The sequence below is a fragment of the Leptospira vanthielii serovar Holland str. Waz Holland = ATCC 700522 genome, from assembly GCF_000332455.1.
Taxonomy (GTDB): Bacteria; Spirochaetota; Leptospiria; order Leptospirales; family Leptospiraceae; genus Leptospira_A; species Leptospira_A vanthielii.
This window is the reverse complement of sequence record NZ_AOGY02000056.1, coordinates 1-115,343: the sequence shown is the minus strand read 5'-3', so window position 1 is coordinate 115,343 and position 115,343 is coordinate 1. Positions and strand designations below refer to the sequence as shown.

105 protein-coding genes and 1 pseudogene (1 of these 106 running past the window's edge) are annotated in these 115,343 nt (G+C 39.8%); 38 read left to right on the top strand and 68 right to left on the bottom strand.

The window, feature by feature from the left end; all coding sequences use genetic code 11:
* The 4 genes from LEP1GSC199_RS13350 to LEP1GSC199_RS13335 form a co-directional block, all read right to left on the bottom strand.
* A protein-coding gene (locus LEP1GSC199_RS13350) for a tetratricopeptide repeat protein (RefSeq protein ID WP_039926822.1) crosses the window boundary here: on the bottom strand, nt 1-457 show its 5' end (the start). The gene continues 713 nt to the left of window position 1, outside the view; only the first 457 of its 1,170 coding nucleotides appear in the window; its start codon is at nt 455-457; its stop codon lies beyond the left edge, outside the window.
* An 83-nt stretch (nt 458-540) separates the two neighbouring features.
* Nucleotides 541-3,057, bottom strand: a complete 2,517-nt coding sequence (locus tag LEP1GSC199_RS13345) for a penicillin acylase family protein (RefSeq protein WP_002984336.1) — start codon at nt 3,055-3,057, stop codon at nt 541-543.
* Between the two features lie 3 nt (nt 3,058-3,060).
* Nucleotides 3,061-4,263: a hypothetical protein gene (locus LEP1GSC199_RS13340; RefSeq protein WP_002984247.1), complete on the bottom strand. Its 1,203-nt coding sequence runs from the start codon at nt 4,261-4,263 to the stop codon at nt 3,061-3,063.
* Between the two features lie 70 nt (nt 4,264-4,333).
* Nucleotides 4,334-4,990, bottom strand: coding sequence for a lytic transglycosylase domain-containing protein (locus LEP1GSC199_RS13335; RefSeq protein WP_002984048.1), 657 nt, complete (start codon nt 4,988-4,990; stop codon nt 4,334-4,336).
* Nucleotides 4,991-5,153: 163 nt separating this feature from the next.
* Between LEP1GSC199_RS13335 and LEP1GSC199_RS13330 the strand changes: the two genes are divergently transcribed.
* The 4 genes from LEP1GSC199_RS13330 (at nt 5,154) to LEP1GSC199_RS13315 (ending at nt 10,278) form a co-directional block, all read left to right on the top strand.
* Nucleotides 5,154-7,535, top strand: a complete 2,382-nt coding sequence (locus LEP1GSC199_RS13330) for a HAMP domain-containing sensor histidine kinase (RefSeq protein ID WP_002984299.1) — start codon at nt 5,154-5,156, stop codon at nt 7,533-7,535.
* Between the two features lie 146 nt (nt 7,536-7,681).
* On the top strand, nt 7,682-8,488 hold the full coding sequence (locus tag LEP1GSC199_RS13325; RefSeq protein ID WP_002984263.1) for a hypothetical protein: 807 nt from the start codon (nt 7,682-7,684) through the stop codon (nt 8,486-8,488).
* 40 nt (nt 8,489-8,528) lie between these two features.
* Complete coding sequence (locus LEP1GSC199_RS13320; protein WP_002984147.1) at nt 8,529-9,335, top strand: hypothetical protein; 807 nt, start codon at nt 8,529-8,531, stop codon at nt 9,333-9,335.
* A 157-nt stretch (nt 9,336-9,492) separates the two neighbouring features.
* Complete coding sequence (locus tag LEP1GSC199_RS13315; protein ID WP_002984104.1) at nt 9,493-10,278, top strand: hypothetical protein; 786 nt, start codon at nt 9,493-9,495, stop codon at nt 10,276-10,278.
* Nucleotides 10,279-10,394: 116 nt separating this feature from the next.
* On the opposite strand, the gene LEP1GSC199_RS13310 is transcribed toward LEP1GSC199_RS13315, so the two are convergent.
* The 4 genes from LEP1GSC199_RS13310 to LEP1GSC199_RS13295 all read right to left on the bottom strand — a co-directional run bounded on the left by LEP1GSC199_RS13310 (nt 10,395) and on the right by LEP1GSC199_RS13295 (nt 15,558).
* Entirely contained in the window at nt 10,395-13,574 is a 3,180-nt protein-coding gene (locus tag LEP1GSC199_RS13310; RefSeq protein ID WP_002984211.1) for an efflux RND transporter permease subunit, read from the bottom strand.
* Nucleotides 13,552-14,964, bottom strand: a complete 1,413-nt coding sequence (locus LEP1GSC199_RS13305; protein ID WP_002984193.1) for a TolC family protein — start codon at nt 14,962-14,964, stop codon at nt 13,552-13,554. Before LEP1GSC199_RS13305 ends, LEP1GSC199_RS13310 begins: the two co-directional genes overlap by 23 nt.
* Nucleotides 14,965-14,968: 4 nt before the next feature.
* Complete coding sequence (locus LEP1GSC199_RS13300) at nt 14,969-15,193, bottom strand: YgaP-like transmembrane domain (RefSeq protein WP_002984290.1); 225 nt, start codon at nt 15,191-15,193, stop codon at nt 14,969-14,971.
* Between the two features lie 98 nt (nt 15,194-15,291).
* Nucleotides 15,292-15,558 carry a metal-sensitive transcriptional regulator gene (locus LEP1GSC199_RS13295; protein ID WP_002984317.1) on the bottom strand — a complete coding sequence of 89 codons (267 nt, stop codon included), beginning with the start codon at nt 15,556-15,558 and terminating at the stop codon, nt 15,292-15,294.
* A gap of 42 nt (nt 15,559-15,600) precedes the next feature.
* On the opposite strand from LEP1GSC199_RS13295, the gene LEP1GSC199_RS13290 reads away from it, so the two are divergent.
* Nucleotides 15,601-16,356 (top strand): SAM-dependent methyltransferase, encoded by a 756-nt coding sequence (locus LEP1GSC199_RS13290; protein WP_002984223.1) that lies wholly within the window; start codon nt 15,601-15,603, stop codon nt 16,354-16,356.
* Between the two features lie 13 nt (nt 16,357-16,369).
* Here the strand turns inward: LEP1GSC199_RS13290 and LEP1GSC199_RS13285 are convergent, their stop codons facing one another.
* Together LEP1GSC199_RS13285 and LEP1GSC199_RS13280 are read right to left on the bottom strand one after the other, a co-directional pair.
* Nucleotides 16,370-17,623 (bottom strand): FAD-dependent oxidoreductase, encoded by a 1,254-nt coding sequence (locus LEP1GSC199_RS13285; RefSeq protein ID WP_002984174.1) that lies wholly within the window; start codon nt 17,621-17,623, stop codon nt 16,370-16,372.
* The gene (locus LEP1GSC199_RS13280) at nt 17,620-19,122 is read right to left on the bottom strand and encodes a succinate CoA transferase (protein WP_039926832.1); all 1,503 of its coding nucleotides are present in this window, start codon (nt 19,120-19,122) and stop codon (nt 17,620-17,622) included. Before LEP1GSC199_RS13280 ends, LEP1GSC199_RS13285 begins: the two co-directional genes overlap by 4 nt.
* Before the next feature lie 71 nt (nt 19,123-19,193).
* Between LEP1GSC199_RS13280 and LEP1GSC199_RS13275 the strand changes: the two genes are divergently transcribed.
* On the top strand, nt 19,194-19,604 hold the full coding sequence (locus tag LEP1GSC199_RS13275; RefSeq protein ID WP_002984197.1) for a zinc ribbon domain-containing protein: 411 nt from the start codon (nt 19,194-19,196) through the stop codon (nt 19,602-19,604).
* Between the two features lie 14 nt (nt 19,605-19,618).
* Here LEP1GSC199_RS13275 and LEP1GSC199_RS13270 read toward each other — a convergent pair whose 3' ends face one another.
* On the bottom strand, nt 19,619-21,502 hold the full coding sequence (locus tag LEP1GSC199_RS13270; RefSeq protein WP_039926820.1) for an ABC transporter ATP-binding protein: 1,884 nt from the start codon (nt 21,500-21,502) through the stop codon (nt 19,619-19,621).
* Between the two features lie 2 nt (nt 21,503-21,504).
* Between LEP1GSC199_RS13270 and LEP1GSC199_RS13265 the strand changes: the two genes are divergently transcribed.
* The gene (locus tag LEP1GSC199_RS13265) at nt 21,505-22,929 is read left to right on the top strand and encodes an ABC transporter substrate-binding protein (protein ID WP_002984101.1); all 1,425 of its coding nucleotides are present in this window, start codon (nt 21,505-21,507) and stop codon (nt 22,927-22,929) included.
* Here the strand turns inward: LEP1GSC199_RS13265 and LEP1GSC199_RS13260 are convergent.
* The 7 genes from LEP1GSC199_RS13260 to LEP1GSC199_RS13230 are packed head-to-tail and all read right to left on the bottom strand — an operon-like array spanning nt 22,886 to nt 33,473.
* Nucleotides 22,886-25,366: a transglycosylase domain-containing protein gene (locus tag LEP1GSC199_RS13260; protein ID WP_002984131.1), complete on the bottom strand. Its 2,481-nt coding sequence runs from the start codon at nt 25,364-25,366 to the stop codon at nt 22,886-22,888. The two genes, LEP1GSC199_RS13265 and LEP1GSC199_RS13260, sit on opposite strands and share 44 nt — an antisense overlap.
* Nucleotides 25,363-27,735: an endopeptidase La gene (gene lon, locus LEP1GSC199_RS13255; RefSeq protein WP_002984074.1), complete on the bottom strand. Its 2,373-nt coding sequence runs from the start codon at nt 27,733-27,735 to the stop codon at nt 25,363-25,365. The genes LEP1GSC199_RS13260 and lon overlap by 4 nt, the downstream gene beginning before the upstream one ends.
* A gap of 13 nt (nt 27,736-27,748) precedes the next feature.
* Complete coding sequence (gene uvrB / locus LEP1GSC199_RS13250; RefSeq protein WP_002984331.1) at nt 27,749-29,743, bottom strand: excinuclease ABC subunit UvrB; 1,995 nt, start codon at nt 29,741-29,743, stop codon at nt 27,749-27,751.
* Nucleotides 29,744-29,749: 6 nt separating this feature from the next.
* Nucleotides 29,750-30,418, bottom strand: coding sequence for an ATP-binding protein (locus tag LEP1GSC199_RS13245; RefSeq protein WP_002984339.1), 669 nt, complete (start codon nt 30,416-30,418; stop codon nt 29,750-29,752).
* Nucleotides 30,419-30,466: 48 nt separating this feature from the next.
* Nucleotides 30,467-30,934, bottom strand: coding sequence for a tRNA (cytidine(34)-2'-O)-methyltransferase (locus LEP1GSC199_RS13240; RefSeq protein WP_002984122.1), 468 nt, complete (start codon nt 30,932-30,934; stop codon nt 30,467-30,469).
* A gap of 8 nt (nt 30,935-30,942) precedes the next feature.
* Entirely contained in the window at nt 30,943-32,097 is a 1,155-nt protein-coding gene (locus tag LEP1GSC199_RS13235) for a S1 RNA-binding domain-containing protein (RefSeq protein WP_002984354.1), read from the bottom strand.
* Nucleotides 32,094-33,473, bottom strand: coding sequence for a hypothetical protein (locus LEP1GSC199_RS13230; protein WP_002984266.1), 1,380 nt, complete (start codon nt 33,471-33,473; stop codon nt 32,094-32,096). The genes LEP1GSC199_RS13235 and LEP1GSC199_RS13230 overlap by 4 nt, the downstream gene beginning before the upstream one ends.
* Before the next feature lie 37 nt (nt 33,474-33,510).
* On the opposite strand from LEP1GSC199_RS13230, the gene LEP1GSC199_RS13225 reads away from it, so the two are divergent.
* Together LEP1GSC199_RS13225 and LEP1GSC199_RS13220 are read left to right on the top strand one after the other, a co-directional pair.
* Complete coding sequence (locus LEP1GSC199_RS13225; RefSeq protein WP_002984183.1) at nt 33,511-34,215, top strand: hypothetical protein; 705 nt, start codon at nt 33,511-33,513, stop codon at nt 34,213-34,215.
* A 2-nt stretch (nt 34,216-34,217) separates the two neighbouring features.
* The gene (locus LEP1GSC199_RS13220) at nt 34,218-35,060 is read left to right on the top strand and encodes a glycosyltransferase family 2 protein (RefSeq protein WP_002984099.1); all 843 of its coding nucleotides are present in this window, start codon (nt 34,218-34,220) and stop codon (nt 35,058-35,060) included.
* On the opposite strand, the gene LEP1GSC199_RS20965 is transcribed toward LEP1GSC199_RS13220, so the two are convergent.
* Nucleotides 34,965-35,309, bottom strand: a complete 345-nt coding sequence (locus tag LEP1GSC199_RS20965; protein ID WP_083901954.1) for a hypothetical protein — start codon at nt 35,307-35,309, stop codon at nt 34,965-34,967. The two genes, LEP1GSC199_RS13220 and LEP1GSC199_RS20965, sit on opposite strands and share 96 nt — an antisense overlap.
* A 73-nt stretch (nt 35,310-35,382) precedes the next feature.
* On the opposite strand from LEP1GSC199_RS20965, the gene LEP1GSC199_RS13215 reads away from it, so the two are divergent.
* From LEP1GSC199_RS13215 to mutS, 5 genes and pseudogenes are all read left to right on the top strand, one after another.
* Nucleotides 35,383-36,273, top strand: coding sequence for a shikimate dehydrogenase family protein (locus tag LEP1GSC199_RS13215; protein ID WP_002984161.1), 891 nt, complete (start codon nt 35,383-35,385; stop codon nt 36,271-36,273).
* A gap of 9 nt (nt 36,274-36,282) precedes the next feature.
* Nucleotides 36,283-37,482, top strand: a complete 1,200-nt coding sequence (locus LEP1GSC199_RS13210) for a Mur ligase family protein (protein ID WP_002984293.1) — start codon at nt 36,283-36,285, stop codon at nt 37,480-37,482.
* A gap of 62 nt (nt 37,483-37,544) precedes the next feature.
* A complete protein-coding gene (locus LEP1GSC199_RS13205; RefSeq protein ID WP_002975010.1) occupies nt 37,545-38,165 on the top strand; it encodes a TetR/AcrR family transcriptional regulator in 621 nt (206 codons plus the stop codon).
* A gap of 16 nt (nt 38,166-38,181) precedes the next feature.
* A complete protein-coding gene (locus LEP1GSC199_RS13200) occupies nt 38,182-38,814 on the top strand; it encodes a phosphoribosylanthranilate isomerase (protein ID WP_002984107.1) in 633 nt (210 codons plus the stop codon).
* Nucleotides 38,798-41,310: pseudogene (gene mutS, locus LEP1GSC199_RS13195) on the top strand (DNA mismatch repair protein MutS). Before LEP1GSC199_RS13200 ends, mutS begins: the two are co-directional and overlap by 17 nt.
* Here mutS and serB read toward each other — a convergent pair.
* The 7 genes from serB to bioD all read right to left on the bottom strand — a co-directional run bounded on the left by serB (nt 41,290) and on the right by bioD (nt 47,889).
* Nucleotides 41,290-42,207, bottom strand: coding sequence for a phosphoserine phosphatase SerB (gene serB / locus LEP1GSC199_RS13190; protein WP_039926815.1), 918 nt, complete (start codon nt 42,205-42,207; stop codon nt 41,290-41,292). The pseudogene mutS and the gene serB overlap by 21 nt on opposite strands.
* A gap of 2 nt (nt 42,208-42,209) precedes the next feature.
* Nucleotides 42,210-42,935, bottom strand: a complete 726-nt coding sequence (locus LEP1GSC199_RS13185; RefSeq protein WP_002984137.1) for a GDSL-type esterase/lipase family protein — start codon at nt 42,933-42,935, stop codon at nt 42,210-42,212.
* A 19-nt stretch (nt 42,936-42,954) separates the two neighbouring features.
* Complete coding sequence (locus LEP1GSC199_RS13180) at nt 42,955-43,134, bottom strand: hypothetical protein (protein WP_002984132.1); 180 nt, start codon at nt 43,132-43,134, stop codon at nt 42,955-42,957.
* A 24-nt stretch (nt 43,135-43,158) separates the two neighbouring features.
* The gene (locus LEP1GSC199_RS13175; RefSeq protein ID WP_002984214.1) at nt 43,159-44,673 is read right to left on the bottom strand and encodes an MFS transporter; all 1,515 of its coding nucleotides are present in this window, start codon (nt 44,671-44,673) and stop codon (nt 43,159-43,161) included.
* A gap of 92 nt (nt 44,674-44,765) precedes the next feature.
* A complete protein-coding gene (gene bioB, locus LEP1GSC199_RS13170; protein WP_002984320.1) occupies nt 44,766-45,821 on the bottom strand; it encodes a biotin synthase BioB in 1,056 nt (351 codons plus the stop codon).
* 63 nt (nt 45,822-45,884) lie between these two features.
* A complete protein-coding gene (gene bioA, locus LEP1GSC199_RS13165) occupies nt 45,885-47,207 on the bottom strand; it encodes an adenosylmethionine--8-amino-7-oxononanoate transaminase (RefSeq protein WP_002984125.1) in 1,323 nt (440 codons plus the stop codon).
* Entirely contained in the window at nt 47,197-47,889 is a 693-nt protein-coding gene (bioD, locus tag LEP1GSC199_RS13160; RefSeq protein WP_002984170.1) for a dethiobiotin synthase, read from the bottom strand. The genes bioA and bioD overlap by 11 nt, the downstream gene beginning before the upstream one ends.
* A 59-nt stretch (nt 47,890-47,948) precedes the next feature.
* Between bioD and LEP1GSC199_RS13155 the strand changes: the two genes are divergently transcribed.
* Both LEP1GSC199_RS13155 and LEP1GSC199_RS13150 read left to right on the top strand, forming a co-directional pair.
* The gene (locus tag LEP1GSC199_RS13155; protein ID WP_002984326.1) at nt 47,949-48,470 is read left to right on the top strand and encodes a cyclic nucleotide-binding domain-containing protein; all 522 of its coding nucleotides are present in this window, start codon (nt 47,949-47,951) and stop codon (nt 48,468-48,470) included.
* The gene (locus LEP1GSC199_RS13150) at nt 48,467-49,525 is read left to right on the top strand and encodes an AI-2E family transporter (protein ID WP_002984158.1); all 1,059 of its coding nucleotides are present in this window, start codon (nt 48,467-48,469) and stop codon (nt 49,523-49,525) included. Before LEP1GSC199_RS13155 ends, LEP1GSC199_RS13150 begins: the two co-directional genes overlap by 4 nt.
* A gap of 38 nt (nt 49,526-49,563) precedes the next feature.
* On the opposite strand, the gene LEP1GSC199_RS13145 is transcribed toward LEP1GSC199_RS13150, so the two are convergent.
* Entirely contained in the window at nt 49,564-50,478 is a 915-nt protein-coding gene (locus LEP1GSC199_RS13145) for a DMT family transporter (protein ID WP_039926812.1), read from the bottom strand.
* A 43-nt stretch (nt 50,479-50,521) separates the two neighbouring features.
* Between LEP1GSC199_RS13145 and LEP1GSC199_RS13140 the strand changes: the two genes are divergently transcribed.
* The 4 genes from LEP1GSC199_RS13140 to LEP1GSC199_RS13125 are packed head-to-tail and all read left to right on the top strand — an operon-like array spanning nt 50,522 to nt 53,561.
* Nucleotides 50,522-51,733 carry a hypothetical protein gene (locus LEP1GSC199_RS13140; RefSeq protein WP_002984123.1) on the top strand — a complete coding sequence of 404 codons (1,212 nt, stop codon included), beginning with the start codon at nt 50,522-50,524 and terminating at the stop codon, nt 51,731-51,733.
* Nucleotides 51,714-52,379 carry a uracil-DNA glycosylase gene (ung, locus tag LEP1GSC199_RS13135; RefSeq protein WP_002984067.1) on the top strand — a complete coding sequence of 222 codons (666 nt, stop codon included), beginning with the start codon at nt 51,714-51,716 and terminating at the stop codon, nt 52,377-52,379. The genes LEP1GSC199_RS13140 and ung overlap by 20 nt, the downstream gene beginning before the upstream one ends.
* Nucleotides 52,369-53,256, top strand: coding sequence for a DMT family transporter (locus LEP1GSC199_RS13130; RefSeq protein WP_002984236.1), 888 nt, complete (start codon nt 52,369-52,371; stop codon nt 53,254-53,256). The genes ung and LEP1GSC199_RS13130 overlap by 11 nt, the downstream gene beginning before the upstream one ends.
* Nucleotides 53,253-53,561 (top strand): 4a-hydroxytetrahydrobiopterin dehydratase, encoded by a 309-nt coding sequence (locus tag LEP1GSC199_RS13125; protein ID WP_002984352.1) that lies wholly within the window; start codon nt 53,253-53,255, stop codon nt 53,559-53,561. Before LEP1GSC199_RS13130 ends, LEP1GSC199_RS13125 begins: the two co-directional genes overlap by 4 nt.
* A gap of 74 nt (nt 53,562-53,635) precedes the next feature.
* On the opposite strand, the gene LEP1GSC199_RS13120 is transcribed toward LEP1GSC199_RS13125, so the two are convergent.
* Nucleotides 53,636-54,559 carry a porin OmpL1 gene (locus LEP1GSC199_RS13120; protein ID WP_002984286.1) on the bottom strand — a complete coding sequence of 308 codons (924 nt, stop codon included), beginning with the start codon at nt 54,557-54,559 and terminating at the stop codon, nt 53,636-53,638.
* A 224-nt stretch (nt 54,560-54,783) separates the two neighbouring features.
* On the opposite strand from LEP1GSC199_RS13120, the gene LEP1GSC199_RS13115 reads away from it, so the two are divergent.
* Genes LEP1GSC199_RS13115 through LEP1GSC199_RS13105 form a run of 3 tightly spaced genes read left to right on the top strand, consistent with a single transcriptional unit; the run spans nt 54,784 to nt 56,650 of the window.
* The gene (locus LEP1GSC199_RS13115; RefSeq protein ID WP_039926829.1) at nt 54,784-55,305 is read left to right on the top strand and encodes a hypothetical protein; all 522 of its coding nucleotides are present in this window, start codon (nt 54,784-54,786) and stop codon (nt 55,303-55,305) included.
* 46 nt (nt 55,306-55,351) lie between these two features.
* Complete coding sequence (gene carA, locus LEP1GSC199_RS13110; RefSeq protein ID WP_039926809.1) at nt 55,352-56,437, top strand: glutamine-hydrolyzing carbamoyl-phosphate synthase small subunit; 1,086 nt, start codon at nt 55,352-55,354, stop codon at nt 56,435-56,437.
* A 27-nt stretch (nt 56,438-56,464) separates the two neighbouring features.
* Nucleotides 56,465-56,650 carry a DUF5808 domain-containing protein gene (locus LEP1GSC199_RS13105; protein ID WP_002984314.1) on the top strand — a complete coding sequence of 62 codons (186 nt, stop codon included), beginning with the start codon at nt 56,465-56,467 and terminating at the stop codon, nt 56,648-56,650.
* Here LEP1GSC199_RS13105 and LEP1GSC199_RS13100 read toward each other — a convergent pair.
* The 17 genes from LEP1GSC199_RS13100 to LEP1GSC199_RS13020 all read right to left on the bottom strand — a co-directional run bounded on the left by LEP1GSC199_RS13100 (nt 56,612) and on the right by LEP1GSC199_RS13020 (nt 73,379).
* Nucleotides 56,612-57,655 (bottom strand): hypothetical protein, encoded by a 1,044-nt coding sequence (locus LEP1GSC199_RS13100; protein WP_002984305.1) that lies wholly within the window; start codon nt 57,653-57,655, stop codon nt 56,612-56,614. The genes LEP1GSC199_RS13105 and LEP1GSC199_RS13100 overlap by 39 nt on opposite strands.
* 9 nt (nt 57,656-57,664) lie before the next feature.
* Nucleotides 57,665-59,062 carry an MBOAT family O-acyltransferase gene (locus LEP1GSC199_RS13095; protein WP_002984253.1) on the bottom strand — a complete coding sequence of 466 codons (1,398 nt, stop codon included), beginning with the start codon at nt 59,060-59,062 and terminating at the stop codon, nt 57,665-57,667.
* Between the two features lie 10 nt (nt 59,063-59,072).
* Nucleotides 59,073-61,310 (bottom strand): hypothetical protein, encoded by a 2,238-nt coding sequence (locus LEP1GSC199_RS13090; RefSeq protein ID WP_002984346.1) that lies wholly within the window; start codon nt 61,308-61,310, stop codon nt 59,073-59,075.
* A gap of 1 nt (nt 61,311) precedes the next feature.
* Nucleotides 61,312-63,552, bottom strand: a complete 2,241-nt coding sequence (locus LEP1GSC199_RS13085) for a hypothetical protein (RefSeq protein ID WP_002984177.1) — start codon at nt 63,550-63,552, stop codon at nt 61,312-61,314.
* 9 nt (nt 63,553-63,561) lie between these two features.
* A complete protein-coding gene (locus tag LEP1GSC199_RS13080; protein WP_002984239.1) occupies nt 63,562-63,858 on the bottom strand; it encodes an SLBB domain protein in 297 nt (98 codons plus the stop codon).
* 47 nt (nt 63,859-63,905) lie between these two features.
* A complete protein-coding gene (gene atpC / locus LEP1GSC199_RS13075) occupies nt 63,906-64,286 on the bottom strand; it encodes an ATP synthase F1 subunit epsilon (protein WP_002984269.1) in 381 nt (126 codons plus the stop codon).
* A 5-nt stretch (nt 64,287-64,291) separates the two neighbouring features.
* On the bottom strand, nt 64,292-65,698 hold the full coding sequence (atpD, locus tag LEP1GSC199_RS13070; protein ID WP_002984209.1) for a F0F1 ATP synthase subunit beta: 1,407 nt from the start codon (nt 65,696-65,698) through the stop codon (nt 64,292-64,294).
* 22 nt (nt 65,699-65,720) lie between these two features.
* A complete protein-coding gene (atpG, locus tag LEP1GSC199_RS13065; RefSeq protein WP_002984242.1) occupies nt 65,721-66,590 on the bottom strand; it encodes an ATP synthase F1 subunit gamma in 870 nt (289 codons plus the stop codon).
* Between the two features lie 11 nt (nt 66,591-66,601).
* The gene (gene atpA / locus LEP1GSC199_RS13060; protein WP_002984190.1) at nt 66,602-68,116 is read right to left on the bottom strand and encodes a F0F1 ATP synthase subunit alpha; all 1,515 of its coding nucleotides are present in this window, start codon (nt 68,114-68,116) and stop codon (nt 66,602-66,604) included.
* Nucleotides 68,113-68,676 carry an ATP synthase F1 subunit delta gene (gene atpH / locus LEP1GSC199_RS13055; protein ID WP_002984096.1) on the bottom strand — a complete coding sequence of 188 codons (564 nt, stop codon included), beginning with the start codon at nt 68,674-68,676 and terminating at the stop codon, nt 68,113-68,115. Before atpH ends, atpA begins: the two co-directional genes overlap by 4 nt.
* The gene (locus LEP1GSC199_RS13050; RefSeq protein WP_002984258.1) at nt 68,673-69,197 is read right to left on the bottom strand and encodes a F0F1 ATP synthase subunit B; all 525 of its coding nucleotides are present in this window, start codon (nt 69,195-69,197) and stop codon (nt 68,673-68,675) included. The genes atpH and LEP1GSC199_RS13050 overlap by 4 nt, the downstream gene beginning before the upstream one ends.
* Nucleotides 69,198-69,199: 2 nt before the next feature.
* Nucleotides 69,200-69,484 carry an ATP synthase F0 subunit C gene (gene atpE / locus LEP1GSC199_RS13045; RefSeq protein WP_002975055.1) on the bottom strand — a complete coding sequence of 95 codons (285 nt, stop codon included), beginning with the start codon at nt 69,482-69,484 and terminating at the stop codon, nt 69,200-69,202.
* Nucleotides 69,485-69,532: 48 nt separating this feature from the next.
* Nucleotides 69,533-70,612, bottom strand: coding sequence for a F0F1 ATP synthase subunit A (gene atpB, locus LEP1GSC199_RS13040; protein WP_415857909.1), 1,080 nt, complete (start codon nt 70,610-70,612; stop codon nt 69,533-69,535).
* On the bottom strand, nt 70,581-71,090 hold the full coding sequence (locus LEP1GSC199_RS13035; protein ID WP_002984108.1) for a hypothetical protein: 510 nt from the start codon (nt 71,088-71,090) through the stop codon (nt 70,581-70,583). Before LEP1GSC199_RS13035 ends, atpB begins: the two co-directional genes overlap by 32 nt.
* 188 nt (nt 71,091-71,278) lie before the next feature.
* Nucleotides 71,279-72,214, bottom strand: a complete 936-nt coding sequence (locus LEP1GSC199_RS13030) for a DUF5018 domain-containing protein (RefSeq protein ID WP_002984329.1) — start codon at nt 72,212-72,214, stop codon at nt 71,279-71,281.
* Nucleotides 72,215-72,466: 252 nt separating this feature from the next.
* Nucleotides 72,467-72,907 carry a MarR family winged helix-turn-helix transcriptional regulator gene (locus LEP1GSC199_RS13025; protein ID WP_002984349.1) on the bottom strand — a complete coding sequence of 147 codons (441 nt, stop codon included), beginning with the start codon at nt 72,905-72,907 and terminating at the stop codon, nt 72,467-72,469.
* The gene (locus LEP1GSC199_RS13020; protein ID WP_002984166.1) at nt 72,894-73,379 is read right to left on the bottom strand and encodes a glutathione peroxidase; all 486 of its coding nucleotides are present in this window, start codon (nt 73,377-73,379) and stop codon (nt 72,894-72,896) included. Before LEP1GSC199_RS13020 ends, LEP1GSC199_RS13025 begins: the two co-directional genes overlap by 14 nt.
* Before the next feature lie 325 nt (nt 73,380-73,704).
* Between LEP1GSC199_RS13020 and LEP1GSC199_RS13015 the strand changes: the two genes are divergently transcribed.
* Together LEP1GSC199_RS13015 and LEP1GSC199_RS13010 are read left to right on the top strand one after the other, a co-directional pair.
* A complete protein-coding gene (locus tag LEP1GSC199_RS13015) occupies nt 73,705-74,994 on the top strand; it encodes an ammonium transporter (protein WP_039926804.1) in 1,290 nt (429 codons plus the stop codon).
* A gap of 5 nt (nt 74,995-74,999) precedes the next feature.
* Nucleotides 75,000-75,347 carry a P-II family nitrogen regulator gene (locus tag LEP1GSC199_RS13010; RefSeq protein ID WP_002984273.1) on the top strand — a complete coding sequence of 116 codons (348 nt, stop codon included), beginning with the start codon at nt 75,000-75,002 and terminating at the stop codon, nt 75,345-75,347.
* Between the two features lie 45 nt (nt 75,348-75,392).
* Here LEP1GSC199_RS13010 and ilvB read toward each other — a convergent pair whose 3' ends face one another.
* The 3 genes from ilvB to lepB all read right to left on the bottom strand — a co-directional run bounded on the left by ilvB (nt 75,393) and on the right by lepB (nt 78,683).
* Nucleotides 75,393-77,084, bottom strand: a complete 1,692-nt coding sequence (ilvB, locus tag LEP1GSC199_RS13005; RefSeq protein ID WP_002984367.1) for a biosynthetic-type acetolactate synthase large subunit — start codon at nt 77,082-77,084, stop codon at nt 75,393-75,395.
* Between the two features lie 332 nt (nt 77,085-77,416).
* Nucleotides 77,417-77,665, bottom strand: a complete 249-nt coding sequence (locus tag LEP1GSC199_RS13000) for an AtpZ/AtpI family protein (protein WP_232420776.1) — start codon at nt 77,663-77,665, stop codon at nt 77,417-77,419.
* Complete coding sequence (lepB, locus tag LEP1GSC199_RS12995) at nt 77,646-78,683, bottom strand: signal peptidase I (RefSeq protein ID WP_039926803.1); 1,038 nt, start codon at nt 78,681-78,683, stop codon at nt 77,646-77,648. The genes LEP1GSC199_RS13000 and lepB overlap by 20 nt, the downstream gene beginning before the upstream one ends.
* Nucleotides 78,684-78,795: 112 nt before the next feature.
* On the opposite strand from lepB, the gene LEP1GSC199_RS12990 reads away from it, so the two are divergent.
* Nucleotides 78,796-79,587, top strand: a complete 792-nt coding sequence (locus LEP1GSC199_RS12990) for a hypothetical protein (RefSeq protein ID WP_002984365.1) — start codon at nt 78,796-78,798, stop codon at nt 79,585-79,587.
* Nucleotides 79,588-81,420 (top strand): DUF2079 domain-containing protein, encoded by a 1,833-nt coding sequence (locus LEP1GSC199_RS12985; protein WP_002984255.1) that lies wholly within the window; start codon nt 79,588-79,590, stop codon nt 81,418-81,420.
* 126 nt (nt 81,421-81,546) lie between these two features.
* Here the strand turns inward: LEP1GSC199_RS12985 and LEP1GSC199_RS12980 are convergent, their stop codons facing one another.
* From LEP1GSC199_RS12980 to LEP1GSC199_RS20960, 3 genes are all read right to left on the bottom strand, one after another.
* Complete coding sequence (locus LEP1GSC199_RS12980; protein WP_002984054.1) at nt 81,547-82,569, bottom strand: MBL fold metallo-hydrolase; 1,023 nt, start codon at nt 82,567-82,569, stop codon at nt 81,547-81,549.
* Between the two features lie 9 nt (nt 82,570-82,578).
* Complete coding sequence (locus LEP1GSC199_RS12975) at nt 82,579-83,757, bottom strand: MaoC family dehydratase (RefSeq protein ID WP_002984144.1); 1,179 nt, start codon at nt 83,755-83,757, stop codon at nt 82,579-82,581.
* Between the two features lie 71 nt (nt 83,758-83,828).
* Nucleotides 83,829-84,011 (bottom strand): hypothetical protein, encoded by a 183-nt coding sequence (locus LEP1GSC199_RS20960; RefSeq protein WP_002984288.1) that lies wholly within the window; start codon nt 84,009-84,011, stop codon nt 83,829-83,831.
* 83 nt (nt 84,012-84,094) lie between these two features.
* Here LEP1GSC199_RS20960 and LEP1GSC199_RS12965 point away from each other — a divergent pair, with 83 nt between their 5' ends.
* The 3 genes from LEP1GSC199_RS12965 (at nt 84,095) to LEP1GSC199_RS12955 (ending at nt 88,487) form a co-directional block, all read left to right on the top strand.
* Nucleotides 84,095-85,699, top strand: coding sequence for an NADP-dependent glyceraldehyde-3-phosphate dehydrogenase (locus tag LEP1GSC199_RS12965; protein ID WP_002984202.1), 1,605 nt, complete (start codon nt 84,095-84,097; stop codon nt 85,697-85,699).
* Between the two features lie 71 nt (nt 85,700-85,770).
* Nucleotides 85,771-87,084, top strand: a complete 1,314-nt coding sequence (locus LEP1GSC199_RS12960) for a DUF1554 domain-containing protein (RefSeq protein ID WP_002984129.1) — start codon at nt 85,771-85,773, stop codon at nt 87,082-87,084.
* Nucleotides 87,085-87,209: 125 nt separating this feature from the next.
* On the top strand, nt 87,210-88,487 hold the full coding sequence (locus tag LEP1GSC199_RS12955; protein WP_002984168.1) for an esterase/lipase family protein: 1,278 nt from the start codon (nt 87,210-87,212) through the stop codon (nt 88,485-88,487).
* Between the two features lie 10 nt (nt 88,488-88,497).
* Here LEP1GSC199_RS12955 and LEP1GSC199_RS12950 read toward each other — a convergent pair whose 3' ends face one another.
* Nucleotides 88,498-89,439, bottom strand: coding sequence for a histone deacetylase family protein (locus LEP1GSC199_RS12950; RefSeq protein ID WP_002984044.1), 942 nt, complete (start codon nt 89,437-89,439; stop codon nt 88,498-88,500).
* A 53-nt stretch (nt 89,440-89,492) separates the two neighbouring features.
* Nucleotides 89,493-90,056 carry a hypothetical protein gene (locus LEP1GSC199_RS12945; protein WP_002984220.1) on the bottom strand — a complete coding sequence of 188 codons (564 nt, stop codon included), beginning with the start codon at nt 90,054-90,056 and terminating at the stop codon, nt 89,493-89,495.
* 86 nt (nt 90,057-90,142) lie between these two features.
* Here LEP1GSC199_RS12945 and LEP1GSC199_RS12940 point away from each other — a divergent pair, with 86 nt between their 5' ends.
* Complete coding sequence (locus LEP1GSC199_RS12940; protein ID WP_002984127.1) at nt 90,143-91,105, top strand: putative glycoside hydrolase; 963 nt, start codon at nt 90,143-90,145, stop codon at nt 91,103-91,105.
* A gap of 38 nt (nt 91,106-91,143) precedes the next feature.
* Here LEP1GSC199_RS12940 and LEP1GSC199_RS12935 read toward each other — a convergent pair whose 3' ends face one another.
* From LEP1GSC199_RS12935 to LEP1GSC199_RS12920, 4 genes are all read right to left on the bottom strand, one after another.
* Entirely contained in the window at nt 91,144-92,166 is a 1,023-nt protein-coding gene (locus tag LEP1GSC199_RS12935; protein WP_002984120.1) for a lipase secretion chaperone, read from the bottom strand.
* A 97-nt stretch (nt 92,167-92,263) separates the two neighbouring features.
* Nucleotides 92,264-93,175: a lipase family alpha/beta hydrolase gene (locus LEP1GSC199_RS12930; RefSeq protein WP_002984121.1), complete on the bottom strand. Its 912-nt coding sequence runs from the start codon at nt 93,173-93,175 to the stop codon at nt 92,264-92,266.
* A 220-nt stretch (nt 93,176-93,395) separates the two neighbouring features.
* Nucleotides 93,396-94,763 carry a DNA repair protein RadA gene (gene radA / locus LEP1GSC199_RS12925; protein ID WP_002984051.1) on the bottom strand — a complete coding sequence of 456 codons (1,368 nt, stop codon included), beginning with the start codon at nt 94,761-94,763 and terminating at the stop codon, nt 93,396-93,398.
* The gene (locus LEP1GSC199_RS12920) at nt 94,763-95,401 is read right to left on the bottom strand and encodes a ribonuclease D (protein WP_002984150.1); all 639 of its coding nucleotides are present in this window, start codon (nt 95,399-95,401) and stop codon (nt 94,763-94,765) included. Before LEP1GSC199_RS12920 ends, radA begins: the two co-directional genes overlap by 1 nt.
* Before the next feature lie 54 nt (nt 95,402-95,455).
* Between LEP1GSC199_RS12920 and LEP1GSC199_RS12915 the strand changes: the two genes are divergently transcribed.
* The 4 genes from LEP1GSC199_RS12915 to LEP1GSC199_RS12900 all read left to right on the top strand — a co-directional run bounded on the left by LEP1GSC199_RS12915 (nt 95,456) and on the right by LEP1GSC199_RS12900 (nt 101,336).
* Nucleotides 95,456-97,342, top strand: coding sequence for a glycoside hydrolase family 36 protein (locus LEP1GSC199_RS12915; RefSeq protein ID WP_002984093.1), 1,887 nt, complete (start codon nt 95,456-95,458; stop codon nt 97,340-97,342).
* 69 nt (nt 97,343-97,411) lie between these two features.
* The gene (locus LEP1GSC199_RS12910; RefSeq protein ID WP_232420775.1) at nt 97,412-97,876 is read left to right on the top strand and encodes a putative lipoprotein; all 465 of its coding nucleotides are present in this window, start codon (nt 97,412-97,414) and stop codon (nt 97,874-97,876) included.
* A 506-nt stretch (nt 97,877-98,382) separates the two neighbouring features.
* A complete protein-coding gene (locus LEP1GSC199_RS12905; RefSeq protein WP_002984234.1) occupies nt 98,383-99,717 on the top strand; it encodes a hypothetical protein in 1,335 nt (444 codons plus the stop codon).
* A complete protein-coding gene (locus LEP1GSC199_RS12900; RefSeq protein WP_002984042.1) occupies nt 99,714-101,336 on the top strand; it encodes a hypothetical protein in 1,623 nt (540 codons plus the stop codon). Before LEP1GSC199_RS12905 ends, LEP1GSC199_RS12900 begins: the two co-directional genes overlap by 4 nt.
* Here the strand turns inward: LEP1GSC199_RS12900 and LEP1GSC199_RS12895 are convergent.
* The 3 genes from LEP1GSC199_RS12895 to LEP1GSC199_RS12885 are packed head-to-tail and all read right to left on the bottom strand — an operon-like array spanning nt 101,293 to nt 104,148.
* A complete protein-coding gene (locus LEP1GSC199_RS12895) occupies nt 101,293-102,405 on the bottom strand; it encodes a SpoIIE family protein phosphatase (RefSeq protein ID WP_039926801.1) in 1,113 nt (370 codons plus the stop codon). The genes LEP1GSC199_RS12900 and LEP1GSC199_RS12895 overlap by 44 nt on opposite strands.
* 28 nt (nt 102,406-102,433) lie before the next feature.
* Nucleotides 102,434-103,249, bottom strand: coding sequence for a hypothetical protein (locus tag LEP1GSC199_RS12890; protein ID WP_002984058.1), 816 nt, complete (start codon nt 103,247-103,249; stop codon nt 102,434-102,436).
* The gene (locus LEP1GSC199_RS12885) at nt 103,249-104,148 is read right to left on the bottom strand and encodes a histone deacetylase family protein (RefSeq protein WP_002984302.1); all 900 of its coding nucleotides are present in this window, start codon (nt 104,146-104,148) and stop codon (nt 103,249-103,251) included. Before LEP1GSC199_RS12885 ends, LEP1GSC199_RS12890 begins: the two co-directional genes overlap by 1 nt.
* Nucleotides 104,149-104,239: 91 nt before the next feature.
* Between LEP1GSC199_RS12885 and pyk the strand changes: the two genes are divergently transcribed.
* The gene (gene pyk, locus LEP1GSC199_RS12880) at nt 104,240-105,676 is read left to right on the top strand and encodes a pyruvate kinase (protein WP_002984296.1); all 1,437 of its coding nucleotides are present in this window, start codon (nt 104,240-104,242) and stop codon (nt 105,674-105,676) included.
* Here the strand turns inward: pyk and LEP1GSC199_RS12875 are convergent.
* The 7 genes from LEP1GSC199_RS12875 to LEP1GSC199_RS12845 all read right to left on the bottom strand — a co-directional run bounded on the left by LEP1GSC199_RS12875 (nt 105,669) and on the right by LEP1GSC199_RS12845 (nt 112,127).
* Nucleotides 105,669-106,919: a BaiN/RdsA family NAD(P)/FAD-dependent oxidoreductase gene (locus LEP1GSC199_RS12875; RefSeq protein WP_002984358.1), complete on the bottom strand. Its 1,251-nt coding sequence runs from the start codon at nt 106,917-106,919 to the stop codon at nt 105,669-105,671. The two genes, pyk and LEP1GSC199_RS12875, sit on opposite strands and share 8 nt — an antisense overlap.
* Nucleotides 106,920-106,921: 2 nt before the next feature.
* Nucleotides 106,922-107,344: a VOC family protein gene (locus LEP1GSC199_RS12870; protein ID WP_039926799.1), complete on the bottom strand. Its 423-nt coding sequence runs from the start codon at nt 107,342-107,344 to the stop codon at nt 106,922-106,924.
* Nucleotides 107,345-107,352: 8 nt separating this feature from the next.
* Nucleotides 107,353-108,537 carry a sterol desaturase family protein gene (locus LEP1GSC199_RS12865; RefSeq protein ID WP_002984356.1) on the bottom strand — a complete coding sequence of 395 codons (1,185 nt, stop codon included), beginning with the start codon at nt 108,535-108,537 and terminating at the stop codon, nt 107,353-107,355.
* A 141-nt stretch (nt 108,538-108,678) separates the two neighbouring features.
* Nucleotides 108,679-109,290 (bottom strand): ABC-type transport auxiliary lipoprotein, LBF_0736 family, encoded by a 612-nt coding sequence (locus LEP1GSC199_RS12860; protein WP_002984260.1) that lies wholly within the window; start codon nt 109,288-109,290, stop codon nt 108,679-108,681.
* 4 nt (nt 109,291-109,294) lie between these two features.
* Entirely contained in the window at nt 109,295-110,242 is a 948-nt protein-coding gene (locus tag LEP1GSC199_RS12855; RefSeq protein ID WP_002984250.1) for an MlaD family protein, read from the bottom strand.
* Nucleotides 110,239-111,006 carry an ABC transporter ATP-binding protein gene (locus LEP1GSC199_RS12850; protein ID WP_002984142.1) on the bottom strand — a complete coding sequence of 256 codons (768 nt, stop codon included), beginning with the start codon at nt 111,004-111,006 and terminating at the stop codon, nt 110,239-110,241. The genes LEP1GSC199_RS12855 and LEP1GSC199_RS12850 overlap by 4 nt, the downstream gene beginning before the upstream one ends.
* Nucleotides 111,003-112,127 (bottom strand): MlaE family ABC transporter permease, encoded by a 1,125-nt coding sequence (locus LEP1GSC199_RS12845; protein ID WP_002984278.1) that lies wholly within the window; start codon nt 112,125-112,127, stop codon nt 111,003-111,005. The genes LEP1GSC199_RS12850 and LEP1GSC199_RS12845 overlap by 4 nt, the downstream gene beginning before the upstream one ends.
* Before the next feature lie 87 nt (nt 112,128-112,214).
* On the opposite strand from LEP1GSC199_RS12845, the gene LEP1GSC199_RS12840 reads away from it, so the two are divergent.
* A complete protein-coding gene (locus tag LEP1GSC199_RS12840) occupies nt 112,215-113,303 on the top strand; it encodes a helix-turn-helix domain-containing protein (protein ID WP_002984343.1) in 1,089 nt (362 codons plus the stop codon).
* Between the two features lie 114 nt (nt 113,304-113,417).
* Nucleotides 113,418-114,281, top strand: coding sequence for a sterol desaturase family protein (locus LEP1GSC199_RS12835; protein WP_002984323.1), 864 nt, complete (start codon nt 113,418-113,420; stop codon nt 114,279-114,281).
* Nucleotides 114,282-114,390: 109 nt separating this feature from the next.
* Here LEP1GSC199_RS12835 and LEP1GSC199_RS12830 read toward each other — a convergent pair whose 3' ends face one another.
* Nucleotides 114,391-114,951: a dihydrofolate reductase family protein gene (locus LEP1GSC199_RS12830; protein ID WP_002984056.1), complete on the bottom strand. Its 561-nt coding sequence runs from the start codon at nt 114,949-114,951 to the stop codon at nt 114,391-114,393.
* Between the last annotated feature and the right edge of the window lie 392 nt (nt 114,952-115,343).

Here is a 115,343-nt window from a genome sequence, read left to right as displayed (position 1 = left end):
AAGCTTCATCATATTTGGTTGTATCGAGTAACCTAGCGGCCGTTACTTGACGATCTTCAATCAATCGGAGATAACCTTCCCCACGGACTTGCCAGCCAAAAAAAGTAGTTTGGTAAACAGACTTTACAGTAATCATCCCCACAATGTTTCCATCTCGGAATGTTTTGTGGTCTTGGTTTTTTTCTAGCAGGTATAAAATTTGTCCAACGCGAATTCCCTTAGGATCTGCGACTTTGATTGTGACTGTATCTGGTCTTGTATCCACTTCTAATTCTTGGGAAAGTGTATCCACTTCATAATAACTAGCTTTTTCGATTCCCACAACCTCACCCACAACAATCATACGCAGTGGGTCAAGAGAGGCTTGGCTACGGAAGGCAAAGGCCATGCGATCCGAAGAGGACTGTGCAAAGGTAACCGTCACAAGGAATGTACTGAGTAGAAAGGAACGGAACATCTGGTTTAAGGATCGACCAAAAAAGATTGTCTCGTAGCAGAAAAAAGGAAAATCCCCACCATCTGGTGGGGAAAATTTAAAAATTATCGAGGTCGAAATTCCAATCGAAACCTACCTTCTCCCACTTGTTCTTTTGAATAAAGAATTTTTCTATGGACCCCATTGATATAGTCGTCTACCAAGTTTCCATAAAAGGGACTGGCTAGGTTTCCACTATTTCCAATGGGAAGTTGGGTAACAGACTCTTCAAAACGACCATAATCAATCACACGTCTTTTGGAAGGCCCAGAAAAGGCAGTCCAATCTTCCTTCATGAGTTTGTATTTCAAATTGTTCACAACCTCAGCACCCCCAGAAGAAGGAAGAGGTCCAATATCAAAAATACCACCTATCACTGGCAATACGCCAAGGGGATGAGGGTGTTTGATTTTGTATAAATTTTTCCAGGTCCAAAGACTTGGGGAAGCAGATAGATGTTTTTCCAAATACCTTCCCGTTTCTTCAATCGATCTTTTCAAAATATCCTCTCTTGATTCAGTAACACCTTCGGTTCGTAGGTCATCCCAAAAAGTTGAGTCGGGATTACGGACAAAACGACGGTAAGCATTCCAATATTCAGCAATATCTCCGTATAACTCAAAATTGGCGGGTCCCATTTCGTCGATTAATAACTCACGAAGAGTGATGTAAAAAAATACATCGTAAACAGCGGCACCTTGTGATTCTGGGTAATGTTCAAAGTTCCAAGTTTTTAAGATCCCTAATACCTTTTTCCCATTAGGTGTTTTGGGATCTTTAACAGAGGATAAAATAAGATCCAAATACTCTGGTGCAAAGGAAGATACTGTGTCATTCTGAATGGCAGCAAGTTCTTCCAAACTCCACTTTTCTTTTGTTTCCAAAATCCCAACTAACCTCTGAAAACGATCTGGTGGTTGCCAATTTCCTTCTGGTTTTCCAAGCCCTGGGAGGGAATTACTGGTTACTTGGTTATTGGCAGTGACAATGATTCCATTTTTAGGATTAATGATTTTTGGATTGTTTTTTGCTGGAACATAACCAATCACATCATTTTCCCCAGTGGAACCTTCTAAAATTTTACGTGGGTTTCCAGACTTTAGAATCGGAAACCTTCCTACAGCATAGTAGGCAATGTTTCCATTTTTATCCGCATAACTAAAATTAAGACCAGGAGCACCAATCATGGAAGAAGCGGCATCTAGTTCTGTAAATGATTTTGACTTCCCCATTTGAAAGAGAACATCGAGGAGTGGGTTTTGTAAATGATGGTGGGACCAATACAAACTGACTGGCCGGCTTTTGTAACCTACGATATGTTCTGTGATGAGTGGGCCATGGTTTGTGATTCCTACTTCAAATGGAATTTCTACTCCATCTTTTTTTCGGATGGGATCTCGGTAATAAGTCAGATCCTTCCAACCAGTCCCTGTTTTGAATTTCCCCCCATCAATGGTTTCCAAATACAAATTCACATCATCTTGTTCCAACATCGTAAGTCCCCATGCCTTGTCCCTGTTATGTGCAATGAGAGGGAAAGGAATGATGGATAAAAAGTATCCATAGTTTTCATATCCTGGATATTCAATATAAGCTTCATACCAGGCACCGGGATTGGAAAGGGCAATGTGTGGGTCATTGGCAAGAACGGCCCCACCACTTTCGGATCGACTCGGACCCACAAGCCAAGAATTACTTCCCTCCAAAGGTTCAATCGGCAACTGGAGTTGGTTTACAAAGGATACAAGTTGTTTTAGATTGAGAACATCGGATCCACTGGTTAGGTTCTGTTGATTTGGTTTTAGGAAATGGTTTTGACTTTGGGTATGGATTGGATTTAATTTTTTAAAACCCTGATTTTGTGCCAACTTTTGAACACCAGGTTGTGTTTCCAAAATGGTAGCATTTTTTTCAAAGTCATACCGCGGGAACAGTTCATTTGCAGAACGACCCTTTAACTCCGATTCCATGATGCTGTACAAACTGTCCGATTTAATTCCCTCTGCAAAGGAAAAACCCATATAAAATAGGAAAGAAATGGCATCGACCCGATCAAATGGTTTGGGTTTGATTCCGAGTATCGTGTATTCGATCGGTAGATTGTCTTCGGAGAGAAAATGATTCACACCCTCCAAAAACCAATCCAGTTGGTTCCAGGCTTCAGGATAAATATGTTCCTTTTGGTTGGCATATTCTTCTGCTGTTTTTTTCAAAAGAAGAGATTTTAAAAACTGATCGGTAGGAATCAATTTATCACCAAAAATTTCCGTGAGTTCTCCTTTTCCGATTCTTCTTTGTAATTCCATTTGAAAAATTCGGTCTTGGGCCATGGTATAACCTAATGCGAAGTAGGCGGACCTGGCATCACCAGCCACAATATGAGGAATTCCAGCACCATCCCGGATTACAGTTACTTTGGAGGTAAGTTTGTCTGAAACAATCTCACCTTGGTAGTTCGGAGCTTTTAATGATACGAGTCCCCAAAACAAAAAGTGTAGAGTGACAGGAAGGGTTAGGATAAAAAGCAGAAAGAGACTTAAAATAGGTCTCTTTCTTATAAAGGTTTTGGTTTTTTCTAACATAGTTTATTGCAATGATTTAATTTGACGAATGCGATTTTGTTTGTCGGCTGAATCCCAAGCAGCATTCGAGAAGGATTCCACTTTATAATACTTCGTTTTGTATTCATCCTTATAAGGGATGACAAGTTCACGATCCGGTTCTGTTGTTTTTGCCGCTTGGATTTTACGAAGTCCTTCGGCACCTTGGTTGAACCACTCAGGATCAATTGGTAAATTCACACGGTGGCCACGGAAAGATGTGGCCAAAAAAGGACCATCTAAATCTTTATCGCGAAGGATTTTACCATAAAAAGTAAATTCTACTTCATTGGAACCGGAAACTAAATCACCATCATACACAGCATAGGCGACGTATTCACCGTTCTTTTCGTCCTTTAAATTCGCCTCCAAATGGTATTTCCCTTTTTTATATACATTCACAACTGCTCTCACGATAAGAGATCCATCTTGTAAGGAATCAGAGAACACTCCATTAAATTCAGCAGGGATGGATGGACTGGAAAAAAAACTAGAGGTTAAAGTTGTCTTTAGATTCTCTGGCCCATAAGTAATTTCTGCAACGAGAGACATTTGACCCCAATCTGGTTTTTGTGGTTTCCAAGAAAAAGTAAAAATGTTATCTCCTCTTGTTTGGTCACCATCCGTTCCATTGTCATTCACTGATGCACTGACAACTCCAAACCTTTGGCCTTCCCATTCTTTAAATACTTGGTGAGAATCGATAGATACCTTCACACGGTTTCTAGCTTTGTCGCGACATTCTAAAGTCACATACATCATGTCCTTGTTTCCAATGACTGCCCAAGTTTTTGGTTGGAATAAACATACGTAACCTGTTGGTTCGTTCGTTTTTGGATCTATCGAATAGTCGGGAGAGGTTTCGATGATAAAAGGAAATGCTAAGTCATGATTTAAAATAGACATCGGTCTTGAAAACGGAGGGTATTCCGACCATTCTAAATACTTTTCTAAAATATATTCAGGAGTGGCTCCATCATCGGGAATCCCACTGGATCCATCAGAACCACTTCCAGAACTATCATCACCTTGCGTTGGATCAGAGCTACTTGCCATCCGTTCTTGTCTGGCTTTTTCACTAGCATCTTGATCAGAACCCGCATTATCCTTAAATAAAAAAAAGATAAGGCCAATCACAACCAATATAACAACTGCTAGATACACACCGTATCTACGAATTAAATCCATACGCTCCCATCCTTTTGTTTTGTAAAACGGATAAGAGCCTTGTCGGTTTTGGAACTATGTAAAGTAAAATTTAAATAGAAAGAAGACTGGCAACGGTTTCAGAAATCATACTTTGTGTTGGGACTGGCATCGATTTCCAATCTTCATAGTAACGGTACACTGATCGTGAATACTCTGGAATGCCTCCAAACCGTTTATAACCACCAAGTCCTGCGTTATAAGATAATAGTGCCGCTTCTACTGAATCAGTTCTTTCCAAAAGATAATTCATATACAAAACACCCAGATACAAATTGGTTTCCGGATCATATAAATCTTTTTCTGAAGAAAAGGGGATCCCTTCTTTTTTTGCCAACCATTTTGCAGTCGCTGGCATCACTTGCATAAGACCCAGAGCACCCTTATGAGACTTGGCCCTTTTATGGAATTGGGATTCTGTATGCACAAGGCCCACCAAAAATCCTAATTTGTCATAACGTTCTTGTTTTTTTCCTACAGGAAAGCGCAAGTTCAGAGAAGCTCGTTCCATCGCAGAAACAAGATCCGACCTCTCCTGGGAGGATAAACTGGGGCGGTGTTTGGCTATGTAGGCTTCCAATTTTCTTTTGGAGGATTCGTTTCGAACCGTAAGGCCTGCCGAACTTATCTTTCCGTAAGATTCCGTCAGAAAAACTAAAACCAGAAGGCTGGTTCCTAGGATTTGGATGAGTGGGTTTCTTTTTCGCATTGGGTCCTCTTGTGGGAGACTTCTATTTGTGCATCGCACAATAAGTCCAGAGTTTCCTAGAGGGTCACACGAGCAAGTCAAATTTTGTGCGGCGCACAAACGAAATCCGACAGTCCAAACGAAATGCTTGCCTAAAGTCAAACACCGAGAATATCTGGATTGCTTGGTCCCCTTACTGAATCTATATAGTTTTTTCTATTTTGGGCTCTGTTTGGTGAGTGGGATTGCCTTTGTCTATTTTATGTCCCGCAAAGAGGATCTAACTCCTACCTTTCGTGGCCTACTCATCCCCCTGATCTGTCTTTTTTTCTGGTCTGTGGCCTGGTCGATTTGTAATTCGTTTGTGGCACCCTGGACTGCTTATATTTTTGTTTTTTTGAAAAACCCATTCATTTTGATTTTGGGGGTAGCATCTTCGAACCTTGCCTTTGGATTTCAGGAAAATAGTTTTCCCAGGTGGAAAAAGTGGAGCCTTCGGATCCACATCGCACTGGCAACCGCTGCCATCCTTGCCAATGGGACAGGATTCTTTTACAGGGAGATCCATTTTGATCCTAAAATGGAATTTTACGTTCCCGATCAAAATTCGCCCTCAACGATTGTTCAACTTTCAATACTTTCGATTGCAGGTGTGTTGTGTTTGATTCTTGGGAATACGATCACAGTGCTAACAGCTAAGTTCCTTCGTTTTCACGGATCTCAAAAACGAAATACAGGGGGATTTCTTTTAGCCATATTAGGAATTCTCTCTTTAGCTTTTGCAGATATTTTAGTAGATCTGAACTACTTCAGTAAACCTACCTTTTTATTTTTACTCACTAACCTAACAATTATTATCATGACCATTCTTGTGTTGGTGTCACTCAACCAAGAGACAATCCCTTCCACAGTTGGATTCAAAATCATGACATTCAACTTAACCGTTTTATATTTGATCCTTTCAATTGTTGCAAATTTCCTCTTCAATCGATTCCGAATCGACTTTCAAAATGAGATGAGTCGGGAAAAACATAGTGTCAAAACACAATTGGAGTTAGGAACAACATTCCCTTTTGTATATCTTTCCGATCTTGTCATTGATATGCAGAGCCAATCTTTTCGTATCAACAAAATTAATTTTACAAAGGAAAACATAAACCAAATCCAAAACAGACCAAATTCCTTTGAGTCTTTTACCGTTGAGTCATTTTCTAATGACCCCAAGGGGATTTACTGGATATCTGAATTTTACGCTAAAAACCACCATTTTTTAATCGCAATTCCCTATATCGAATACAGAAACGTAGTGCACCAAACCGTGGTTTGGTTAATTGTAACACTCTTATTTTCCTTATTTACAATCTTTATGTTGTATCCGGTATTACATAAAACAAGTATTGTTTACCCGCTAACAAGACTTCTTGCGGGAATTCGAAAAATGCATTCTGGTGATTTATTTGTTACCGTCAAAGTATCAAGTAGAGACGAAATCGGAGAGTTATCGAATAGTTTCAATGAAATGATATCGATTGTTCGGGATGCAAGACTTCAATTGGAACAAAAAATTGAAGAACGAACGGAATCATTAAACCAAACCATCTTAGAGTTAAGAGAAACCCAAGAACAACTTCTACAAGCAGAAAGGATGTCTACTCTTGGTAAAATTGCGGCAAGTGTTGCCCACGAAATCAACAACCCACTAGCAGCCATTAAAGGGAGTATTCAGTTTATTAAAGATGGACAATCGAACGTTCCAAATCCCGACAAAACAGAAAATTTTCTTTTAGCGGAACGATTTATCGCAGAATTCAAAAATCAAAAACGCTCAGAAGTCACCTCTCGGTTTAAAAGAAAAAAAGAACTCATTGCTTTCTTTAAATCAAAATCCATTCCCGATCCCATTTCCCTGGCAGACACATGTTTTGATTTTAAAATCGAAACAATCCCAGCGGAATACCAAGAACTTTTCGATACAGAAGAAGGAAGAACCATTTTCCAATCGCAGCTGAACGACTTTGTCATTGGGTTTCATTTGGGAATTATTGAAACGGCTGTGGAACGGGCCTCAAAAATTGTCTTCGCACTGAAACACCATTCCTACTCTGGTCCAAGAGAGTCCCAAAAACTCCTCTCGCTCAAAGAAGGAATTGATTCGGTTCTCTCTATGTATTCTACGAGTTGGAAACAAAACATTGAAATCGAATGGAAGGTCAGCGGGGATCCTGTGGTCCTCGGCTATACAGACGAACTCGTCCAAGTATGGACGAACCTCATTTACAATTCCATCCAGGCCTGTCCCAAAGAGGGAGGGAAAATCCGGATTTTTCTCAAAGAGGAACCTACCGAGGCCCTTGTCACCATCGAAGACAATGGAAAAGGGATCCCGGAAGACATCCTGCCCCGTATATTTGAGCCCTTTTTTACCACCAAAGAACTGGGAATGGGAACCGGACTCGGCCTTTCCATAGTTCAAAAGATCATCCAGAACCACAACGGAAGCATCCAAGTCGAAAGCCAGCCAGGGAAAACCCTTTTCTCCATCCACATCCCCCTAGCAAAATCCTAGGATCCTCTCCTAAACATTGTCCGAGAAACTCCGACAATGGCAAAAATATGTTAAAAATTTGTCTAAACCTGGAAAAAAATTTCTTGTCAATCTTTTGCCAAACTTATAAAACAAAGAGAACATACCTTCGGAAACAGGAAAACCAAATGCGAACCATACTAGCCACGATTACAGCCTTTCTCTTAGCGGGATCCCTAAGCGCCCAAACATACACAGTCTTCATTCATGGAAAATCAGACAAAAATCACAACGGTGTCGGCGCTACTGACGTAAACAGCTACTGGGGTTCCTCAGTAAACTCTGTTAGTGGAACAAGAATCTTCATCGGGTACGATGGAACTTCTGACCCTAGAAGTTACGGATCTTCCCGTGCACAAACAAACATAGCCACTGGTCTTACTAATTACTGTAAAGGATCTAACTCTTGTAAAATTGTCTGCCATTCTGCGGGATGTTATGCGATTGAATATTGGTTGTCTAACCTCGGTTCTACTGCTTCCGCAAAAGGTTTTAACCTTACAAAAGTAACAGCCCTTGCTGCGGCTTCTGGTGGATCGGAACTGGCAAATGCTCTCAATGGAATCACTTTTGGTTTCGGTGGGAATGCAATGGACAAATCACTCATCGTAACAACAGCTCGTGGTGCTTTCAATCATAACAATACAGCTGGAGTTGCTGTGAACCATGTGCCTGGTTACAAAGGAATGTTTGGTGCTTCTGTCATTCTTCCTGGAGAAGATGATTACGCTGTTGCTTACCACTCTTCTTGCGGATACAACCGTGCGGGGGGCCTAAATAAATGCCAATCTTCACTCACTCAGTATGAAGGTCTCTGGCCATTTGGATCCAATAAAACATACAACCAATACAGTGGTCACTACCGTGCACCGTCTGTTTCATCTACAGGACTCTATCTAGACCACGGTCAAATCAAAACCGAAGGTTGGAGATAGGTAACCGGAATCATTTAAAGAAAGGAAAAGGAAAAAAGAGATGCGTAGCTCAATCACAACAATACTCGCGATGCTGTTTGCAGGATCGCTCAGTGCCCAAACTTACACTGTGTTCATTCACGGTAAGTCAGACAAAAACCACAACGGTGTGGGAACAACAGACGTAAACGGATACTGGGGATCTTCCACTAGCACCGTTTCTGGATCTAAAATTTTCATCGGTTACGATGGAACTACTGATCCTAGAACTTACGGATCTTCCCGTGCACAAACAAACATTGCCACAGGTCTTACTAACTATTGCAAAGGAACAAACACTTGTAAAGTGGTTTGCCACTCGGCAGGATGTTATGCAATTGAGTATTGGTTGTCTAACCTAGGTTCAACGGCTTCTTCCAAAGGTTTTAATCTAACAAAAGTAACTGCACTTGCTGCAGCTTCTGGTGGATCAGAACTTGCTTCTGCACTCAATGGAATTAGCTTTGGATTTGCTGGAAATGCGATGGACAAATCTCTTATCGTAGGGACTGCTCGTGGTGCCTTCAACCATAACAACACTGCGGGTGTTGCTGTGAACCATGTACCAGGATACAAAGGAATGTTCGGAGCTTCTGCCATCCTTCCTGGAGAAGATGACTATGCAGTAGCATACCATTCTTCTTGCGGTTACAACAAAGCAGGTGGCCTTAACAAATGCCAATCTTCTCTCACTCAAAGTGAAGGAATTTGGCCTTTTAATTCCAATGTAACTTACACACAATACAGCGGACACTACCGTGCTCCTTCCGTGACTTCCACTGGTCTTTACCTAGACCACAGCGAAATCAAAAAAGAAGGATACCGATAGGATTCGGATCATTCCCATTCTTCTTTAAAAGAGGAAAAAGGACAAAGGTCAGCCAACCGGCTGGCCTTTTTTTTGCCTTCATGATATATAATTTGACACATTTGACTTATTTATGTAATTTGTGTCGTAATATAGAAAATCAGGAAAGGGAAAAAAAATGCGAAAGACCATCACCACTACTGTACTAGCGATGTTATTTGCGGGATCGCTCAGTGCACAAACATACACCGTGTTCATTCACGGAAAATCAGACAAAAACCACAACGGTGTGGGAACGACAGACGTAAATTCGTATTGGGGAACCTCTGCGAATACGGTTTCTGGATCTAAAATTTTCATCGGTTACGATGGGAAAACTGACCCTAGAACTTACGGATCGGCTCGTGCACAAACAAACATTGCCACAGGGCTTACAAACTATTGCAAAGGATCCAACTCCTGCAAAGTGGTTTGCCACTCGGCAGGATGTTATGCGATTGAATTCTGGTTGTCAAACCTTGGTTCTACGGCATCAGCAAAAGGTTTTAATCTAACCAAAGTGACAGCTCTTGCTGCAGCTTCTGGTGGATCGGAACTGGCTTCTGCTTTAAACGGTGCAACGTTTGGGTTTGGTGGTAATGCGATGGACAAATCTCTCATCGTATCCACAGCTCGCGGGGCATTCAATCATAACAATACGGGCGGAATTCAGATCCACCATGTACCTGGTTACAAAGGTGCATTTGGAGCTTCTGCAATTCTACCAGGAGAAGATGACTATGCTGTGGCATACCATTCTTCTTGTGGATACAACCGTTCTGGTGGGCTTGACAAATGCCAATCTTCCATCGTGAGTGGTAGCACTACTTATACACAATACACAGGCCATCTGAGAGCACCTTCTCTAACAGCAACTGGATTGTATAAGAATCATAGTGAAATTAAAAACGAGGGAACTCGTTAATTAGACGTTAGATAAAAAATACCCCTTGGTATTTTACACCAAAGGGTATTTACTTTAAGGGCTGAAAACACTTCAGCCTTTTTTATTTTAGAATCCAATCCAAAAATTATATTCTTTTATCCATGTTTGATCACACCCTGTCTTGATTTTCCGATAAACCAGTAATACAAAACGGGAACGGCAAACCGGCTGAGAACAGTTGCTGCAATTTCACCAAACATTAGTGAGATGGCAAGACCCTGAAAAATAGGATCGAATAACATCACAAAGGATCCGACCACAACGGCCGAAGCAGTGAGTAACATGGGTCGAAACCGAACCACTCCCGCATGAACTACCGCCTCTTTAAGAGGGACACCTTTTTTGATTTCACCTTCGATAAAATCAACTAGGATGATTGAATTTCGAACAATGATCCCAGCTCCTGCAATAAACCCAATCATGGATGTGGCGGTAAAGTAAGCACCCATCACAAAGTGACCCGGTAAAATTCCAATAAGGGAAATTGGAATGGGTGCCATGATCACAAGGGGAACTGTATAACTTTTAAACCAACCTAAAACCAAAACATAAATCAGTAAAATCACAACTGCAAAAGCTCCTCCAAGATCACGGAACACTTCATAGGTGATAAACCATTCCCCGTCCCACTTAATCACAGGTTCTCTCGTATTCCAAGGAACATCGGCTGTTTGTGTTTGGTATTTGATTTTTGGTGCGAGTTTGAGCATTCCATAAACGGGAGCTTCTTCGGCCCCGGAAAGTTCACTCATCACATAGTTGACTGGTTTTAGATTTTTACGGAATAAAGCCCGGTCTTCTTCCTTATATGGATTTCCTAAAACCCGTTCTGAAGAAACCACACCTGATTCCATGGACATGATGTTTTGGTTTTGGAAAGGATTTTTGGAACCACGAGCACTCTGGACCATAGAAAGATTGACTGTTACTTCTTCCGGTTCTTCCGCGGTGGCTAAACTGACTAGAGGAGATTCAGAGAAAAGAATCGAACCTGTATAAGCCAAAGCGGAAGTTTTGATACCATAAAGTCCAGATTTTTCGTAATCAATAGGATACACCATCTTCGGGCGGCCGTTTCTGAGTGATGTATCTAAATCCACAACACTTGGCTCTTCCCGAAAAATATTGTAAATTTCCTCTGTTACTCTTTTCCTTTCCAAAGCTGTTGGCCCATACACTTCTGCGACCATCGTTGCCATCACCGGTGGGCCTGGAGGGATTTCCAATACTTTGGTTACAACTTTGTAACGATCACCAAACTTTCGTATGTCGGTTCGCAATGATTCTATAATCTCATGACTCGATTCTTTACGATCGTTTTTGTTCTTTAGAATGACTTGTAAATCATTCATAGAATCTAGATTTCGAAGAAAGGAATGTTTCACCATACCTGAGAAAGAAAACGGAGCCGCTTCCCCAGCGAAAATTTGAATTTTTTCTACATTGGGATTTTTTAGAAGAATTTTTGTCAGTTCTTCGGAACGGACCATACTTTGAGTGAGTGTTGTGTTCGGTTCGTAATCAAGTAAAACCTGAAACTCTTCTTTGTTGTCAAAAGGTAACATCTTTACTTTCACCCACTTGAATCCAACAAATGCCATAGACACTAGCAACAAACCAATGGTAATCGCACCAAACACTGTGGCATTCTTTTTGAATCCGAGTAACCAATTCATAAAACGGATATAAATTTGGTCTAGTTTGGAGATTTTATGATCACCGGTTCCGTTCTCAACATGAGTATGATTCTCTTTCAAAAGTCGAATGGAAGCCCAAGGAGTAATGACAAAAGCAACGATGAGGGAAAGAATCATCGCAAGACTTGCCCCAACGGGAATTGGTTTCATATAAGGACCCATAAGTCCTCGCACAAAAGCCATAGGCAAAATAGCAGCAATCACAGTAAAGGTAGCAAGGATGGTCGGATTTCCTACTTCTGATACAGCGACGAGAGTGGCACGAATGATTCCTAACTTTGGATTTTCTTCCAAATGCCGTTCAATGTTTTCTACAACTACAATTGCATCATCCACTAAAATCCCGATTGAAAAAATCAAAGCAAATAGAGTGACACGGTTCAGTGTATACCCAAGAAAATAGTAGATTGCTAAAGTCAGTGCCAAAGTGACCGGAATGGCAATGGCAACAACAAGTGCTGAACGCCAACCCATCCATAACGCAATAAGAACCGTCACGGAAATAGTCGCAATGAGAAGGTGTTCGATTAATTCATGTGATTTGTCTTCTGCAGTACTTCCATAGTCACGGATCACACTCAAACGAATTTCTTTTGGTAAATCTTTTTGGAATAAATCAGCTCTTTCCAATAGATCCTTAGATAAATTGACAACGTTTGTACCTTTTCGTTTGGCAAATACAATTGTGACCGCATTTCGTTTTGTTTCCCCGAGAGATTTGTCAAATAGTGCAGAAGACCGAGTCCTTTCTTCTGGCCCCTCTTCTACAATTGCTAAATCTTGGATACGAACCACTCGTCCCCCGCGTTGTGCAACAGGAAGGCGTTTGACATCTGATATTTTTTTTAATACACCACCTACTTCGATATCCATCACAGAATCACCGGACCAATTTTTCCCTGCAGGGATGAGTGCATCATTTTGTTTTAAACTCATCGCTACTTCTATAGCTGTAACTCCGTAGCGGCTAAGAAGATTCGGATCTACTTTGACTCGAACCACTTTCTTTAGTCCACCTAACATTTGCACACTGGCTAAGTCAGGAGTGGAGGAAAGTTCACGAGCCAGTGGTGCTACCAGTTGGCGTAATTCATAATCGTTCATCGTTTCTGCACTGAAACTCAAAGCAAGAAAGGGAACGTCATCAATGGAATAAGACTTAACGATTGGACTTAAAGTATTCTGAGGAAGAGAACTCTTAACCTCCAACAGTTTATGATGGATTTTTACGAGTGATGGTTCAATCGGTTCTCCCACTTTGAATCGAACCGTAATATAACTTCCATGCCATTTACTTGTGGAATAAACATATTCGACTCCTTCCAGGCCCCAGACCGCCCGTTCGACAGCTTCTGTTACCTTACGTTCTGTTTCTTCTGGAGAAAATCCAGGTGCAGGAATTTGAATATCAACCATCGGAACAGAGATTTGTGGTTCTTCTTCTTTTGGGGTTAAGTATACGGCAAAGAGTCCGAGCACCAAACTCGCAACGGCGATTACCGGAGTGAGACGAGAATGCAGAAAGGTTTCCGCAAGCCTTCCTGCAAATCCTTTTCTAATTTCTTCCAATGGATTCATTTGATTCTTCCTTATTTGAAAATAATGATGTTTCTGTTCTGACTTGTAAAAGAGCGACTTCCGTTTCCATTAAAACACGAGAGAGTTCTAAAGATTTATTGAGTGTTTCGGCAAACTGGATAGCATTAATCGCACCACTTTGAAACAATCTCTGCATATTCACAATCTGTTCGTCCTGGAATTTTACTGTTTCCTTTACCAATTCAAGACTTTCCTTTAGGGAAATTTCTTTTTGGAAAAGAGATTTTACGTGGGCTTCTTCTTCTTTAGTTTTCTCTTCTATTTTTTTCAAGGCAGCTTCTGCATTGAGTTTGGATTCTTCCACAACTCCCATATCCTTGGGATTATAAAGATTCATTTGTAGATACACACCTGCTTGGTATGCGTTAGCTGTATTACGACTTCCTTGATACCCGTATGCTTCTGAATAAGCACCGACCTTTGGTAAAAACTTAGCCATTTCCATTTCGCTCTTGAGTTTTTCCCCTTCAGCATATTTGATTTGGGCATTCATCTGATTGGACCTTTCGTACCCAATGGGGCGTTTGAAATGAGTATCCAAAAATACATTCAAATCCGATTCGATAATTTCTAAATCAGAGGGAGGGAGGTCTGATAGAACATATAACGTTTCTTTGTAGTCGCTAATTTGCAAATCTGATTGTTTTTCAAGAACTGCAATTTGATTTTTAATGGATTTTAAAGCTAAGTAACCGGCATACCCAACTGGATTTCCTTTATTTCCGAGGGAGTAGTTGGATTGGAATCTAGATTCAATTTTTTTAATTTGTTCCAACCTACGTTTGTATTCATTTAACGTTTGTATGGCCCTGTAATAGAATCCTGCTTGAGCAAATTCTCTGTCTCGAACCGCAAGCCATTCAAATTTAAGACCTACAGATCTTTTTTCATTCATTGCAGCAAGTGTTTTTCCGGAGCCACCTTCATAAAGTGGTAAATCCATACCGAGTGTTCCACGGGAATAAGTATGACTTCCTGGATAGTTGAGTGTATCTTTGGCAAGTAGATTCATTGTATCCGAGTTCAACGTGGAATAAGGTTGGTTATTCGAATCTAAAAAGTTTCCTGGCCGATATCTTGTAGATGCTGTGGAAAAATCGGAGTCGGTAGCACTCCTTTGGCTTAGTTTTCCCATAAAGTTGAGAGTGGGATCATTCGTTTGAAAGGTACGTAAGTCTGTGTAAACCCTAGGTAACCAGTGTTTGTCGGACCTGTCTTTTGCAATTTCGCCAGCTTTCCATTCTAAATATTTGGATTTTCTTGCTGAGGAATTTTCTTCGATTCGTTTCCACAAGTTTTCAAATCCGACGCCCTCCGCAAAGAGAGCCATCGGACCGACCAAAAGCAGAATGCTAATGATAAATTTCATATTCTTAATCCTTAACCTTAGGTTCAAAACCAAGTTTCTTCAGAAGAATTGCCATCGGACAAAAACCAATGGTTGAAAAAACAACCAAGTTCACACCCACAAGCAGATTCAAAAGATATCCCCAAGGTGAAACAAAGAATCCGAGCGAAACTCCCACCAAACTAAATAGTCCAGCGATGAAATAAACCACTCGTTCCAAATACCAAGTTTTTGTTGAAGCTAGAAACATTACCATACCCCCTATAGTATATAGACTCTAAACCCATATATACCCCATGGGGTATATATGGCAAGTGATTTATTGATTTTTTTTAGAGGAAGGTGGGATTAGAGAGAGAATGCGGCAGTAATGGCTTTTTTTACGTCGGTTTCGATACTTTGGTTGGACTTTTTTTCTTTAAAACAGGTATCCATATATTCGTGGATGTATGCCTCTCCAAATTTTTTCATGGCTTGGTGTGCTGCTTTTAAGAGTAGGATTGCTTTTTCGCAGTCTTTTTCTTCGGTTGTGATCGTATTCTTGATTGCTTCCAGCTGTCCCTGGATTCGATTGATACGGTGGATCAGTTTAGTTTGGTTTTCCGAAAGGCTCATACTACATACCCGGCAGGGTATAGAGAATCCATCAAGTAAAAAATGACCCCCTTCCCCTTTTCTAAATCTCCCGCATCCATCCTTCCCCAATCACCACCCTACTACGTTTCCAATTTTGGATATTGGGATGGGGAATCCTCCTATCAAACGGCTGGTCTTAGGTTTGTCTCTGAATTTGCCAAAGGTTGCCAACTGGCGCCTCAGACAAAAATTTTAGAGGTAGGGTCAGGGCTCGGAGGTAGTTTGGTGTATTGGAAAAAGAAGTTTCATCCAAAACTTCTTTCGGCAATCAATCTTCCTGGCGAACAGTCGGATTTCGCACAACAGTTGTTTGCTTCTAATCATGTAGTAGTCGAACCATTTCTCAAAGGGAGTTGGGAAGTAATGGAATCGTTACCAAATGTAAGTTATGACTATGTATTTTCTTTAGATGCCTCTTATCACTTTCAAAACCTTCCTGCATTTTATAAAGAAAGTTACCGAGTTTTGAAACCCGGAGGAAGGATAGTATTTACTCATTTCCAAGTTAAGGAAAACAAATTCAAAAACTATTGGTGGCTTTATCTTCCCTTTCTCATCCCAAAGGGGAATCTAAAACAAACCGAAGAAACTGTTTTCGATTTAGAAGGTGTTGGATTCAAAAAAATTCAAACACTAGATTGGACCAAACCTGTCTTGCAAGGTTTTACCAACGAATCCAAAAACTTACCATCTTCCTTAAAAACATTCGCGAAAATTTTGGATTTGTTTGTGAATCATTTGGGGCTAACCTACCACTATTATGTTTTTGAAAAATAAAACTATTATTTGATTAACGTTGAATTAAATCATCAATGTTCTGATTGGTTAACTTGGAGGCAACAAGTAGTCCAGACTTTGCACCCGCTTCCAAAAGTGGAATTCCATAGAGAGAGTACGGGCCACATAACCAAAGGTTACATTTTGGGTTAGAATGTAATGTTGCGATTCTCCCAATGGCCTTAGCCGTCCTTTCATCCATCACTGGCCTTTCAAACTTTGCCAATTTTAAGGTATCACTTTCCTTAGGAAGTTTGTGAGGATTCCATGTTTGAAAGATTTTTTTACCCTTCAGTTCTGGAATGATCCTACCCAAGTCCAATGTCACCTCTGGTTTGTCATAAGTATTTCTGATTTTAAAAACTAAAGAAACCGATGGATTATAAAAATAAGACTCATCAGTATGTAATACCACGTCACTGGATTCATAACGAAACTCATTTAGAATTTCTTTTTCTAAATCGAACCCTTCACCTAGCAGATCTTTTGCTTGGTTTGCCTGTGTCGAAAGGATCACATGTTCAAACTCTTTTTCTTCGTTTGCAAATTGGATGATGGTTTTATCCGCTTTTTTATAGATCTTCTGGATCACAGCATTCAATTGTAAGTTGTTGAGACCATTCGTGAGACGATTGACGATATCCCTTGTTCCAAAACTTGCTGTTTCTTGAGGTGTATAAGAATAACCTCTGGAATGATAACCGATAATGGTTTCTGCAGGATATGCTCCTACAGTCTCCGTCTTACAAGTGTTTACGAGTGCAAAGGTTGGAAGCAAAAATTCATAAATAAATTCACGGGAGTATCCATACTTTATAAGAAAATCCAAAATAGAAATGGATGGGTTCTCCCTTTTCCAATCTTCTTTTGCATTGGTGTAAAACTTTAATAAATCGGAAAAAATTCTACGTCCTTTGGACGAGACAAAAGAATCCATTGTGGGGACACCAAAAGGAATTCCAAACAATTGGTGGGAACGAAATCCAAAAATTGCCTCTTCATTTGACTCCACTCGAAAAGAATAATCAACGGCCCTTGTTTGAACACCGGCTTTATCATAGATCTGGAAAAGTGTAGGATAGTAGTCACGTTTGATCGTTCTAAATGGGATATCAAATTCCACCTCTCTACCATCTACAGTTTGTTTGGCGCCGAATGCAGCCATCCCTATCTCTGGATGTTTCTCAAATAAAGTTACATCTTTAAATTTTTTTAAAGCCCAAGCGGCAGTAAGACCCGTAATTCCAGAACCGACAATTGCGATCACTTCATACTTCCGGTTTTTAAAAACTGAACATGCCAAGAAAGTGCTTTTTCTAAGTCATGAGGAGTATGTTTCCCTTTGGAAACACGAAGAGCATTTTCATAGTACTCTCGGAGTTTGTCTCTATAAATCGGATGAGCGCAGTTGTTAATGATGAGTTCGGCCCGTTTTTTTGGTGGACATCCCCGAAGGTCAGCTAACCCTTGTTCCGTAACAAAAATCATCGTTGAATGTTCATTATGATCTGTATGGGACACCATTGGAACCACTGCAGAAATATTTCCTTCTTTTGCAAGAGATGGTGTCATAAAAATACACAAATGAGAGTTTCTTGTGAAATCACCTGAACCGCCAATCCCATTCATCATCGACGTTCCCATCACATGAGTTGAGTTTACGTTTCCATAAATATCTACTTCAATAGCAGTGTTCATGGCAATAAGGCCCATACGTCTAATGACTTCTGGATGGTTTGAAATCTCTTGTGGTCGAATGACAAACTTTGATTTCCATTCGTTAATGTTTTCATGAAAACGTTTCAGTCCCTTTTCGGAAAAAGTTAAAGCGGATGTGGATGCAATCTCCAATTTTCCAGCATCAATCAAATCAAATACAGAATCTTGGACCACTTCGGTATACATTTGGATGGAATGAAAGTTGGGATCTTTTGCCATGCTCGCAAGCACCGCATTGGCAATATTCCCAACTCCATTTTGAAATGGGAGGTATTCTTTGGGAATTCTTCCCATTTTAATTTCATGTTGAATAAAAGATAAAACATGGGCTGCGATGTTTTGGCAATCTTCATCAGGTGTTTTGAAAACTGTAGCCGCATCTGGTTTGTTTGAACGTACAATCCCTTTGATTTTGTCAGGAGAAACTTGAATATATGGAAGGCCGATTCTGTCTCCTGGTTTGAGAATATTGATGGGAAGTCCCTTTTCGTGGTGATTGGGAAGATAAATATCATGATATCCTTTTAATTCTAAAGGATGGGTATCGGTTAACTCAATATAGACGGATTCCGCATTTTGAATGTAAGTAGCACTCATTCCAGAAGATGTGGATAGATAAATCTTACCATCAGTTGTAACATCAATGGCTTCCACAATGGCAGCATCAATTTTTGGTAATATACCGTGTTCGATGTATTTTACAACATGTGATAAATGCATATCAATGAAATCGGTTTCGCCTTGGTTGATAAGGTTCCGAAGATGGGAGTTCGATTGGTAAGGAATTCTTAATTTAAGAGCGCCCGTTTTTGCCAAAGCACCATCTAATTCTTCGCCTGTCGAGGCACCTGCATACAGATTGATTGAGAATTCTTTTCCCAACTTTTTTTCATCTTCGATTCGTTTGGCAAATGCGACAGGAATGAGTTTTGGGTAGCCAGCCGGGGTAAATCCGGAACATCCTAGTGTCACATGTCTAGGCAATAATGCTGCCACTTCTTCTGCTGTTTTGAGTTTTTCTTCAATTAATGAGTTAGTAACGGCCATAAGTGTAAATTCTCTTCTTTGACCAAAGATAAAGAGATTGCCTAAAAATAAAAAGTCCAAATTCTGAACGTATGGATTTTCTCTTATATCTATATTGTCTGCTCTTTGGAATCATTCTGATCGCTCCTTTCCTATTATTCTATTATAGGTTCCGAATCGACGAATCACCGTTTGGGAAAGAAGAAGGAGCTTATCTCAGACCCATTAAAGAAAAGAAGAGTAACCTCCTCGATTCTCTCAAAGACATCCGATCTGATTTTGATTCTGGAAAATTAACAGAAGAAGAATTTCAAACCCAGTCTCTTCCTTATATTGAAGCTTTAGATTCCGTAGAAGCAGAACTAAAAGAAAAAAAGGCAAATGTTGCCATCCTTCCTTCTCCAAAAATTAACGAAAATTGGACCTGCGCCAACTGTGGTTCGTTTGTTGCTGTTCCTAATGCAAAGTTCTGTCCGAATTGTGGAACAGGACGTCTAGCTTAAACTTTAGTTTTTGTTTAAGTAGAACTCGAAAACTGCATATCATACAAACGTTTGTATTTAGAGTTTTGATTTTTTAATAAATCTGTGTGGCTTCCGCTTTCTACAATTTCGCCATTTTCTAAATAATAAATTGTATCTGCAATTTTTACCGTAGATAAACGGTGAGCAATGATGATTACAGTTTTGTTTTCATACAGCCGAACAAACGCTTGTTGGATGAGCCGTTCCGACTCTGTATCCAGAGCAGATGTGGCCTCATCCAAAATCAACACTTCTGGATTGGCAAGCAGAGTCCGAGCAATGGAGATTCTTTGCCTTTGGCCACCGGACAACATCACACCTCGTTCACCAACAATTGTATCATATCCCTCCTCAAAAGCTTCAATGAACTCAGAGGCAAAAGCATCTTCGGCTGCACGGCGAATTTCCTCTTCGGATGCATCGGGTTTTCCAAAGGCAATGTTTTCACGAACAGAACCATTAAATAAAAAAATGTTTTGAGAAACGACTCCGATTCGTTTTCGTAAGTTATCCAAACTTAAATCTTTTGCATTCACATCATCCCAAAAAATCCCACCTTCGCTGGGGTCAATGAGTCTTGGCAAAAGGTCAACTAACGTAGATTTACCGGCGCCGGAGGATCCAACGATGGCAATGGTCCCACCAAGAGGTAATGTCAGATTAACATTTTTCAGTGCATAAATATCTGTATTGGGATAAACATAGGATACATTTTTGTATTCAATGGATCTGGAAAGTTGGCCTAGTGGATTTGGAATTTTTGGTTCCTTAATATCTACATCTCTACCTAAAATTTCGAATACACGATCGCTCGCAATCACAGAGGCTTGGATTAAGTTCACCAAAATACTCATCTGTTTTAAGGGGCGCATAAGAAAAATCAAGGTAAGAAAAAAAGCAATGAACATCCCTTTGGAAAAACTGGCATCTTCTAACAAATAAGCGCCTATCCCTAAAAAGACCATGGTCACAACCGAACCGGATAACTCAGTTAAGGCGGGGCCTATTTGATGATAAAAATGTGTTTTGAAAGTTTTATCGGAAAGGTTTTGGTTCACTTTAAAAAAACGATCGGCTTCTTTGTCTTCCATCGAAAAAGCTCGTATGACCCGAATTCCAGAAATGACTTCCTGAAGATCCCCATTCAATTCAGACAACTGTTCTTGTTGATTTTTGGTGGTTCGCCGAATACGATCGGCAAATGTACTTACAGGTCCCACAATCAAAGGAATGACAATGAATAATAAAAAGAATAACTTCCAACTTAACACGAGTAAGATGATCAAATGTGTAACGATATAAAAAAAATCGTTAATTGCATCTTTTAGATCATTCGAAACTACTTTTCCCACAATATCGACATCGTTGATCACCCGACTCATAAGAACCCCCGTCTTCTCACGATAAAACTCGTTTAGAGGTAATACTTGGAGTTTTTTGTAGAGGGCTTGCCTAAGATCACTGACGGCAAGAAGGCCAGCCGAATTGACAAAGTAGACAGTACCGGCCAGGCAAATGAGTTTTAAAAAGTAGATAGGAAGGATGATAAGACAAAACAAATATACCAAGTCGTCTGGCTTTTTATCTGCAAGTTCCTCGTTTGTATTTTGTTTGAGGTTGGCAAATTGCCATTCCCAATAAGTCAGTCCTTCTAGATGGTCAGGTTTTTTGTGTTCTGACAGAAGAGTTTGGTCTTTTTTTGTTAGAGCAATTTGGAACTTGTAATTTTCACCAGTCCCCAAAGAATCAAAGATAGGAATGAGAGACGTGAGGGATGCCCCATTAAAAATGGAAACAAATATAGACAAGAAAACACCGAGGCTAAGTCTGTATTTGTATTTTGCCAAATATGGCCAAAGTTTTCGGTAAATCTTCACGTATGAGAACCTTATCCCTTGTTTTCTTTCTCTTGTCCCTCACTTTTTGCCGGAAGGAAACTCCCGATTTCGACTTAAAAATGGCCCTTCCCTCGGATCCTTCCCATTTAGATCCCCTTCACATTACCGATTTGTCCGGTCAAAAATTGGCAAAATTTCTCCACCAAGGTCTCTTTGTCCAAGATTCGCAAGGGATCCATTCCCCTTGGCTTCTCTCTTACAAAAAAATCCCCCATCCAAAAAAGGAACTTTGGTTATTCCAACTGAATGCCTCGGCTCCTTCGGTTCAAGATATAGAATACAGTTTATCTCGTTTGGCCTTCGAAACTTATCCCAGAAAGGGAGACTATCAGTTTTTACTTGGGGTTCGTTCTTTATCCAAAACTCAATTAGAGTTAGAATTTAGAGAAGATACGAGGGATACGGAATGGAAAGAAAAACTCAGTTTACCTTTTGCCTCCATCATTGGAAAAGAAGAATGGAAACAGAATCTCTTAAAAACTTATGGGAAATACAGTCTAGTCTCTTGGAAAAAAAATGAATACATAGACTTAAACTTCCAAGGAGAAGTGGATCCGAACTTTCCTAAAAAAATCCGTTTTCTCATTTTACCGCAATCTTCGACTTCTCTATTTTTGTATCGCAAACACCAGTTAGATGCATTCAAACTCACGGACTTTCTTCTTTCTTTGCCAGAAGCAAATTCAGAACTTACCCTCACAAAAAAAGGAAGGTCGGTTCAATATGTGGCAATCAACCAAAACAATCCTTGTTTCGACAAACACTTTCGAAGAGCACTCAATCTTTCCATCCCGCGTAATTTGATCATTCAAAAATTATTAGAAAACCATGCAGACCTCACCTACGGGCCCATTCCTTTAAATTATATCGAAAAAATGTCCAATGGGAAAAATAGAAATGGGGAAGTATACAACAAACCATTGGCAATTGATGAGTTGAAACAATCTACTTGTTACCCAAAAATCTTAACCACTAGTTTGGAATTTCGGATGCGAGGTGATGATGAAAACCAAGCCAAAGGCCGGGCCATTAAACAAGCATTAGAAGATATTGGGCTTACTGTTAAACTTAGGCCAATGGAAAAAGCACCTTTATATAAAGAGAATGGAGAAGGAAAAGGAGATTTTACACTTCTCACTTGGTATTCTGATTTTGATTCTGTTTGGAATTTTTTAGACCCACTCTTCCATCCAGATAAAGTAGGTAATGGAGGGAATCGTTCTTTTTATAGAAATATTGAGGTAGGCAAACTTTTAAACAAACCTTTTAAAACCGAAAAAGATGCCCTACAAATCATTGAAAAAATCAGAGAGGACAAACCCTGGATTTTTCTTTGGTCCATCCAGGAGAACTATTTGGTTTCTAAGGAGTTTCTTCGTTATAACGCGCTCGCCGATTTTCTATAAGGGGTGGTTCCAATTCCACAGAGTCTACTGCTGTTGGTTGGATCCGACTACCTTGTGCATCATAAGTTGAAATTTCGGAATCATCGATGAGTTCTGGTCTTGGCATTGTATTTTGGATGGCGGGTTCTTGTTTTACAAAACCTGCACGTTTGGGTGGTAAGTCACCAATATAATAATACTGAGCGTAAAGTGGCACCTTACAGAAATAATCTGGTGTAGTTTCAATAATGGTTCCATCATCAGCGCAAACATCCACCTTTACAAAATCTCCCACAAAATTAGAAATCAACTGATTCCCCATCCCTAGTTTTGATTTTACATTTTGTGTGTATCTGTACCAAATCCCACCAGATACGCCAGATCCCGAACCAGGGAAAGGTGCTCCCTCGTCATGCCCCACCCAAACAACCGTTACGTTTCTTGGCGTGAGTCCCGCAAACCAAACGTCACGAACACCTTTAAGACCTTTCCACTTTGAAGATTTTAGTTTAGGAGATTGTACGGTTCCTGTTTTTCCAGCATACAAAAATGGTTCCCCTTCCTTCTTCTTTAGAGTCATGGTTCCTTCTTCGGTAAGAACAGACTGTAAGGTATTGATGGCCATAGCACAGGCAACGGGATCTAATATTTGTTCGGCGGCCTCATTGGCGACTGTGTTATAAAATTCATTCCCATCCAAATCAGTAATTTTTATAATCTTTCTTGGTGTCACTCGCCTTCCCCCATTCATAAGGGTGGCATAAATGACAGAAAGTTCCATCGGGCTTAATTCTCCTGACCCAAGTGCTAAAGATAAATTTCTTTGGAACCGAATCTCTGCTTCTTCTTCGGGAATGGAAAGGATGGCACTTAATTTTTGGATAAAGTAGGAAATTCCAATTTCATGTAATAACTTTACAGAGACAGTATTCACTGACTGGGCAAGACCTTGCCGAACTGTGATGTCACCCTTATAACCCTTATACCAGTTTTTGGGTGAATAACCAGAGATGTCTAATTTTTCGTCTTTGATTTTGGATGATGGGTTTACGATCCGCTTTTCAAATGCAAGAGCATAAACAAGAGCTTTGATCGTCGATCCTGGTTGGCGCCTGGCATCCTCTGCACGATTGAACCGAAATACATTGGATATTTTGTATCCACCCACCATAGCTTCGATATCCCCCGTTTCGGGATCTAAAGAAATCATAGAACCACTAAGCTGTGGCAAAATAGCCCGAGTAACTTCTGCCAAATCCGCCTTACCTTTGTTTTGGTATTCAGCTTCTTGTTTTGTTAGATCGGCTCGAACAGAATCCACACCAACACGTAACGCCTCTTCGGCGAGTCTTTGTTTTTCCAAATCCAAAGTAGTGTAAACGAGTAAACCCCTTTCTTCTAAATCTTCATTAGAAAATCGTTCCAAAATGAATCTTCGAATTTCCGAATTAAAATCAGGAGCTAAATTGACTCGGAAATCCTTATCTGCCCCATATTTTCCAATTTCGCTAGAGTATTTTGGGTTTCCTTCTTCATCTTTTGTTTCTTTTATCTTATAAATAGTTCGGAATTTTTTTAAGTTCAGTTCGATCGAATCTGAAAACTTATGCGGAATTTCTTTCTTTGAAGGATGCAGTTCCGGGTTTCTTGCCATATCATATAACACGCGTTTTTGCCTAGAAAGAGAAATTCCTAAATTGCGAACTGGATTATATACACTGGGTGCCGGAATGATTCCTACAAGAAGGGCTGCCTCCTCTGGACTAAGCTCTGATGCGGGTTTACGAAAATAATATCTTGCGGCCTCTTCTACACCCGTATTCCCTTCACCGAGAAAAATTTGGTTTAGATACATAGCCAAAATTTCTTCTTTCGAGTATTGGCTTTCTATATAAAAAGTACAATAGAGTTCCGTTAGTTTATTGAATAAATTACGTTTTCCTAAGTTTAAAGTGAGTTTCGCTAACTGCTGTGAGATGGTAGACCCACCTTGAGACAAACGAAATTGTATTAAATTTGTTACTACTGCTCGACCAATGGCAGTGTAATTCAATCCGGAATGGGAAAAAAATTCTCTATCTTCGGAAGATAACACCGCCCAAACGATGACATTGTGTTTTGCCAAATTATCTGTACGGATGGGCCGAAAGTTTCTGCGATAGAACTCACCCATCACTTTTCCACTGCGATCTAAAATTTTTACTGACTTTGGTTGAAAACTGTCATAAAAATTTGAGACTTCTGATCGGTATTTTTCTAGTGATTTATGGACACGAGCTTCTTCACCCGACCAAACCACATATGCTCCACCCAAAAAGAAAAAAGACAAAAAGATTCCAAGGATAGAACCCAGTGTGAAAAGTTGAACACGCCGAATCCAGAAAAAACGAAGAAGATCCGTTAGGTGGCCATACAACACTTCTAAGATGAGGAAAAAGGAATTGGTTTGCTGATTCATTTCTTTTTACCTTTGGATTTAGGGAAAACGAGTTTTTCCACTTCTTCAAAACGAGTGACTGGATAAAAAGTGACACCACGTTTTACGTAGTCGGGGATTTCTTGGAATGCCTTTTCATTGTCTTTAGGGAAAATGATTTTTTTCACTCCTACTCGTTTTGCGGCTACGATTTTTTCCCTGAGTCCCCCAATGGCAAGGACTTCACCAGTTAACGTAAGTTCACCGGTCATACCAAACCCTGGAGCTATCACTTGATTGGTTACAAGAGACAAAATAGCTGTAGCCATTGTAATTCCCGCACTTGGACCATCCTTGGGAGTGGCACCATCGGGAACATGTAAGTGGATGGCTTTTTTTTCAAACAAAACATCGTTGTTAATATAGTTTTTAACAAAAGAGAGGGCAATGTTTGCGGACTCTTCCATCATTTTTCCCATTTGTCCCGTAAGAGTGAGCCCACCTTTTCCTGGAATGAGGACTGCTTCGATAAGAAGGGTAGATCCTCCTGCATTGGTCCAAGCAAGGCCAAGTGCAGTTCCTGGAACTTTAGGAATAGTCATTCGATCATCGACAAACGGAGGAGAACCTAAGTATTCCACCAAATCCTTTTCTCGGATTTCTTTAGAATACTTTTCCTTTAACACTTGTTTTAAGGCAATTTTTCGGACTAATTTATCGAATGTTTTTTCAAGGCCGCGTAAGCCCGACTCTCTTGAATATGAATTGATGAGAATTGTTACCGTTTCTTTTTTCATAGAAAAGGAATCCGGATTTAATCCATTTTTTTCAAAAATCTTTTTCCAAAGGTACTTTTGGAAGATCTGCACTTTTTCTTCTGTGATGTATCCAGAAAGTTGGATCACTTCCATACGATCGAGTAAAACTCGAGGGATTGGTTCAAAAGTGTTAGCAGTAGCAATAAACAAAACATCAGACAAATCAAAAGGTAAGTCTAAATAGTGATCTCTAAAATTTGAATTCTGTTCTGGATCTAGAACTTCGAGGAGTGCCGCTTGCGGGTCACCTTGGTAACCTTGGGACATCTTATCTATTTCATCTAAAAGAATTACTGTGTCCCGTTCTTTAGTGATCTTCAAAGCACTGATGAGTTTTCCAGGCATGGCTCCAATATACGTTCTTCTATGGCCTTTGATTTCTGCTTCATCCCTCACCCCACCCACAGAGAACCTGTAGAACTTTCGACCCAGCGCTTCTGCCACAGACTTGGCGATGGATGTTTTACCCACACCCGGTGGGCCCACCAAACAAAGGATAGACCCTTTACTTTTCGGATTCAATTTATGAACAGCTAAAAACTCTAAAATTCGTTCCTTCACATCTTCTAGTTTATGATGGTCGCGATTCAGAATTTTTTTGGCATGAATTAAATTCACATCTTTTTCTGCCGGTTTCTCCCAGGGCAGGGCATCGACCAAATCTAAATAATTTCTGATGACATTATAATCGCTAGAAATTGGATCTGAGTTTTTGAATTTATCAATTTCCCTTTCTACTTCCGCAATAATTTCATCACTAACAGGAACTGCTTTCAATCGTTCCAAAAGTTTTTCGTATTTGAGTTCTGTTTTGTCTTCACCAGCACCTAACTCTTGCTGGATGGCCTTCAATTGTTCACGAAGGAAAAACTGACGTTGTTGGTTATCTATTTTATCATTAATTTGTTCTTGGATCTTTTTTTGAAGAACCACTAACTCGATTTCTTTTTTAAGAAACAATAATACCTTTTCTAAGCGGTCATTGATTTGTACGGCTTCAATGACAGATTGGTATTCCTCTTTTTCAAGGTTCAGAATGGAACAAACAAAATCGGCCATTTTTGCTGGTTCGTTTACATTCATCATCGTAAGTTTCATATCTTCTGTGAACAGAGGATTGTTTTGTGCCAGTTCCTTAGTTAAAATAAGTAAGGTTCTCATAAGAGCCTTAATATTATTTTTACTTGTACCTAGTTCTTCTTCTGGGTATCTTACATTAGCAACAAGAACTGGCTCTTTTGTGTGAATGGAATGAATTTTGAATCTTTGGATGGTGTTTACTAAAATATTCATCCCACCATCGGGTAAATTGATTCTTTTTAAGATACGAGCCACCACTCCGATCTGAAATATATTGTCTTCAGAAGGAAGGTCTGACTCATCTTCTTTTAAAAGAATCAGACCCAAAAACCCCGCACCTTTTGAGGACTCTTCAATCGATTGGATGAAACGACCCGGGGGTACGATTAAGGGAGTGATGATCCCTGGGAATACCGGCCTTACCTTAATCGGGAGAAGGAAAATTTGTTTCGGGAGAGAATCTTCCAATCTCGCCAATTTTGTTGGGTTTTCCCAAAATTCATTTGTTTCCAATCCGTATCCTACCTTATGATTCTATTTTATCGGGTCCGAGTGCTAACATTTTATCACGAAACATGGCAGCTTTTTCAAAATCCAAGTCGGACGCGAAACGTAACATTTCTCGTTTTAATGCATCACGTAACTTGTCTTTGGTTTTGTATTTCTTCAAGGTAAATTCTTTTTCCATTTCCCTGAGAGCTTCTTCCTTACTATCTTCTTCCGCCATCTCTCGCGGTAAAATATCATGAATTTCCTTGATGATACTTTGGGGAGTGATTCCCATCTTTGTGTTGTGGGCTTCTTGGATTAGACGGCGGCGTTCGGTTTCGCTGATTGCTTTTTTAATCGAATCAGTCATTCTGTCTGCATAAAGAATGGCCTTGCCATTTACATTCCTTGCCGCACGACCAATGGTTTGGACGAGAGATTTATAATTGCGAAGAAAACCCTCTTTATCCGCATCTAAAATGGCAACAAGAGAAACCTCTGGAATATCAAGTCCTTCTCTGAGCAAATTGATCCCTACAATACAATCATAAACTCCCTTTCGTAAGTCTCTGATGATTTCTGTTCTTTCAATGGTATCAATTTCGGAATGCAGGTAAGCTATTTTCAAACCTAATTCTTTATAATAGTCAGTTAAATCTTCTGACATCTTTTTTGTCAGAGTGGTGATGAGAATTCGTTCTTTTTGTTCTATGCGCAGCCGGATTTCGTTTAACAAATCTTCGATTTGGCTTGTGGTAGGACGAACTTCGACCACTGGATCAAGTAGTCCCGTAGGACGAATGATTTGTTCGATCACCGCCTCACTTTTGTTAATTTCATTTTGGTCAGGTGTTGCCGAAACATACAAAGTCATCGGAGTTAAAGTTTCAAATTCCTGAAAATTCAATGGCCTGTTATCAAGAGCACTCGGAAGTCTAAACCCAAAATCAACTAACGTAAGTTTTCTGGATCTATCCCCTGCATACATCCCACCGATTTGTGGAAGGGTGACATGGGATTCGTCAATGATTAGTAAAAAATCCATGTTTGGAAAATAGTCGAGTAAACAAGCAGGCCTTTCACCCTCAGATCTTCCTGTTAGGTGGCGAGAATAGTTTTCGATCCCACTACAATACCCAAGTTCCGTTAGCATTTCCATATCATAATTGGTTCTGGATTCAATTCGTTCTGCTTCTAAATGTTTCCCTTGTTTTAGGAATTTTTCCTTTTGTTCGGCCATCTCACTCTTAATTTTTTCGATGGCATCTTTGATTTTAGGTCCTGAGGTGATGAAGTGTTTTGCAGGATACACAACCACTCGATCTAACTTTGTTTTTACTTTTCCTGTGAGTGGATCAATTTTAGAGAGTCCATCGATCTCATCTCCAAAAAGTTCGATCCGAATTCCTTCCTCTTGGTAAGAAGGCATAATCTCGATCGTATCCCCACGAACACGAAAATTTCCCCGGCTAAAATCAATGTCATTACGAGCGTATTGGATATGGAGAAACTTTCGGATGATTTGGTCCCGGTCGATTTTGTCCCCGACATGTAACATCACAACCGAATTCATATAATCTTCGGGAGAACCCAAACCATAAATACAGGAAACAGAACTTACGATAATCACATCATCCCGTTCGAGCAAACTAGATGTGGCACGTAATCTAAGTTTATCGATCTCCTCATTCATTGACATATCCTTTTCAATGAACGTATCGGAAGAAGGTACATAAGCTTCTGGTTGGTAGTAGTCGTAATACGAAACAAAATATTCTACGGCATTTTCCGGGAAAAAATCTTTAAACTCCCGAAAGAGCTGTGCTGCGAGTGTTTTATTATGTGATAAAATGAGCGTTGGTTTTTTGACACGTTTAATGACCTCGGCCATGGTAAAGGTTTTTCCTGAACCCGTCACACCAACTAATGTAATTTTATTTTTACCCTCGCCGAAGGACTTTGCAATTTTTTCAATTGCTTCGACCTGGTCTCCGGCAGCCTTAAAAGGAGAAACCATTTTGAAATTTGCCATAGGAACCTATGTTAGTTTACGAGTTGCTTTCAGTATAGCTTGTTTTCGGTTGTCGCTGATCTCTAAATCTACCGAATCGAAAAGTTTTTGCATGACCATCATACCACGCATGAGTGTTGCAGTGGAAGAAAACTTACCTCTCTGAATATCATCTTCCAGATTAAAGTCTTTTACTGTATTGATCATTTCTATGCTAAAGGTTTTGTGTTTGTCGATTTGGAAAATGACTTCCACACCGCCACCGTCACCATACTTGGCTGCATTCTCCACTGCTTCTACCGTGGCAATACAAAGGTCCATTCGCAACTCTTCTTGAATCCCATTTCGTTTCAGAAAATAATCAAGCCTGGCCCTAACATACTGCATGGGGTTGTAGGGAAGAGCTCCAAGAATTACAAATTGTTCAGTTGTCCCCATCTTACGAATGATAGGAGAAGTATCGGGAAGTAAGTATTCTCTCGGATCCAGAGGGTTTGTAGTGATGATTTCGTCTTTGATTAAGTCTTCAAGGAGAGAGGTGATTGTTTCCAAAGTGGTATTGGGATTGTCCTTGAATTTTCGTTGGGTTTCCATAAACACCCAAGAGTAAAAATCGTTCACATTCCCCGAGAGGCCATTGGAGAACAAAGTTTTCACTTCTTTCTCTAACTCAGTTCTGGAGAGAGGGAACGGCATATATTCCCATTTCAAGGGGAACGGAAGAGTTGTAAATTGTTTTATCCTTTAGGGATTAGTCCGTGTTTTCTCTTGGCGCAGTGCTTCATAAAGCACAATGGCAACAGCATTGGAAAGATTGATGGAACGACTCACCGCTGCCATAGGTAAGGAAATAATATGCTCTGGAGGGCAGGACTTGTGGATTTCTTCTGGAAGCCCTGAGGTTTCCCGCCCAAAAAGAAAGACATCATTCTTTTCAAAGTCCACATCCCAGTACACTCTGGTCCCAAACTTGGACACAAGGAAAATCCGACTCCCTTCTTCCTCTTTTTTTGACCGAAATTCTTCATAATCGGCAAACCTCCGGAGATCCAAATCCTTCCAATAATCCAGGCCGGCCCGCCGGACTGCCTTTTCGGACAGGTCAAAGGACGGCTCCCCCACGATGGAAAGGGGAACTCCGACATTTACACAAAGCCTTGCAATATTTCCCGTGTTAGGTGGGATTTCTGGTCTGAAAAGTGCAATCTCCAAAAGACAAATTACTTCTTTTTCTTTTTTTCCAAAGATTTTTGAAGGGCCAACCCAAAACTAGATACCGTTCCAGAAGTTTCTTCCTTAGACATATACTCTTGGTATTCCATTCGATCCTTCGCCTCGTTTGCTTTGGAAATCGATACAGCAATTTGTCTTTTCTCTGGATTGATCTCCATGATAAAAACTTCCAACTTCTGACCGGGATTGAATACAGTATTTAATGGAGTCCGTGATGGAACTCCTGTTTCTTTATTCGGGACAAGACCAGAGAAATCATCGCCTAACCGAACAAAGAGGCCAAATGGTTTGATCGACTCTAAAGTTCCCGTGACAATATCGGATTCTTTAAAAGGAAGTTTTCCTGACCATGGGTCGGACAAAAAGTCTTTTACACTGAGAGATATTTTGTTTGTAGACCAATCCAGAGTGAGGATTTTAGCACGAAGGGTTTCTCCCACTCGAAATTCTGTTGTGAGGTCGGCATTTTTTTTGTAAGTAGCTTCCGACTGCGGAACCAAAGCATCAAATCCATCCATGTCCACAATGAGACCAAATTTATGAATGCTTTTGACCGTGCAGGAAACAAAAATTCCGGCTTTCAGTTCTTCACGTAACAGTTGTTTTTTGGTTTCTCTTTCTTTATCCGCAATTTTTTTCTGAGATAAAACAATTTTGTTTTGTTTTTTGCCAATCTCCGAGATCACAAATTTAATTCGTTTCCCAGCGATGTTTGTTCCTTTTAAGGAACCATCCAATTGACTAAAGGGAACAAAAGCTGCATAACTGCCAAGTTTAACATCCCAACCACCACTCGCTTCCACGAGCATCTGGCCAAGCACTGGGATTTCATACTGTGCCGCCATCTCCATATGTTCTTCTGTTAGGTTGTCTCCAGAAAGACAGGTGGTAAAATAAAAATCTCCCGAGTTTTCCTTTAAAAAATAAACAACAAGAGTATCACCAACCTTAGGCATTACCTCTTCTCTCCATTCTTCAATAGAGATGTTTCCTGTGATTTTATTTTCTACAGTGCGAATGAATACATAATCATTCTTAACAGCTGATACTTTGGCTTCATGACGTGAGCCGGGTTCGATGGATTGTCTTTTTTTAAAACTTTCTTCTAATAAACGTTCAAATTCTGAGGATGGGCCTTTCATTTTGCGGTTCCTTCCTTGGTGGGTTTTGGGGTATAAACCAATTTTCCTCCTAATACCATGGATTCAATTGGAAATATTCCGGAAGCACGTTTCAAAGGATTTTCGTCATGTACGGAAAAATGGGCGGGGCCACCGATTCGGATCTTTCCTTCATGGTCGGCACCAATAAAGGAACAAGTCCTTTGGGTCAAAGTTTGGATAATATCTCGGCGGATTTGGGGTAAGGTGTCTGGGTCTGCATTTGTGGAAAGCAGCTCTGGGGAAAAGGAGCCAAAAAGCGAGGCCCAAAATCCCGTTCTGCCAGAAGGAGAGTCGGCCTTCCTTGCCCTTGGTTTTGCCAAAAGAGCCTCCCAAAGTCGCACTTCGACTATAGCTGCCTGCCCGGGAAAAAGTCCCCAATGTCCTGCCCCACTGGCAAAAAGAAGGTTTTTTCTAGCCTCGGCTTCCGATTGGAAGGTGGACTTGTACTGCGAAAAAGAGCCTCCGGAAAGACTCCCATCCTCTTCTCCTTCCGATTCCACAGAAAGTGAATCCTTCCAACGAGAGCCAAAGACGAAATGGAGCCGGGACCAGATTTGGATTTCTTCTTTCCAGAGTTCTGGGTTCCTCTTTAGGTCCTGCAGATACAAAATAGATAACATAGGAGCCCAGCGAAAGTCGCTTTTTTGGGCTCGGTAGAGATTGGTTCCTTCGGGCATAGGATGGAAAATCACAGGAAAACCCGTGTCCAAAGCATCTTCCCAACTGGTTTTGTCGGCAAAGGTATAGGCCACAGGAAGATATCCTTTCTCCTCTCCTTCTCTGCGTTTGGCAAAAAGTTCTGTTTGAGAAAATCCCCGGTTTTCCACTTCTTTTAAGAAAATCGGAAGGTGGCGGTTTCGTTTGGAGTCAGGAGCGAGGCTAAGTCCCGAGGCATAAAGTGCCTCTTTGCCCGAAGCCAGTTCCGCATACAAAGCGGGTTTTTGGGATTGGGTGAGGATGGGGGACAACCATTTCGATTTGATGATTTCATTTTGTAAGTTCGCAAGATTCGGATCCCCCACAGACTCAATATGGCTAAATCCGGCCGCTAAATACCCTGAAAGATAAGTGGGGATTTCCTCACGACTTGTCTTACCCCCGCGCGCATTGGATCCCAAAGTGACGGAAGCATCACAAAATCCAGGCAATAAGTACTTTGGATGTACAATCGGTGTTCCTTCTTTTAAGGAAATGATTTTGCCTTGCACCACTTCTAAATCGACAAATCCGCCAAAATTGGATTTTTCGCTCTCCCAGATCCGAACCGATTTCATTTTCAAATTTTGAGACAAAAGGTTGGAGGGGGCAAAAGCCGATAAAAATAAGGAGAGGAATAGAAGCCTGCGGTTTTTCATACTAGCGGTCTTAGTTACCTTGACAGTAAGGACTAGAATGGAAAAGATTTCGGGTATGGGAAAGGAAACAAGCGAGATTTCTGATCACATCAAATTACACATCGAAAATGGGAAAATTCTCTCGCTAAAGACTCACCGGGTTTCCAAATCCGTTGAGGAACACATCAAGGAGGCCGTAGGCCTTATCCTAGATCGCCTCACCTATCCCACTCTCGTCCCAACTCTCTACACCATCATCAAAGAACTAGCCATCAATGCCTGCAAAGCTAATCAAAAACGTGTCTTTTTTGAAGAACGCGGATACAGTATGTTAAACCCTTCCGAATATGCGAAGGGAGTCAGAGAGTATCGTGAAATTTTTTCAGAAGAGATGTCCAACGAATTTGGAATCAAAGCCAAAAAGAAAGGATACTATTGTTTAATTAACTTCAAATTCAATGACGATGGAATCATTATCGAAGTCATCAACAACACACCCATTGCCAAAGAAGAAGAAAAAGCAATCAGAGAACGATTGGAGAAAGGAATGGTGTATGATGACATCGCTCAGTTCTACATGGACAATGCCGACACCACAGAAGGTGCCGGTCTTGGCCTTGCCCTCATTCTGATTATGCTCAAAGGGGAAGGTATTGATCCCAATTTCTTTCGTATCATTATTGGAGAAGATTCTACCATCGCAAGATTGGAAATTCCTCTCTCCGATAAGTTTATCTCCGTCCGCGATCCAAACCAAATTTAATTATGCCCCTTCCTTTATCCTGTGCCATCATTACCCTCAACGAAGAGGATAATATTTCTCGCACACTCGAAGCCCTTTCCTTTATTGAAGACATTGTGGTGATCGATTCTGGTTCCACAGACAAAACAGTATCGATTGCGAAGTCATTCGGTGCCCGTGTTTTCTATCGTAAGTTCGTGAACTATGCGGATCAAAAAAACTATGCCATCGAACAAACAAAGTTTGATTGGGTTTTGGCCATTGACGCAGACGAAGTGGTATCCAGTGGTTTACAAACAGAAATTTCTGATTTATTTACCAATCACAAACAACAATCTGTAGGTTATCTTGTTCCACGTTTGACTTATTATTTAGGAAAGTGGATTCGTTTTGGTGGATACTATCCTAACTACCAAATCCGATTGTTCAAAAAAACTGCAGGGGAGTTTAGCGGTGGTTTGGTGCACGAAAGAGTCAAACTTATCGGAAAACCAATCAAACTAAAAAATCCACTCTACCACTATTCTTATAAAAATATATCAGACCATTTACAATTTATTGATCGTTATTCTAGTTTGTTTGCAGAGGAAGAATTCAGAAAAGGTAAAACCAGTTCTGTGTTTTGGGCTTTTTTAAAAGCATGTTTTAAGGGATTTTATATGTATTGGATTCGGTTGGGAATCCTAGACGGGAAACAGGGATTTGTTTTAGCCCTTCTAGGGTTTTATTATAACTTTCTTAAGTATTTAAAGTTGTATGAAAAATCAAATTCAATCTCTTCTTTCTTTGTTATGGTTGATTCGGTTCATAATGTAAAGAGCAATAAACCCACCAAGAAAGATGGCAAGCAAGTTCACGTTGGATAGTTGAGTCGATCCAATTTTTGGGGACATGAGCCACATAATGATATCGCGAATGTAAGTTTGGAATGTCGCAAAAACGATGAGGGCGCCAATTCCAGCAACAAAAGTGGAACCCCAAAATTTCCCTAATAAGTCTTTACGTTTATAATAATAAAAATAATAGGCACAGGCTGCGGATGCGAGAAAAAAGAATAAAATATCTACTAGAATTGTCCATGGTTCCGATGGTGCGGCAAGCGGTAATGAAATCATTGTTCTTGTACCTGTCTATTACCTATTTTCGGTAAGCCATTGTTTAGTCCATAAGATAAAAAAGAGGTTTTCCTTGTATTCAAAACACACCGAGATATTTGGGATCTTGGGATATCCCTTAGGCCATACCCTATCCCCTTGGATTCATAATACACTATTCCAACTCTCCGGATATGATGGAGTTTATTTGGTCTTTGAAAACGAAAAGTGGAAAGAGATCGGTCTAAGCCCTCTCCTTGATTTAGGTGTAAAGGGTGTATCTGTAACCATCCCCTTTAAAGAATGGGCCTATTCACAGGCGGATACGGTTTGTAATGCATCCAAGACTATGGGCTCTTCCAATACCCTACTCTTTCGTGACGGAATCCAAGCAGTCAATACGGATGGAACTGGGGCTGTCCTTGCGATCACCAAATCCAATCCCGATCTTTTAGATCCTATGTTTGAAAAACAAATTTTAATCCTCGGGAGTGGAGGCAGTGCCAAAGGAATCGTTTTTTCATTGGCGGAGACTCTTAAAAATAACGCTGGTGATAAAAAAATCCAAAGAAAGATCAAACTTCTCGCAAGGAATCAAACCACATCGAAGGAAATCCAAACAGCCTTAGGAAATCCTGAGTGGCTTTCGATCACTTCGAAAGAAGAATGCCTAAAGGAAGTAGATCAATATGATTTGATTGTCCACACAACTCCCGTGGGTATGAAAGGATATGGTGGGGAACCGTTACTTGATTCAAAATTTTTTACCAAAAAACACACGTTATTCGATATAGTTTATAATCCTTTGGAAACTGATTTAGTAAAACAGGCAAAGAAAAAAAAAGCAGAAATCATTCCTGGATATTATATGTTACTCTATCAAGGAATCAGACAATTTGAACTATTTACAAATTCAAAAGTAAAACCTAAGTGGATCGAAAAAGTGGAATCTATACTTCTAAAACAACTGAAAAGTAGATCCTAAAAATAAACAATGCAGTTTCTAGATTTTTTATATAGCCTACAAAATATTGAAAAAACAAGAAACTTCAATGTTTTCAAAGAATATACATTAGATGAGTTATCTGAACTTTTCCAATATGTAATCTCCAAACACAATGTCCACAAACCCATACGGATTGGTGTTGTAGGAACCAATGCCAAAGGTTCTACTGCGCATTACCTAGCCGCTCTCCTATCTCTTTTAGGATACAAAACCGGACTTTATACTTCGCCCCACCTCCTCTCACCCTTGGAACGATTCCAAGTTTTTGAAAAAGGCAAAGTCCATCTTCCCAAAGAAGAGGAAGTCGAAGATTTTTTTAAGAAAACCATCCTTCCCGATCTCTATAGATTTTCCTCCCTCTCCTATTTTGAATTTTTAACGGTTTTTTCGTATCTCTTCTTTTCTTTCCAAAAGACAGAATTTGAAATTTGGGAAGCAGGACTGGGAGGAAAACTCGACGCCACAAAACTTGTACAAGCCGACTATGTTGTATTAACAAAAATAGGAATAGACCATTCGGAAATTCTCGGAGATACGAAAGAAAAAATCTGCAGAGAAAAACTTGGAATCCTAACTGATGTTTGCCGAAAACTTGTGGCGATGGACCCAGAGGACCCCTCCCTACAGGCCATCATCCAAAATTCCCCGAAAAATCAAACCCAAGTTCAGATCCTTAATCTAGAATCAAAACCAAGTTATTTAGAAACTAACTTTCTTTTTGCAAAGGCTACACTCGCAGAGTTTCTTCCCGAAAAAAAAGGCCAGATCGAATTGATTTCTTGGGAAACAACCGAAAGACCGCGGGGAAGAATGGAAGTCCTAAAATCCTCTCCCGAAATTGTCTTTGATCCTGCCCACAATCCAGAAGCGATCGCCACCACTACACTTGAATTTGGAAGGTCCCATACTTCCTTTTCTCTGGTTTTGGGGAGTCTCCCCGACAAAGACCGCGAGGGGATCCTAAAAGAACTGGTTGGTCTACCACTTCTCTCCCTTTACCTTTGGGAAGGAGTGGGATTTGGAACCTACCTTGAGCTTCCAGAAACATTAAAGCCCATCACCCGAAGAGTGCAAGACGAAGAAGACCTCCTCCCCTTATTTCAAGGCAGATTTCCGGTATTGGTGTTAGGAAGTTTTCGCCTCTATGGAATTGTGGCAAAATTAATACAAAATACAACAAACATGTAAAATTGGACTTTACAAATGAATCCTGAACGACATTGTTCTTTTAGGAAACATCGTTCAGGACCATGCAAACTCCCAAAGAACATACACGAAAAGAAATCTTACAAGCGGCTCGAGAGGAATTCATCCAACTCGGTTTTGAAAAGGCTAGTATGCGAACCATTGCTAAAAAAGCAAAGGTATCCACGAGTAATATCTACAATTACTTTGAAAACAAAGAACACCTTCTCACAGAAATCCTACAGCCAGTTCTTTCTGGAATGGAGAAAGCCTTCGCTTACGTTTCACATCCCGATTATTTTGAAAAAAGATTTAACGACAGTTATGAGGCATGGCAGGAACGATTTAACATTGCTCTTGACTATGTTGATTCTAATCGTGATGACTTTATCCTTTTGCTTACTAAGTCACAAGGTTCTCATCTAGAAGAATTCCCTGATACAGTTCTCACTCGCCTTACCAAAATCAACTTCGACCAATACAGCGCTTTCAAAGAAAAAACACCTAGTTACAAAGGCGAAGTGAGTGAATTTGTGGTGCGAAACATCCTTTCTTTCTTTCTCAACATCTTCGTCCAGATGGTAAGGCAAGGAATTTCCAAACAAGATATGTTGGTATATCAGGATAGTTTCCTTAAATTTTTACACTTCGGATACAAAGGATCGATTGCCTCTGATCTGAGTTGAATCAATCTGGTTCTCGATGGGAACCGGATACAAAATTAAAATCTGCGGAATCAAAGACCTGGCTACATTAGAACTCTGTGTAGATCTCCAGGTCGATTTTGTCGGCCTCAACTTCTCTCCCCGTTCCCCACGTTGTATCACGCAAGAAACCGCTGAAACCTTACTCCCATTAAGGAAGAAAACCGGATTTCCCAAACTTGTATTCTTATTCTTTGAAAACTCTGTTTCCGAAATCCAAACCTTAAGCACACGTTTCCAACCAGACCTGGTGCAACTGATTCGTGGCGACAAATTTCTCACAAAAGAACTATGGGACAACTTAACAGAAAAAAAATCACTCCTTCCTGCCATTCGGATCCAAGAGAAGGTAATGTCTGACGAGGACTTAGAACCAAAATCGGATTTAGTGATTTTAGATAGTTATCATAAAGATTTGGGTGGTGGATCTGGGCATAGTTTTCCTTGGGAGTATGTAACATCTGTAAAGCGACCATTTTTACTCGCTGGCGGAATCACTCCTGAAAATGTAAAAACTGCAATAGAGACAGTTCATCCCTATGGAATCGATGTAGCAAGTGGAGTGGAAACCAATGGGAAAAAAGATCCAAATAAGATAAAAACACTGGTACAAAATGTCCGAACACTATGAAGCATTAAATACTCCCGTGATGCGACAGTACATGGAAGTGAAAGAACAACATCCTGATGGAATTGTATTTTTTCGTATGGGTGACTTTTACGAAATGTTTTTGGACGATGCAAAAATTGCGGCGCAAATTTTGGACATTACTCTCACCAAACGCCAAAACCAAATTCCTATGGCGGGGATTCCTTATCATGCCACAGAAAGTTATATCTCAAGGCTCATTGCTGCCGGCAAAAAAGTTGTGGTCTGTGAACAAACAAAACCCGACGATCCCAAAGCGAAAATCATGTCAAGGGAAGTGGTGCGAATCATCACTCCAGGCACTGTGGTTGAAGACAATTTACTCGGCGGATACCAAAACAATTATTTATCTTTGTATTATAAAGAAAAAACTTCCGTATATCTAGCGTTTGCTGATGTTTCTACTTCAGAACTTCTATATTTCTTTTTTTCCGAAAACGAAACAGAACGGATCAACGATACCATAAAACGATTTTCACCAAAAGAAATCATTTTTACCGATGAAATTCCCCCTATAGCCAAAGAATCCAAAATCATTCTATCAAAAATACCACAGGACTATCTGCCTAAAAAGAGGGGCGCAGGAATTGATACAGTGGTTCATGTGTTAGATGCTTACCTCCAATACAACTACCGCAAGCAGAACTTTGTGTTTCAATCTCCCAGACGAATTGATGAAAGCGAATATTTAGTGTTAGATGAACAAACGGTTTCTCATTTGGAACTTGTGGACAATCCAAACGACAAAAACCACACCCTCTTTGCTGTACTCAACCGTTGTATCACTGCCACCGGCAAACGGTATCTGAAACAAAGGATTCTTTTCCCGACTCGCGATGAAAATAAAATCAAAGCCCACTGGGATAAAATTGAAATTCTCTCCGCCAATAAAAAGAAAGATTCCAAATCAAAGAACTATTAGGTGACCTCATCGATTTAGAACGAGTCCTCACTCGGTTTCGTGTGGGGAAAGCTCTTCCCCGAGACTTTCGTGGGATCGATAAAAGTTTGGAATCCACATCGAATGTAAAAACCATTTTAGATGGGATTGGTTATGATTTTTCAAAACTACCCAAAGAACTAACCAACCTTTCCCAATTATTTTTTGATACTCTCTACGAAGGGGAACTTCCTGTTTTTCTGGGGAATTCACCCTTTCTAAAGGCGAGATTCAATAAAGAATACGATGATGCCATCCTTGCTCGCGAAAAGGGAAAAGATTGGATTCTGGAATTGGAAGAGAAAGAAAAAAAAACATCCGGAATTTCTTCACTCAAAATTCGTTATAATAAAATCCTGGGATACTTTATTGAGATCTCCAAAGCCCAAGCCAAAGAAGTGCCGGCACATTTTCTAAAAAAACAAACTTTAGTGACAGGGGAAAGATTCACATCCCTTCAGTTAGAAGAATTAGAAAGAGCCATCTTACAAGCCGATGAAATCATCGAAAGAATTGAAAAAGAAAAATTTGAAGAGTTAGTAGCTCATTGTATTTCTCTCTATGAAGAATTCCTCACTCTATCCAATGAGGTTGCTTCTTTAGATTACCACCTTTCCCTTACGGAAATCAAAGAAGAATACCAATGGGCAAGGCCAGAAATTCGTAGTGACGGAATTCTAGAATTTTCAGAATCTCGCCATCCTGTGGTGGAAACTTTTTTACCTATTGGCGAACGTTTTGTACCCAATAGTCTGGAACTAAACCCCAAAGACAACGCCATAGCGGTGTTAACTGGTCCCAATATGGCCGGAAAATCCACCTTTATGCGCCAAATTGCCATTAACCAAATACTTTTCCAAATGGGTTCTTATGTTCCGGCAAAAAAAGCATCTCTTTCTGTTGTGGATCGAATTTTTACTCGGATTGGTTCTGGAGATAACTTAACCAAAGGGGAATCTACTTTTTTTGTAGAGATGAGAGAAACTGCCACCATCCTCAATCAATTTTCAGAGAACAGTCTCATTCTCTTTGATGAAGTAGGTAGAGGAACATCCACCTATGATGGGTTATCCATTGCTTGGGCCATTTTAGAATTTCTAACAGTCAAATTTCCTAAACCAAAAACCATTTTCGCCACCCACTATCACGAGTTAACCGAACTTGAGAAAGGAAATGGAATTTTTAATTTGTATTTGGATACTTTTGAAAAGGAAGGAGAAATTCTGTTCCTTAAGAAAGTCAAACGAGGGAAATCCAAACAATCCTTTGGAATCTATGTAGCAAAACTAGCCGGGATTCCCGAAACCGTTTCAGACCGTGCCAAAGAAATTCTTGTTGGTTTGGAATCCAAAAAAAGAGAAATTAAAATCAAAAACGAAGAACCAAGTTTGTTTGCAGGTCTTATGGATAATCATACATCCAATCTATCACCAAACGAAGAAAAGGTTTTAAAAAGACTCAGACAAATCGACCCAAACCAGATCCCACCGCTCGAGGCCTTATCAATTTTAGATGAATTAAAACGTATCCTCAAATAGAAAGACGAGAGCCGATAGGTCTGTAAAATCAATCCAATTAGTGATTTGATCTTTTAATCCAGTTTTTGCGTGAATTCCAATTCCGATTCCTGCGGCAGAAAGCATGAAAGCATCGTTTGCCCCATCCCCCACTGCAACCACTTGTTCAAGGGGAATTGAAAAATCCTTTGCATATTGTTTCAAATAAAATTCTTTTTTTTCTCTATTGATGATCTCACCCAAAATAGAACCAGTGAAGAATCCACTCACTTCTTCCAATCCATTGGCCTTGTAAAAATTCACGGGATACTTCTCAGAAAATAATTGCAAAACAGGAGTAAACCCACCACTGAGGATTCCCAACTTACATCCATTTGCCGGAACAAACTGAAATACCTTTTCCATTCCCTCATTTAATGTTAATAGATCATACACTTCTTTGAAACTCTCTTTAGAAAGACCGCTCAAGTGTTTCACTCGCAAACGAAGGGCTTCATCAAACCCCATGCCACCTTCCATCGCTTGTTTGGTCACAGTGGCTACTGCTTCATACACTCCATGTTTTCTTGCCAACTCATCAATGACTTCTTCTTTGATGACAGTGGAATCCATATCAAATACAAAAAGAGATTCTTTTTTTTTAGGTAACAAAGAACCGAATGATAAAAAATCAATTTGGTTTTCTGCCAACTGATTACGAATTGCTACAACTTGGTCTCTCGTTAATGATTCCTCTTGAACGATCCGAACACAGTATAACCCAAACCTTTCTGCACGAATGATTTGGGAATGGGAATCTTTGAGTTCAAAAGTTTTGTCGGTCGATGAATTTGTAATATCCGACCTTAGATTTGGAAAGGTTTTAGAAAGAAGAGTATTGGAAATAGGAGAGCGAGAAATTAAAAGCAGTGAATTCATTTTTACTTTTGCAAATAGGGTCTTAGTTTTTTGCCCCAAATCTCATATCCTTTTTCATTAAAATGTAGGCTGTCTCCATTGGGACGAATGAATTCTTCACGAAGAGTGGGCGAATCGATTTTTCTCATACTATCCCAAACTTCAATGTATTCCACATTGGTTGTAGTCCTTGCCACTTGGTTTAAAAATAAATTGAATACAGGTACTATTTGGTTCAGTTCTTTTACTCTTGTGGGAGGAACCGCAAGAAAAAAAATCTTCGTATTTCTATTTTTGGAATGGATTTTTTGAATGATGGAAAGTAGGTTATTTTGAACCAAACTCAAACACTTACCTTGGATAAAATCATTTCCACCAATTTCGATCACGACCTTTTCTGGATGTAACACAAGAATATCTTCATCCATTCGAGAGAGGAGGGTTTCTGTCATATCCCCACCAATCCCACGATTGGTGACCGATTGACCGGGAAATTCTTTGGCCATAAGGTCTGGTAAAAACAAATGTACCAAACTATCACCTGCAAAAACTACATTAGATCTTTTGATTTTCAAATTGTCTTCTGCGTATAACAGCCGTGTGGGGAGCCAAGCTTTCTCTATATACTTTTTAAAGTTAGAGTCATCTCGCCATCCCGGCTCTGCAAAACATTGGAAACTGGTATCGAAATAGTCACGTTTCGAGGAGGACTTACAATCGGAAACACTCAAAACCAGGGCAAAAACCATGCCCCATCGGAGGAGGAATTTATTCCTGTTCTTGCGGTTCATTCATTCGGAAGCGCTTTTGCCAATCTTTGATTTGGGCCTGCGCATATTCTTCCGTGTCACAAATCCGAAACTCGATCGGGTTATTTGTGGTTGTCTCGATGAGTTTGGCTTCGATATACCCGTTCTTTAACTTGGTTGTCTCAATGCGATATCTCATCTGAATAGCTCCAAAAACCAGGATTTAATTACCACGTATCTTTGCAATCTCTTCTAAAGTTTCATCTTCTTTGTATTTTCCAAAGAGAAAGATGGCTAGTAGACAGAATGCTGAGGCAAGAGGACCAGTCAGGCGAACAACCAGCTCCCCTCCCGCTTCTACTTCTTCGACTTTACAAATGGTAGATTCCATACTTATTTTTGTCTCTCCCTTTAGATTTTTTTCTGATTCAGACTTCGGTTCGGACACAGAAGGAGGAAGGATTCCTGTAACTGTGGGCGATACGTTTTTCTTTGTTTCACGATCAAACCCCAAAAGAATCACCGTACTAAAGACAAGAACTGCCAGTGTTTGCCCCAACTTTTGCATAAAAGTTCTACCGGCATAAAACAATCCTTCCCTTTTAGAACCTGTTTTTAACGAATCAAGTTCAGCAATATCCGCCAAGATAGCATTTGGCAAAATACCAAGAATGGCAATCGGAATGGCTGCCACTGCAACGATCAAATAACCTTGGATATACGGTGGCAATGGTAATTCATCTTTTCCGATAAAATAGATAGAAAGGAACAAAACAAGAAAAACATAAAATCCAAATAAAACTGTTTTTTTCTTACCAATCTTTTTTGCGACCCAATTGACAACGGGATAAAAGGCAAAAGAAACAAGTAACATTACAGTAAGCAGTTGTGTTACAAACTCTCGTTCCAATTCCAAAAGGACTGTCACATAGTAAGAGATCCCTGTTGTCAATATGGTGAGGGCAAGGAAATAACAAAGGTCGGATAAAGCAAAGTATAGAAAATTCTTATTTTTGAATGTAAGAAAGATAGCTTCTCTAAAGGGAACACTCGATGCTTCCGCTTCACAATAGGTTTTTTCATGAATCGAAAAAACAGGGAAATACATACAAATAGTCGCAAACACACAGAGAATTCCTAAAGCATATTGGCGAGAAACTAAAGTCTGAACGGAAATGTCTGTATCAAAAACAAAGTTAGATTTGAATACATTAGCAATCATCGGTTCCGTGGATGCAACAATGATACCCAAAGCATAGGTAACAGAGATATAAGTAGAAAGATTCAGGCGTTCTTCGGGAGTATGTCCCAGTTCCGGAATGAGAGCAAAGAAGGGAGTGACATACACTGTTAAAAATAGATAAAATAACAACATACAACCTGTCATCCAAACAAGGTTTGTCGAGGAGATATAGTTGTGAGGAGGAACAAAAATTAACCAACAAAAAACTGCGGAAGGAACACCACCAAGAAAAAGAAAGGGAATGCGTCGACCGAACCGAGAAGAAAACCGGTCAGAGGAATTGGCAATGATAGGATCCGTAAATGCATCCCACAAACGACCGACCGCAGCCACGACTCCAATCGTAGAAAGACCCCAAAAGGCCATTTTTTCAATGAGATCAGGAAAACAATCCTGACCCGGTTTTGGTGCAGGAGGAAGATAAAAATAAACTTGATGAAGACCAATGATATTGATGAGAGTGGACCAACCTAATTGGCCGATCGCATAACTCATCTGCTTTCGAAATGGTAAAGATGGTTTTCGCATATTTTTCACTAGAGGCAGTAAAGTAGGAGCATAATACTGCCAAAAGTAAAAAAGGCAAACTACTTTTTATGTTTGTAGAGTTCTGGAAAATTTTTCTCGTCGTAAAGGGATTGTGATTCATACTCATCCCATCCTTCTGGTACACCTTCTGTAAATTCAGGGACCATAGAACAATCGCGAATCAAGTTCATTGTTTGAACCATTTCACTTCCTTTTACGTTTAAGTATCCTTCAGCAAACAATGAATTGGCTACAAATAAAGCCATGGATTGTAAAGAACCTAAGTGCCCTTCTCTTCCTGCACCAATCCGAATTTCTGAATCTGGATTGACCAAACGAAATACCGACAACACTCGAATACAAAATTCAGGAGTGAGCGATGACTTCTGAATGGCATGTCCTTTGATTGGAATAAAAAAGTTAACAGGAATAGAAATCACACCAAGTCGTTTGAGTTCAAATGCGACTTGCACGAGATCTTTTAGTTCTTCACCCATTCCAACAATGATACCAGAACAAAGTCCGATATCAGCTTCTTTTGCCGCCTCTAGCGTTGTTAGTCGATCTTTAAAAGTATGTGTAGAACAAATTTCATTGTATTTGGATTCAGATGTATTGAGGTTATGATTGTATCTGTCAAGACCTGCATCTTTCAGAACTCTTGCTTTTTTTGCGTCCAAAATTCCTGCGGACAAACAGACCTTCATCCCTAACTCTCCATTGATTTTGGAGATGGTCTCTGCAAGTTTATCTACAGCGTTGTCAGTAGGACCTCGACCTGATGTCACCATACAAAACCGGTAAGCACCATTGTCCTTTGCACGTTTCGCATCTTCCCAAATCTCTTCTGGAGACTTTAAAGAATACTCTTGGATTCCTGAATCTCCTCCCTTTCTTTGGGCACAGTAGCCACAATCTTCGGGGCAATAACCATTTTTGATATTATCTAATATATGAATGCGAACACGATTGGTATAATAACGATTTCGTTCTTCCGATGCCCGAGCGACAACCGACAGCAAGTGAGTTTTTCCTTCGAGGATTTCCAGGGCTTCCGCTTCCGTAATTAAGGATGGAGCTGAAGATATTGTTTTTTCTTGGACTTCTGCAATCATGAGAACAGGTTTTGGGCTGCGGGAACTTGTGTAAACGAAGAAAATCTCTTCGTATATTTAGTCTCAATCTGATTCAGGAAAACTAAGGAGAGTTTGTTCCAATGCCAAAAAAATTTGATCAAGGGACTTTTCTGAAATGTTATAAGGAGGAGTGATATAGATGGTGCGACCGAGAGGTCGTAACAGGACACGAAATTCTTTCATTTTTTCACGAATTTGTTTTCCGATCGGGTTCAAATATTCATCTTCGGCAATGGTTTCCTTATATTCGAAAGCAAAGATTCCTCCCATGACTCGCACATTTTCAATTCGTTTCCCCAAAGTTTTTTGGAATGGTTCTACTCGTTTTTGTAAACCTTCTTCCAGTTTTTTGACTTGGTCAAGTCCCGTCTCTTGCAGTAGTTTCACTGACGCATAACCGACGCTACATGCTAGTGGATTTCCCGTCATAGTATGTGCATGAAAAAAAGCACGGTACGGATCTTTGGATAAAAATTGTTTGTAAATGAATTCGGAGACCAGAGTGGCCCCAAGCGGTAACATTCCCCCGGTAAGGCCTTTTGCCATCACGAGTAGATCCGGTTTTGTTTCCGCCTTTTGGTAAGCAAACACCTCACCAAGCCTTCCCATTCCTGTAAAAACTTCATCAAAAATAAGAAGGGTATGAGTTTTTGTGGCCAACTCTCTTAGTTTAACGAGAACCTTTTTATCATAAAATAACATTCCATTGGCACCAAAGACTAATGGTTCAATCACAATTCCCACATAGTCCTTTTGTTTGATTTCAGATTCTAAGTCATCCAAACATTCCGTAGAACAACTGTTTGCTACCTTTCCCCAAGGACAATTCATACAATTAGGAGCTGGAAATTCTTTGGTTGGGAATCTGAGATCAGAAAAGATTCGATTGAAGTAATTTTTTCCAGAAACATTCATAGCACCAATGCTATCCCCATGATAGGAATTGGAAAAAACAAGAAATTCTGACCTAGGTATTAGGTCTGGATGGTTTTGGTAGTATTGGATGGCAAGTTTCAATGCAATTTCAACCGCATTCGATCCGTTATCCGAATAAAACACTTTATGAAAGTCAAAGTTTGTTAGTTCTAATAAAGATTTAGATAAAGATTCTGCTGCTGGATGGATATGGCCCGCAAGCATGATATGATCCAGTTCCTCGATTTGTGTTTTGAGGGCAGCAACTAACGCAGGATGGCGATGACCAAAAATCATTGTCCACCAACTAGCGATTGCATCAATCCAAGTGTTTCCTTCGGAGTCGGTAACAAATTCTCCTTCCGCTTTGACAATATGTATGAGGTTTTCCCCCTCTTCTTGGATGGTCAAAGGAACCCATGTATATGTTTGGATTGGATTATATTTCATCTTCGGGAATGAGTAAAGTATCGATTACATTTCGATCTGTATCAAAATGTTCGTTAGCAAAAGAAATAAATTCACTCGGTAATAATTTCTGTTCCGGAAAATTGGTGACTCCCAAACAGGGCGCGCCACCTAACCTTTGGATGATGTCTGCATTATCAGATTGTAATGGGTTTTTGGGTCCCACCAAATAAAAGCCGATTACAGGAATAAAACGTGCGGTCAGTACATCCAATGTGAGGAGTGTATGATTGATGGTTCCAAGTTCAGTCGATCCAATCACAACCACAGGTAGATTACTTTCTTGAATTCCTTTGATGGCCAGGTAATCCTCTGTCCAAGGGACAAAAACCCCACCGGCCCCTTCGATCAGTGTATTGGTTTTTCTTTCTTTGGCAATGACGCCGAGAAGGGATTTGGGATCCAAAGTTTTTCCTTCCTGTTTGGAGGCATAATGCGGACTTGTAGGAGTTAAAAATTCGTAAACAGGTTTTAGAAAGAATGAATCAGATAAATTCGTTGTTTTCTGGACAAACTCGGTATCACTCGCGCTAGAAAGCCCTGTTTGGATGGGTTTCCAATACCGGAACCCATAACTCTCCGCATATTTAGCCATAAATAGACAGGAAAAAAAAGTTTTCCCGATGTCTGTTCCGGTTCCCGCTACATAAAAAGCTTGGCCCATACGGATCAAGTTTTATCAATTCTTGTCCCCGTCTATCCGATTTATATAGGAGAGGCTCTATGCAACTTCCCCTTTGGAAATCCATTCTCAAACGTGACGAAAACCCGATAACGGAGATTTCACATTTTTTACGCGAAACCGCTATTTTCCAAGGTATGTCTCGTAGGACCTTACGTGAAGTCGCAAGACTGATTCACAAACGTAAGTATTACGCTGGAGAAACCATCTTCTATCAAGGCCAAGCAGGAACCGGTGTGTATTTGATCTTACAAGGTAAGGTGGAAATTTTTTCAGAAAGAGAAGGAGTTACTTTAAAACTCGCCGAACTAGAGAAAGGTGCCTTTTTCGGTGAATTGGCCCTCTTCCAAGATTTCCCAAGATCTGCCACTGCGGTTGCCCTTGTGGATTCCATTTTGCTTGGATTTTTCCAACCAGAATTAAAAACTCTATTAGAAACTAAACCAAGAGTGGGAAATGATCTACTACTTAGTTTTGCCTCCATCATTGCCGATAGACTTCGCAAAACAAATGATACATTAGAATCGGCTTACTTCAAAAGTAAAAAAAATAAAACCAAATGAATTTAAAAGAATTCAATATATCCTCGCTTATTTTACGAAGTGCATTTTTTGGCCTCATTGCGCTTACCATCTTGATTGGGATAGTAGGAGTTAAATTTTTAGCCATTCCTCTACTCATTTCAGGAATCCATTTTTATATCTTTCATGGTATTGTGGATTATTTTGAATCAAGGGGTGTTCATAGGGCAATTACAACTATTATCATCTTCTCTGTTTTGATTGCCGTGGCTTATTGGTTTTTGGCTTTTTACCTTCCAAATCTTTTCGAAAAGGTGCAACCTATAGTTTCCGAGTGGTCAACCAAGATGGATGATCCCAACTTTCAGTTACTAGATTTTAACAAACTTCCTGTTGTTTCCCAAAACCCGGAGTTGTGGAAAAAAATCATTAACCCAGAAGAAGTTGCAAAAATGGCAACGACCAATTTGGAAGAATTTTTACGAGGCCTTGTTGTAATGATTCCAACCTTTATCAGTTGGATGATCATCATTCCAATCATTAGTTTCTTTTTGTTATTGGATGCACACTTGATTTACAAAACTGTAATCAGTTTTATCCCCAATCGTTTTTTTGAAATGTTTTTAATGGTATTTTATCGAATGAACCAACAGATCACTAGTTACTTAAAAAGTTTGGTGATCCAATGCGGAATCATGGCAATCGTTGCGTCCATTGGTTTTTATATTGTAGGAGTTAAGTTTTTTATCCTCTTCGGAGTGTTTTTGGGAATCGCCAATTCAATTCCTTACCTTGGGCCACTCATTGGTGCCATCCCACCCATTTTATTTTCTATCCTCTTCCCGGAAATGTCGCCTGCCATCGGTTCCATTGCTTCCGTAGTAGTTGTGGCTCAATTAGTGGATAATGCCATTGTCCAACCCGTTGTGATTGCCAATGCTGTTTCTCTCCATCCACTGGCGATCATGATTGGAATTGCTGTAGGAGGCAATTTTTTTGGGATTTTTGGAATGTTACTCGCCATTCCTATATTATCCATTCTGAAAGTAACGATCGGGATTTTATACCACGCACTAAAAGAACATCAAATCATTTAAACGGATTCTAACTTAAAAGTAAGGGAATATTTAAAAGGTCATTCTTCTCTTTTGTTCCACTTACCCATTTCGGAAAATACAATACCGAATAGGGTAAGGCCGGAGCCAATCATTCCCACCGTTTCCAATCTTTCGCCTAACACTAAATATGCCAGAAAAAAAGAAAATACTGGCTCCATACTGTAAAGTAGTCCGGCTCTTGCGGGAGGAACTGCTTTCTGGTATCTGGTTTGGATCTGCGTAGTGAATATCGTTGCAAAGATTGAAGTATAAATGATCCCAATCCAAAATTTCAAATCAAATTGAATAGAGATAGATTGGTTTAAAAATATGGATTCAACCGGAAACAAAGTGGTAGAAACAATCGCAATGAGAAGGATCTCAAAAGAAACAAGTATTTGTGCCGGAATTTTTTTACTAAAAATATCGATGAGTATAATATAGATGGCAAAGAAAAAAGCACCAATTAGGGTAAGCCCGTCACCTAATCCAAAACCAGTGGATTCGCGGATCTCTTCGTAAGTTTTTCCGTTTTGTGAAATCAAAAATAATCCCACAACCACAATCAAAACAGCAATCCAAGTGCGAATTGACGGTAACTTTCGTTCGATTAAGATTTGTAACAAAGGAACAAAAACAACATAAGCACCAGTCATAAATCCAGATTGTGTAGCAGTCGTATAAACAAGACCAATGGTTTGGAAGGCATAACCTAAAAGGGCGGAACAAGCCACCAAAAATGCTGGGAAGATATAGTCCCATCTGCGGTTTGCTTTTGAAAACAAAGTCTTTCGGTAGAGGAGTAAGGTAACAATACCTGCGAGCCAAAATCGAACTGCTAAAAATAGAAAAGGGGGCACCGAATCCAGTGCAAGTTTGATGACCACAAAGGTTCCACCCCAAAGAATGGCCGCAATCACCAAAAAGAGTTCCGGAGTGAAGAACCTGGACATATAAGTCAATCTCAAAGATAGAAAGGTCCAGAGCAAGGAAAAGATGAATTGGAAATTTAGAATCCGAAAACCGCAAACCGGAACCACTCTCAGTTGGGAAATTTATTTTCCACCGGGTACAGCCACACAAGTGGGGGAAAAAATCAAAGAAATTTTGAGTTCAGTACCATTACCAAACCAACCAGAACCGAATGTTCGTGTTTTTTCAGAAAAGATCAAATTAGAAAATACCAATTCACATCAAATCACCTATCTTTTGTTTCATGGGCTTTGCTTTCGAGACATCAGGCTTGTGATTGCACGGACAACAGATTGGGACAGTTCTGCTGAAGTCAGAGAAGAAGAATGGGATCGGATACTTACAGAAGCAGTTGGAATCGCAAAACCATTGTTTACTGATACGAATATAAAATTTTACGAAATTAAAGAGAATTTACATATCAGTTATTTTGAAGATGAAATTACTGTTTCTCTCTCGATCCTTGGAGAACCTGGATACAAACGAGGCATCAAAGCTACTTTCCCCACTAGTGCCCCTGTTCCCGAAGACTTGAGCCAAATTTTAATCCAACAGTGTTTTGATATCTTTTTAGTTCCTAAGGAGAAGGTCGCAGCGTTGTACATTCCATTTGCAGGTACATTGACTTTTGCCACCGAATGGGCATTACAATCCGAAAAAATCCCTCTGTTATCTTTGCCGAGAGAGTTTTTATTCAAACGAATGGTTTTGTTTCCAGATAAATCTTTGGATCATTATAAGAAAAAACTTAAAGAAAGTTTAGCCTCCACGTCTTACTCCACACCCATCGTCATCCAAGACACAGACCCTGCTTTAGAAAGTTATTGGTTAGAAGAGTTCAATCGATGGAGACAATTCATACAAGTGAAGAATTGGGATCATAGCATCTCAGATTTTTTTAGAACCTTCCCTGTGTTGCCGGAAGCAGAATCAGAAACTTCTCATTACTTTTTACCGCTAAATCCTCCTTATGGACTTCGAAAAAATGAAAGAACGGAATCCGAGGAAAAACTCTATCAAAAAATTGGGAAACGATTAGAAGAACTTTTAAAACTCACTAAAAATCGCCCGAAACTCATTGGATTTATACTTTGCCCTACGGAAGAAAAATGGAGCGATTGTATGCGAGAACTAAGAAGTTTTTCTAAAAAAACAATCCATGTCACCCATGGAGGAATCGACTTACGAGTATTATACTTTTATTCGGAGGGTAGAGTTGAAAGACGTACAAATTGAACCTGGGTGGAAGGAAGTCCTACAATCAGAGTTTGAGAAACCGTATTTTTCTAAATTACGAGAGTGGATACGAGATGAATATAAATCTAAGGCCATATACCCTCCTGCAAAATTAATCTTCAATGCCTTTGACTCTTGCCCCTTTGAGAAAGTAAAAGTAGTGATCCTCGGCCAAGATCCTTACCACGGTCCAGGACAGGCCCATGGTCTTTGTTTTTCGGTGAATGATGGTATTCCCTTCCCTCCTTCCTTACAAAATATCTTCAAAGAAATTGCAGACGACGTACAAAAACCCATCCCTAAAACCGGGGACTTAACTCGTTTAGCAAACCAAGGTGTTCTTCTTCTTAATGCCACACTCACTGTCCAAAAAGACAGAGCAGGATCTCACCAAAACAAAGGTTGGGAAGAATTTACCGATGCTGCGATAAAGATTCTGGCAGAAAAAAAATCTAATATTGTTTTTTTGTTATGGGGAGCTTTTGCTGGGAAAAAAGAAATCTTAATTCCACAAAACAAACATTTGGTTTTAAAATCGGCACATCCTTCTCCTCTCTCTGCCTACCGAGGATTTTTAGGAAACAAACATTTTTCCAAAACCAATGAATACTTGATTTCACAAGGGAAAGAACCCATTGACTGGTAACGAAAAAAAAGGATATTTTTTTGTTTTTTTGACAGGAGTGTTTTTTGCATTCGAGGTCATTGGATTTAAAGAAATCTTTCGAATATTCAATACAGAGCCAGAAATTGCAGCACTCTTTGGAGTGGGTTTTGCTTTTTTAGTCGTCACCCCCTATTTTCTCTTCTCAAAAAAACGAAGGATCAAAGTAAAAACAACCATTAGGCGAGATGGGATCATCCTTATCTTGGGGACAATTTCCAATGCCATTGGTATTGTTTTATATTACTATGCACTCAAACAAACAGATTTAGGTCCGGCAGCAATTCTTATCAAAACAACCGTATTGTATAATGTTTTACTAGGAGTTTTTTTTCTGGGAGAACGATTAAAGAGGATGGAAGTTTTTGGAATTGCGATTGCAATTTTGGGAATCTATATGATTTCCACTTTGGAAGGACAGATTAAGATTGTATCTGCCTTTTGTATTCTGCTCAGCGCCTTTCTTTTTGCGATCCAAAGTTATATGATTAAAAAATATGTGCCTGAAATATTAGGTCTTGAATATGCTTATTTACGACTTTTTCTTTTGAGCATATTTTTCTTTCTCTACTCGGTGTATATTGGAAGTTTTCATATTCCAAACCTTTCTATCATCTTTGTTCTTGGACTGTTCTCACTTCTTGGGTATTTTTTAGGAAGGGCATTTTATTTCGAAGCACACAACTATTTACCTATCAGCAAACTGAATGCAACACTTCTCATCGAACCCATTTTTTTAATGTTCGTGGGGATTTTGTTTATGAACGAACCCATCGATGTTCAAAAACTTGTTGGTGCTGGACTCATTCTAGCAGGATTGTATCTGATTGTATTTCATAAACAAAAGGTAAAACCATGAGAGAAAATCCGAAAGACCTCACCGAAGTTGAAATTCAAAATATCCTTCACACCTACGAGGACTGGAAATTTGAAACTAAGGATGGTATTTCTTTTTTTACTTTTAGCAGGGAATTTAAAGATTTTAAAGAGGCCTTTGGTTTTATCACCAAATTAGCATTAGTATCTGAGTCGCTCGACCACCATGCAGAAATTTGGAATGTATACAACAAGGTGCAACTAAAACTGTTCACTCATGAATCCAATTCACTGACTACAAGAGATAGGGATTTCATCACAACGCTGATGGATACCCAAAGTATCTAATCGATCTGTGAATATATAAAAAAAGCCGGGGTTGGAAACCAACTCCGGCTTTTGATTTTTCAGTAAAGAACTGATTAAATCTCGATTTTGTAACCTACGCGGTAAGTTTGTCCACCCACTACTACTGGGTAAGCTGCCCAAGGAGCAAGTGCACTAGCACCACCAACAGATGTAACACCAGCAACACCCATTCCTGCAGAAAGGATAGTTTCCAATTCGAAGAAAAGGTGACCTTTATCAGTTACTTTTGTTTGAGCTCCCACGATCCAGTTGAATCCGAATCCGCTAGCACCAAATTTTGCGTTTTCTTTCGCAACACCTGGACTTGGAACATCACCCAAAAGAGCACCGCCACGACCAAGTAGTGGAGATCCGTTGGAACCAAGTCCAGCAGTCATTAACTCTAAACCAGGAGCGTTGATAGTTCCTGATACGTTCCACATACCTTTAAAGTAGTTCACACCACCACCGATGTAAACAGCTGTGTCGTTAGCTGCATTGTACAATTTAACCCCAATGTAAGTGGGAACAGTTACAGCAGTATAATTCCACTCTTGGTCTAACCATTTGTAACCCATGATAGTGGAAGTAGTATCACCACCAGCAATTTTAGTTGTATAGTTAGCATTGATTCGGAAGAAAAGATTATTGAGCCCGAAGATTCCTTCTTTTTCGTAACCGATGTTGATGTTACCACCAGTCATTGCTCCACTGTTTTTTCCACCAACCACTCCACCAGTAGATCTTTTTAAGCTGAGTAATGTGTTTTCAGCATAAATAGCTTTTTGTTGGCCACCAGTCAAAGCACCAGAACTGTTAGTAACAGGAAGGCGAGAATCGAGACCATCTTTTGTGATGGTTCCACCGAGTTGAGCTAGGTCGAATTGCATACCTAGACCGATCATAAAATACGAACGAGGACCGGTTTGTGCGCTTAAGCTACCTGCTAAGCACAAAAGTAAGAACCCCATCATTCCAAAGCGAAGAGATTTAAGCATGTGATGATTACTCCTTAGTGAGTGTTTCCTGAATTTTTTTTCGTACCTGTGGACAAACGAATGCAAGTGAGCAGCCGTTCATACCGACAATTGCAATGAAACTAGTCGTTGTTCTAGGATTTGTCAAATAAAATTGTTAAATCTAAATGAAAATTGTGTTAAATGTGGTATTTCGAATGAGTCTAATGCCGTCTAAACAACTTTTCCTTATTTGCAGATTGTTCTTGCTTTTTGTTCTGTTTTCAAGCGATCGCTTTGCAATAGAACGCAAAGTCATTCGTTTTTCAGGCGAATTGGTGCATTGGGATGCAAAAGGGCCAGAACCACAGTTTCGTTACCTCGATCCTACCAATCTTCGGGAAAAAACCATCTATTGCGACGCCGAGACTATGAGGTTGGTCCTCGGAAACCAATCCTACGAAAAACACCATATCGAAGGAAAAGCCACACAACTGAATCCCAGTTCCGATATTTGGCTTTGTGTAGGAAGGCCTCATATCTTTCAAAAATTCCAGGTTTCTGTAAGTTCTGCGGCTCCTCAGTCCAAAAGAATCCAAGGACAGGTGGTAGAAGCCAACGGGGAAACAGGGCAAATTGTCTACTTAGTCCGAGGAAAACGTTCGTATCTAACCATCGAACCTGCTCTCGCTAAGGATATGGAGGAATCCCTCTCCAAAATGCAAACCGTGGAAATCAACGGGGATTACCGTTATGATAGGATAAAACGCTATTACATAAAAGATTGATGAATTTTTGTTCGTCATTAGGGCCAGGTTCTTTGGAATGGATTTGATGCAGGCTTTTTTGGTTTTAGCAAACGGAACGGTCATGAAGGGCCGATCCTTCGGTGCAAATAAGAATTCGATTGGTGAGGTAGTCTTTAACACCTCTATGGCAGGCTATCAGGAAATTATCACTGACCCCTCCTACAAAGGCCAACTCGTGACCCTCACTTATCCCATGATTGGGAACTATGGAATCAATCCAGACGATATGGAATCCGACCGGATCCAAGCCTCGGGACTGATTGTCAAAGAATACGTAAAACGACCTTCCAACTTTCAATCCAAGGAAACTCTGAGTGAGTTTCTAATTCGTTTCGGAGTACCCGCGATTGAAGGAATCGACACACGCAAACTAACACGAATGATTCGCAATTCAGGTGCTATGTCCTGTGGGATTTTTATCAGTGAAACTTACGAAGATTCCTTCTTAGAGGCAGTCAAAAATGCCCCTTCCATGGAAGGCCAAGACCTGGCTCAAGTGGTCACTTGTGAAAAACCCTACGTGTTTGGAGCCCACTCTCCAAGTAAGTTCAAACTGGCTGTTTACGACTTTGGAATCAAACGCAATATACTCAAACTCCTAGATGCTGCCGGGTTCAATGTCCATGTTTTTCCTGCAAAAACAAAGGCAGAAGACTTAATGAAAGATGGATTTGATGCTTACTTCCTTTCTAATGGCCCTGGGGATCCAGCTCCATTAGATTATGCGATTGCTTCGGCAAAAACCATTATGGATGCAAAAAAACCCCTCTTTGGGATTTGTTTAGGCCATCAAATCATAGGCCTTGCCCTCGGGAAAAAGACGGCCAAACTCAAGTTTGGTCACCGTGGTGGGAACCATCCCGTTCGAAACGAAGAAACTGGTAAAATCGAAATTACATCGCAAAACCATGGTTTCCATGTTCTTGGTGATTCAACCAGTGAGATGCCGGTTACAAGAATCAATCTGTTTGATCATACGGTTGCTGGACTTAAAGTCGCAGGGCTTCCTGTGATGGCAGTCCAATACCACCCAGAAGCATGTCCTGGTCCCCATGACTCGGCCTATCATTTCCAAGAATTTTATACTATGGTAGAATCCTCTAAATCGTAAGATTTGGTAAATTACGGAGGTTATTTCATGCCATACAATGAAGATAAAAATTTCTGGGGAATTCCATACGGAACCGAAATCACAGCAGAAGCATTTGTAAAAGATATTTGGGATCCCAGTACTGAGGAAATCCTCACACCAAAACAATTTTTTGGTCTTGGTTGGGGAATCAACCTACATGCCCTCGGACGACGAGTGGGTGTGATCAAATAATTTCTTTTTCAAAATCTTTGAAAACGCATCTCTTCCTTTTTGGTTGAGGTGTGTCAAATCTCCAAAATACTGATACTCACTCAAAAACACCGATTTAAAATCAAATATTGCCACCTTCTTCTGGTTTGCATCGGATGTGATCCTTTTGAAAAACTCATCTGCCACTAAGTTCGCCTTAGTTTTCAAAATATCTTTTTCCATCTTAGGGGAAAAAGGTACCCGAAGAAAAATTACTTCTACATTTTGCTGATTCCACAGTTGTAGAAAATCTAACCATATAAGAATCGAAAGATCTCTTTTCCCGGCAAGGATTTGCGAACTATGATTTGGAAATTCTTCCAACTCATTTAAAGTGGGATCATCACCTATCGATTTCCAAATCCAAGACCCTTGACTCATTTCCATACTTTCACTTATATATTGAAACTCTTGTTTTCTTCGAGGGATATCCATCTGTGCGATGGGGTCATAAACTAAACGATTTAAATTGGAACTAAGTCCAAAATAAGGGAATAATTCAATGATCCACTTCCAACTTAAATCCGTTAGGTTAGGAAAGTATGCCTTACGTAATAGTGGATGAGCGATTGTGTTTAATGAAAAGTTTCCAAACGAAAAGAACAATTGCCGGTTAGCATCAGTTACCGAATTTTTACTCGTATTCAAAGGAGATAGGTTTACATATACTCTTTTCAGTTTTGGAAACTTCTGGATCACTTCTAATGAATCTGCCAAAATTCCCTCTGGTTGTTGACTGGGCTTCGGAAGATACAAAACCTCATCCACTGTTACACCTTCTATTTCCGCAACTAAGTTGGGAGTAACTCCACTAACAATTTGACTATCACCTAACACCAACACTTTTGCATTAGAGGAAATTTTTCGTTTGTTCGCAAGATACCAATAAGAAGAAGTAGTTTCACAAAATGGAACGATCCACTCCACTGTAAGGTGCATAAAAAGGGAAAGGAATAAAAATGTAGATAAAAGGTATCGTATTTTCATAAGTTAAACTTAAAACTGAAAATAAAAAAAGTCCTGTTTTCCAAAGGGAGAAAATAACGAAAACCAAAGAAACAAAAAGAAAAACATAATGAGAAAGGAAAAAGGTTTAGTAGATATAAAAAAGTTAGGGCGATCTGTATCTTTCCATTCCTGCCACAAATCAAATACCAATAACGGTAAGGTGGTGATAAGGATCATCAACGGGATAGCATAGAGGCCTGGCAAATGAGATAAATTCTCTAAAATCAAATTTGTTTCAGAAGGAGACTTGATACGAAATAAAAGGAGACCCAAAGAAAAACTATAAAAGGTTAAAAAAGTTCCGAGTATCGACTGGAAACGACTCTCATCTTTCACCAAATTATAATGTTTCAAACATCGATATAATACCAAACAAAGTCCTAAATATACCCCCCAAATCACAAATCCGTAACCTGCACCATGCCAAATCCCTGCAAGAAACCAAACAACCATTAAGTTTGCATTCTCACGGAAGAAACCATGGCGATTACCACCTAACTTAATATAAACATAATCTCGTAACCAAGTAGAAAGGGAAATATGCCATTTCGACCAAAACTCCGATGGATTGGAAGCAAAGAAAGGCCGTTTAAAATTATTCATTAATCGAAATCCCATCATTTCAGCAAGTCCCATAGCACAGAGAGAATAACCAAAAAAGTCCGCATAAACTTGAAAAGCAATCACTGGTGCAACGATCCACAAAATTCCAGGTTCTAAAGTTTCAAAGGAGTGGGCATGGATTTCTACATACCGAGAGAAGGGATCGGCAATAGTAGATTTAATAAAAACGCCCCAGATAAAAAGGGAAATTCCATTCCAAATATTTTCTTTCGTTATTATCTGTTCGGATTCGATTTGTGGAATGAGGTTTCCGGGTCTTTCTATCGGGCCGAGTAATAATAAAGGAAAAAACAAATCATAGATGGCAAAAGTAAAAAAGTTTTTACAAGGACGGATCCTTTCATCATATACTTCGATCAAATAACTGATGTTATGGAATGTATAAAATGAAATCCCAATGGGCAATAGAATTTCCGGTTTCCAAACTAACTCGGAAAATCCGAAACCAATCTTAATATCGGACAACAGCTCCCAAACAAAGACAAAATATTTAAACACTCCAAGATAGAGTATATTGGAAGTGATTCCGAAGATAAAGAGGCCTTTTTTTTTATTCCCAGAAAGGTGCGAAAAACACCTCGCCAAACTATAATTAAATATGACAGAAAAGATTAATAAAATTGTGGCGTTGAAATTCCATTGGGAATAAAAATAAATACCGAACGATAAAAGCAGATACTTCCGAATGCGGTCCGATACATGGTAATAAACTAAATAGAAAAACAGGAAATGAGAAAGAAAGGAAATAGAGTTAAATAACACCAGTCGTTACTTAGGCTTCTTCAACCATTTCCAAAAATTGGTTTTTGTCCTTGGTATCATGAGGATAAGATAAATTTAGAACTCTATAGGTTGCTCGAAAAGATCCAATGATGGCATCTTCTTTTTTCGCAAATGATGATTTGATTTTCTTAATCACAACATCAGTTTCTTCTTTATCCTTTCCATGAAGGACCATAACAAACTTTCCTTGTCCAACTCTTGTAAAAAAATCCAATTCTCCAATATGATCCATCATAGTTTTACGAAGAGCGTCCGCATAACGAGCGAAGGTTCCAGCTCCGACCAAATGCACCATTCGGGAAACATTTTGAATTTTGAACAAAGAAACTGTGAAGTTAGTGTTCATCTGAGATGCTTTTTCAATTTCTGTTAAGATTCTAGTTTCTAATGGATTGAATGGATTTCTGAATAATGCTTCTTTCTCTTGCAAAATAAGAAGATTGGCAAATACAGGTGCCGAGGTTTCAAGAAGAGTTACAGCCACATCACGAGTAGTATCCGTCCATGCAGAACCGGTGGAATGGACAATTACCATACCCACAAGCCAATTCAAATTGATGATCGGTAGAATTGTAAACTCACTCATAATTCCCAATTCATCATTCGTAAAAATAGATTTTAGCTCTGCATCCTCTCTGAAGTTTTCTAACTTATAAACTCCAGCTACGTTAGAAACCATCCCAACAATGTCAGAATCTTTACTGAGCCTAAAGTCTTTGGCCCGTTCTGGTAATATAAAATTAGAACCAAACACAATGTAATCAGATCGAGTTTCTGAATCTAACACTAAAAAGGAAAATTGTTTCACACCTAGTTTACTTTTAATGTTATCTATCAAAAGATCGTATGCTTCATCCATTTTGCGAACACGAGCAAATTCACGAGCAAATCGCAAAACAGATTCATTGATTTCTATAACATCTTTTGCCTGGAGCAAGTTGTCATTCATCAATTCGAATTCAGATACTCTCTCAAAAACAGAACCAGCAATATCACCAACTATTTTTGCAAATTCCAAATCATCGGTGATGTATTCTTCCCCATTAATTAGTTTTCCAAGGGACAAGACCCCAAAACATTTTTCGCCGTGGCGAATGGGAACAAGAATTTCGGAACCCATTTCATTTAATAATCTGAGTTCTCGATCAGGTAATCGCGAGGACTTAAACTCGCCGGCATAAATGACCGTTTCTGAATCAGAAATGCGGGAATAAATTTCATCACTCGGAGAAAGATACCAGGAATCTTTGGATTGAATTCCTTGTGCCGCCACTGCTTCCCATTTTGGATTCTTTGGATTAGTAGAAGTAAGGACCACTACAGAGTGACATCCCACTTGTCCAATTAAACTATAAACTAAGTTATCGAAATAATCTGAAAATTCTTTGGAAGAAGCGATTTCTTTTGTAATCTCAAAAATGGCTTGGTAGTTCTCAATTCGTTTTTTAGAAGCCAGATGGTAGGACATGGGAGCTGTGCCAAAATCCGATTCATCATCAAAGAGTACATCTTCACCTATAGGTGCGGGATCCTCTTTTGTAGGTCTAAGTGGTTGTTTTGCCGCTTCTTTTTTAGCATCATTCTCCCACTCGTCAAATATATTGACTTCAGGTAAAGGGGCGTCGGGTTCCGATGTATCCTCATGATAATCACGATCTATTAGATCATCACCAAAGTCTGGTTCGCTGGTAGGAGCAGGTTTAGATTCAGCAACTGGTTCTGGATTAGATTCTTGTGGTTTTGTCTCTTCTCCAATTAAATCGGAAGATGGCTCTTCATCAAAAGAGGGCAAATCAAAATCCAAATCGGGTTCTGGCAGAGGTTCTGGTTCCGAATTTTCATCCGAGATGGGCTGATAGTCACTCGGGCCATCATCCAAATCATTCTCTAATTGTGGAAGTGGATCTTCATCCCAGGTTTCATCAGCTAATGCGCCAAAGTCGGCGTCTGTAAGTTCAGGTATATCACTTAAATCAAACTCTTCTTCCCCGTCGGGACTTGGGAGATCTCCAATTTCTGTGGCAAGGGTATCAGAAAAACTATCGTCTAACCATTCCGAGTCGGAGTCGGCTATAGGCACAGAGTCTTTTTTTACAGGTTCATTCCCTTCACGAAACAACTCTGCCTTTTTTAATAAAGACGGTTTTTCCTGAATATTTGAAGAAGATTTTGAAGTTGGGGAACCCGAAGTTTTTTTAATCTCTTCGGCTCTATCGAGGAGTCCCACTTTATAACTCCAATTCTTTCATCATTTTTTTGTATAATTCGAAATATTGAGATTTTGAAAACTCCTGAATCACATCATCAGGAAGGTTTCCGAGGAGGTTATCTAAATAACCCAAAACTTTTTTGCGTTCGCCGACTGATAGATTTTCTTCACCAACATCCGCAGACACTTCGGTTGACGATTGTTTTGAATCTGGAGCAGATATATCTGATTTACGAAGTTCTTCCAATGGAGAGAGTTTTCCTTCCATTGCGTATTCATCCAAATCGACTTCAAATTCTTCTGAGTCATCAGATGCTAAGGTCGGGACTCTTGTATCTTTAGGTTCATTTACTGTTAAATCAAAACTATCATCAACTGTGGAGTCGGAAGTCAAATCTCCGAAATCCATCTCATCTTCATGTTCTACTAAGTTTTGTTCATCGATAGAATTTAAATCAAAATCGGATGGTTCTTCATCACCGATTTGTTCCGATAAAGAAAACTCTTCTTCAATAGGAAGATCAGCAATATCTTCTAAACCTTCACCCGGAAGTTCCTCACCTAAAATTTCATCAAGGCTTTCAGGAGAAAGAGTAACATCTTCTTGTTCCATCTCCTCTTCTTCAGAAGCAGTGATGTTTTCTAGCTCTTCCATTGACAAGGCAATGGATTCACCTTCTTCCTCTTCCGCTAGTACGTCCGATTTAGGAGTCAGTTCCTCTTCGTAAGGGAGTGGAGCACGATCAAAACTATCCACCAATTCTTCTTCGGAGCTTTCTTCCGCATCTGAGGCTATGGATTCTAATTCTTCCATGGAAAGGGCAATAGGACCTTCGTCTTCTTCTTCCGAAGATTCAAAGCCTTCCAATTGACCTTCGAGGCCTTCTTCAGAACTTTCCGATTCTTCCAAATCCGATTCAGGTTCCCCCAAATCAAAACCAAAGTCATCACCGAGATCTGTTTCTAGTTCGTGAGTTTCTTCCATATCGGAATCGTCAGATTCTTCAATTGGATCGCCTGCAATGATATTACCAAGTTCGTCAGGGCTTAAGGTAATGGATTCGTCTTCCAATTCCTCATTTAAGATATCAGCAGTTGGTTCTTCAAAGTCTTCTTCGATTGCTCCACCAGAGATATTTTCCAATTCTTCTAAAGATAGAGTGAGAGGACCTTCATCCTCTTCTTCATTCGAAGGTTCTTCTTCTGGCAGCTCTAGATCACCACCTAACAAATCAAAAGAACTATCTTCATCATCAGAAAAATTAGGAAGGTCAGATTCATCATCAGAAGTTAAAAATTCTTCTTCAGAACCAAGTGTTTCTTCTAAACTGGCTTCGCCACCAGCACCGAGAATACTCCCAAGTTCTTCATCAGAAAGTGTTAGGTTTTCGTCTTCTTTGGTTTTGCCAAAAAGTTCTTCTTCTTCAGGATCCACTAGAGGTTTAAAACTAGTGTCTTCTTCCGCTGTCCCAGGTCCTAAATCATCTTTAGGTATAAAAGAATCTTCTGCATCATGATCTGTTAAATCAAATTGAGGTTTTCCTTCTTCATCGAAGGAAAGGTTTGTATCAATTTCGGAATCATCCAAATCTAAATCAAGATCGGAATCCTCATCGATAAGAGCATGTTCCTCTTCGTCAAAGTGAGAACGTTCTGATTCTCCTGAATGGTCTTCTTCTTCTAAATCACCCGTTATGTTTTCGAGTTCTTCCAAAGAAAGAGAGATAGGACCTTCCTCTTCTTCTTCCGAATCTTGTTTTGATTTTTTAGAAGTTAAGATTCCATCTTCACCGTTGAGTATCGATTCGATTTCTTTATCAAGATCTATCAAATCATCATCGAATTCGAGTTCAAGATCATCTTCATCAGTATCGTTAGCGTTGTTATAAGATTGTTTGGTTTTCTTAGGAGTTTTGTTTTGTTCTTTTTCTGATTCTTCTTCGTAATCAGAAAAATCTGCATGAATGTCTTCATCATGTAAAATGGGGTCTTCTTCCCCAAGTAAGTTAAGGTCAGAATCTAAATCTATATCTAATAAATCATCATAGGTATCGGAGGAGGCAACCATATCCGAAATGGAATCATCTTCATCATCAAAAGCAGAGATATCTTCTAGGTTTGGGGCTTCAATCCCTGGCGATACATCCATATCATCATCGCCCATATCAAAATCATCCAAATCCAGGGAAAACGAGTCTTCATCGAGTACAGGTTCGATGTTTTCTAGATCTTCGTTTTTATTCTTTTCTTGATCCGCCATTCGCCTCGATTACCGTTTTCCCAAATTTAGTACCTGGCCATCCTCTAACGGCTGTTCCAAGATACTGTCCTCCGTTTTGATTTGCGCTCCAGGTAAATATCCACCCGCCATTTCAATCAAATCTTTTCCATTTGAACCCGCATCCAATGAATAAAATCCGGGATTCAATACTGGCCCCTCAATTTTAACACGAATCGGTTCTTCAGAATAGATTCTTTTTCGCAAATCAGGGTTTTCCTTTAAGTAATAGAATCCGGCAAATAGTATCGATACCAATACAAAACGTCGAATCCAATTTACAGCCAAAGGAAATCCCCCTCTGGTATATTTTCGGCAAGAAGGGGGGAAAAAAATTAACGTTCGTGCAGTAAAATGCGAACTTTTGCTTTCTTTAGGAGAATTTCTTTGTCTTTGGAGACCGGAAGCGCTTCTGCTTCCTCAAGGAGTTCCACTGCGTGGTCATGAGACAAATCATCCTCAGAATCCCCACCTTCGGTAAGGACGCGGATTTGGTCATTTCTCACTTCGCAGAATCCCCCATCGATCGCAATTCGGAACTCTTTTCCAGAAGTATGCAATTTGATGAGCCCAAAGTCCAACTGGGACACAAGCGTGGCGTGTCCCGGTAAAATTCCAAAATAACCCACAGAACCAGGCAGAATCACAGACTCTGCCTTACCTTGGTAAAGGATTTTGTCAGGAGAGATGACTGTTAAAGTCAGTTCTTTACTCATCCTGATTAACCTTTGAGTTGTTTTGCCGCTTCGATTACTTCGTCAATCGATCCGACCATGTAGAACGCTTGCTCAGGAAGTGTGTCATATTTTCCTTCAATGATTCCTTTGAAGGAACGGATGGTGTCTTCCAATTTCACATACTTCCCAGGTCGACCAGTAAACTGCTCTGCTACGTGGAACGGTTGAGAGAGGAACTTCTCTAAACGACGAGCACGAGACACAAGGATTTTGTCGTCTTCAGAAAGTTCGTCCATACCAAGAATCGCAATGATATCTTGAAGGTCTTTGTATCTTTGAAGGATTCTTTGTACTTCACGCGCAGTGTTGTAATGTTCGTCTCCCACGATTTGTGGGTTCATGATGCGTGATGTAGAATCTAGTGGGTCTACCGCAGGATAAATTCCTTTTTCTGAGATCGCACGAGATAGAGTTGTTGTTGCATCTAAGTGAGCAAACGCAGTCGCCGGTGCCGGGTCAGTTAAGTCATCGGCAGGAACGTAGATCGCTTGCACCGAAGTGATGGATCCGCGAACGGTTGACGTAATCCTTTCTTGTAATCCACCCATTTCTGTTGATAGAGTTGGTTGGTAACCCACCGCAGAAGGCATACGACCGAGAAGGGCCGATACTTCAGATCCCGCTTGTGAAAAACGGAAGATGTTATCTACGAAAAGTAAGATATCAGAACCAGACTCATCACGGAAGTTTTCTGCCATAGTGAGTGCTGAAAGTGCAATACGAAGACGAGCACCAGGAGGTTCGTTCATCTGGCCAAAACAAAGAACTGTTTTGTCGATAACTCCCGATTCCTTCATTTCATTCCAAAGGTCATTTCCTTCACGAGTTCTTTCACCTACACCTGCGAACACAGAGTAACCACCATGTTGTTTTGCGATGTTGTTGATAAGCTCTTGGATAAGAACGGTTTTCCCTACTCCGGCACCACCGAAGAGACCTGTTTTTCCCCCTTTGATATAAGGAGCGAGTAAGTCGATGACCTTGATCCCTGTTTCAAAGATCTCAGTTTTAGGTTTAATTTCATCATAAGAAGGTGCGTTTCTATGGATTGGCATTCTTTTTACGTCTTTTGGTAGATCACCTAACTCATCGATCACTTCACCGAGCACATTAAAAATACGTCCAAGGGTTTTAATTCCTACTGGAACAGAGATTGGTATTCCTGTATCAATTACTTCGAGTCCTCTTTTTAATCCGTCTGTGGATTGAAGGGAGATGGCACGAACTGTGTTGTCTCCGATGTGCTGTTGCACTTCGGCAGTAATCGTAACATCTTTGCCGTTTACTTTAGATTGAATCTCTACGGCATTGTAGATTTCAGGCATATTCCCGGAATCAAAACTGATGTCCAATACCGAACCGATGATTTGTTTAATTTTACCTTTATTCATATATACTCCGAAAGACCTTTTGTTAGGAGATGGCTTCCGCTCCCCCTACGATTTCTGAAATTTCCTGCGTAATTTTTGCCTGACGAACTCGGTTGTAACCGCGAGTAAGAAGTTTGATCATCTCACCGGCTGCATCTGTTGCCGCCTTCATAGCCACTCTACGTGCAATGTGTTCGGATGCTACCGACTCCAAAATGATCTTAACAAAAGTAGTTTTGATCACCATAGGAAGAAGGTTTTCCAAAATTGTTTTTGGATCTGGCTCATACAATACTTCTGGCCCCGTAGAACCTTTTGATCCCGTTTCTTCCATTTTTAGAGGAAGAACAGTGGTAATCTCAGGTTTTTGATTGGCGGCAGAATAATAGTGAGTGGAGATAATTTCGACAGAATCCACTGACTCATTTGCAAAACGTTCCATAAAATAAGAAGCAAGTTCATTCGCTTCTTTACTTCCCGCTTTATCATCGATATTGGTATGTGTTGTTACCAATTCGATCTTCGCAAATTTGAAGAAGGCAATAGCTTTTTTTCCAGCAGCATGAACTTCTACTTCCACACCTTTGGACTTCAACTCTTCGATGCGGTTTTTCACCATACGAAGAAGATTGGAGTTAAAACCACCACATAACCCACGGTTAGCGGCAATTGCAAGGATAGCAACTTTTCGGATTTTGTCCGGCTTCCTTAAGTAAGGGCTGTGGATGATAGAAGCCAGGCTAGACAAAGAAGAAACCAACTGGCGAGTTAAGTCGGCGTATGGTTTCGCCGCATTGACTTTGTTAGTCGCTTTTTTTGCCTTTGCCGTGGAGACCATCTCCATGGTTCGAGTGATTTTTCTCGTGTTTTTAACCGAGGTAATCCTCTTTTTTATCTCACGCGGTGTCGCCAAGATCTTTCCCCTTAATTATTCTTTGTCAGAAAATGTTCAACAATCGATTTGATTGTTTTTTGCAGAGCTGCTTCTTGTTTTACTTCTTTCGCAGTTCTGATTTCTTCTAAAATTTCTGGGTGTTGTTCTCTCATTGTTCTTAAGAGAAAAGTTTCGAATTCACGAACCTTTGCCGTAGGAATCGTATCCATAAAACCTTTGGAAACCGCAAAAATAGAGATTACTTGTTCTTCTACTGGAGTTGGCGAGTTATTCGGTTGTTTTAGAATTTCAAGAACTCGGTAACCACGATCCAACTGCGCTTGTGTTACTGGATCAAGTTCTGTTCCTAACTGTGCAAACGCTTCCAAATCGCGAAACTGTGCCAAATCAGACTTGAGAGTTCCTGCAACTTTTTTCATTGCTTTGATTTGCGCTGCCGATCCTACCCGAGATACAGAAATTCCCACGTCCACCGCTGGGCGAAGGCCGGATGCAAAAAGGTTGGACTGAAGGTAAATCTGTCCATCTGTGATGGAGATTACGTTAGTAGGAATGTATGCAGATACTTCCCCCTCTTGTGTTTCGATGATGGGAAGTGCTGTCATTGACCCACCACCAAATTTATCATCGAGTTTCGCTGCTCTTTCGAGAAGGCGAGAGTGAAGGTAAAATACATCCCCAGGATATGCTTCACGACCTGGTGGGCGGCGAAGTAAAAGGCACATTTGGCGGTATGCGACTGCTTGTTTCGAAAGGTCATCATACACAACGAGTGTTGCTTTTCCTTCTTCATACATAAAGTATTCAGCCATAGTGGCACCAGAGTATGGTGCAATGAATAACATGGGAGCAGGTTCAGATGCGTTTGCTGATACAATGATGGTATACTCAAGAGCACCTTTTTCACGTAACATTTCGATGGTGGAAGCAACAGTAGATGCTTTTTGTCCAATCGCTACATAAACGCAGATCACACCTTTCCCTTTTTGATTGATAATGGTATCGATCGCGATGGAAGTTTTTCCTGTTCCGCGGTCTCCAATGATAAGTTCTCTTTGACCACGACCAATTGGGATCATTGCATCGATTGCTTTGATACCTGTTTGCATTGGTTCATGAACGGACTTTCTCATCGCAATTCCTGGAGCTGGTGACTCAACAGGTCTTGTTTTTTTTGCGTTTAAGGGGCCTTTTCCGTCGATCACTTCCCCAAGAGGGTTTAGCACTCGACCAAGGAGCTCCGGTCCTACCGGAACTTCGAAGATTCTTCCCACACGTTTAACGGAAAAACCTTCTTCAATTTTAATATAATCACCGAAGATGACTACCCCTACGGAGTTTTCTTCTAAGTTGAAGGCTTGTCCTCGAACTCCGTTTTGGAATTCAACAAGCTCTCCTGACATTACGTTAGTGAGTCCGTAAACTCTCGCAATCCCGTCCCCTACTTCGAGAACTGTTCCGACTTCTTCAACTTGAAGGTCTTTTTTGAAGTTTTTAATTTCTTGTTTTAGTACCGACGTTACTTCGTCTGTTTTAATTTTCATTCAAATGCTCCGACTGGGATTTTCTTTTGGAGGAGAGCCTCGCGGGTTCCTGCAAGTTTTGCACGGATCGAGGCGTCGATTAAAAAGTCGTCTATATAGATTTTGAATCCACCGATAAGGTTAAGATCCGTATGTTCTGTGACACGAACTTCGCGTCCGAACTTGGAAGAGACAGACTTGGTGATTCGATCTACAGCTTCTTTGCTAAGAGTATCTTTGGAAATAATGCGAAGAGAACTGCGATTTTTAAGTCGGTCCACCCCTGTTCTATAATCTTCCAAAATATCCTTGAGGTATAGAAATCGATTCTTACGAACCACAAGTGTAATGAAGTTGGCAACGATTTCCGATGCCTTCCCTTGAACTGACTTTTCAGCAGTTCGTACTTTCTCGGAAGGATCAACTAACGGAGAAAGGAAATAATGGCGGATTGATTCATCGGAAAAGAAAATATCAACAAGCGTTGAAAGTTCCTCTTCCGTTGACTCAAGTGAGTTAGTTTCTTGAGCTAACTCCAAAAGTGCCGTTGCGTAAACCTTTGAAATTTGGTTCAGACTCATTTGATTTTAAGTTTATCGAGTTTTGCGATCTCTTTTTCGACAAAGGAAGCATAGTCTTCCTTCTTTAATTGTTTCTCCAAGATCTCACTCGCGATGAGAACGGACATTTCCACAATTTGGTTTTGCATTTCAGATAAGGCTCTGCCTTTCGCTAGTTCGATTTCTCGAATTGCGCTGTCTTTAATGCCTTTTACTTCGTTGTGTGCTTCATCCGTCAACTTTGTGCGGAGAGCAACTGCATCCTTTTTAGCTTCATCTACAATTTTATGCGCTTCTTCCGTTGCTTTGAAGAGTTGGTCTTTGTATTCTTTTAAAGACTTTTCTGCTTCTACACGAAGGGTTTCTGCTTTGTTGATATCGCCTTGGATGCCGGAAGCACGTTCTTCGAGAGCATGAAGGATCTTGTCCCATGCAAATTTTTTAAGAACGAAGACAACAACTGAGAAAGTGACCAGGGTCCAGATGACCAGACCCGGATTGACTTTCAGCAAATTGAAGCCGGAAGCCGCGAGGAGTACCAAGACTATTGTCCTTGTTCTACTTTAGTGGCACCAGCACCAATTGTTTTATCAATTGAGCCATTGAGTTTGAGCGCGATAAGAAGAGCGATTACCACTGCGAAAAGTGCTGCCCCTTCAATCATACCTGCTGCTACGTAAAGAACGAGTTGGATCTTTCCCGCTGCTTCTGGTTGGCGGCTAATGCTTTCTGCCACTGATCCACCAATTCTACCAATACCGATTCCTGCACCAAGTAATGCAAGTCCTGCTGCGAGTCCTACTGCGATGTATCCTAAACCGAATTCCATTGTTTTCGTTTCACTCCTGTGTGTTTTATAATATAAATAAAACCAATGTTAATGTCTATGCATCACAGTTCCGATGAACACGGACGTGAGCAGTGAGAAAATGAACGCTTGTAAAAAGGCTACAAGTAGTTCTAAAAAGTAAATTAGCACCGAACTGAGTACAGACACTGGTGCAATAAACCAACTTTCGCTCATAAATATAAAACCAAGTAACGCAAGGATCATAACGTGTCCCGCAGTCATGTTGGCAAGTAACCTCATGGTTAACGCAAAAGAACGCGCAACATGAGTGACTACAAACTCGAGTACCCACATGAGTGGCCAGAGTGGAAGTGGAACTCCCTTAGGAACTGCATGTGCCACGAAGGAAATACCTTGGTAAGAAAATGCTGTTCCATAAATAGTAAGTAATGTAATGGATGCGAGTGAAAGAGTGACACTGATGTCCCCTGTTGGTGTGATCCCTGACCAAATTTCTCCAAAGGTATGAAGTGAGTGAGGAGTGTGTTCATACAAACCAACAGCAACAAGTGCATCGGATGCAGCAACCGAGAGTTCCCCCACTGATGGGATGAGACCAAAAAGGTTACAGAAAAGAATAAAGAAAAACAAAGAGAAGATGTAGTGATAATAAGAATGTCCGTGATGATCAAGAGATGCATCCACAACATTTTCTTTTAGATAAGAAATGAAGGCCTCTACACCAGAAGTGAATTTGTTATGAACTTTCTTTGGATTCCGAGAAATCAAATTGGCTGCAGGGATAAAGATGATGAACATAAAGAAACAAGCAATCCACATCATGGTCACTCGTTTGGTAATGTGGAGGTCAAGTCCACCTACGTAGTGATACTTCACTCCGTCATGGTTTACGAAAACATCGTGGTTTTCTGCGTCGAATCCAGGTTGCCCTTCTGTCACGATGGTGCCACCAAAGTTCAGTGGGAAAATGGGAGCATCACCTAAGTCGTGCGCCATGACTTCACTGAAATCGAAGCCCTCTTCAGAGCCGTGCCCTTCCGAATCGTTCGCAAAAACATTCGTAAAACTAAGGGAAAAAACTAATAAAAATGATAAAAAAAACCGATATTTAGACTTATTTTCCACTGAAATAGCTCGCAAATACAAGGAAAAGAAGGTGGACGAAATAGGCAATTAAAAATCCAGAAGTTGCCTCAAAAGGGTACTCTAGGACCTGCAAAGCAGTCAAAATGCCAAGATTTAGAAAAAAGGAGAGGAATACTGTGAAAAAGGGGAAGCCAGACTCTGACAAAGCAGGGATTTTTCTCGGAAGGAAGCGTAGTTGTAAGATCGCCATTTGGATGGCAAAGGACATAGCTCCACCGATATAGAAGATCACACGATATCCATCTTCCACCAAACCGGCAGTTAGTGGAAGACTTAGAATGAATATAACGGTTAAATATGTAAAGTAATGCAAATGGAATCGTTTTAGATTGATGGTATTTAGATCCATTGGTTGCAGTTTACTGGAAGGGGAAATGCGGGCAAGTAGGATTGCGTTGCGGAGAGGGATAGGATGGTATAGTTCCCCGCCCTTATCGAACTGGGTGGGGTAATCCACCCGCCACCCAATGGCTTCCATATATCACACGTTTGCTGGTATGTGAAGACGAATTTGTGATGCGCAAATTTTTTATCTTAGAAAGTTCATTTTTTTGCTAGAAGTCGGACGAGAAGGATTATGCTCTCACTTTCTAAATAGGCGAAAGCGCATACTTCGTGTTGAGATAAAAATATAATTTCTGAACATCCGCTTCAGAAAGGTCCGTATTAAAATACAAAACCTCGGCTAAATCTGCGCCTAAATTTCCATTCCCTAAATAAAGAGAATTGGGTATTGAGCCCACCCGAATAATCGTACGATACGGGAACTTGACCTTTCAAACTACCATTCCAATACTCTCGAGCCGTTGTCATTAAGACTTGGACTGAGCCCACAGCAAGAAATTCTGCTTTGGAGATAGGTAAAGCTGATATAATGGCACAGCTTGCGCCATTTCTACATACAAGGTATTGCGAAATAGGATGATTGATGGAAATCTCTCTTCCTTGACCACCATGTAAGTTTAATAAAGTGATTCCACCGGTAATCGTATCAATTAATCTCATCACAAAAAAAACACTTCCACTATTTGTTAAATACAACCCAACCGCCCCAGATGATAAATCCATACGCGATGTTATTGAACTTCGGAATTCGGCTGCTGGATAGCCATTGACTTGATTCATTAGAAACACTGGCCTTTGGATCGCATTTGCTTGAGAAATATGATTCCCATAACCACTAACATCCGACCAAGTCGCAATTCCATCCCCATTATTGAGTGTTAGTTGGTCTGCTTTAAACCAAAGGCGAAGAGAACCTGCTCCCAAAACCCTTGGTGCAACCATTTGTACGATATATTCATTGGTACTACCATCAACACCTGTTACAATGTATTTTAAAGGAGCTGCATAAGAATTTGAAGTTACGCCGCTGATTTGTTCTGTCCCATCGACCGTTACCGAACTTCCATTTGTCTTAAAGTTAGCAACATAGGAAGCAATTGAAGTGATGGTTTCCGAAGTGATCACAATTTGGTTACCACGAATCATTCCTGTTACGCCAAGACTGGGAATGGAGTATTCTAAAATCTCTTTCGGTATTGAAGGTAAATAGACCTTACCACAAGTCTGACTATAGTCGGATGTGACCAACTTTGCCAATAAGGTGTTTCGGAAGCTGGATTCGTTAGGATCACATGGATTATCGGAGAGCGGGTTTTTTACAGGAGGTAATAAAGAAGATTATACAAAAACAAAATGGCAAGGAAGATTTAAATATGCACATAAACTACGCCACTCCTCTAAAGACCAAGGGACAAACTAACATTAAATAATGTTAAATGATTCTAATATCGAAGTTTTACTGTCAAGAATAAAGGGCATTAACTAAACGTCTGAAATAAAATTTACTGTTTAGGTGGACGCGAAATGATCCAAGATTTCTTTTAATTGAATCGCTTGTTTTTCCTCAATTCCCGACAAACAAAAAATTTGTTCCGGTATAGATTTTGCTTTTTCACGCAACTGCTTTCCATTTTTTGTGAGTGACACAATCACAACACGTTCATCGTCGGGGTTTCTTTTTCGTTGGATAAGCCCACCTTGTTCCAACCGTTTGAGTAATGGCGTCAACGTACCAGAATCCAACTGCAATCGGTCCCCAAGCCCACTGACTGTGCTTTCCTCCTCTTCCCAAAGAACCAACATAACAATGTATTGTGGGTAGGTAAGGCCGACCGCCGCAAGCAGCGGACGGTAGATTTTCATCAATCGGTGCATCGAAGAATACAAAGAAAAACAAATTTGGTTCTTCAAAAGAAGAACCTCATCTGTTGGATTCTTAACCTTTGACAAGTTTTTCGATATCCTTTTCAATATCTTCTGGTTTTGTGATGGGAGCGTATCGTTTAACAACGTTTCCATTTTTATCAATTAAGAATTTTGTAAAATTCCATTTGATATCCAAAGAACCAAAAATTCCTGGTGCTTGTTTTTTTAAATGCAAGTAGAGTGGATCTGTGTTTGGCCCATTCACTTCTAGTTTAGAAAAGATTGGAAAAGTTGTAGAAAATGTTCTCTCACAAAACAATTTGATTTCTGCATCCGTTCCTGGTTCTTGTTGTCCGAACTGATTACACGGAAATGCCAGTACTTCTAAACCTTTTCCTTTCCAACGATCATAAGTCTCTTGAAGGCCTTTGTATTGAGGAGTGAAGCCGCACTCACTAGCCGTATTCACAATCAAAAGCACTTTATCTTTAAACTGCTCCAAGGGAACTTCCTCGGAACCTCGTTTTACCTTGATATTATAAAATTCATCTGACATGTTTGATCTCCCTAACTATCCATTAGATTGTGCACAATTTAATTTTGTTCAATTTTTTTATTGAAATTTTGAGAATTCTTGGGTTTTGTCTCGGGCGGGATGTGAATCTATATATCCCCGCCCTGATTTGGGTGGGGAACTGAACCCGCCTCCCAATACCTTCGCCTTACCACACCAAGCAAAACTGACTACAACCTTCCCAACTCCCCCAGTTTTTTTACAAAAAAGTTCATAGTTTTGAAGAATTTACTCGCTTTCGGAGGAAAACCGTTCGTAATGATACGAATTTTATTTCTCATTTCAAAAACGATATTTGGAGCAAACAATGAAAATACAATTGCTCTTACGACCTTTGTTGGTATGTCTACTCTTCCTTTTACCGGGATTCCTAGCCGCAGAAGGGGAAATTCCATCCCCCCCAACCATCGATAAATCAGACACGGCATGGATGTTGGTTTCGTCTGCATTTGTGTTTTTTATGATCCCAGGACTTGCCTTGTTCTACGGAGGTATTGTCCGATCCAAAAATGTCCTTTCGACTATGATGCATAGTTTTGTTGCCATCATCGTAATGACATTGCAGTGGACGATCTTCGGATATAGTTTTGCTTTTTCTGGAGATAACCCATATATCGGAAATTTTGATTTAGCATTTCTCAATGGGATTGATATCGATTCTGTAAAGGGTTCTATCCCAACTTACGTACACTTTCTATTTCAAGGTATGTTTGCCATCATCACACCGGCCCTCATCTCGGGTGCAATTGCAGAAAGAATTAAACTTTCCGCCTATGTAGTTTTCATTCTCGTCTGGTCAACGTTAGTTTATGATCCAGTGGCACATTGGGTATGGGCTGATTCCGGTTGGTTGTTAAAAATGAATGCTCTTGATTTTGCAGGGGGAACTGTTGTTCATTTGATCTCAGGGATTGCTGGCCTTGCCGCAGCAATTGTCATCGGGAAACGAAAAGGTGATGTTGGGTTATTGACTCATCCAAATAACATGACTTATACGTTACTTGGATCGGGGTTATTGTGGTTTGGTTGGTTTGGTTTCAACGCAGGGTCAGGACTTGCTGTCAATGGACTTGCGGCTAGAGCATTTTTGGTAACACTGATTGCCCCTGCAGCTGCAGGAGCCAGTTGGTTACTCATTGAATGGTTACATACAAAAAAAGCAACGGCACTCGGTGCTGCTTCTGGGATTGTAGCAGGACTTGTAGTCATTACACCTGCTTCCGGTTATGTGGGTGTCCAAGGTGCGATGATCATGGGAGTTTTGGTATCTCCCATTTGTTATATGGCCATTTTACTCAAAGGCAAAATCCAATATGATGATACACTGGATGCTTTCGGTATCCATGGTGTTGGTGGAGCATTCGGAGCCATTCTCACTGGACTCTTTGCTTTAGAGTTAGCAGAAGGAATGACATTAGGAAACCAAATGACTGCGCAAGTCATAAGTGTTGCAGCAACAGGATTTTATTCTTTTGTAGTTTCTTACATACTGGCACTTGTGATCGAAAAAACAATTGGTTTTAGAATTGAAGAAGATAAAGAAATCACCGGACTCGACCAAGAAATCCATGGTGAAAAAGGATATGACATTAGGTAATCAATATGAAATTAGTCATCGCAATCATCCAACCACACAAACTGGAAGAAGTTAAAAACGAACTTACCAAAAACGAAATCTATCGTTTGACCGTAAGTGATGTTCAAGGTTATGGACAACAAAAAGGAAAAACAGAAGTTTTCCGAGGTCATGAATACCAAGTGAATCTCTTACGAAAGGTACGTTTAGAAATCGCAGTAAACGATGAGTTTGTCAAACCCACCGTGGATGCAATTTTGAAAGCAGCAAAAACGGGACCTGAAGGTAAAATCGGAGATGGAAAGATCTTTGTTATGCCACTCGAGGAAGTGATCCGCATTCGTAGTGGGGAACGCGGCAGCAAAGCCGTTTAATCATAGTTTGGTGTCCGAGGGAATTAAATCCCTCGGAAGGACTCTTTACATTGTAACCTTGTCTAGGACATATTCCTGATTCGACTTTCCTCCTGGAACAAAGGGATATACTCCCCAACTGGCAGGGATTCTCACTTCAATCATAGCCGGCCCCTTTTTTTCCAAAACCCTTTGTAGCTCATCTGTACCCAAACTCCAATCCCATTCCGAATATCCTATTCCAAACGATTGGCATAACAACGAAAAGTCGGGATGAAAATGAAATTTGGAACCAGAATGTTTGCTTCCGTAAAACAAATCTTGTTGTTGTTTCACAAGGCCCAAATGTTCATTGTTGATCAGGATCACCTTTACATTGAGATTCTGTTCCTTTAAAGTAGATAACTCTTGTAAGTTCATCATAATGGAACCATCACCTGAAAAACAAAACACATGAGCCTCTCTCTGACTTAAGGCTACACCGATGGCCGTAGGAAGTCCAAAACCCATAGTCCCCTGTCCCCCAGAAGTGATCCAAGATTTAGGATTTGCAAAGGGAAAATACTGTGCCACCCACATCTGGTGTTGGCCTACATCCGTAAGAATATAGTGATCCCCTTCGGGCAGGACAGAAGCAAAATCCAAAAGTATATTTTTCATCGGATGTTGTTCTGGAATCTGTCTCCATACGTCAATTTGTTCCCATGCTTTTGTATTTTGAATACAAAAGTCTTCTTCAATCAGAAAGGGAAGAACTTCAGAAATGTCTTTCTGCAAACTCAAATGGACTGATTTGTTTTTACCAATTTCACGTGCATCAATATCAATATGAACGACTTTCGCTTGGTTACAAAACTTCTGAATGGCACCCGTGGCCCGATCATCAAAACGAACACCTATCGCAATGAGAAGGTCACAAACACCTAAAGCTTCATTAGCAACGACTGTTCCGTGCATACCCATCATCCCTAAATTCATTGGATCATTTTTTTCAAAAATACCTAAACCCATAAGGGTAGTAACTGCCGGAATTTGGAACCTAGAAACAAAATCTCGCAAACGCAAATATTCTTTTTTGGCACCACCACCTATGTAAAGTAAGGGGAAGTCAGAAGCTTCCAAAAGTGATTTAATTTCTTGTAAAAACAAATTCAAACTTTCATCAGCTGGTTCTTCTTCGTTTCTTTTGGTCGTGAAGAGTTCTTCCTTCTTTAGCGAATCTAAATTAAAATTTCCATCTGGTATCTCAATCCCTTGGGTTTGGATGTTTTTTGGTAAGTCAATCCATACTGGGCCCATTTTTCCAGAACCAGATAAATGATAAGCTTCATCCAAGATTTCTATGATTTGGTTTGGTTCTTCTATCTTATAAACTTTCTTAACAAGAGGAGAGACAATACTTGCTGTGGGTAATTCCTGAAAGGCATCGGTTCCAATTAAGGCCAAGGGAACTTGTCCAGAAAAAACCAATAAGGGAATCGAATCTCTTTGGGCATCAGCAACCGCAGTGATGAGATTGGCAACACCTGGACCTGAGGAAACAAATACAGCACTTACTTCACCTGTAGTTCTTGCTCTACCTTGCGCAATGAATCCGGCACCTTGTTCATGACGAGCTAACACATGCTCAATTCTCGATTCGGCCAAACTTTCGTACAATGGCAATATGGTTCCACCAGGAACCCCAGGTATCCACTGAATCCCTTTAGATTCTAAAAAACGTATGATATATTGACTTACGGTGATTTGTTCCCGCATAAAGATCCTCCCGATTTGGTTTCCCCGTCGACTTCAGCTTTCTGTCGACCGAGGAAACGAAGGGAGATTATGACAGAAAGCTACGTATGTATGAGGAGACTACGACGACGATTAGGACGAGAGTGGAGAGGACATAGCTAGACAATCCAAGAACGGGCATGGAATCCATGATCTCGTATTGATTGGTTGTCTCGAAAGCCATTACATCCGAGAATTTTTGTATTTACTGGTGTCGTCAAGAATTTATTAGGATGAGGATGGAAAACATTTTCCTGAATCAGATCTTCTTGTTAGTGGTGAACTAACAAAGGGAAAAAAAGAAAACGAGTTGCCTATTCGTTTTCTTTGGCCCGTTTGATCAGCGAATAAAAAGCTAAAAAAAATCCAAAGAAAAAACCAACGAGAAGCCAGAGAGGTTCTGTTTTTAAATATTCGTCTAGGTAGTATCCTCCCATCACAAAAAGTGCGATGGAAGATACAAATTCAAATCCGGCACCAGCCATCGCCATGGATGACTTCTCTGGTTTTTTATCCGATGGTTTTTCAGGTTCTCCAGTCATCTTATTGGAGGATGCGACCAATCCGGTCCCAACGGACACCAAGTCTCCACAAACGATACCTTAAGGTTCTTTCAATCCATCCAAACCGAGACTCGTCATCTCTATATCGAGTGTTATGTGAAGAAAAGATTTCAGAATAGTGACAACGCCTATCTAACGCGTCGCCTTCATATCGTTCTGCGATTTCTGGTCCTTTTTCCGCAAGCTCCTGCCCATCCTTGTATTCACAAGTGGAGTCTTTCCAATCAATAGAAAAATAAATGATCAGTGCCTTCCCCAAAATATCTTCTCGTTTTACAAAACCCCAGGCACGTGAATCATGCGAGTCATCTCTATTATCACCCATCACCATATATTGGCCTTCCGGGATCACACATCCATGTAAAAAATCACAATACTCAAAGATATGAGCTCTGCGATCATCTTCAAAACCTTCGAGGATAAAATGTTCAAATCCAGGTTTTACTTCTTTAAATAGTGCCCTTTGTGTTGCTTCCAGATTGTCCAAGTCAGAAAGTTCTTTTCCAATGGGAACTTCCTTTGGTGCATAGGATTGGAAATCAGCTTCTCCTACTTCTTTATACTCAATGAGTGCAAAGTGTACTCTTCCTCTATCTTTTGTATCAATGTACTTTCTTGTGATACGGATGGTATCTCCAGGAAGTCCAACGACCCGTTTTACAAATCGTTTGGCAAAAATTCCGGTTCTCGATTCTTCTTGGGCAAGGGCTGTTGCTGGTGGAATAAAAGTTACGATATCACCACGTTTCGGATCATCAATTCGGAAGAGTTCCTTCTCTGTAAAGGGCATCCGGAAAGAATAACGCATTTTATTCACAAATAAAAAGTCCCCGATTTTAAGTGTGGGGATCATAGAACCTGAAGGAATATTATTAGCATCTAATATAGATGATTTGAAGGCAAAAACAAGAACCACAATGATCCCAAAAGAAATTCCGGAAGCAGCAGCTCCCTCTTTTGCGGGTTCCTTAGATTCTTGTTTTGGTTTGGATTGGAAGATGGAGGAGAATAATCCCATAGGTTCGAAGCTAGGGAATTGGAATTTTCTGTCAAGAAAGGGGGAAAAAAAGCGCAAAAGACTTGTACTATTTTCGGGAATCGACGATACCATACATGGAGATCTTCTGCTTATGGAAACATCAATCCACGTTTTACGAAAAACCTTACTGGAGATGAAAGAAAGTTACTCTTTTGTCTGCATTAAAACAGGAACGGAAACTGAGGATATGGGTGAGGAAGAAATCTCCCTATTAAAAACGATCACGGCCGGCATTTTGCCAATCTATGTCAAAATCGGTGGCCCGGAAGCCAGAAACGATATTCGGATCTGCCAAAGGATTGGAGTTTCAGGGATTTCTGCTCCCATGGTGGAGTCAGAGTATGCACTGAAAAACTTCATCCAAACCATGAAAAACCTCCTCACACCATCCGAATACGAATCTTATAATAAATCGATCAATATGGAAACCATCACAGGATACAGAAACTTGATGGATATTTTTGATTCTGCTTCTTTCCAAGCTTTAGAGCAAGTAACCGCTGCTAGATCTGACTTAAGTGCTTCCATGGACAAAAAACCAGATGACAAAGAAGTCACAAGGGTAGCCAAAAAAATCATTTCCGAGGCAAAAAGCAGAGGGAAAAAAACGTCTGTTGGCGGAACGATCACCAAAACAAATTTCGACCTTATTGCAAACGAAATCGAACCGGATTTTATTAACTCTCGTCATGTTATGGTAGATACTAAAAAAGCAATGTCTATTGGTGCTATGGACGTTGCCGAATGTATGTTGTTATTCGAAATGGATTTATTTGAATTTTTCTCTAAAACATTTCCAGAGAAAGGTTACTACTACAGAAACCGAGTAGAAATCAATCGGGAACGGATCGGTGAGAGGAAGGTTTTGTATTTCATTCGTTAAGTGGTATATTTATTTTTTTTATTCAGCTTAGTTTCTCCTTTTCTCTTTATTTCTCCTAAACACTTTCATGCCCCCTTTCAAAAGGGGGTATTTCTTTTTTTATTTGTCCTAACAATCACTCACTATTGGAAGGAAAAAAAATCCAAAGAAGAATCATTAATTTTTGGAGTAATATCAGAAAAACAAATCACTATCCTTCCCTACTTACTTTGTCTCAGTTGTATTGTTTTTTTATTGAGTAGCACTTACCATGCATTTCACCTAACAAAAGCATTTGCCGATGCCTTTTTATTCCAAGATGCAGATTATATTGGTATCTCAGATATTCTCTTATCCATTGCGAAGGGAGATGGTTTTAGTAGCGCCTACTATTCGGAATCGGGACAAGGAAGTTATCTCCCACACCACTTTGCTCCCGGAATGTTTATTCTATCTCCCTTTGTCAGTTTCATTCCGAACCGATGGGGACTCGCCGTTGGAGTTTTTTTTCTGTACCAACTAGGAACCATCCTTTGGTTGTTGTGGGCTTATCGAATTACCAAGAAAAACCCAAAGGAATTGGGAATCAAATTTATAGTCTTTTGGGTTCTTCTTACCAACCAACTATATCTTTATCGACTAGGATCCAGTTTTCATTTTGAGGTGCTTGTTCTTCTTTTTGGGTTTTTCTTTTTTTATACTTGGGAACTGAGAACAAAGTCAGAGAACTCCCCTTCTCATATTCGTTGGATTCATTATGGTATTTTAGCCTTATCACTCGTTTTATATTTGATTCAAAAAGAAGATATTGGGATCTACCTTCTTCTTTTTTTCTTACCTGTCCTTATCAGATTTTTATACCAGAATAGAATATTAAAGAAACAAATTCATAAATCGCAAAAAGACAACCAAATTTACCAGGATCAAAAATTCCCTCCTTATACTTTAGTCTTCATAGTCACAATTTTATGGCTAAGTTTTGTATTTTTCGTTTATCCAATGTTTAATGGTTCATCCACATCCATTTCCTGGACAAAAGTTTTAAGACAGGAATACCATGTTGCATTCAAACAAGTAACAGGCTTTCAAAAATCATTCCAAATTTTCATGGAGCTAATGGTAAGTGGAGGGCTTGGGATTTTCCAAATGATACCGGAAGTTTTAGGTATCGGACTGATATACGCTACACATCTATTTTCCACAAGACCCTGGCATCATGAGGTTTATACGTATTACAGTTATTCGCTGATTCCTTTTGTCCTCTACACGGGAATTTTATGGATCCAATCAGAGAAAAAGATTTCAACTTCATTTGCTTTATTGATACTTACTTGGCTATTTTGGAAAAACTCACTCGATCACAATTTTCCGTTAGATACTAAAATCGAAAGCCCTTATGCAAACTCTGAGATCCGAGAAGAAATCCAATCGGACTTAAAAGAAACCAATGCCCTTCTTCTCGGAGAAGACAAGGAACCTGAAAAATTTCTGCAGAAAATCCAAACAGCAGGTTCTGTTGGGCAAATACAATACCAAACAAAAAACTCTCCGCAAACAACGAATCCGCATCCAACTTTGAATACCATCGAAAACAATAAGAAGATTTTTGTATTTGCACAATACAACCTATCTTTCTTTGTCACAGACAAAATAAAAACCTATCCGATAGAACAGATTAAGAACGCAACGTCGATTTGTAAGATGGCAAATCTTTGTTATGTGGTATTAGCACCAGAGTTTACAGATGAGGTCTTATGGCCTAAATCTAGAGTTTTGGTATATAGGAAACAATTAGAAGACCAAAATGGGAACTTTGTTTGGAAAGGAAAACAAATCGAAGTTTGGAAACTATAGACAATCAATTTTAGTTTAGAATTTCAATTCACGTTCGAAGTTCCACTCGAAGATGGTTTCCAAATTCCAAGTCCAACCAAAACAGTCTCTTTTTCAAAACCGAAAAATAATTAGCGTATGAGTAGGTTAAGTGACGATATGAAAGACCTCGTATCCATTCTCGCGTTTTTCAATACGAATCTGTCCTTCTAAGACTAATTTTTGTATGATGCTATACACAAGCCCAAGAGCTGTCGGTAGGTGGCCGCCATTATGGACTTTTTTCCCAATAGCCGCTTCCATAAGAACCTTCAGATCGGACTCCCCTTCCCTGAGACGACGAAGAACCCCTTTCTCGAGTATACTCAATGTTTTTTTCACAAGAGTGATGGTCTTTTTTGGATCTTCAATTTCGCTCCCATGTGCGGGTAACATACGTTTGATGGGTTCTTCCAACAGTTTAGATAAAGTGAAATAATAATCCCCCAAACTTCCATCCATTTCCGAATAAATGGCAGTCAGGTTCGCAATGATGAGATCTCCTGAAAAATAAACCCCCGTAGAGGGATCTACAGGTGTGATATGATACAAATTATGGCCGGGAGTGTGTAAAAACCGAAAGAGTCTGCCACCTAACTCCAAACTGTCGTTGTGGTCGATGGCAACATCAATCCGTAAAACAGGATCCCCTTTTTTGGTTTCTCTAAATTTACTAAAAAACTGTCGCCAACCTTTGCGTGATTCTTCTAAAATCCGATTGAGTTCTTCTTTATCACCAAATGCTTTATGAAATAGGTCTTCTGTTGCCTCTTCAAAAAGCATCATCGATTCCAAATAATTCCCGACTCCATCCGCCATCGAACGATATCCGTAGTAGGTTACATTTTTTGCATAGGACTTTAGAACCAAAGAAGAAGAGATATGATCTAGATGATTATGCGTATAAATGATATGGCGAATGTCTTTAAAAGAAAATCCCTTTGTTTTTAGGGATGCTTGCAACAGGGGAATGGATTCAATATAACCCGAATCAATGAGGGTAAGCCCATCGTTTCCAGGATACAGGTAAATGTTGTTAGGTGCGTAGAATGGTTGGGGGAGAATAATTTTGAAGACACCGTCCCCGATGTCTTCCATGTCCGGAATTCTTTTGGGGACGGTAACTTTCATTTTTTCACCTTATGGTTGTTTTTTGATGATCAATCTTCTTTCAATTTCGAAGATTTTCTCTGGGATTTTTTCTTTTCCCAATTTCTTTTTATCATTTTCTTTGAGGAAAAGATCAGCACCGAATTTATCCAATGCATCGTTGGCTTTGATATTTTTTAAACCAATGAACTGGATTTGTACTTCACCCGCAGGGATTCCGTATTCTGTTCCTTTGTCTTCTGTAGTTAGGATGCGAGAAATACAAGTTACGGTATCACCAGAAAAAGCAGGTTGTGTATGGTATCCTTCTGTGAATCCAAGTTCCCAAATGGCATTTTCTGAAATATCACGTGAAGCCATACCAGCTAACCAACCAAATACGAGGCCACCGTAAACGACAGGTTCTCCACCCATTGGGCCGGAAATTCCAGCAGAATATAATTTGTCGTAATGAAGAGGATGAGTGTTTCCTACACGGAAAGTCCACTGAACGTGTTCATCCGTAATGGTTCTTCCATTTTGGTGTACATAAATTTGACCTGGTTTAAAATTCTCAAAATAAGTATGTCCCCAGGTGACATCCTTCATCTCTGTAGGAAATTTTAAATTAGGAAGTTTGAGAGCAGGTGTTTTTGATTCTGGGAAATAAGCAGATGAATCACCCGGTTTTGGATTTCCTTTTGGTTTTCCGTTCGATTGGTAGATCATGATTTTACGTTCGTATTGCAAAACCACTTCGTTTTTTTGATTGAGGCAAAGGGTTCTGACATGAACAATTCCCGGTTTCTCTGGGCCTTTGTCATCGACTGCTAAAATTTTAGTGCGAGAAGAAAGAGTGTCTCCTGGATATACTGGCATCAAAAACTGTGCGTTATAATAACCGAGGTTGGCAAGCGCCTTCTCACTGTTATTTTGAACACCAATCGAAAGTGCCAAATTAAAAACCATGAGTGGGTGAACGAGTAGGTCTGCAAATCCATGTGCTTTGGCATACTCTGCAGAAAGATAAAGTGGGTTTGCATCCATAAACACTGTGGCAAATTCTTGAGCAAAACTTCTGTCTACTGTGAACTGGCGGGGATGGACATAAATATCACCTACATTAAATTCTTCTAGGTATCGTCCGTAAATGTTCTTTTTGATATCAGATAGAGAGGCTGGTGTGCTTGGAGCTAACTCACCAAAGGGGGACATAGGTTTTTCGGCCATGGGAATTCCTTTTTCGAATGGGATAGGACTAATTTTCCAAGAGAGGCCCTAGCGAAAACGATTTTTCAGGTTCAGCCGGTCGCTCGTTTGGCGTATTCCTCCTTCCAGACACTATGCCAATGGTACCATTCTTCACGGACGGCACGGTATCGAACGAGATCACTGCGCACTTCCGACATCAATGATTCCAATTCTTCCACACGGCGGAAAAGTCGTAAGGTCAATGCCTCCCACTCTTCTTTGTTTTGGTCCATCCATGGTTCCATAAATTTTATATCGGCCGATCTTTTCCGTAAAATGTTGCTTTTTTAGCGAAGTCGCCATTCGATTCTGGATCATGAGCTTTGTTTTTCCTACAGAAGATTCCATTCCAGAAAAGTACCGCACAAAACCCATCCACCAAAAAGAATACCTACTTGGTGGAGAAATTCGAATTTGGGAAGGAGAATCGCAAATCGTAAAATCTCCCATCTTTACCAATAAAAATGGAAAATTGGAACAGGTAGTTTTAGGTTCCTATCCTAACTTTGATGAAAAACAAAGCCTAATGGCACTTGATGCCGCAGTTAAGGCATACAACCACGGAACAGGCGTTTGGCCCATTGCCACGCCTAAAGAACGAATTGATGCGGTTCGAAAATTTATTGAACTCATGAAGGGCAAAAGAGACCAAATCATTTTACTTCTTATGTGGGAAATTGGGAAAACAGAAAAGGATGCCACAAAAGAATTTGATCGAACCATCGAATACTTAGTTGATACCATTGACTCTTTACAAGAATTAGAAACAAGTTCCGCCAATTACATCAAAGAAGGTGGCCTTATTGCTCAAATCAAACGTTCCCCTTACGGTGTAGTTCTTTGTATGGGTCCCTTTAACTATCCGTTAAACGAAACATTTTGTACGCTTATCCCTGCCATTCTTATGGGAAATACCGTTGTTTTTAAACCGGCCAAATATGGTGTTCTACTTCTCCAACCTTTACTCGAATGTTTTCAAAAAGCATTCCCACCAGGTGTGATCAACACGGTCTATGGTGATGGATCCAAAGTGATTTCTCCCATTATGGAATCGGGAAAAATTGATGTCTTTGCTTTTATTGGATCTAGTTCCACGGCCAATCTCATCACGAAAAAACATCCGAAACTCAACCGCCTAAGGTCTGTTCTTGGACTCAATGCAAAAAATCCTGCCATCATTTTACCTGATACTGACTTAAAAACTATGGTTCCTGAAATTCTTTCTGGATCTCTAGCTTATAATGGCCAAAGGTGTACGGCATTAAAAATTCTTTTTGTTCACAAAGATATAGTCGATGAGTTTACAAAACTCTATTTAGAAGAATTTTCCAAATGGAAAGCGGGGATGCCTTGGGATAAGGATGTGAATTTTACACCACTCCCTGAGGAGGGAAAAACAAAGTGGTTAAAAGAACTTTTGGATGATGCCACTGCCCACGGAGCAAAAATTCTAAATCCTGGTGGAGGTGAGGTAACAGAATCCTTTATGTTTCCTGCTATCCTTTCCCCCATATCACCAAACGCACGTTTGTATCATGAAGAACAATTTGGTCCCCTCGTCCCGCTTGTTCCTTTTTCTTCCATTGATGAGCCGTTAGACTATATCTTCCAATCCAATATGGGCCAACAAGCAAGTATCTTTGGAAAAGATCCCAAAACCGTTGGCAAACTCATCGACATTCTTGTGAACCAAGTCGCTCGTGTGAATTGGAATGCTCAGTGCCAACGTGGCCCTGATACTTTTCCTTTCTCTGGACGCAAAGACTCAGCCGATGGAACCCTTTCTGTTTCCGATGCCCTTCGTGTTTTTTCCATTCGCACCGTTGTGAGTTTTAAGGACAATGAAATGGGACGTAATCTTCTCGGAGAAGTACTGAAAGAACGATCATCAAACTACTTAAGCCAAGAATTTCACTTGTAACCGCCTTTCTTTCTCCGATACTTGAAAAAGGTAAGTTACTTACTTGTTTTATCATTATAGGGGGTGGAAACATGCGCTTCAGTTTATTTGTTTCCTTCCTTTGTTTGGGTTGGTTTCTTTCTTGTAACCAAGTGAGTCCGCGTGATGAACTTTTATTCACTCTCGTAAATGGACTGAACCCCATTAACATAACTACCTCTTCAGTTTCTGTAGGTTCCTCGGCAAAGATCAATGTTTCTAGCACTAACATCCTATTGAAATATGGAACACCACAAAACTTTGGAATTTCACTGGTGAAAGAGCCAACCGCTAATGTGGATATCACTTTCACCTTTACCAATACGAAATTGACTATCAATGGTTCTGGGACTTCTCCAACTCCTACACCACTTACCTTTACTTCGGGAAACTACAACGTAGTACAAACCGTAAGTTTAGATTCAACGATTCAAACTTTAGATTCTTCCACGCTTACAATTACAGCAACAAGTGCTGATCCGTTTTACAATACCAGTGGCACCGTCTCCATCAGCCATCAACGTATCTATCTGGAATATACAGGAAATGCATTTATCTTTCAACAAGGAGTATCTATTCCATCACTCACTCCTTCGATTACCTTTGTTATCACCAATTGTTCAGTGACTCCAGCTCTTCCTGCAGGCCTAAGTTTGAATGCAAGTAACTGTGTGATTTCAGGAACACCGACTGGAGGCACACAACCGGCAACTACTTACGCAGTGACTGCGACAAATGGAACCGACTCAGATACTCATAACATTACCATCCAAATAGAACCAACAGTTTATAAAGTTTTTGTTACGGCAGCTACATTCGATGGAGACTTACGAGGAGCCGCTGCGGATGGTCCAGCCGGAGCTGATCTAAAATGTGGTGCGGATGCAAACAAACCGTCGACTGGATCTTATAAAGCAATGCTTACGACTGATGGTGGAACGAGAGTTGCTTGCACCACAACTAATTGCACAGCTCAATCAGAGAATACTTATTGGGTCTTTGTGGAAAATAGATACTATGTCCGTGCCAATGACTCAGCATCTTTATTCACTCCTAATTCGGCAGGAATTTTACCAGCATCTTCGAGTATTTTTTCAACAGCACCCTACACGATGAGCGAGTTTTTTGATTCCGGGGCACTCAAAACCTTTTGGACAGGCTTTGCTGCGCCTAATAATTATTGGCAAGTTGCATCCTTACAAGTTACGAATACTTGTTCTAATTGGACGAGTGGATCGGTGACTCCAACAGCAAGTGAAGGTGGCAGAGTAGGAAACTCAAATGCAAACGATTACACTGCTTTCAGAAATGGTCCGAATGGTGTATCTTGCTCTAGTCTCAACCACTTGGTCTGTGTAGAGCAATAACTCACCTTTTCTCTTGTTTCGATCGATTCTTTTTCTAATTTGTTCATTTCACCTCTTCAACCAAAAAGAACGTATCTTACTTTTTTCACTCGCTTTCCAAAGAAATTCGGTTACAATCTTTCCCCGTGATCCAAATCCTAATCAATTCCCTTGCGGGAAAAACAGTTTCTCTCACACAAAAAACGACAGACTCCCTACTCAAAGGCATTCAATTTTTAGTGAAAGGCAGCCTAACGAGCACAGGTGGAGGACTAGATCTACTTTCCAATGCTTTTTTTTACAAACCGGAATGGAGAGAGGCCTTACAAAAGGCGGGAGTCCAAGTTAAGGAAACCGGCCACAAATCCAATGAAAGTTTACAAAAAACTATAGAACAAACAAACCAGGCCTTTGACAAAGCACTCTTCAAAGTGGAACTTACGGCCCAGAAAAGTGATGATATGGTTTTTGATAACCGCATGGTATCGAGTATTCTTGGAAGTTCACACAATCAAAAATTCAAACTCACAAAAATTGATATGAGTTTTCGCACCATTGGCAAAGACATTACTGCAAAGGAAACCGTCACAGAATTTAAAAATTCTAAAAAAACAAAATCCGTTCTTTTCCTTCCAGGTTTATTTACTGATGAAACCGTTTGGTTGGAACAAACAGTAGAATACAAAGATAGAAAAATTACTTCTCCTGGACTTGCCACAGATTTACAAGAAGCGGGCTACTATCCATTTTATTTGAGATACAACCATGGTCTTCCCATCCATGAAAATGGAAAAAAACTGATGCATCTATTGGATGTCTTCTTTAATGAAGATCCAAATGCCAAACCAGATATTGTTTGTTATAGTTTGGGGTGTCTTATCTTTCGGTCTTGCCTCTACCATGCCAAATTAGAAAACAAAGAATGGATCCATAAGTTTGGAAAAATTGTATTGATTGCTGCACCAAACAAAGGTTCGTATTTGGAAAAAATTGGATTTTGGCTCGGATTTTTATTTGAAAAAAGTCCCAATGTGGCCCTTAAAATCATTGGGATGATTGGAAACCTTCGTAGTGATGCGATCAAAGACTTATCCTTCGGACTGATTCGCAAAGAAGAAAAAGGTTGGATGGAGACCATCTCTGGTTACTTTGGAGAAACCTATTTTGGTGAATTGGAAGATATGGATGTTTACCAAGCTTATGCTCTGATGGAAGGAGCAGAAAATCCCTTACAAAATTTCCTTGGGGATGGGATCGTTGAGAAAAAAAGTCTCACCTACTTAACTGATAAGGTTTTTAACAAAAAAACAAACCCCGCCTTACGAACATTAGAACTTAATAAACAAAATCATTTTTCTATCATTAGCGCAAGACCTCTCATCCATTGGGTAAAGGTAGTCTTTGGTGTGGCATCTGCCGATTGAACTTTAAGTTTTAAGTTGCCAAGGTTTCCAAGTGTAACTTTACCGATTCTGCCAATGCCTGGAAATCATACCCTCCTTCCAAAAAGGAGATGAGTTTACCGTTTGCATATGTATCTGCTATTTTCTTCACTTCCTTAGTAAAAATTTCATAAGAGGAAGTAGGAAGTTTCATACCACCGAGTGGATCGTCTCTGTGGGCATCAAACCCAGCGGAAACCAAAACAAACTCTGGTTGGAATTTTTCCATTTCCCGGTGGATGGATGAGAAAGTGGGTAGGTATTCAAATTCCCCTGCACCCCGTGCTAAAGGAATATTTAAAGTAGTTCCGAGTCCCCTTCCTCTACCTCGCTCGGACAGGGCACCTGTTCCTGGATAAAACGGATACTGGTGAAGAGAAACAAAGTATACTGAATCATCTTCATAAAACTGGTGTTGTGTGCCATTCCCGTGATGGACATCCCAATCTAAAATTAAAATGCGTTTGATCCCTTTCGATTGTAAATACTTGGCAGTAACAGCGATGTTATTAAAAATACAAAAACCCATAGCATGGTCCGACTCTGCATGATGCCCTGGAGGACGAACGAGTGCCATTCCATTTTTTAAGTTCCCTAAAAGAACTTCATCCGCTAAGTAGAGACCTGCACCCACAGCGAGACTTGCTGCCGAAAAAGAACGAGAAGAAAAAACCGTATCTCCATCCAAATACCCAGACCCTTTTTCTTCACAATTGCGTCCCACCAAACGAATGTAATTTGGATCATGAATAGAGGAGATGATCGAGAGTGGGGCTTCTTTAAAATCTTTTTTCCAAAGAAAATTCAGGGAAGGTAAATCACTCAAATGATCCAAAATGGATTCCAAACGGACGTGTGTTTCTGGATGGCCTGGACCTGTGTTGTGTTTTAAAAATTCTTCATGGAAAGTAATTCCTGTTTTTAAAGACTCCATTGATCCATCCTATTTTTCGCAATTCCTAATTGGCGGGTCATCCATATTTATGTTTATTGAAACAACATAAATCTTTCGATATACACAATCATTTCCACAATCTCAGCAATGATGCGGTCAATTTGTTTTGTGATTTGTACTTTTTCTTCCGGAGTGATGACTTTGTCCATCCCTGCACTTCCATAAACCGCATAGAATGTTTTGATCTCCGTGGAAAAGGTTGTATTGAACCATTCTTTAAACAACCTTTGTTTCATTTTGTACTCAGGTTTGATGGAACCTGTGAGTTCCCATACAGATCCTTCGGTAAAGCGTAAACGAAGTTCAAAGAGCCCCCTATCCTTTCGAATGTAGGTTTCTTCATCGACGACTGAAAAATCAAGCTTTCGAAGCATCACAAAAACAAGTAAAATACTCTCCAAAAACTCGATGAGATTCTTTTTCTCAGATCCACTAATTTTGGAATCATCGCCTAAATGTTGTAAATAGGATTCTCCCATTCCTTGGAAAAGGCGGGAAACTTCCACCATACGGTCTTTAAAATTTATTGGATCCGATAGTTCCTCTGGAAACCGACCGTAAGATTTCAAGTTGAAGTCATTGGAAATTTCTAACATGCCCAAATTTTCTTGGGGTTGGTTATTTTCGTCAATCGATTCGATTTGAATTTTCCGAACCAAATCAAAATCTTGTCATTACCACCATGAAACAACTCACTCTTTTGGTTCTCCTTCTATTCTTCGTATCTTGTCAATCGACATCTAAGATTGAAAAGAGACAAAATTCGGATTCCTCTGGAATCACTCCCGATTTTATCGAAGGACTGTATATCAATACCAAAACTATACGTGATAAAAAACGTTGGAGTTTGTTATTCCAAGTGATGAAGGATGCTGGTATGAATGCCGCAGTAGTGGATATGCAACCCTACCCACCAACACCAGAGCAGGTAGCAGAAGCGAAGGCTCTTGGTTTCTATATGGTAGCAAGAGTAGTCAATTTTGAAGGTGGACTCGTCGAAAAAACACCTAACACAAACTTAATGGCCACCATTCAAAAATCGATAAGAAAGGCTTGTGAACTAGGTTTCCCAGAAATCCAGTTAGATTACATTCGATTTGCTGATGGTGGAACCAACTTCAGTTTGAGTTACGAAAAACGTTACGAATCCATTCTCGGAATCATCAAAGATCATAAAGAAAAAACCAAAGACAGTTGTTCGAAAGACACTCGTTGGACTGCTGATGTATTTGGAAGAGTGCCCTTCATTGAAAATGATGTGATTGGTCAAAAAGTAGAACCTTTTAGTGAAGAGCTTCATGGACTTTATCCAATGTTGTACCCGTCTCATTTTTACGGACTTACTAAACGAGTGGCTGACCCGTATGGGACGATCAAAGACGGACTCGACTTAACAGTCAAACGTGCCAAACAAGGAACAAAAGCCATCGCTTGGGTTCAGGGATTCAATATGATGGTGGCCCCGAGTAAACTCAGTTATACGGACTATATCAAAGTGCAAATGCAAGGGGCAAAAGATTCTTTAGGACATGGGTTTATTGTTTGGAATGCGGGAAATGAATACATCGATACAATGAATGCATACGAAAAATACAAATCAGAACGCACTCCAAACAACCAAAAGGTGAGCAAAAACGAAGAATAGTTTTTTTTACAAAACGATTCCAACGATTAAGCGGGAATTTATTTTCCCGCTTCTTCTATGTTTTTACGCCTAATATATGCATCTGCTTCTTCTTCAGAACCCAAAAACTGAATTCGTAATTCTTTCAGTTTCTTTTCCTTTTCAGCAGCTGAAAGATTGGCATTTTCTCGTAAAAAATCTTTTTCTTTCAATTCATACTTGGAAATAGATTCTTTGAATTTAGATTCCTTGGATCTTTCTTCTGCCAAACTCCCAGCTCTTTCCTTTCCAAAGTATTTGATTTCAATACGATTTAAATATTTTTCTTTTTCTTTGGGATCGGTGATGGCATTGAACTCTTTATCACGAAGGCTCATTTCCACTTGGTAGTGGTCAAACTTGTCCTCTCTTGATACTAAAGAATCGTAATAGGTTCCGTACGTTTTTTTCTTCAAGTCTTCAAATTGTTTCACACGTTGTTCGGCAGGTAGGTTTGCCGATTGTTTAATGAAGTTTTGTGTCCCTTCTAAAAATGAAACTTGGGATTCTTCCATTCCAAAAATCAAATCCGCCTTATCGTTTAAGACATCCCTTCGTTTGGCTTTAATTTTTTCATACAATTCAACAAAGGATAAATCAGTTGGTTGTTCCCATTTTCTATATTCTTCTTCATACCGAAAGTATGAGATAAAAAGATCTTTTACTTTTTCTTTATCAGGAGATTCGTATTCTGCATCAATGTAAGCAAGAATCGTTGCATTACACTGGTCGGGTGTGTATTCGGCTTTACACTTACGGCGTAATGCCCAGACTTCCCAAACAAAGTTGATCTTACCCGTTTTTAAATCATCTAATAACTCTAAGTAGGGTTTGGTTTTGTCTTCTCGAAAAGGAGAAATTGCCTCATCCCAAAAACCTTCACCCGTTCCGAGAGGTGAGATTCTCTCCATAGTCATTTGTTCTTCGGGGCTGAGTGATTGTTTTGATTGGTTCGCGGTGGAGTCTTGTTTTAAGAAGTATAATAAACCCAAAAAGAAGATAAGGAATATAACAACGATGATAATAATTTTTTTGAAATCCATTCTGACTGTATTGAAACCTAATGAGGAATTTAGATGAAAAGTTCTTTAGAAATAAAAAAGCCGGACTGGTGATCCGGCTTTTTTGGAAAGAGGGTTTTTATAAACCAGCTTTTGCGTTTTTTGCAATGTTCAAGTAATAACCTTGTACATCAAAGTAGTTTTGTCCACTCCAAGCCAAGTTGGTTGCTTGTAAATGGTCAATTCCAGTTGCGAACCAATAAGAAGAAGGTGTTCCTTTCCAAGCTCCCCATTTTTGAGAGTTAAGTGGTACTACTCCATCATTGGCTCCACCAAGTCCGTAAAAAAGTCCGCCGGCCCAAGTGATTGGATGAGTTAAAGCCATGATTGGGTGTTGGATGAGGTCAGCCCAAGCCATTTGACTTCCATAAGAGTAGTATTTAATTCCAGATTTGTTAGGTGAATTCGTGTTGAAAGTCTTCACGTAACTTACAGTCAGCGATTTTCCCATTGCAATGACATCTTGAGGACGTCCATCCCGGTATACTAATTTTGCGAGCAAACTAAGTGCAGAATTTGCGAATGGTTGCATCCAACTTGGAATCGCTGCAAGGACGATATCCGCCATTGGAGCTCCTTGGTGAAGGGAATTAATTGTTGTTACAGTTTGTGTTTTTCCAGAAAATCCTAAATTGGAAACCATATAACGAATGACAAGTCCACCTTGGCTATGACCCATCAAGTGCACCTTAGAACAACCGTTTGCTGTCATCCAAGAAGAAACAGAGGATTGGATTTGGCTTGCGCGAGTAGGAATGGAATTTGTGGCAGAACTTCCAGGAGTGGTGACTTTAGCACCTTGGCTACGAAGATAACCATCAAGGCCTCCCCAATACTTTACGAGTCCACCAGCTAGTCCTTGAGTGTCATCAAAACCAAGGATTCCATGAACGAGTGCGATGCACTGACCATCAAGAGGACCGGCAAACAGACCGGAGGTGGGAACGGAGAGGAGGGTCGCTAAAACCCCAATCAAAATTTTCTTTTTCATATAACACCTGAACTTTCTATGTTTTAACAATATAAGTTCACGAGAATGACATGAGTCAATTACTTATGGCAACTTTAAGTCAAATGTTTCAGAACGATGTTCTTAGCTAACGCTGTTTATTCTCACGGGAGCATCGACATAACTTCTAAAGAGTCGTCAGTTGTCGACTAGCATAAACCTTCAGGTGTTTGAGTTTCTTTTACAGAGTCAGAGTTATTGATTAAAAACCTAACTCTTGTAAGTGTTTAACAGGTGTGAGCTCTAAAGAAGTAAATACTCCTTCCACTTCTTTGAAGTTTCCTTGGGGAATATAAACTTTGGAAATTCCAATGCCCGCCAGTTCCTTCAGGCGCAAACTGATTTGGCCCACACTTCTCACTTCTCCAGAAAGTCCCACCTCTCCGAGAAACCCAATCTCCCGAGAGACCGGTTTGTCCTTAAAAGAAGAGGCAATGGATGCCGCAATGGCTAAGTCAAGACTTGGTTCGTCAATGCTTAAGCCCCCCGCTAAATTACTAAAGATATCCGACTCGGACAAGGGAAAGCCTAAATACTTTTCGAGAACTGCGGAGAGTAAAATCACACGGCGGTTGTCTAGTCCCTCTGCCATACGGCGAGCTTGTCCATAAGAAGATTTTGTAACTAACGCCTGTACTTCGACACTAATAGCACGAGATCCTTCCATAACGGACGATAACACACTTCCAGAGCGCTCTTCTGACTCAGGCGAAATAAACAAACGATGACGATCTAATACTTGTTTGAGTCCACCAAATACCATTTCAAAGATCGCCGTGTCTCCCACAGCCCCGAACCTGTTTTTCACAGCTCGCAAAATTCGATAATAATTAAACCGGTCCCCTTCAAAATACAAAACTGTATCCACCAAATGTTCTAAAACTTTGGGGCCAGCAATTTGTCCATCTTTGGTGATGTGGCCGATGAGAAAAATGGGCACTGAGGTGCGTTTGGCGGTTTCTAAAAAGATTTGCGAGGACTCACGAAGTTGGGTGATAGTTCCTGCTTGGTTGACTAAACTTTCCTTTAAGATAGTTTGGATGGAATCAATAAAAACCACTCTTGGTTTTAAGTCAGAAATCATTTGTGAGATATTTTCTGCATACACCTCAGATGAGAGTAAAATGTTTTCGGAAGTGACACCCATTCGTTTGGCACGAAGTCCAATTTGAGACGCCGACTCTTCCCCTGAGATGTACAAAACCCTTCCCTCACTGGCAATGTTTTTGGCAATTTCAAGAACAAGAGTAGACTTTCCCACTCCTGGTTCCCCACCAACTAACACCAAACTGCCGGGAACAATTCCACCACCAAGAACCAAATCCAATTCGCTAAATCCCGTGGTTGTTCGAATGTGAGCATCACTCACAACCGAACCAATGGATTTGGGATCGGTATACCTTCTGTCTTTTGGTTTTTCAAAAACAGGGGAATCAAACCTACCCGTAGAGGCCATCCCTACTTCATCAATTTGATTCCATTCCCCGCAAGAAGGACATTTTCCTGCCCAACGACTGAAGGTATCCCCGCAGGATTTACATTGGTATTGGGGGAGTTGTTTTTTTGCCATCAGTGTTCGAAAAGATTAGGTACTTCCAAAAGATCCAGTTCCACTTGTGTTTCCAAAAAAGCAAAACAACGTTCGGCAATAGCAAATCTGTTTTCTCGGATCATCATCTCTGTAAGTATCGACTCGAGAGAAATTAAAAACCGAACATCTGTGGAGGCATAGTCCACTTGGTCTTTGGTAAGGATCTTTTTACCCCAGTCGGAGCTCTGATTTTTTTTATCGATATTTTCTTCAAAAAATTCACGGATCAACTCTTTTAACCCGTGTTTGTCGGTATAAGTTCTTGCGAGTTTACTTCCAATCTTTGTACAAAATACATTTTGTACTTTGATCCCAAGCCTTGCCCGAAGGAAGGTCATGTCCATTCTTGCAAAATGAAAGATTTTTGTGATGTCTTTGGATTCAAATAATTTTTGGATATGAGGAGCTTCTGTTTGTCCAGGGAGAATTTGAACGAGTGCGACTTTATTTTTGGAATCGGAAATTTGTACGACACAGAGTCTGTCCCTTCTGGGATTGAGCCCCATCATTTCACAATCCACGGCCAACCGGTCATCCTTTTTGAAGGCTTCAAAGAAATCTTCGTTCAGATCTCCTTGGAGGACGACTGGTTTTATAGTTGAACGTTTTTGGGTCATAATGGCTTACTATGGAAACCACCCTATCAAAATCATCAAATAGATTTTTCCAAGATGAAAATTCAATACAGAGTTCATAATTCCGTCACCATTTCGAACTTCCTTCCTATTAAGGCAGGGGTTTACCAATCCGAATGTAAAAAATTCGAGCTTTTACTTACGTCCGCAACGGAAGCCAAAACGGGCACTGTCCTTAGTCCCAAACTCATTTGGCGAGAATCCACAAGGCCCGAAGTGGGATTTTCCGTAGACCATTTGGAATTGGAGTTGTCCCTTCTACCGGAAGGCGGTGGGTATTCCCTTTTCCAACATGGATACCAGTCTTGGTCCATCTCACGGAAGGTAGAAAGTACGGCCGTAGACAAACCACCGTTTTTATCTTTTTTACATTACTCTCAGGAAAATATATATTCCAAACACGAATCTAAAGTGGGGAAGTTTATCTCCGAATACCTAACCCTTGTTTTTAACAAAGATACGGGAAATGGGATTCTATATGCTCCCATCGAACAGGGAGAATTTGGAACTAAATTTGAAGTGGTTTTTGGGGAATCAGGAAATGTAACTTCCGTTAAAGCAATATATGATGTACATTGTTTGCCAGACCTTCGCCCCAATGCAAAACTAAGCATTGCCAAAATCAAAGTCCAAACATTCAAAGGAAACCCGGAAGGAATACTTGCCAAATACTTTGAGGAGCTCGGAAATAAAGAAGGCCCAGGAAATTTACCAAAAAAAGTTCCCACGGGTTGGTGCTCTTGGTATTATTATTATACTAAAATTGACCAAAAAACCATTTTAGACAACCTAGCAAAAGTTAGAGAACTGAATTTACCTTTTGAATTTTTCCAAATTGATGATGGATACCAAAAGGAGATTGGAGACTGGCTTGTACCAAACGATAAATTTCCAGGAGGGATGCGAATCCTTGCTGATGAAATCAAACGAGTGGGTCTAAAACCAGGGATCTGGCTTGCCCCCTTTCTTGTTCGAAAAAAATCAGAGTTCTTTCGTAAATATCCAGAAGCCATTCTCAAAGACCAAAATGGGAAACCAGTTCCTGCCATTTACCAACCACTTTGGGGAAGAGGGTATACCTATGCTCTCGACATCACCCACCCCACGGCTCTCGCTTATATAGAAAAGGTTTTTTCTACTCTTGTTAAAGAATGGGGATACCCTTATTTAAAATTGGACTTTCTCTATGCGGGTCTATTGCCAGGTGATGTGTATAACAAAAGTTTGTCGCCACAAGCCCGTTATAGAAATGCGTTAGAACTCATTCGAAAAGTAGTCGGTAAAAATACCTTTTTACTCGGGTGCGGGGCTCCTATGTTGCCATCGGTTGGGATCTTTGATGGGATGCGAATTTCATGCGATGTGGCACCGTTTTGGTATCCTGAAAAACTCCGTGTTTTCTTAAAAGATAGAGACGCACTTTGCACAAGAACGGCTCTCATCAACGACATCACTCGTTCCTCCATGCATAGACATCTTTGGCTGAATGATCCAGATTGTTTGCTTGTTCGTAAAAAAAGGAACAAAATGAACGAGGCCCAAACCAAACTGATGGCTTCCGTCATGGCAGTGTCAGGTGGGATGTTGCTTGTTTCTGATGATTTGACGAAACTAGAAACCGATCGTTTGGATCTTTTAAAAAAGGCCTTCCAATTGAACAGAGAATGCCAGGCTTATACCCCAGTTCCCATTGGTATCTTTCAAAACGAATTTCCACCAGCTATGTACAATCCTGCCGGATATCTTGGAATTTGGAATCCAACAGAAGAAGAACAAACGATTCGTTTTGCCATCCCACAAGGCCTAAAAACAAAAGCACCGTTTTTAGATTTTTGGACAGGAACGATGGTAGACCTTTGCGTTGTGGATGGTCATTTTGAAACCACTTTACCGGCTTTTGGTTCAGTTGTTGTATCCGTTTGATTGAGAAAATTAATTGACGATTTTTAAAAAAGACTTAGAATCTTTGCAATTCGTCGTAAGAGGTTTTTTATGCGTATGATCAAACATTTGAGTATAGTTTCCGTTATTGCGGTACTAATCTCACTTAACAATTGTTCTTTCTTGGATTCTGCTTCCGGTAGCGTTAGCCGTTTAGGTGTCTCTGTATCTGATTCGGCATCTGCCCTTGTCAAATCAGTATCTAACAGTATCTCTTCTATTTCCGATGAAGGAAAAGAACAAGCAATGAACCAATATAAAGAAGATGTAATTGCAAGTGTTGCTTTACAAATTCGTTACGAAAACCAAAAACAAGAATTGGAAAACCAACTTTCTTTAATCGCAAAATCGCATGGTGTTGTGGCATGGAGATCCAATCGTGCTACTTACATTGCCATTGGCCAAGGTTTAAAACAAGCAAATCTTTCTCCTTCGGAAATGAAAGCAGTAACAATGGACGTAGCAAAACAAAATGCAGTTGTCGCAAAACTGATCTTAAACGGGTACAATCTATAATCCAGATCGTCTTTGGGCGGAATCACGCCGCCCATTTATTCTTTTTTTTACTTACCTATCTTTTTTTACTTTTTCCTCTACATTCGCAGTCGAACTCAAATCCTTACGGTTTTTTATACATAGATTCGAATTCGGGTCAGTCTAGTGGCGGACACTCTGCACTGCGGTTTGGCGACCGGGTTTACCATCTGCAATACTCCTTCGAAGACAAAATATTTCATATTGTCCGGGAACCATGGGTAGACTTTCGGTTCCAATACGGGGTAGTTCAAAATCGTAATATCGAATTTTACGAGTGGGAAATTTCTGAGAACGCAAAACATACGTTACGCCAAAAGTGGAATGAACTTTACTTAGTTCAGGAAACCCATATCCAAAACCAAAAAAAATTAGAACAGGAATGGGAGGTCTCAGAACTCAACTCCGATGGAAATAAGTTTTTTTTACCCATCTCTGGATTTGGATATTTTACAAATATTCCTGATCCCCATTCTTCAATTCCAAAATTGTTTTCCTTTTCCAAAAAGGAAAAAGAAATTCTAAAAAGGTCTAGTATAAACTGGGCGGAGGCAACCAAGAAAATTCAATCAACAAAAACAAATATCTCCTTACCGAATACGGACTCTCCTTACCGCCTCATCCATTCCATCCAAACCAAAAGAGATCTGCTCACAAATGCAGAGAAAAAAAGTTTTATTCGTCACTATCTTTTAGATCCGGTCCTGCTTTATGAACCCGCTTTTTTACAACTGAATGGATCGGAATTCCACTTAAGTGAAACAGAGATAAAGGTATGGAAAAGTTATCTGAATGGATTGGTGCATGACTTACGTTTCTGTATATTCGAATCCGAATGTAATGATTGGGAAGAGATGACATTATTATTACGAATTGTCTATATACAAAAATCGATTGTTTTAGAGACAATTGTTTTTCCTAAAAAAAACTTGGATGGTTTCCAATACCTTCCCGTCATCCAGTTACCTGAGTCTGTCAAGACCACGAAACAAAAAGAGTACGATCAGCTATTTACTTCTCAAAAAAAAATCTTCGCTTCGGGATATGACCCCATCCAGTTTTTTAATTGGGAATCTTTCTTAGTTCGTTACCAAAGTTTTTTGGAACAAGGAGTGGCGCCAGAGGGGATTGAATTCAATTGGGTGGGTTATAATCCATATAAAGAAAATTCCCAAAACTTGGCAATTTCAGACGAAACAGAAAACCAAACCAAACAAAGAAACTATGAATCCTATACAAAAGGAATCCAAAACCTCTATTCATACCACCTAACACATAAAAATTGCACAACAGAACTTTTTCGTTATATGAATGAAATGTTTCCAGAAGGTCGGATTGGAAACGAAACTTTTTGGGATCCTCTGTCAAACACTGTGATTAGTCTCAATTTTATACCTTCAGTAGCAGCATTAAAACTGGAATCCAATTCTGGCACCATACAAAAAAAACTTTATCCATCTTACCGAAATCTAAAGAGAAAAAAAATAACGAACTTTACGGAAAAACATTTTAAAGAAAGTTTTGTGCCCACTTCGAAAATTTATAAACCCAACCCAATTGATCATCCCTTTTTGTTTTTTACCGAAGAAACAGTTTGGAACCGTCCCATTTTGGGTCTAGCTAATACAATCTATGGTATAGGGTATACGGGAATGGGAATTCTTAGTGCTCCCTTTGACAAAGGAAGCCGATTTTCCAAAGGAACGGAATCTCTATTTTATAGCCTTCCAGAACTTGTGTTTTTTAATATCCGTAAAGGGCATTTTCCTTTTATCGCTGCAAAAGAAATCCCAAAAGAGTATTATCTAAAAGAATCCTTATGAAAACAGCCTTTTTATATCTACCTTACCTCCTCCTTTTGAGTTTCCAATTTTTTTCCACAAAACCTTGGTTCCTTCCTGGAGAAAAAAATGTTTATATATCTATTTCTATCTTTTTTATCCTACTCCAATCCGTAGTTCTTTACGGGAAAAAAGTTAACAACCGCTTAGTGGTGAAATGGGGAACCTACGTTCCACCTAATTGGATACTAGCCTCTCTTTTTTTTGTAGGTTTGGTATCATTACCCATCCGGAATATAGACTGGGGAGATGGCCTCCTCCTTTTGGAAACCAATCTTTTAGAAACAAAACTTTTTGGTTTCCAATTTACTTTGGATGAAATTTTGGAAACGCTCCTTCATAGCCAGGTTTCCAACTTACTCTCTGGGTTTGGTTTTCCGGATGACCCAAGAATTTCTTATTCTTTTTTATCCCAACTGGCAGGAATAGGGATGTTATTTGGATTTCTGTGGACTGCGGGAAAAAATCGCAAATCGAACACAGCCTCTATTCTCATCTTACTTTCGTCAGGTGGAATTTTACTTACCTTTGGTTATGCCGAAAATTATACACTCGTCACTGTATCCCACCTTCTTTTGTATATTTTCGTATCTAAATTTGTGCAAAACCCAAAGGACAATGATCTATTGTTATATGGAGCGACTGCCCTTGTAGCAATCTCTATGTTATTCCATTTGGTTTCCGGATACTTAGTCATTCTATTGGGTTATTTATGGTATATTCATTCGCCAAAAGAAAAAAAACTCAAACATCTGATCGTTTCTGCACTTATAGGTTTTGGCATTCTTATCCCTTGGTTTCTTTATTTCTTATTCTATCATGACCCGACGATTGATAGAAATAGCACCCACTTAATCCACCCGCCCTTTTATCCCAAAAACCGATTGGTCTCACTCAATCATATAAAGGAAATCCTCGCAGTTTTGTATTGGAATGCAGCAATTGCCACTTTGTTTTTATTCTATCAATTTTTCTTTTTCAAAAAAGAATGGAAGGCTTTTGCCATAAGACCAGAAACAAAAACAATTTTTGTAGCTGGTTTTGCTTTTTGTCTTCATGGATTCTTTCATAATCCCCAGTTAGGTTTCCCTGCAGACTGGGACCTCATGGGATTCTATTGGTTACCCATCACATTTTTGGCCCACCAATTCTGGATCCAGTCCCGAGAGACTTCTCTCGAATGGATTCCACCCTTTTTATTTGGAACAGTCATTGTGATTTTTTCAGCGATCACTTTAAACAAAGTAAATCCCGACAAAGAAATTCTTTGGGAAGTTACAAAATCAACAATTCAAAGTTATGTTATAGAAAACAAACCACACATCGATAGTTTATCTAAAGAAGATAAAAAATTCTTCGCTAAAGGGGATTTTCTATTTTATAAAGGAGAAATGATCACAAACAGGCTTTGTGATTTTCCTACAAAAAAAGAAATCATTCGAAAAATGAACTTACATCGAAGGGAATGGAAACAGGGGTTTGAAACCGGAAATTTTAGATCCAAAGAAGTGCTCGGTCAATTTTTGACCGAGGCTACAAAAACCAACGTGGAATACATTAAATCTCTAGAAGCAAATAAGATATGTCATCCGAAGCTTTAGAGGATGTTTCTAAATATTGGATATAGTTTGTTATCTCTGTTTTCATACCTTCTACTCGACTGCCCCCACCAGGAAGTTGGATTAAAGTTTGGACCAAGGGATGTGTGCTAGAGGCAAGTAATCCATCCGAATACAAAAAGAGAATGTCTCCTTCTTCTACCTGGATTTCATTTTCTGCAAATTCCATATCTTTAAGAATCCCTAAAATTTGACCCGATTGGTCATGTAAAATCAAAGGAGCACGAGACTCTTTTTGAAATACAATGGGAAACGGATGACCACCCCTTGCGTAAGTAATTTTTTTCTTAGCATGGTCAATAACGATACTAATGGCTGTCATACTATGAGTTCCAATTTCGTTACAAAGTTCTCGGTTCAAACGAGAAAGTAAATTGGAAGGTGCTATCGTTGTTGTCCGCACTAATTCCCTATGAATCGTAGTCATAAGAATTGCGATCAATCCCGATGTAACTCCGTGACCTTCAATATCACCCATCAAAATCAAAGTCCTATCTTCATCCAAAGGTAATACTTGGAAAAAATCACCTGATACAAAACTCACTGGTTTGATATCAGCATATATCTTGTGAGTAAGCTGAGGCAGATTCATTGTTTTCGTTTGAATCTTGGCGGCTAACCTGAGGTCACGTTTGATCGACTCATCCATTGACTCTTTATCTTTTAAAAAATTATAATATTCAAATGCGCGTGAAATAGCGGCTTCAATGGATTTTGTATGAAAGGGTTTTAAAATAAAGTCAGAGGCCCGATGGTAAAGTGAGGAGACAACAGTCTGAATATCATGTTCCCCCGTCATCATTAAAACTTGGGTTTTGGAATCGTATGCTTTGATCTTCTGCAACAGATCCAGACCCGAAGTTTGTGGCATATTGACATCCAAAAAAACGATCGGATTACGTTCCCCTTCGAAGTATTCCAAACCTTGCAATGGGTTAGTAAAATACCTTACAAAATAACCTAATCCATTAATAATAAGTTCTAAGGTTTCACAGATTTCTGTATCATCGTCTATGATTAGAATCTCGGGTTTAAAAGAATATTCGGACATCTACTATAGTTATCGGCTTCGAAAGGCCTTACTTTGAGACCAATGTGAATTTTAGTTTTCCTTTCACTTCCTCTACTTTCTTAAAGTAAGCCTCATGAAATACTTTTTTCTCCAAATAGATATCCGTGCAGGAAATCATCTCTCCATACTTCCACTCATAAGGTTCCCCGTTCTCGTAACGAACTCGGTTCTGATGGATCTGAGAGGACAAATTCCGAAGATTGGTCCCACGGAAATTTTTCACAAGGGCGCGAAAGGTTCCCTCTTTTTCAGGATCTATGAAACGAAATTTACGAGAAAATAAAACTGCGTCATGAAAGTATTCGGGAACATTAAAAGCGCCAGAGGTGCCAAGTTTTTTGGAAAGATCACGTATAAAATCGGTGAATTCATTCAGAACATTTAACCCCGGATATTCTTGTCCAAAGTACAATTCCTTTTTGATATCCCCAGGTTCAAAATTAATATTCTGAGTGAGAAGCCAATCGATATAAATCATAGGAAACTGTTCATCATCACCCTTCAACTGAAATTGAGATACTTTAAGACGAGTATGAACTAGGATTTTTTTATTTTCTGACTTTATGTAAATGCGATTGTCATAATCATTAAGAATTTCTAACTCAATGATCGAGTTATGAAACCCACGTTTTTCAACTGCTTTGATAAGACCAGCGCTAACTAACATCTGTTCTACTTCATAATGAGTGAACCGGTTGAATAACTTCGGTTCCATATTTAATGAAGTATTTAGTTCTTTAGATACATCTACTAAAGACAAATCATCCAAATCCAACCAATCGGACTGGTTTTTCTTTTTGTCTGTAGAGGAAAAAACTCCCATTACTTTTCACCAAATGCAGTAATTGTATTAAAATGAATTTCTACTGTGTCGCGAAAGTCGCGTGCATAACCGCCAGCAAGAGTCACAACACAAGGGACGTTGAGCGACTCAGCAAACTTACGAACCATCGAATCACGTTCTTTCAGACCTTTCATGGAAATTTTTAATTCTCCAAGAGAATCATCTTCATAAGGGTCAGCTCCTGCAACATAATAAATTATATTGGAGTCAAAATCTTTCCGAATTTGATTCAGTGAAGTTTCTAATGTAGTTAGATACTCATCATCTTTTGTATTAGGTTCCAAATTCACATCTAAGTTAGATACTTCTTTCTTTGGATAAAGATTTCCTTGGTGCATCGAAAATGTGAAAACTTTGTCATCATATTGGAAAACATACGAATTTCCATTACCTTGATGCAAATCCAAGTCAATGATAAGTGCATTTATATTGGGGTTATCCTCTTTCTGTTTCCGTATAGCGATTGCTACATCATTTAAATAACAAAAACCTTCTGCTTTATCTGGGAAACTATGGTGGTATCCACCGCCCATATTAAAGGCAAATTGAAACTTTTTAGAAAGTTCTGCTGCCATAATAGTACCACCAACTCCATACATAAAACTTTCCACAATACTTCGATTAAGTGGAAGTTCAGAATACATGGTTCGCGACGTATGTTCATAACTAAACAAATCGTCTAAGTATTCTTTTGTGTGAACGAGTTCTAAGTCTGCTTCTTCTGCTTTTTTAGGTAGTAAAATGTCCCAGGATGCATACACAGGATCTCTTTTGACACGATTGTAAAGGTGAGAATACTTATGAGCTGGGAATACATGTCCCGGTAATTCGAGATTGTAGGAAGAATGGTAGATGAGAGCGAGTGCATTAGATGCCATTAAAATGATATTTTTGTGAAAAATGACACAAGTCAATTCAAACCGTACAATTTACTTGCAGGAAAAAACAAAAAAGCTAAGAATAGGGTCTATGCCGGTAGATGAAAAAATCCCCAACAAACGCACAAAAATTATCTGTACCATTGGTCCCGCCTCTGCTAACCGTGAAACTATCTTAAGTCTTATCTATTCGGGAATGGATTTGGCCCGGATGAATTTTTCTCATTCTACTCATGAATACCATAAAGAGATTTTTGAGTTGTTACGGGAGTGTGAACAAGAATCCGGCAAGTCCATTGGAATCCTTGCTGACTTACAAGGCCCTAAAATTAGAACAGGAAAATTAGGAACGGGACCCTTTGAACTAAAAACGGGAGACAAAATCACTATCAATAATAAACCTGATTTCCTCGGCACAGCAGATGAGATCGGTTGCACCTACCCATACATATTAAACGATATCGATGTAGGTCACAAACTCCTGATTGACGACGGCAAACTCTCCTTTGTTGTAAAATCAAAAACTAAAGAAAAAGCAGTTTTAGAAACCGTCATTGGCGGCATCTTAAAAGACAACAAAGGAATCAACCTTCCAGGAACTCCAATTTCAGCACCTGCCCTTTCGGAAAAAGACATCGAAGATTTACAATTTGCATTGTCATTAGGTGTAGATTATATCGCATTATCATTTGTTAGACGAGCTAGCGATTTAGAGATGGCACGCCAGTTTATGAAAGATAGTTACGCAGGCCTTATTGCAAAAATCGAAAGACCAGAAGCGATTCAAAATATTGAAGAGATCATCGACAATTGTGATGGAATTATGATTGCTCGCGGTGATTTGGGTGTGGAGTTGGATACACAATATGTTCCCATCATTCAAAAAGAAATGATTACAAAACTCAATCAAAGAGGAAAACCTGTAATCACCGCAACACAAATGTTAGAGACTATGATTGACAACCCTCGTCCCACACGTGCAGAAGCAAGTGATGTTGCCAATGCGGTAATGGACGGAACCGATGCAGTGATGTTATCTGGAGAGACGGCTTCTGGAAAATATCCGGTGGAAACGGTGAGAACCATGACAAGTATCATCCAAGCAGCAGAAGAATCTGAAATTTATTTGTCTCACCTGAGATATATGGATCGTTCCGAATTTGAAGTAGAACGAACAGCTCTTGGTAGTGCGGCAGAATCCATCTCCCGATCTATCAACGCAAAAGCCATTATTAACTTCACTAGGTCTGGATACTCCTCCCTTCTCTCTTCAGAGTTTCGTCCCCTAAAACCGATCTATTCTTTCACACCTTTCCTTGGTACAGCAAGAAAGATGCAATTGTATTGGGGAGTCGAAGCCTACGTGATGCCGATGATGGATAAATTTCCCGATATGATTGCCTTTATGAGTAAAACTCTAAAGTCAGAAGGAAAATTAAAATCGGGAGATACAGTTGTAATTTTGTCTGGTGCACCAGGATCTGTGGCACAAACTGTGGACTTCATTCAAATCCACAAAGTCAAATAACAATTGTTTTGCGAATGCCTTGGGCTGCGATGGTTGCTGTAGTCCAGGCATTCTGAAAATTAAAACCTCCAGTAATTCCATCCACATCAATAATCTCACCTGTAAAAAAAAGTCCGGGGCAAAGTTTACTTTCCATGGTTTGGAACTGGATGTCTTTTCTAGAAATTCCTCCCGCTGTCACAAACTCTTCTTTAAACACTCCTTTGGCCACCATTCGGAGTTTGGTTTGTGTTAAAGATAAACTTAAAACCCGGATTTCCGACTTTGAAATATCGGAATAACGTTTGTTAGCTTGAATTTTGGATTCTTTTAAAATCCATTCCCAAAACCGAGAAGGTAATTTCCATTCTGGATCGGGAGCCAATTTATCTGCTGGTGTTCTCTCTTTTTTGGATAAATAATCATCTTCTATACTTTGTGTTGATTTTCCAAACACCCAGTTAACAGATAGATCCACTTTGTAATCGGCTTCAAATAAAGTGCGTGCCTCCCAAGCAGACAAACGAAGCGCACAAGGCCCACTGAGCCCCCAATGTGTGATAAGCATTGGTCCTTTCTGCGGTTTTCCTTTGGGCAACACTTTGATTTCACAGTACGGAACCACAAGGCCTGTCAGTTCCATAAGATCTGTATTTTCTAGAGTCAATGTAAAGAGTGAGGGAACAGGTGTAACGATTTTATGTCCCAGCTTTTCTAAGATACTCCAAATTTTTCTGTTCGATCCAGTCGCAAGAACAACAATATCAAAATGTTCTTCCACTCCTCCCTCCCATAAAACTCTGAAACCTTTGATCTGGTCTGAAGTTTGATTTGAATAGATACCAACTAACCCCTGTTCAAAGTGGATTGGTATATGTTTTATTTTTAATTCATTTAAAAAACATTGGATGATGGTATCAGAACTGTCTGTTGCAGGGAACATCCTTCCATCGGCTTCGGCTTTGAGCTTTACCCCTCTTTTTTGAAACCATTCGATTGTATCTTTTGGCCCAAAACTTTCAAACGCCCAACGTAACTCTTTATTTCCTCGGGGATATCTCTCGGAAAGAAGTTCTGGATCAAAAAGATTATGAGTGACATTACATCGCCCACCACCAGAGATTCGAAGTTTAGAAAGAGGTTCTTTTGACTTTTCAAAGATCTGAATCTCACATAACCCCTGTAATTGCTCTTGAATTTGCAGGGCTACAAAACATCCAGAAGCCCCAGCTCCAATGATAGCAATTTTTGGTTTTTTAGCCAATCCTACCACTCACCAGAGTTCGGCATAGAAAGCCAAGGTTCCATCAAAGGTAAAGATTTGCCCTTCTGGAGAAGTTCAATGGAAATTAAGTCTGGAGACCTAACAAATGCCATACGGCCGTCGCGAGGAGGACGATTGATGACAACACCCATCTTTTGAATCTGCGTACAAGTTTCGTAAATGTTATCTACTTCGTAAGCTAGATGTCCAAAATTCCTTCCCGATGTATAAGGCTCTGTTTGTCCCCAATTGTAAGTCAGTTCGATCTCTGGTGCATCTGTCTCACCAGTAGATAAAAAAACCAAAGTGAATTTACCTTCTGGATGTTCGTTCCTTCTAGTTACTTTTAAACCAAGGATCTCCACAAAAAAATGGAGCGCCCGATCTAAATCCATAACCCGAATCATTGTGTGTAAATATTTCATCTTTCCTACTATAAGAAAAAATAGACCAAAAGCACAAGCCAAGAAATATATTTAGGAACCTCAAATCGTAGCCAATCTTTGTTTCCCTCTAAAAGTCTCCCCAAGGAAACAAACGAAAGTACCAAAAGAACAAATACAGAACAAATTTCACCCAAGGAAAACAAATGCATTCGTTTCAGAAAATATAAAGTGAATGTTGTCGGAACCAAAAAAGAAAACAATAAAAAGGACCGGTAGATGATATTGCCTGTCTTACGCCTGTATTGTGGTTCCAATGCTTTAAAAGCAATCTCCCCTCTGTGATGACTCAACCAAACTTTAGGATCTCTTACCCCACGATCAACCGCAGACTGAAGATCATCTGGTCTTACCGATGGATAAGAGAAGAAGGAAACAAGTCCCTGCCATTTATTTTTTGTATGGATTAGATCAGAAAACAAGTCTCGAAACACATGTAATTCCGCAGTCACAGGATCATAAGTATGTAGTTGGGATACAAGTCCATATCTAGGCTCTTTGGTTTCTTCACAAAAAGTTCCAAAAATTCGATCCCAAAAAATAAACACTCCGCCATAATTTCTATCTATGTATTCTGGATTCATGGCGTGATGAACTCTATGATGAGAAGGAGTGACAAACACATATTCAAACCAAGTAGGAAGTTTATGAATAGCGCGAGTGTGAACCCAAAATTGGTAAGTACGATTCAGTGCATCAATGATCAAATAAGATTCTACTGGAAATCCAACAAGAGCTAAAGGCAAATAAAAAAGTCCAATCCCAATGTTACGAACAAAGGATTGCCTGAGAGCTACCGATAAATTAAACTCTTCGCTGGAATGGTGCACTACATGAGAGGCCCACAAAACTTTGATTTCATGACTGTAGCGGTGTGCCCAGTAGAATAAAAAATCAAGTAGAACAAATAAAACAATCCAATGCACAGGGGAACTGGGAGATAAAAAAACTTTGGAAAGAAACTGAACACCCCAAGAGATTTGGTACAACTCGTTGTAAACAAAAACTAATCCCAAAAGAATGACACCATCAAAAATACGACTGAGGACTCCCAAACTCAAGTCTGCCAAAGAATCTTCGTAAAAATAATAATCCTGTTTCTTAAACCGAGTATAGATAACCTCAGCCAACATGAGTAGGATATAAATGGGGGCAATGGTTTCAATAAGTCTCATAGGTTGTCCTTAAGTCCTTACTATCTATACTAGTCTTTTTTGAAAAGCAACCTCGTTTCTAGCGGTGCACCTCGATTGAAATTTCAAAAGAAGACATATCAACGAGACCGTTATTTTATAATATTATCTTTATCCTTAGAATTATTTCAATTTATTACTTAGATCAGTGTTCAATTCATTGAATGCGTTGGTAAGGCCAAGGTTCCAACCAAGAACTAAAGCTTCCGGTTCTTTTTTCTCGATCGATTGAATTTGTTTGTATGTCTTTCTAAAAACAGGAGTAGATACAGAATCTTTGTCTTCATACACCACAACTTCAAACTCAATGACTGCTTTTGGTTCTTTGGTTCGGAAATCACCATACATCTGTGTGAGATTCAATTCAACAAAATGAGTTATGTTGACTCTTGTATGCATACTTGCATCCCACTCAAAGTTACCTGACTTCAAAAGAGAACGAACTAACTCTTCCTTAAAGTTATGAGAAGGAGGAATGAAAAACCCATTATAAAAATCAGATTCGTATACAGCATTTTCTTTTCGATATACAAACTCTTTCCCCTCAAATCTTTGGGAAATAAAAACCTTTCGAACAATGAAAGTTCTTGGTTTTGCAGCGGGGAACAATTGTTTGGTTTCGCCTGTTTCTATTAAATAAAACCTTTTTTCAGGAAAGGTTTTACTAACACCAAAACATTGGCTAAGGAAAAAAAGTAGTCCAGTAAAAAGTATAAAACGGATCAAGGCTTTCATTGTATTATTTCCAGAGTTTAGACTTGTTTGGTGCTTCGCCGAAGAGAAACTGAGACGGATATTTTTTAGCATTTGCAGTGACTTCTTTTAAATCTTCTGAAGCGATTCGCAAATTTTCAATCGATGTAGAAATATCACCTTGGTTCGAAGCAAGTAATGTGTCCAATCGCCTTAGTGTTGTTTGCAATTGGGTCACTGAAATATCTAATTTTTTTGGCAACCCTTGTGTCTCAGGACTTGCAATGAGGGCTTTTACTTCTGCATTAGTCTTTCGTAAATCCACGAGTAACCCCGTTGACTCGCGTGCTAGGTCTCCAAGTTTGGCTTCTTGGATTGTTTGATTGAGATTTCGAATAAGTTCACCAACACCCAAAAGAATTTTATCCACATCTGCCTTTTCGACTTTATCAAAAAACTTATCCACAGAGGCAGTAAACCTAGAGATAGTACTTGGTGCGGACGGAATATAAATTGTTTTTGGCTCCCACTCGATGGACAAAGGTGGGTTTTTTTCAGGATTTAAATAATCCACCTCTAAATAAGCCGTTCCAGTTAATCCTTGTGAGGCGAGTCGAACACGAAGACCACTTTGAATCATTCGTTGTACAGTTTTCTTTAAATCGTCGCCATATACTCCTTTCACAAAGTCAGGGACAGACATTTTAATCAAAACATATCGACCATACCGAAGTTCAGTGTCGTGATTTAGGTTCTCAGAATATTCATTTTGAACGAAGGTAATTTCTTGGACCGTACCAACTTTTACACCACGGTGTTTGACTGGCGAACCAATGTCCAAACCTTGCACCGATTCGTCGAAATAGGTTTCTAAACTAACTGATCTTTGAAAGATATTACCTGCGGTAAACACAATCAAAAACAAAATGAGTGTAAAAAAGCTAACAAGGACGAAGACCCCAACTTTAAAATAGATTTTACTTGATTGGTTCATAACGGGGAACTCTCCTGTGGAATACGATTAAAGAATTGTTTCACAAATGGATCTTTCGATTTTTCTTTCAAATCTTTTGGTTTGCCTTCGGCAATAATCCCTTTTTTGGATTTATCTAATACAATCACACGATCTGCCATAGTAAACACAGATGGTAACTCATGGGTAACAATTACAAAAGTTACTCCTAGAGTTCTCGACAAACGAATGATCAGATAATCTAACTCAACACTGGTAATGGGGTCAAGGCCGGCACTTGGTTCATCTAAAAATAAAATTTCAGGATCCATAGCCATCGCACGCGCAATGGCTGCACGTTTTTTCATACCGCCAGAAAGTTCCGCAGGATAAAGATGGGCAAACGGGAAAAGGCCAACCATTTTTAATTTGGTCATGGCAATTTCGTTCATGATCGCAAGTGGTAGTTTAGTAAACTCTTCCAAAGGCAATCGAATGTTTTCCAGTAATGTCATGGAACCAAAAAGTGCACTCTGTTGGTACATCACTCCAATTCGATTCCATATCCCGATTTTTTTCTTTCCTTCAGCTAAAACAATATCATCTTCATCAATCCATATACGGCCACTAAATGGTGAGGTTAAACCAATCATATTTTTTAATACTGTAGACTTACCACAACCAGAACCTCCGAGAATTCCAAAAATTTCCCCTCGGTTTACTTCAAAAGAGATATCTTCCATAATCACAGTATGGCCATATCCAGTGGTTAGATGTTCTACTCGAATGATTGGACTTTCTTTCATATTCGTAGGTAAAAATATAAGACGGAAAAAATTCCATCTAAGATGGACACAAGTATGATAGAGCCAACCACTGCCGAAGTGGTGGATTCTCCTACGGCTCCCGCTCCTGAAGCCGTTTTTAAACCTCGGTAACAGCCAATGGATGCAATGATCATTCCAAAAAAATAAGATTTTAAAAGTCCACCCAAGATATCGGAAAGACCCACAGCAAGATTCACTTGATTGATAAAAGTGACAAGAGGGAATCCAAAACTAATTAACACAACCGCCCCACCAATCAGACCAAACAGATTGAAAACAATCGTAAGAAGTGGTGTCATAATCAGTGACGCCACCAAACGAGGAATAATGAGAAATTGAACGGGAGGAAGACCCATAGTCGTCAGTGCATCAATTTCTTCTGAAACTTTCATCGTTCCTAGTTCTGCTGCAAATGCAGAGCCTGACCTTCCCGACAAAATAAAAGCAGTCATCAAAGGACCAAGCTCTCGAAACAAAGACAAACCCACAAGGTTTGCGACAAAAATTTCTGCACCAAACCTTCGCATTGGAATTGCCGATTGGAAAGACATGATAAGGCCGAGTAAAAACCCAATCATTGCAATGATGGGGAAGGCATTGACACCCATAGATTCCGCAACACGGAAGGTGTCTTTCCAACGAATTTTGGAGGGATGTAAAAAAGAACGCCAAAAGGAAACAGTAAGTTCCCCGGTAAAAGTGATTAAATATTTAAACTCTAACAACGAGTCGATGGTTAGTTTCCCAATTTTTTCCGATCTGCGAAGTGAGTTTGTGAGAATTTCTTTATTCTTCTTACTATCATCTTCCGAAATACTTAATCTGTACTTAAACTGATCACCTAATCCATGTAATATGAATTGAATCTGCCGACCTTCGCATTCCAAACGAACGAGTTTGATAAAGGAGATTCCAGAAGTATCTGATTCTTGCAAATTGCCTGCATGAACCATGACGGATCGAGGTGGATTTTTTTTTAGGATTTCAATGAACGCAGCCCAATCTTTGCCTGTTTCCAAGGCAGTGAGAACTGCTGGGAGGTGGATTTCTAAGGTGCTACCTTCCCACAGAAAGGAGGATTGTCGATGAATGGTATCCACGTTTCAAACGTAATTCTAATTCAGAACGAACTCGAGGCAAGTGATTTTATTTTACAATCCAATCGATTGAATAAAAGATGAACAAGAATGTGGAATCTCACAAGTCATTTGATTGCCTTTTCTGCCGGACTTTCTCTCCTCTTCGCTTGGGGAGAGTTCCTTAGAAAAAATACAACAGGCCAGACCCAAGTACAAGGATTATTATTTCTCTTTGCCTCCATGTTCCAGGCTCATACCTTTCTCACATCCACTGGCCTTTATCATTTTTTCCCTCATCTGTATCTTATCCATTTGCCCTTTACTGCTTGTATTGGTTCCCTACTTAGGCGTTATTTTTCAGAACTTTGGGATGAAAGTCCCAATAAAAACAATTTTTCTTATTGGGAACTAGCTCCTGCAGTGGTTGTGACCCTCCTACTCATCCCCTTTTATTTTTCGTCAGCAGAAGAAAAAATTGCTCTTCACACACGTTATTTGAAAGAAGGTGTTCCTCTGATTTTTCAAATCACAATTCTCATAGCTGTTTCACCCATATTTTATGCGGCTTTTTACGTCTTTACTAACATGGTTAAATACATTCGCCTGGAAAGATTCAAAAAATCAGCTCACCTTCGTTTGGTGGGAATTGTAGTCGGCATTGGTGCCTTTTCTAGTTTGATTGGAATTTATACTTTATTTTTTCACCAAAGACATGGCCTGGAGATTGTCTCTACTTTCATCGCCTTACTCCTCATTGGTGTCTATCTATTGCGACAAAAAAGCCCGGAATTATGGGGAGAAGTCCAAAGGATTGTCATTGAAGAAAAAAAATACCAAACTTCTCAATTAGGTGGATTCAATCTAGAAACTCTACAAAACCAACTGAGACACCTCATGGTAGAAGAAAGGATCTACCGAGACGAAAGTATCAATTTAGAAAAGTTGGCGATTGAGATGAATCTTTCCGAACACCAACTCTCTGAATATTTGAACCTCCACCAAAAGAAAAATTTTTTTCATTTGGTCAATCACTACCGCATCCAAGAGGCCAAAGAACTGTTTTCACTACATCCAGAAAGAAACATCCTTACCATTGCTTATGATGTTGGTTTCCCTTCCAAATCCACATTTTATGACGCCTTCAAACGAGAGGTGGGTACAAGTCCTAGTGAATTCAGGAAGTCTCTGAAAAACTAATCCGAATCGACCCGTTCGGAATCTTTTTTTATTCCGGCTTTACCGATCCGGTCGATTTGGTTTTTGATTTTTGTTAGAATGAACTCATTCGTAAGGTGTCTTTAGGAGAGTTGTATGTTTGGTGGACCAGTTCAGTGTGAATTAGTATTCGATTGTGTTACCAAAATTGGTTTTGCACAAGGAATTTTAAATTTCCTACGTTATTACCCGATTGCGGGGTTAGCATTTCTTTTATTCTATGTTTGGCGAAAGGACTTTTTCGAAACCTATCGCATTCAAAAAGTTTATCCTAAAGCTGAAAAAGTTTGGAAGGAATTTCGCCAATCTGCTGTGACACTGATCGTCTTTACCATGGTTGCAGTCACTAACATCACTTTGATGAAAGCAAAAATTGTTCCGAGTGCTGTTTATTTTGGACCTGTTTCTGGTTGGTCTGGGGTTGGATACATTTTGTTAAGCTTTGCGCTAATAACAGTTTGGCACGAAACGTGGTTCTATTGGATGCACAGGTTTGCTCACTTAAAAAAAGTATATCCTCATGTCCATTCCGAACACCACCAATCAGTGAACCCATCTCCACTCGCTGCCTATAGATTCCAAGCAACGGAAGCATTTTTAGAGGCTATCTACATTGTTCCCTTTGTGATGTTTGTTCCCATTCATTTCTATGTGTTGATCTTTCATACCTTCTATGCAATGGTTTTGAATATTTGGTGGCATTTGGGATATGAATTTTTTCCCAAAGGTTGGGCCTCACATTCCATTACCAAATGGATCAACACCTCTACACACCACAATCTCCACCATCAGAAATTCCAAGGGAACTACTCCCTTTACTTCAATGTTTGGGATCGTTTGATGGGAACTAACTTCCCATATTACGAATCCTACTATGAACAAGTCACAGCAGAAAGAGATAAAAAACGAAAAGAGAAAAAAACAAAATCTAACGTCGATATGGAAGTTTTAGTTTCGTAGAAAAAATGAAATTGGTTTACCGAAGTTTGTTAGACATAGGTCGCTTCGGTAAACTATGATTTCGCATCATTCAAAAACTATTTTGTTCACAATTCGATTACGATTTTCATTAATCTTTCACCGGCGTATACCGTAGAACTGTTCCACCTGTAACTAAGGGAAGAGCTTCCAGTAGTTTGAGTTTTTGATGAGGGATTCCCTGGTGGAATAAAAGTCTGCCATTCCCTAAAAAAACAGGTGCAATGCATAAGCGAAACTCATCAAACAACCCTGCTTTCATAAAAGATTGAGAAAGATTACTACTACCGAACACAAAGATATTTCCATTGCCTTGTTGTTTCAATTTAGAAATTTCAGCTACTGCGTCTTTGACAATGGCTGTATGGTTCCAGTCAGCAGTTTTGAGTGTAGAGGAACAGACGACTTTCGGAATTTTATTCATGAACTTGGCGACTTCGCCTTCCTCTGCTTCTGCCTTTGTCCAATAATCCGCCATACCTTTATACGTTGACGCACCAAACACAAGCATATCGGCTGATTTCAGCTGAGTCAGGCTAAATTCTTCCAACTCTTTACCCCAAACATGTGCGTGAAAACTCAAGTCCCAACTTTTCTCACCCTCAAAATATCCGTCGAGAGTGATCACATTCCACATAATTAATTTTCTCATAATGGATTCCTTAAAAATTAAAGTTTACTAATCATTCATTTTCTTTAACAAAAGAAAAATCAGCTTTAGCCAAAATTAAAATACTGATTTTCATTTTTCATTCAGAAAATTTGGCATGAACTGCGAGTTATAGATTATAAGCGAACTACGTTTATATGCCGGCTACGCAAAGAGAATGTAAGAAGCTGTAAAATAGTACCGCGGATCATCGCGTTGCGCTTATCCTGCTGTTATGCGAACATTGCGGGGAAGAGTCGCCGCATCCGTGCGGCGTTTTGTAAGAAAATCCCAGAAATAAACAATTTGACAAATATACAAATCTTGTATATGATGGAAAATTATGAATCAGACTGTTAATATCTCATTCGAAAAAGCTCTTTTATACGTGGCGT

What these genes read in the sequence shown, in the direction of transcription:
- LEP1GSC199_RS13345 (WP_002984336.1), bottom strand. Translation starts at nt 3,057, where the DNA reads ATGTTAGAAAAAACCAAAACCTTTATAAGAAAGAGACCTATTTTAAGT.
- LEP1GSC199_RS13340 (WP_002984247.1), bottom strand. Translation starts at nt 4,263, where the DNA reads ATGGATTTAATTCGTAGATACGGTGTGTATCTAGCAGTTGTTATATTG.
- LEP1GSC199_RS13335 (WP_002984048.1), bottom strand. Translation starts at nt 4,990, where the DNA reads ATGCGAAAAAGAAACCCACTCATCCAAATCCTAGGAACCAGCCTTCTG.
- LEP1GSC199_RS13325 (WP_002984263.1), top strand. Translation starts at nt 7,682, where the DNA reads ATGCGAACCATACTAGCCACGATTACAGCCTTTCTCTTAGCGGGATCC.
- LEP1GSC199_RS13320 (WP_002984147.1), top strand. Translation starts at nt 8,529, where the DNA reads ATGCGTAGCTCAATCACAACAATACTCGCGATGCTGTTTGCAGGATCG.
- LEP1GSC199_RS13315 (WP_002984104.1), top strand. Translation starts at nt 9,493, where the DNA reads ATGCGAAAGACCATCACCACTACTGTACTAGCGATGTTATTTGCGGGA.
- LEP1GSC199_RS13310 (WP_002984211.1), bottom strand. Translation starts at nt 13,574, where the DNA reads ATGAATCCATTGGAAGAAATTAGAAAAGGATTTGCAGGAAGGCTTGCG.
- LEP1GSC199_RS13305 (WP_002984193.1), bottom strand. Translation starts at nt 14,964, where the DNA reads ATGAAATTTATCATTAGCATTCTGCTTTTGGTCGGTCCGATGGCTCTC.
- LEP1GSC199_RS13300 (WP_002984290.1), bottom strand. Translation starts at nt 15,193, where the DNA reads ATGTTTCTAGCTTCAACAAAAACTTGGTATTTGGAACGAGTGGTTTAT.
- LEP1GSC199_RS13295 (WP_002984317.1), bottom strand. Translation starts at nt 15,558, where the DNA reads ATGAGCCTTTCGGAAAACCAAACTAAACTGATCCACCGTATCAATCGA.
- LEP1GSC199_RS13290 (WP_002984223.1), top strand. Translation starts at nt 15,601, where the DNA reads ATGACCCCCTTCCCCTTTTCTAAATCTCCCGCATCCATCCTTCCCCAA.
- LEP1GSC199_RS13280 (WP_039926832.1), bottom strand. Translation starts at nt 19,122, where the DNA reads ATGGCCGTTACTAACTCATTAATTGAAGAAAAACTCAAAACAGCAGAA.
- LEP1GSC199_RS13275 (WP_002984197.1), top strand. Translation starts at nt 19,194, where the DNA reads ATGGATTTTCTCTTATATCTATATTGTCTGCTCTTTGGAATCATTCTG.
- LEP1GSC199_RS13265 (WP_002984101.1), top strand. Translation starts at nt 21,505, where the DNA reads ATGAGAACCTTATCCCTTGTTTTCTTTCTCTTGTCCCTCACTTTTTGC.
- LEP1GSC199_RS13260 (WP_002984131.1), bottom strand. Translation starts at nt 25,366, where the DNA reads ATGAATCAGCAAACCAATTCCTTTTTCCTCATCTTAGAAGTGTTGTAT.
- uvrB (WP_002984331.1), bottom strand. Translation starts at nt 29,743, where the DNA reads ATGGCAAATTTCAAAATGGTTTCTCCTTTTAAGGCTGCCGGAGACCAG.
- LEP1GSC199_RS13245 (WP_002984339.1), bottom strand. Translation starts at nt 30,418, where the DNA reads ATGCCGTTCCCTCTCTCCAGAACTGAGTTAGAGAAAGAAGTGAAAACT.
- LEP1GSC199_RS13235 (WP_002984354.1), bottom strand. Translation starts at nt 32,097, where the DNA reads ATGAAAGGCCCATCCTCAGAATTTGAACGTTTATTAGAAGAAAGTTTT.
- LEP1GSC199_RS13230 (WP_002984266.1), bottom strand. Translation starts at nt 33,473, where the DNA reads ATGAAAAACCGCAGGCTTCTATTCCTCTCCTTATTTTTATCGGCTTTT.
- LEP1GSC199_RS13225 (WP_002984183.1), top strand. Translation starts at nt 33,511, where the DNA reads ATGGAAAAGATTTCGGGTATGGGAAAGGAAACAAGCGAGATTTCTGAT.
- LEP1GSC199_RS13220 (WP_002984099.1), top strand. Translation starts at nt 34,218, where the DNA reads ATGCCCCTTCCTTTATCCTGTGCCATCATTACCCTCAACGAAGAGGAT.
- LEP1GSC199_RS20965 (WP_083901954.1), bottom strand. Translation starts at nt 35,309, where the DNA reads ATGATTTCATTACCGCTTGCCGCACCATCGGAACCATGGACAATTCTA.
- LEP1GSC199_RS13210 (WP_002984293.1), top strand. Translation starts at nt 36,283, where the DNA reads ATGCAGTTTCTAGATTTTTTATATAGCCTACAAAATATTGAAAAAACA.
- LEP1GSC199_RS13205 (WP_002975010.1), top strand. Translation starts at nt 37,545, where the DNA reads ATGCAAACTCCCAAAGAACATACACGAAAAGAAATCTTACAAGCGGCT.
- LEP1GSC199_RS13200 (WP_002984107.1), top strand. Translation starts at nt 38,182, where the DNA reads ATGGGAACCGGATACAAAATTAAAATCTGCGGAATCAAAGACCTGGCT.
- serB (WP_039926815.1), bottom strand. Translation starts at nt 42,207, where the DNA reads ATGAATTCACTGCTTTTAATTTCTCGCTCTCCTATTTCCAATACTCTT.
- LEP1GSC199_RS13185 (WP_002984137.1), bottom strand. Translation starts at nt 42,935, where the DNA reads ATGGTTTTTGCCCTGGTTTTGAGTGTTTCCGATTGTAAGTCCTCCTCG.
- LEP1GSC199_RS13180 (WP_002984132.1), bottom strand. Translation starts at nt 43,134, where the DNA reads ATGAGATATCGCATTGAGACAACCAAGTTAAAGAACGGGTATATCGAA.
- LEP1GSC199_RS13175 (WP_002984214.1), bottom strand. Translation starts at nt 44,673, where the DNA reads ATGAGTTATGCGATCGGCCAATTAGGTTGGTCCACTCTCATCAATATC.
- bioB (WP_002984320.1), bottom strand. Translation starts at nt 45,821, where the DNA reads ATGATTGCAGAAGTCCAAGAAAAAACAATATCTTCAGCTCCATCCTTA.
- bioA (WP_002984125.1), bottom strand. Translation starts at nt 47,207, where the DNA reads ATGAAATATAATCCAATCCAAACATATACATGGGTTCCTTTGACCATC.
- bioD (WP_002984170.1), bottom strand. Translation starts at nt 47,889, where the DNA reads ATGGGCCAAGCTTTTTATGTAGCGGGAACCGGAACAGACATCGGGAAA.
- LEP1GSC199_RS13155 (WP_002984326.1), top strand. Translation starts at nt 47,949, where the DNA reads ATGCAACTTCCCCTTTGGAAATCCATTCTCAAACGTGACGAAAACCCG.
- LEP1GSC199_RS13150 (WP_002984158.1), top strand. Translation starts at nt 48,467, where the DNA reads ATGAATTTAAAAGAATTCAATATATCCTCGCTTATTTTACGAAGTGCA.
- LEP1GSC199_RS13145 (WP_039926812.1), bottom strand. Translation starts at nt 50,478, where the DNA reads ATGTCCAGGTTCTTCACTCCGGAACTCTTTTTGGTGATTGCGGCCATT.
- LEP1GSC199_RS13140 (WP_002984123.1), top strand. Translation starts at nt 50,522, where the DNA reads ATGAATTGGAAATTTAGAATCCGAAAACCGCAAACCGGAACCACTCTC.
- LEP1GSC199_RS13125 (WP_002984352.1), top strand. Translation starts at nt 53,253, where the DNA reads ATGAGAGAAAATCCGAAAGACCTCACCGAAGTTGAAATTCAAAATATC.
- LEP1GSC199_RS13120 (WP_002984286.1), bottom strand. Translation starts at nt 54,559, where the DNA reads ATGCTTAAATCTCTTCGCTTTGGAATGATGGGGTTCTTACTTTTGTGC.
- carA (WP_039926809.1), top strand. Translation starts at nt 55,352, where the DNA reads ATGCAGGCTTTTTTGGTTTTAGCAAACGGAACGGTCATGAAGGGCCGA.
- LEP1GSC199_RS13105 (WP_002984314.1), top strand. Translation starts at nt 56,465, where the DNA reads ATGCCATACAATGAAGATAAAAATTTCTGGGGAATTCCATACGGAACC.
- LEP1GSC199_RS13100 (WP_002984305.1), bottom strand. Translation starts at nt 57,655, where the DNA reads ATGAAAATACGATACCTTTTATCTACATTTTTATTCCTTTCCCTTTTT.
- LEP1GSC199_RS13085 (WP_002984177.1), bottom strand. Translation starts at nt 63,552, where the DNA reads ATGGCGGATCAAGAAAAGAATAAAAACGAAGATCTAGAAAACATCGAA.
- atpC (WP_002984269.1), bottom strand. Translation starts at nt 64,286, where the DNA reads ATGAGTAAAGAACTGACTTTAACAGTCATCTCTCCTGACAAAATCCTT.
- atpD (WP_002984209.1), bottom strand. Translation starts at nt 65,698, where the DNA reads ATGAATAAAGGTAAAATTAAACAAATCATCGGTTCGGTATTGGACATC.
- atpA (WP_002984190.1), bottom strand. Translation starts at nt 68,116, where the DNA reads ATGAAAATTAAAACAGACGAAGTAACGTCGGTACTAAAACAAGAAATT.
- atpH (WP_002984096.1), bottom strand. Translation starts at nt 68,676, where the DNA reads ATGAGTCTGAACCAAATTTCAAAGGTTTACGCAACGGCACTTTTGGAG.
- atpE (WP_002975055.1), bottom strand. Translation starts at nt 69,484, where the DNA reads ATGGAATTCGGTTTAGGATACATCGCAGTAGGACTCGCAGCAGGACTT.
- LEP1GSC199_RS13035 (WP_002984108.1), bottom strand. Translation starts at nt 71,090, where the DNA reads ATGGAAGCCATTGGGTGGCGGGTGGATTACCCCACCCAGTTCGATAAG.
- LEP1GSC199_RS13020 (WP_002984166.1), bottom strand. Translation starts at nt 73,379, where the DNA reads ATGTCAGATGAATTTTATAATATCAAGGTAAAACGAGGTTCCGAGGAA.
- LEP1GSC199_RS13015 (WP_039926804.1), top strand. Translation starts at nt 73,705, where the DNA reads ATGAAAATACAATTGCTCTTACGACCTTTGTTGGTATGTCTACTCTTC.
- LEP1GSC199_RS13010 (WP_002984273.1), top strand. Translation starts at nt 75,000, where the DNA reads ATGAAATTAGTCATCGCAATCATCCAACCACACAAACTGGAAGAAGTT.
- ilvB (WP_002984367.1), bottom strand. Translation starts at nt 77,084, where the DNA reads ATGCGGGAACAAATCACCGTAAGTCAATATATCATACGTTTTTTAGAA.
- lepB (WP_039926803.1), bottom strand. Translation starts at nt 78,683, where the DNA reads ATGGGATTATTCTCCTCCATCTTCCAATCCAAACCAAAACAAGAATCT.
- LEP1GSC199_RS12990 (WP_002984365.1), top strand. Translation starts at nt 78,796, where the DNA reads ATGGAAACATCAATCCACGTTTTACGAAAAACCTTACTGGAGATGAAA.
- LEP1GSC199_RS12980 (WP_002984054.1), bottom strand. Translation starts at nt 82,569, where the DNA reads ATGAAAGTTACCGTCCCCAAAAGAATTCCGGACATGGAAGACATCGGG.
- LEP1GSC199_RS12975 (WP_002984144.1), bottom strand. Translation starts at nt 83,757, where the DNA reads ATGGCCGAAAAACCTATGTCCCCCTTTGGTGAGTTAGCTCCAAGCACA.
- LEP1GSC199_RS20960 (WP_002984288.1), bottom strand. Translation starts at nt 84,011, where the DNA reads ATGGACCAAAACAAAGAAGAGTGGGAGGCATTGACCTTACGACTTTTC.
- LEP1GSC199_RS12965 (WP_002984202.1), top strand. Translation starts at nt 84,095, where the DNA reads ATGAGCTTTGTTTTTCCTACAGAAGATTCCATTCCAGAAAAGTACCGC.
- LEP1GSC199_RS12960 (WP_002984129.1), top strand. Translation starts at nt 85,771, where the DNA reads ATGCGCTTCAGTTTATTTGTTTCCTTCCTTTGTTTGGGTTGGTTTCTT.
- LEP1GSC199_RS12950 (WP_002984044.1), bottom strand. Translation starts at nt 89,439, where the DNA reads ATGGAGTCTTTAAAAACAGGAATTACTTTCCATGAAGAATTTTTAAAA.
- LEP1GSC199_RS12945 (WP_002984220.1), bottom strand. Translation starts at nt 90,056, where the DNA reads ATGTTAGAAATTTCCAATGACTTCAACTTGAAATCTTACGGTCGGTTT.
- LEP1GSC199_RS12940 (WP_002984127.1), top strand. Translation starts at nt 90,143, where the DNA reads ATGAAACAACTCACTCTTTTGGTTCTCCTTCTATTCTTCGTATCTTGT.
- LEP1GSC199_RS12935 (WP_002984120.1), bottom strand. Translation starts at nt 92,166, where the DNA reads ATGGATTTCAAAAAAATTATTATCATCGTTGTTATATTCCTTATCTTC.
- LEP1GSC199_RS12930 (WP_002984121.1), bottom strand. Translation starts at nt 93,175, where the DNA reads ATGAAAAAGAAAATTTTGATTGGGGTTTTAGCGACCCTCCTCTCCGTT.
- radA (WP_002984051.1), bottom strand. Translation starts at nt 94,763, where the DNA reads ATGGCAAAAAAACAACTCCCCCAATACCAATGTAAATCCTGCGGGGAT.
- LEP1GSC199_RS12920 (WP_002984150.1), bottom strand. Translation starts at nt 95,401, where the DNA reads ATGACCCAAAAACGTTCAACTATAAAACCAGTCGTCCTCCAAGGAGAT.
- LEP1GSC199_RS12915 (WP_002984093.1), top strand. Translation starts at nt 95,456, where the DNA reads ATGAAAATTCAATACAGAGTTCATAATTCCGTCACCATTTCGAACTTC.
- LEP1GSC199_RS12910 (WP_232420775.1), top strand. Translation starts at nt 97,412, where the DNA reads ATGCGTATGATCAAACATTTGAGTATAGTTTCCGTTATTGCGGTACTA.
- LEP1GSC199_RS12900 (WP_002984042.1), top strand. Translation starts at nt 99,714, where the DNA reads ATGAAAACAGCCTTTTTATATCTACCTTACCTCCTCCTTTTGAGTTTC.
- LEP1GSC199_RS12895 (WP_039926801.1), bottom strand. Translation starts at nt 102,405, where the DNA reads ATGTCCGAATATTCTTTTAAACCCGAGATTCTAATCATAGACGATGAT.
- LEP1GSC199_RS12890 (WP_002984058.1), bottom strand. Translation starts at nt 103,249, where the DNA reads ATGGGAGTTTTTTCCTCTACAGACAAAAAGAAAAACCAGTCCGATTGG.
- LEP1GSC199_RS12885 (WP_002984302.1), bottom strand. Translation starts at nt 104,148, where the DNA reads ATGGCATCTAATGCACTCGCTCTCATCTACCATTCTTCCTACAATCTC.
- pyk (WP_002984296.1), top strand. Translation starts at nt 104,240, where the DNA reads ATGCCGGTAGATGAAAAAATCCCCAACAAACGCACAAAAATTATCTGT.
- LEP1GSC199_RS12870 (WP_039926799.1), bottom strand. Translation starts at nt 107,344, where the DNA reads ATGAAATATTTACACACAATGATTCGGGTTATGGATTTAGATCGGGCG.
- LEP1GSC199_RS12865 (WP_002984356.1), bottom strand. Translation starts at nt 108,537, where the DNA reads ATGAGACTTATTGAAACCATTGCCCCCATTTATATCCTACTCATGTTG.
- LEP1GSC199_RS12860 (WP_002984260.1), bottom strand. Translation starts at nt 109,290, where the DNA reads ATGAAAGCCTTGATCCGTTTTATACTTTTTACTGGACTACTTTTTTTC.
- LEP1GSC199_RS12855 (WP_002984250.1), bottom strand. Translation starts at nt 110,242, where the DNA reads ATGAACCAATCAAGTAAAATCTATTTTAAAGTTGGGGTCTTCGTCCTT.
- LEP1GSC199_RS12850 (WP_002984142.1), bottom strand. Translation starts at nt 111,006, where the DNA reads ATGAAAGAAAGTCCAATCATTCGAGTAGAACATCTAACCACTGGATAT.
- LEP1GSC199_RS12840 (WP_002984343.1), top strand. Translation starts at nt 112,215, where the DNA reads ATGTGGAATCTCACAAGTCATTTGATTGCCTTTTCTGCCGGACTTTCT.
- LEP1GSC199_RS12835 (WP_002984323.1), top strand. Translation starts at nt 113,418, where the DNA reads ATGTTTGGTGGACCAGTTCAGTGTGAATTAGTATTCGATTGTGTTACC.
- LEP1GSC199_RS12830 (WP_002984056.1), bottom strand. Translation starts at nt 114,951, where the DNA reads ATGAGAAAATTAATTATGTGGAATGTGATCACTCTCGACGGATATTTT.